This window comes from Ruminococcus flavefaciens, assembly GCF_900116855.1.
In the GTDB taxonomy this organism is placed as follows: domain Bacteria; phylum Bacillota; class Clostridia; order Oscillospirales; family Ruminococcaceae; genus Ruminococcus; species Ruminococcus flavefaciens_R.
The window spans coordinates 116,066-231,408 of record NZ_UETD01000004.1 but is presented as its reverse complement, the minus strand read 5'-3'; the positions used below and the strand labels follow the sequence as shown (position 1 = coordinate 231,408).

The 115,343-nt window shown below is 49.6% G+C and carries 103 protein-coding genes, 2 pseudogenes and 1 riboswitch (1 of these 106 cut by a window edge); of the genes and pseudogenes, 24 read left to right on the top strand and 81 right to left on the bottom strand.

All coding sequences use genetic code 11. The features are described from left to right. Window positions 1-29, top strand: the final stretch of a protein-coding gene (locus DSZ37_RS05215; RefSeq protein WP_109725889.1) for a JAB domain-containing protein. 655 nt of this gene lie to the left of the window's left edge; the window shows 29 of its 684 coding nt (coding positions 656-684); the start codon falls outside the window, past its left edge; its stop codon occupies window positions 27-29. Between the two features lie 5 nt (window positions 30-34). Next, on the top strand, window positions 35-751 hold the full coding sequence (locus DSZ37_RS05210; protein ID WP_109725888.1) for a JAB domain-containing protein: 717 nt from the start codon (window positions 35-37) through the stop codon (window positions 749-751). A 134-nt stretch (window positions 752-885) separates the two neighbouring features. Here the strand turns inward: DSZ37_RS05210 and DSZ37_RS05205 are convergent, their stop codons facing one another. The 5 genes from DSZ37_RS05205 to DSZ37_RS05185 form a co-directional block, all read right to left on the bottom strand. Then, complete coding sequence (locus DSZ37_RS05205; protein ID WP_109725887.1) at window positions 886-1,314, bottom strand: hypothetical protein; 429 nt, start codon at window positions 1,312-1,314, stop codon at window positions 886-888. Between the two features lie 12 nt (window positions 1,315-1,326). Further along, on the bottom strand, window positions 1,327-2,511 hold the full coding sequence (gene metK / locus DSZ37_RS05200) for a methionine adenosyltransferase (RefSeq protein ID WP_109725886.1): 1,185 nt from the start codon (window positions 2,509-2,511) through the stop codon (window positions 1,327-1,329). A 64-nt stretch (window positions 2,512-2,575) separates the two neighbouring features. Beyond that, a riboswitch (SAM riboswitch) is annotated at window positions 2,576-2,676 on the bottom strand. Between the two features lie 409 nt (window positions 2,677-3,085). Next, complete coding sequence (locus DSZ37_RS05195; protein WP_028521399.1) at window positions 3,086-3,742, bottom strand: HAD family hydrolase; 657 nt, start codon at window positions 3,740-3,742, stop codon at window positions 3,086-3,088. Then, complete coding sequence (locus DSZ37_RS05190; RefSeq protein ID WP_242978571.1) at window positions 3,739-5,181, bottom strand: sensor histidine kinase; 1,443 nt, start codon at window positions 5,179-5,181, stop codon at window positions 3,739-3,741. The genes DSZ37_RS05195 and DSZ37_RS05190 overlap by 4 nt, the downstream gene beginning before the upstream one ends. Beyond that, window positions 5,168-5,845 carry a response regulator transcription factor gene (locus DSZ37_RS05185; protein WP_109725884.1) on the bottom strand — a complete coding sequence of 226 codons (678 nt, stop codon included), beginning with the start codon at window positions 5,843-5,845 and terminating at the stop codon, window positions 5,168-5,170. The genes DSZ37_RS05190 and DSZ37_RS05185 overlap by 14 nt, the downstream gene beginning before the upstream one ends. A 240-nt stretch (window positions 5,846-6,085) precedes the next feature. Here DSZ37_RS05185 and DSZ37_RS05180 point away from each other — a divergent pair, with 240 nt between their 5' ends. From DSZ37_RS05180 to DSZ37_RS05100, 17 genes are all read left to right on the top strand, one after another. Next, window positions 6,086-8,341 (top strand): putative bifunctional diguanylate cyclase/phosphodiesterase, encoded by a 2,256-nt coding sequence (locus DSZ37_RS05180; protein WP_109725883.1) that lies wholly within the window; start codon window positions 6,086-6,088, stop codon window positions 8,339-8,341. 48 nt (window positions 8,342-8,389) lie between these two features. Further along, complete coding sequence (locus tag DSZ37_RS05175; protein ID WP_109725882.1) at window positions 8,390-9,472, top strand: 6-phosphofructokinase; 1,083 nt, start codon at window positions 8,390-8,392, stop codon at window positions 9,470-9,472. A gap of 298 nt (window positions 9,473-9,770) precedes the next feature. Continuing rightward, window positions 9,771-11,486 carry a phospho-sugar mutase gene (locus DSZ37_RS05170; RefSeq protein WP_109725881.1) on the top strand — a complete coding sequence of 572 codons (1,716 nt, stop codon included), beginning with the start codon at window positions 9,771-9,773 and terminating at the stop codon, window positions 11,484-11,486. Window positions 11,487-11,541: 55 nt separating this feature from the next. Further along, entirely contained in the window at window positions 11,542-12,012 is a 471-nt protein-coding gene (locus DSZ37_RS05165; RefSeq protein WP_109725880.1) for a pyridoxamine 5'-phosphate oxidase family protein, read from the top strand. Window positions 12,013-12,035: 23 nt separating this feature from the next. Beyond that, on the top strand, window positions 12,036-13,709 hold the full coding sequence (locus DSZ37_RS05160; protein WP_109725879.1) for a DUF6311 domain-containing protein: 1,674 nt from the start codon (window positions 12,036-12,038) through the stop codon (window positions 13,707-13,709). Between the two features lie 134 nt (window positions 13,710-13,843). Beyond that, on the top strand, window positions 13,844-14,047 hold the full coding sequence (gene rpmE / locus DSZ37_RS05155; RefSeq protein WP_019678077.1) for a 50S ribosomal protein L31: 204 nt from the start codon (window positions 13,844-13,846) through the stop codon (window positions 14,045-14,047). A gap of 50 nt (window positions 14,048-14,097) precedes the next feature. After that, a complete protein-coding gene (locus DSZ37_RS05150) occupies window positions 14,098-14,745 on the top strand; it encodes a YigZ family protein (protein ID WP_109725878.1) in 648 nt (215 codons plus the stop codon). Window positions 14,746-14,878: 133 nt separating this feature from the next. Then, window positions 14,879-15,874, top strand: coding sequence for a deoxyguanosinetriphosphate triphosphohydrolase (locus DSZ37_RS05145; RefSeq protein ID WP_109725877.1), 996 nt, complete (start codon window positions 14,879-14,881; stop codon window positions 15,872-15,874). Between the two features lie 7 nt (window positions 15,875-15,881). Beyond that, window positions 15,882-17,618, top strand: a complete 1,737-nt coding sequence (dnaG, locus tag DSZ37_RS05140; protein WP_109725876.1) for a DNA primase — start codon at window positions 15,882-15,884, stop codon at window positions 17,616-17,618. Window positions 17,619-17,632: 14 nt separating this feature from the next. Next, window positions 17,633-18,712, top strand: coding sequence for an RNA polymerase sigma factor RpoD (gene rpoD / locus DSZ37_RS05135; protein ID WP_037298352.1), 1,080 nt, complete (start codon window positions 17,633-17,635; stop codon window positions 18,710-18,712). Between the two features lie 531 nt (window positions 18,713-19,243). Further along, window positions 19,244-21,982 carry a GGDEF domain-containing phosphodiesterase gene (locus DSZ37_RS05130; RefSeq protein WP_109725874.1) on the top strand — a complete coding sequence of 913 codons (2,739 nt, stop codon included), beginning with the start codon at window positions 19,244-19,246 and terminating at the stop codon, window positions 21,980-21,982. 61 nt (window positions 21,983-22,043) lie between these two features. Then, on the top strand, window positions 22,044-23,138 hold the full coding sequence (ychF, locus tag DSZ37_RS05125) for a redox-regulated ATPase YchF (protein WP_109725873.1): 1,095 nt from the start codon (window positions 22,044-22,046) through the stop codon (window positions 23,136-23,138). A 34-nt stretch (window positions 23,139-23,172) separates the two neighbouring features. After that, on the top strand, window positions 23,173-23,958 hold the full coding sequence (locus DSZ37_RS05120) for a hypothetical protein (protein WP_109725872.1): 786 nt from the start codon (window positions 23,173-23,175) through the stop codon (window positions 23,956-23,958). A gap of 269 nt (window positions 23,959-24,227) precedes the next feature. Next, on the top strand, window positions 24,228-25,523 hold the full coding sequence (locus tag DSZ37_RS05115) for a glutamine synthetase family protein (RefSeq protein WP_109725871.1): 1,296 nt from the start codon (window positions 24,228-24,230) through the stop codon (window positions 25,521-25,523). An 8-nt stretch (window positions 25,524-25,531) separates the two neighbouring features. Next, window positions 25,532-26,101 carry an ANTAR domain-containing response regulator gene (locus DSZ37_RS05110; RefSeq protein ID WP_109725870.1) on the top strand — a complete coding sequence of 190 codons (570 nt, stop codon included), beginning with the start codon at window positions 25,532-25,534 and terminating at the stop codon, window positions 26,099-26,101. Between the two features lies 1 nt (window position 26,102). Next, window positions 26,103-26,480, top strand: coding sequence for a hypothetical protein (locus DSZ37_RS05105; protein ID WP_146198163.1), 378 nt, complete (start codon window positions 26,103-26,105; stop codon window positions 26,478-26,480). Between the two features lie 23 nt (window positions 26,481-26,503). Next, window positions 26,504-27,598, top strand: a complete 1,095-nt coding sequence (locus tag DSZ37_RS05100; RefSeq protein ID WP_146198162.1) for a hypothetical protein — start codon at window positions 26,504-26,506, stop codon at window positions 27,596-27,598. Between the two features lie 95 nt (window positions 27,599-27,693). Here DSZ37_RS05100 and DSZ37_RS05095 read toward each other — a convergent pair whose 3' ends face one another. The 37 genes and pseudogenes from DSZ37_RS05095 to DSZ37_RS04910 all read right to left on the bottom strand — a co-directional run bounded on the left by DSZ37_RS05095 (window position 27,694) and on the right by DSZ37_RS04910 (window position 71,678). Next, window positions 27,694-28,182: a CD1247 N-terminal domain-containing protein gene (locus tag DSZ37_RS05095; protein WP_109725867.1), complete on the bottom strand. Its 489-nt coding sequence runs from the start codon at window positions 28,180-28,182 to the stop codon at window positions 27,694-27,696. Between the two features lie 43 nt (window positions 28,183-28,225). Continuing rightward, window positions 28,226-28,783 carry an elongation factor P gene (gene efp / locus DSZ37_RS05090; RefSeq protein ID WP_028521381.1) on the bottom strand — a complete coding sequence of 186 codons (558 nt, stop codon included), beginning with the start codon at window positions 28,781-28,783 and terminating at the stop codon, window positions 28,226-28,228. Between the two features lie 86 nt (window positions 28,784-28,869). Then, window positions 28,870-29,934, bottom strand: a complete 1,065-nt coding sequence (locus tag DSZ37_RS05085; protein WP_109725866.1) for an aminopeptidase P family protein — start codon at window positions 29,932-29,934, stop codon at window positions 28,870-28,872. A gap of 10 nt (window positions 29,935-29,944) precedes the next feature. Continuing rightward, a complete protein-coding gene (gene aroQ / locus DSZ37_RS05080) occupies window positions 29,945-30,376 on the bottom strand; it encodes a type II 3-dehydroquinate dehydratase (RefSeq protein ID WP_109725865.1) in 432 nt (143 codons plus the stop codon). Window positions 30,377-30,378: 2 nt separating this feature from the next. Further along, window positions 30,379-30,906, bottom strand: a complete 528-nt coding sequence (locus tag DSZ37_RS05075; RefSeq protein WP_109725864.1) for a YqeG family HAD IIIA-type phosphatase — start codon at window positions 30,904-30,906, stop codon at window positions 30,379-30,381. Between the two features lie 79 nt (window positions 30,907-30,985). Beyond that, a complete protein-coding gene (rpsU, locus tag DSZ37_RS05070; protein ID WP_009984057.1) occupies window positions 30,986-31,159 on the bottom strand; it encodes a 30S ribosomal protein S21 in 174 nt (57 codons plus the stop codon). Between the two features lie 194 nt (window positions 31,160-31,353). Continuing rightward, entirely contained in the window at window positions 31,354-33,759 is a 2,406-nt protein-coding gene (gene leuS, locus DSZ37_RS05065) for a leucine--tRNA ligase (RefSeq protein WP_109725863.1), read from the bottom strand. A gap of 21 nt (window positions 33,760-33,780) precedes the next feature. After that, window positions 33,781-34,128 (bottom strand): hypothetical protein, encoded by a 348-nt coding sequence (locus tag DSZ37_RS05060; protein ID WP_109725862.1) that lies wholly within the window; start codon window positions 34,126-34,128, stop codon window positions 33,781-33,783. Continuing rightward, window positions 34,125-34,493 (bottom strand): ribosome silencing factor, encoded by a 369-nt coding sequence (gene rsfS, locus DSZ37_RS05055; RefSeq protein WP_109725861.1) that lies wholly within the window; start codon window positions 34,491-34,493, stop codon window positions 34,125-34,127. The genes DSZ37_RS05060 and rsfS overlap by 4 nt, the downstream gene beginning before the upstream one ends. A 19-nt stretch (window positions 34,494-34,512) precedes the next feature. Then, a complete protein-coding gene (locus DSZ37_RS05050) occupies window positions 34,513-36,021 on the bottom strand; it encodes an LCP family protein (protein WP_109725860.1) in 1,509 nt (502 codons plus the stop codon). A gap of 36 nt (window positions 36,022-36,057) precedes the next feature. After that, a complete protein-coding gene (locus DSZ37_RS05045) occupies window positions 36,058-37,239 on the bottom strand; it encodes a nicotinate-nucleotide adenylyltransferase (RefSeq protein ID WP_109725859.1) in 1,182 nt (393 codons plus the stop codon). Between the two features lie 13 nt (window positions 37,240-37,252). Then, window positions 37,253-37,948, bottom strand: a complete 696-nt coding sequence (locus tag DSZ37_RS05040) for a flavodoxin family protein (RefSeq protein ID WP_109725858.1) — start codon at window positions 37,946-37,948, stop codon at window positions 37,253-37,255. 3 nt (window positions 37,949-37,951) lie between these two features. Continuing rightward, entirely contained in the window at window positions 37,952-38,254 is a 303-nt protein-coding gene (locus DSZ37_RS05035; RefSeq protein WP_019678103.1) for a YhbY family RNA-binding protein, read from the bottom strand. A 1-nt stretch (window position 38,255) separates the two neighbouring features. Next, window positions 38,256-38,840 carry an RdgB/HAM1 family non-canonical purine NTP pyrophosphatase gene (rdgB, locus tag DSZ37_RS05030; RefSeq protein ID WP_109725857.1) on the bottom strand — a complete coding sequence of 195 codons (585 nt, stop codon included), beginning with the start codon at window positions 38,838-38,840 and terminating at the stop codon, window positions 38,256-38,258. A gap of 433 nt (window positions 38,841-39,273) precedes the next feature. Continuing rightward, window positions 39,274-40,173: pseudogene (gene ftsY, locus DSZ37_RS05025) on the bottom strand (signal recognition particle-docking protein FtsY); the annotation flags it as partial. 61 nt (window positions 40,174-40,234) lie between these two features. Continuing rightward, the gene (gene smc / locus DSZ37_RS05020; RefSeq protein ID WP_109725855.1) at window positions 40,235-43,807 is read right to left on the bottom strand and encodes a chromosome segregation protein SMC; all 3,573 of its coding nucleotides are present in this window, start codon (window positions 43,805-43,807) and stop codon (window positions 40,235-40,237) included. Window positions 43,808-43,811: 4 nt separating this feature from the next. Then, a complete protein-coding gene (locus tag DSZ37_RS05015) occupies window positions 43,812-44,813 on the bottom strand; it encodes an elongator complex protein 3 (RefSeq protein ID WP_109725854.1) in 1,002 nt (333 codons plus the stop codon). After that, window positions 44,800-45,489, bottom strand: a complete 690-nt coding sequence (rnc, locus tag DSZ37_RS05010; RefSeq protein WP_109725853.1) for a ribonuclease III — start codon at window positions 45,487-45,489, stop codon at window positions 44,800-44,802. Before rnc ends, DSZ37_RS05015 begins: the two co-directional genes overlap by 14 nt. Window positions 45,490-45,493: 4 nt before the next feature. After that, on the bottom strand, window positions 45,494-46,501 hold the full coding sequence (gene plsX, locus DSZ37_RS05005; RefSeq protein WP_109725852.1) for a phosphate acyltransferase PlsX: 1,008 nt from the start codon (window positions 46,499-46,501) through the stop codon (window positions 45,494-45,496). Next, a complete protein-coding gene (gene trmFO, locus DSZ37_RS05000; RefSeq protein WP_109725851.1) occupies window positions 46,491-47,807 on the bottom strand; it encodes a methylenetetrahydrofolate--tRNA-(uracil(54)-C(5))-methyltransferase (FADH(2)-oxidizing) TrmFO in 1,317 nt (438 codons plus the stop codon). Before trmFO ends, plsX begins: the two co-directional genes overlap by 11 nt. Beyond that, complete coding sequence (gene topA, locus DSZ37_RS04995) at window positions 47,804-49,885, bottom strand: type I DNA topoisomerase (RefSeq protein WP_109725850.1); 2,082 nt, start codon at window positions 49,883-49,885, stop codon at window positions 47,804-47,806. The genes trmFO and topA overlap by 4 nt, the downstream gene beginning before the upstream one ends. 12 nt (window positions 49,886-49,897) lie before the next feature. Next, window positions 49,898-51,118, bottom strand: coding sequence for a DNA-processing protein DprA (dprA, locus tag DSZ37_RS04990; RefSeq protein ID WP_109725849.1), 1,221 nt, complete (start codon window positions 51,116-51,118; stop codon window positions 49,898-49,900). A gap of 21 nt (window positions 51,119-51,139) precedes the next feature. Next, complete coding sequence (locus tag DSZ37_RS04985) at window positions 51,140-51,928, bottom strand: TrmH family RNA methyltransferase (protein WP_242978570.1); 789 nt, start codon at window positions 51,926-51,928, stop codon at window positions 51,140-51,142. Between the two features lie 114 nt (window positions 51,929-52,042). Next, entirely contained in the window at window positions 52,043-52,396 is a 354-nt protein-coding gene (rplT, locus tag DSZ37_RS04980) for a 50S ribosomal protein L20 (protein WP_028521362.1), read from the bottom strand. Between the two features lie 73 nt (window positions 52,397-52,469). Then, window positions 52,470-52,673, bottom strand: a complete 204-nt coding sequence (gene rpmI / locus DSZ37_RS04975) for a 50S ribosomal protein L35 (protein ID WP_019678115.1) — start codon at window positions 52,671-52,673, stop codon at window positions 52,470-52,472. A gap of 13 nt (window positions 52,674-52,686) precedes the next feature. Further along, the gene (infC, locus tag DSZ37_RS04970; protein WP_028521361.1) at window positions 52,687-53,211 is read right to left on the bottom strand and encodes a translation initiation factor IF-3; all 525 of its coding nucleotides are present in this window, start codon (window positions 53,209-53,211) and stop codon (window positions 52,687-52,689) included. Window positions 53,212-53,446: 235 nt separating this feature from the next. Beyond that, the gene (locus tag DSZ37_RS04965) at window positions 53,447-54,079 is read right to left on the bottom strand and encodes a stage II sporulation protein R (protein WP_181380249.1); all 633 of its coding nucleotides are present in this window, start codon (window positions 54,077-54,079) and stop codon (window positions 53,447-53,449) included. Between the two features lie 41 nt (window positions 54,080-54,120). Continuing rightward, window positions 54,121-55,953: an ATP-dependent zinc metalloprotease FtsH gene (ftsH, locus tag DSZ37_RS04960; RefSeq protein ID WP_109725846.1), complete on the bottom strand. Its 1,833-nt coding sequence runs from the start codon at window positions 55,951-55,953 to the stop codon at window positions 54,121-54,123. 152 nt (window positions 55,954-56,105) lie between these two features. Beyond that, window positions 56,106-58,772 (bottom strand): glycoside hydrolase family 9 protein, encoded by a 2,667-nt coding sequence (locus tag DSZ37_RS04955; RefSeq protein WP_181380248.1) that lies wholly within the window; start codon window positions 58,770-58,772, stop codon window positions 56,106-56,108. A gap of 35 nt (window positions 58,773-58,807) precedes the next feature. After that, a complete protein-coding gene (locus DSZ37_RS04950) occupies window positions 58,808-60,715 on the bottom strand; it encodes a glycosyl hydrolase (protein ID WP_242978569.1) in 1,908 nt (635 codons plus the stop codon). A gap of 183 nt (window positions 60,716-60,898) precedes the next feature. Further along, complete coding sequence (locus DSZ37_RS04945; protein ID WP_109725844.1) at window positions 60,899-61,801, bottom strand: leucine-rich repeat domain-containing protein; 903 nt, start codon at window positions 61,799-61,801, stop codon at window positions 60,899-60,901. Between the two features lie 283 nt (window positions 61,802-62,084). Then, a complete protein-coding gene (locus DSZ37_RS04935) occupies window positions 62,085-63,134 on the bottom strand; it encodes a Cna B-type domain-containing protein (protein WP_181380247.1) in 1,050 nt (349 codons plus the stop codon). Continuing rightward, window positions 63,118-64,035, bottom strand: a complete 918-nt coding sequence (locus tag DSZ37_RS04930; RefSeq protein WP_109725841.1) for a class C sortase — start codon at window positions 64,033-64,035, stop codon at window positions 63,118-63,120. Before DSZ37_RS04930 ends, DSZ37_RS04935 begins: the two co-directional genes overlap by 17 nt. Window positions 64,036-64,130: 95 nt before the next feature. Further along, complete coding sequence (locus DSZ37_RS04925) at window positions 64,131-65,888, bottom strand: isopeptide-forming domain-containing fimbrial protein (protein WP_109725840.1); 1,758 nt, start codon at window positions 65,886-65,888, stop codon at window positions 64,131-64,133. A gap of 65 nt (window positions 65,889-65,953) precedes the next feature. Continuing rightward, on the bottom strand, window positions 65,954-70,687 hold the full coding sequence (locus DSZ37_RS04920; RefSeq protein ID WP_109725839.1) for a carbohydrate binding domain-containing protein: 4,734 nt from the start codon (window positions 70,685-70,687) through the stop codon (window positions 65,954-65,956). A 25-nt stretch (window positions 70,688-70,712) separates the two neighbouring features. Beyond that, window positions 70,713-71,285 carry a signal peptidase I gene (lepB, locus tag DSZ37_RS04915; protein WP_109725838.1) on the bottom strand — a complete coding sequence of 191 codons (573 nt, stop codon included), beginning with the start codon at window positions 71,283-71,285 and terminating at the stop codon, window positions 70,713-70,715. 48 nt (window positions 71,286-71,333) lie between these two features. Then, window positions 71,334-71,678, bottom strand: a complete 345-nt coding sequence (locus DSZ37_RS04910; protein ID WP_109725837.1) for a hypothetical protein — start codon at window positions 71,676-71,678, stop codon at window positions 71,334-71,336. Between the two features lie 496 nt (window positions 71,679-72,174). Between DSZ37_RS04910 and DSZ37_RS17645 the strand changes: the two genes are divergently transcribed. From DSZ37_RS17645 to DSZ37_RS04900, 3 genes are read left to right on the top strand one after another with little or no spacing between them, the layout of a single operon-like run. Next, complete coding sequence (locus DSZ37_RS17645) at window positions 72,175-72,351, top strand: hypothetical protein (protein WP_181380246.1); 177 nt, start codon at window positions 72,175-72,177, stop codon at window positions 72,349-72,351. 1 nt (window position 72,352) lies between these two features. Next, complete coding sequence (lepB, locus tag DSZ37_RS04905; RefSeq protein ID WP_109725836.1) at window positions 72,353-72,937, top strand: signal peptidase I; 585 nt, start codon at window positions 72,353-72,355, stop codon at window positions 72,935-72,937. 16 nt (window positions 72,938-72,953) lie between these two features. Further along, window positions 72,954-73,838 (top strand): class C sortase, encoded by an 885-nt coding sequence (locus DSZ37_RS04900; RefSeq protein WP_109725835.1) that lies wholly within the window; start codon window positions 72,954-72,956, stop codon window positions 73,836-73,838. A gap of 72 nt (window positions 73,839-73,910) precedes the next feature. Here DSZ37_RS04900 and DSZ37_RS04895 read toward each other — a convergent pair whose 3' ends face one another. Next, the gene (locus tag DSZ37_RS04895; RefSeq protein ID WP_109725834.1) at window positions 73,911-75,389 is read right to left on the bottom strand and encodes a penicillin-binding transpeptidase domain-containing protein; all 1,479 of its coding nucleotides are present in this window, start codon (window positions 75,387-75,389) and stop codon (window positions 73,911-73,913) included. Window positions 75,390-75,608: 219 nt separating this feature from the next. Between DSZ37_RS04895 and DSZ37_RS04890 the strand changes: the two genes are divergently transcribed. Beyond that, window positions 75,609-77,312: a S41 family peptidase gene (locus DSZ37_RS04890; RefSeq protein ID WP_109725833.1), complete on the top strand. Its 1,704-nt coding sequence runs from the start codon at window positions 75,609-75,611 to the stop codon at window positions 77,310-77,312. Window positions 77,313-77,513: 201 nt separating this feature from the next. Here the strand turns inward: DSZ37_RS04890 and DSZ37_RS04885 are convergent, their stop codons facing one another. The 25 genes from DSZ37_RS04885 to DSZ37_RS04775 form a co-directional block, all read right to left on the bottom strand. Continuing rightward, window positions 77,514-78,962 (bottom strand): penicillin-binding transpeptidase domain-containing protein, encoded by a 1,449-nt coding sequence (locus DSZ37_RS04885; protein WP_109725832.1) that lies wholly within the window; start codon window positions 78,960-78,962, stop codon window positions 77,514-77,516. Window positions 78,963-79,115: 153 nt separating this feature from the next. Then, on the bottom strand, window positions 79,116-80,231 hold the full coding sequence (gene ald / locus DSZ37_RS04880) for an alanine dehydrogenase (RefSeq protein ID WP_109725831.1): 1,116 nt from the start codon (window positions 80,229-80,231) through the stop codon (window positions 79,116-79,118). A 251-nt stretch (window positions 80,232-80,482) separates the two neighbouring features. Next, entirely contained in the window at window positions 80,483-81,595 is a 1,113-nt protein-coding gene (locus DSZ37_RS04875) for a TPM domain-containing protein (protein WP_109725830.1), read from the bottom strand. Window positions 81,596-81,824: 229 nt separating this feature from the next. Then, a complete protein-coding gene (locus DSZ37_RS04870; RefSeq protein WP_109725829.1) occupies window positions 81,825-82,667 on the bottom strand; it encodes a class C sortase in 843 nt (280 codons plus the stop codon). 14 nt (window positions 82,668-82,681) lie between these two features. Beyond that, window positions 82,682-84,391, bottom strand: a complete 1,710-nt coding sequence (locus DSZ37_RS04865) for an isopeptide-forming domain-containing fimbrial protein (protein WP_109725828.1) — start codon at window positions 84,389-84,391, stop codon at window positions 82,682-82,684. A gap of 35 nt (window positions 84,392-84,426) precedes the next feature. Continuing rightward, the gene (locus tag DSZ37_RS04860) at window positions 84,427-88,755 is read right to left on the bottom strand and encodes a carbohydrate binding domain-containing protein (RefSeq protein ID WP_109725827.1); all 4,329 of its coding nucleotides are present in this window, start codon (window positions 88,753-88,755) and stop codon (window positions 84,427-84,429) included. A gap of 3 nt (window positions 88,756-88,758) precedes the next feature. Beyond that, complete coding sequence (gene lepB / locus DSZ37_RS04855; RefSeq protein WP_109725826.1) at window positions 88,759-89,361, bottom strand: signal peptidase I; 603 nt, start codon at window positions 89,359-89,361, stop codon at window positions 88,759-88,761. Beyond that, entirely contained in the window at window positions 89,276-89,614 is a 339-nt protein-coding gene (locus tag DSZ37_RS04850; RefSeq protein WP_207655906.1) for a hypothetical protein, read from the bottom strand. Before DSZ37_RS04850 ends, lepB (DSZ37_RS04855) begins: the two co-directional genes overlap by 86 nt. A 523-nt stretch (window positions 89,615-90,137) precedes the next feature. Beyond that, on the bottom strand, window positions 90,138-91,628 hold the full coding sequence (locus tag DSZ37_RS04845) for a recombinase family protein (RefSeq protein ID WP_109725825.1): 1,491 nt from the start codon (window positions 91,626-91,628) through the stop codon (window positions 90,138-90,140). A 48-nt stretch (window positions 91,629-91,676) separates the two neighbouring features. Continuing rightward, complete coding sequence (locus DSZ37_RS18115; protein ID WP_278298114.1) at window positions 91,677-91,808, bottom strand: hypothetical protein; 132 nt, start codon at window positions 91,806-91,808, stop codon at window positions 91,677-91,679. Window positions 91,809-92,126: 318 nt separating this feature from the next. Further along, window positions 92,127-93,332 carry a sensor histidine kinase gene (locus tag DSZ37_RS04840; protein ID WP_109725824.1) on the bottom strand — a complete coding sequence of 402 codons (1,206 nt, stop codon included), beginning with the start codon at window positions 93,330-93,332 and terminating at the stop codon, window positions 92,127-92,129. After that, window positions 93,329-93,991 carry a response regulator transcription factor gene (locus DSZ37_RS04835; RefSeq protein WP_109725823.1) on the bottom strand — a complete coding sequence of 221 codons (663 nt, stop codon included), beginning with the start codon at window positions 93,989-93,991 and terminating at the stop codon, window positions 93,329-93,331. Before DSZ37_RS04835 ends, DSZ37_RS04840 begins: the two co-directional genes overlap by 4 nt. A 111-nt stretch (window positions 93,992-94,102) precedes the next feature. Continuing rightward, window positions 94,103-94,873, bottom strand: a complete 771-nt coding sequence (locus DSZ37_RS04830; protein WP_109725984.1) for an ABC transporter ATP-binding protein — start codon at window positions 94,871-94,873, stop codon at window positions 94,103-94,105. 79 nt (window positions 94,874-94,952) lie between these two features. Continuing rightward, window positions 94,953-97,313 carry an ABC transporter permease gene (locus DSZ37_RS04825; RefSeq protein WP_109725822.1) on the bottom strand — a complete coding sequence of 787 codons (2,361 nt, stop codon included), beginning with the start codon at window positions 97,311-97,313 and terminating at the stop codon, window positions 94,953-94,955. Window positions 97,314-97,474: 161 nt separating this feature from the next. After that, on the bottom strand, window positions 97,475-98,008 hold the full coding sequence (locus DSZ37_RS04820) for a flavodoxin family protein (RefSeq protein ID WP_109725821.1): 534 nt from the start codon (window positions 98,006-98,008) through the stop codon (window positions 97,475-97,477). Window positions 98,009-98,028: 20 nt separating this feature from the next. Next, window positions 98,029-98,727 (bottom strand): flavodoxin, encoded by a 699-nt coding sequence (locus tag DSZ37_RS04815; protein ID WP_109725820.1) that lies wholly within the window; start codon window positions 98,725-98,727, stop codon window positions 98,029-98,031. Window positions 98,728-98,741: 14 nt separating this feature from the next. After that, complete coding sequence (locus tag DSZ37_RS04810; RefSeq protein ID WP_109725819.1) at window positions 98,742-99,497, bottom strand: carboxymuconolactone decarboxylase family protein; 756 nt, start codon at window positions 99,495-99,497, stop codon at window positions 98,742-98,744. A gap of 23 nt (window positions 99,498-99,520) precedes the next feature. Then, complete coding sequence (locus tag DSZ37_RS04805) at window positions 99,521-100,297, bottom strand: flavodoxin (RefSeq protein ID WP_109725818.1); 777 nt, start codon at window positions 100,295-100,297, stop codon at window positions 99,521-99,523. A 25-nt stretch (window positions 100,298-100,322) separates the two neighbouring features. Continuing rightward, on the bottom strand, window positions 100,323-101,186 hold the full coding sequence (locus tag DSZ37_RS04800; protein WP_109725817.1) for an aldo/keto reductase: 864 nt from the start codon (window positions 101,184-101,186) through the stop codon (window positions 100,323-100,325). A 21-nt stretch (window positions 101,187-101,207) separates the two neighbouring features. Further along, window positions 101,208-102,245 carry an aldo/keto reductase gene (locus tag DSZ37_RS04795; RefSeq protein ID WP_109725816.1) on the bottom strand — a complete coding sequence of 346 codons (1,038 nt, stop codon included), beginning with the start codon at window positions 102,243-102,245 and terminating at the stop codon, window positions 101,208-101,210. Then, complete coding sequence (locus tag DSZ37_RS04790; protein ID WP_109725815.1) at window positions 102,245-102,862, bottom strand: TetR family transcriptional regulator; 618 nt, start codon at window positions 102,860-102,862, stop codon at window positions 102,245-102,247. Before DSZ37_RS04790 ends, DSZ37_RS04795 begins: the two co-directional genes overlap by 1 nt. Window positions 102,863-103,047: 185 nt before the next feature. Then, window positions 103,048-103,944: a sensor histidine kinase gene (locus DSZ37_RS04785; RefSeq protein WP_181380245.1), complete on the bottom strand. Its 897-nt coding sequence runs from the start codon at window positions 103,942-103,944 to the stop codon at window positions 103,048-103,050. 26 nt (window positions 103,945-103,970) lie between these two features. Then, window positions 103,971-104,711, bottom strand: coding sequence for a hypothetical protein (locus DSZ37_RS17640; RefSeq protein ID WP_181380244.1), 741 nt, complete (start codon window positions 104,709-104,711; stop codon window positions 103,971-103,973). Then, the gene (locus DSZ37_RS04780) at window positions 104,704-105,618 is read right to left on the bottom strand and encodes an ABC transporter ATP-binding protein (protein WP_109725813.1); all 915 of its coding nucleotides are present in this window, start codon (window positions 105,616-105,618) and stop codon (window positions 104,704-104,706) included. Before DSZ37_RS04780 ends, DSZ37_RS17640 begins: the two co-directional genes overlap by 8 nt. A gap of 82 nt (window positions 105,619-105,700) precedes the next feature. Continuing rightward, window positions 105,701-106,387 carry a response regulator transcription factor gene (locus DSZ37_RS04775; protein WP_109725812.1) on the bottom strand — a complete coding sequence of 229 codons (687 nt, stop codon included), beginning with the start codon at window positions 106,385-106,387 and terminating at the stop codon, window positions 105,701-105,703. Between the two features lie 284 nt (window positions 106,388-106,671). On the opposite strand from DSZ37_RS04775, the gene DSZ37_RS04770 reads away from it, so the two are divergent. Further along, a complete protein-coding gene (locus DSZ37_RS04770; protein WP_109725811.1) occupies window positions 106,672-107,148 on the top strand; it encodes a hypothetical protein in 477 nt (158 codons plus the stop codon). A 186-nt stretch (window positions 107,149-107,334) separates the two neighbouring features. Here the strand turns inward: DSZ37_RS04770 and DSZ37_RS04765 are convergent, their stop codons facing one another. The 13 genes and pseudogenes from DSZ37_RS04765 to DSZ37_RS04715 all read right to left on the bottom strand — a co-directional run. Beyond that, window positions 107,335-108,183, bottom strand: coding sequence for an alpha/beta hydrolase (locus tag DSZ37_RS04765; RefSeq protein ID WP_109725810.1), 849 nt, complete (start codon window positions 108,181-108,183; stop codon window positions 107,335-107,337). Window positions 108,184-108,250: 67 nt separating this feature from the next. Then, window positions 108,251-108,616 carry a hypothetical protein gene (locus DSZ37_RS04760; RefSeq protein ID WP_109725809.1) on the bottom strand — a complete coding sequence of 122 codons (366 nt, stop codon included), beginning with the start codon at window positions 108,614-108,616 and terminating at the stop codon, window positions 108,251-108,253. Window positions 108,617-108,758: 142 nt separating this feature from the next. Next, a pseudogene (locus DSZ37_RS04755) lies at window positions 108,759-109,112 on the bottom strand (manganese catalase family protein); the annotation flags it as partial. A gap of 78 nt (window positions 109,113-109,190) precedes the next feature. Beyond that, window positions 109,191-109,664 carry a helix-turn-helix domain-containing protein gene (locus DSZ37_RS18175; protein ID WP_347504415.1) on the bottom strand — a complete coding sequence of 158 codons (474 nt, stop codon included), beginning with the start codon at window positions 109,662-109,664 and terminating at the stop codon, window positions 109,191-109,193. Then, on the bottom strand, window positions 109,664-109,942 hold the full coding sequence (locus DSZ37_RS04745) for a hypothetical protein (protein WP_109725808.1): 279 nt from the start codon (window positions 109,940-109,942) through the stop codon (window positions 109,664-109,666). Before DSZ37_RS04745 ends, DSZ37_RS18175 begins: the two co-directional genes overlap by 1 nt. 131 nt (window positions 109,943-110,073) lie before the next feature. After that, a complete protein-coding gene (locus DSZ37_RS18110; protein WP_278298104.1) occupies window positions 110,074-110,199 on the bottom strand; it encodes a hypothetical protein in 126 nt (41 codons plus the stop codon). Between the two features lie 200 nt (window positions 110,200-110,399). Then, a complete protein-coding gene (locus DSZ37_RS04740; protein WP_109725807.1) occupies window positions 110,400-110,858 on the bottom strand; it encodes a hypothetical protein in 459 nt (152 codons plus the stop codon). Continuing rightward, on the bottom strand, window positions 110,845-111,204 hold the full coding sequence (locus DSZ37_RS04735; protein ID WP_109725806.1) for a hypothetical protein: 360 nt from the start codon (window positions 111,202-111,204) through the stop codon (window positions 110,845-110,847). Before DSZ37_RS04735 ends, DSZ37_RS04740 begins: the two co-directional genes overlap by 14 nt. Window positions 111,205-111,206: 2 nt before the next feature. After that, complete coding sequence (locus DSZ37_RS04730; RefSeq protein ID WP_109725805.1) at window positions 111,207-111,413, bottom strand: hypothetical protein; 207 nt, start codon at window positions 111,411-111,413, stop codon at window positions 111,207-111,209. A 197-nt stretch (window positions 111,414-111,610) separates the two neighbouring features. After that, window positions 111,611-112,351: a glycoside hydrolase family 25 protein gene (locus DSZ37_RS04725; RefSeq protein WP_109725804.1), complete on the bottom strand. Its 741-nt coding sequence runs from the start codon at window positions 112,349-112,351 to the stop codon at window positions 111,611-111,613. Beyond that, window positions 112,335-112,736: a phage holin family protein gene (locus tag DSZ37_RS17635; RefSeq protein WP_164168413.1), complete on the bottom strand. Its 402-nt coding sequence runs from the start codon at window positions 112,734-112,736 to the stop codon at window positions 112,335-112,337. The genes DSZ37_RS04725 and DSZ37_RS17635 overlap by 17 nt, the downstream gene beginning before the upstream one ends. 13 nt (window positions 112,737-112,749) lie before the next feature. Beyond that, window positions 112,750-113,526: a hypothetical protein gene (locus DSZ37_RS17630; RefSeq protein ID WP_181380243.1), complete on the bottom strand. Its 777-nt coding sequence runs from the start codon at window positions 113,524-113,526 to the stop codon at window positions 112,750-112,752. After that, the coding region (locus tag DSZ37_RS04715) for a phage tail spike protein (protein WP_181380242.1) at window positions 113,526-115,343 on the bottom strand (1,818 nt) is incomplete at its 5' end. The genes DSZ37_RS04715 and DSZ37_RS17630, both read right to left, overlap by 1 nt.

The window sequence follows — 115,343 nt, the reverse complement described above, 5'->3', positions numbered from 1 at the left end:
TGCGCGGAAGCGGCGCATTCGCATTCTGAGAGCCATGGCTGACAACAAGAAGCTGCACAGGGAGCAGCTGATACATAAGTACGAGACAGATGGTTTTGGTTCCCTGACCGAGCAGGAGCGCCTTGAGCTTCTGCTGTCATACTCCTGCCGCGGAGAAACGAAACAGCTTGCAGAGGACCTGCTCAGAGACTACGGCAGCGTAAACGCTCTTTCCCGAGCGGATTCGGGACTTCTCATGAAAGACCCGCGCATAAATGAGCAGACAGCGGTGCTGCTGCGGCTCATCCCCAGCGTCAGCCGTGCCCTTTACATGGAGCGTTTTTCCGTCCGCACACTAAGCAGCACAGACGCCGCCAAGACCTTCTTTGCCAGCCACTTCATCGGAGCAGTGGGCGAACAGCTGCTGATGACCTCGGTGAGCAAGCGTTTCCGCGCGGTGAATACCAAGATACTTGCCTACGGAACGGCATCGCAGGTAATGGCGACATACAGAGACATAGCGGACTTCGCCATAAAAAGCGACTGCGGCATATTTTTCATTGCCCACAATCATCCGCACGGCGCTGCACAGCCCTCTGACAGTGACATACTTCTTACGCGGAACGCAGCGTCTGCCCTTTCAAAGCTGGGAGCAGTCCTCGCTGACCACATAATAGTAGGCGACGAGGAGACATTTTCCTTCCGTGAAAGCGGACTTGTCCCCGAGCTGAGCGCATTTCCCCTCAGCGGCTACCGCATATCCGAACCGTGATTATGCAGGAAACACCTCCCGTCAGCAAATCAGAAGCCTATTTACGCAAGAAAATGAAAGGCTGAACCATAATAAAAAGCCATAGTACTTCCAAATGTGGAAATACTATGGCTTTGTCTTTGATTATGAGCCACTCAGCCGCGGTCGGTATGGGTGGTCTTTGTTTTAGTCATGGTGAACTCTGTATGAGTCTTCACTTTTTTCTCGGGATCATCCTTGCTGGGAGCAAAAACGTCGATTGACATTTTCACCTCGCTGAATCCGTCAAGCACAGCAGGGAGCCGATACACAGTCTCGCGGAGGATATTGAGCTGATTAGCCATAAATATCCTGCCGATAGCTGACTTGGAATTGGTCTCGAAAAGCGCATACATGAGACTGAGCATCTGTTCGCAGCTTTTAGGCGGATCAATGACGCCGTTGACCATAAGGCAGTCCAGCTCAACAGAGCCGTCGGGAGCAATGAACTCAGCCATTTCCGAGTTTGAGGCATATCTGCCGAAAATTTCAATGAACAGTGCATTAGTAAACCTTATGCTGACTCTGTTCTCCTGTTCAGCCATGACAATTCCTCCTTATGAAAGGGCAGCCTTGAGAGCCTCAACTCTGTCGGTCTTCTCCCATGCAACGCCCAGCTCCTCACGGCCCATGTGACCGTATGCAGCGAGCTGTCTGTACTGAGGCTTTCTCAGGTCGAGCATCTCGATGATAGCAGTAGGACGGAGATCGAATACCTTGTCAACAGCCTGTGAGAGCTTCTCCTCGTCAACCTTGCCGGTGCCGAATGTATCAACAAGGATAGAGATAGGCTTAGCAACGCCGATAGCGTAAGAGAGCTGTACCTCGCACTTGTCAGCGAGACCTGCTGCAACGATGTTCTTAGCGATATATCTTGCAGCGTAAGCAGCACTTCTGTCGACCTTCGTCGGGTCCTTACCGCTGAAAGCTCCGCCGCCGTGACGTGAATAGCCGCCATATGTATCAACGATGATCTTACGGCCTGTGAGACCGCTGTCGCCCTGAGGACCGCCTACAACGAAACGACCTGTGGGGTTGATGAAGAACTTTGTATTCTCGTCCATAAGCTCAGCAGGGATAACAGCCTTGATAACGTACTCCTCGATGTCCTTGCGGAGCTGCTCGAGAGAAACGTCAGCGGAGTGCTGAGAAGAAACAACAACAGCGTCAACTCTAACGGGCTTGCCGTCATCGTACTCGATAGTTACCTGAGACTTGCCGTCGGGACGGAGATAACGGAGAGTGCCGTCCTTGCGGACCTCGGTGAGCTTGAGAGACAGCTTGTGAGCGAGTGAGATAGGAAGGGGCATGAGCTCGGGAGTCTCATTGCAGGCATAACCGAACATGATACCCTGATCTCCCGCACCGTTTGAGAGACCGTCTGACTCGCTGTTTTCCTCTCTGTACTCGAAAGCCTCGTTAACTCCCATAGCGATGTCGGGAGACTGCTCATCGATAGAGGTGAGAACAGCGCAGGTGTGACCGTCGAAACCGTACTTAGCTCTGTCGTAGCCGATATCGATAATTACCTGACGAGCGATCTTGGGGATGTCTATATCAGCCGATGTAGTGATCTCGCCCATACACAGTACCATACCTGTGGTAACGCAGGTCTCGCAGGCAACTCTGCCGAGCTTGTCCTGCTCGAGGATAGCGTCAAGAACAGCGTCTGAGATCTGGTCGCAGATCTTATCGGGATGTCCTTCTGTAACTGATTCTGAAGTGAAAAAGCATTTACTCATTAAAAAAACCTCCTGAGAAATAAAAATGGCTTCTCATTCCGAGAAGCCTTCATAACATTAAAGTTCCTCATCTTTCGGATAAAACCGCAGGAATTAGCACCTTCGACTCATGGTCGGGTTGCCGGGCTTCACAGGTCCTGATACCTCCGCCGCTCTTGATAAGGTTATGAAAACATTATACACCATGATATGACATTTGTCAATAGGTATTGCGCTAATGCAACAAATTTTTCACACAAAAACAAATGAGCCTCCTTTTCAGGAAGCTCATCTGCCATGATATAGGGATTATTGGGGATTTAATAATTTAATGTTGGGGTAAACATTAAACTACCATGAAAATCAGCTTTGGGATCTTCTCCCTCAGCAATTATATTATAGCATACGTTTATGTATTTTTTGTGAAAAAACAAAACGAGCGGCACACAATATTTTAAACACTTATTTCGCATTTTCGTGCAACATTCACAGCAAATCATGGGTTTGTCCACCTGTTTTATACAAACTGTAATTTCGGTGCAACGAATTATCGCCTGTTATCACACTTCGTACCATTACATAACTCTTTACAAGTTCACAGGAACGGAAACAGTTCCGTCAGAACTCCGACAGAGTTCACACCCTCGGGAACCTCCCTGCCGCCGCGGTTGAGCCAGACAGCTTTTATGCCTGCCGACTCCGCTCCTTTAACATCGCTGCTCAGCGAGTCGCCGACGTGAATAACTTCATCGGGAGCTAAACCCGTTTTATTCAGTGCATAAAGGAAAAGCTCCTTTCGCGGCTTATATGAACGTGCGTCCTCGCTTGTGAATATCCCCCGAGGCTTTACACCGATGTGATCGAGTGCCGACATAACATCACATCTGTCGATATTTGATACTATACAGACAGGAACTGGACATTTCTCAAAGAAAGGCAAGGTATCAGCGAACACAGGCGGCTTCTGCCAGTGACTGAACATAAGCTCGCTGAGCTTTCCTGCATCTGCTTTTGAACAGAAATGCTTTATCGTATCCTCAAGGGAAGTATATTCCAGTTCACGCTGAGTGCGGAAATCCTCACCGTAAGAGCTGCTGAACAGGCTTTGAAAGCTTTCCCACCAGTACGCACCAATATCCGAAATGTCATCTGCCTTACCCGTATCGAATATTTCCTCGGATATCCTCTTTACGATCTCTCCGTCCTCATGAGCAAGAGTGCCGTAAAAATCGGTAAAAACCGCTTTAATCATTTTTCTTTCACATCACTTATCTTGAACCAGAATGTGGAGCCTTTTCCCAGTGTACTGCGTACACCGTAGTCATAGTTGTGCATTTTCAGCACCGCCTTGACAATAGACAGACCCAGACCCGTGCCCACGACCTCTCTCTTATGGTTCTCGGAGCGGTAGTACTTATCGAAGATGAGCTTTATCTTATCTTCCTCGATACCGTCGCCCGTGTCCTCCACCTCGACGAGAACGCCGTCGGGCTGATTTATCTGGCGCACAAAGACCTGCTTGTCCTTGCCCGTGTAGTTTATAGCGTTATTGATAAGGTTATAGATGACCTGTTCTATCTTCACCACATCGCAGTAAACTATTCTCTCCTCATCGGGAGTGAAGTGTATCTGATAGCCGTTTTTCTCGGAAAGGCCCTTGAAGCGGTCCATTATCTCGCTCAGCTTTGCACTGATGCCGAATTCCGTAGGATTGAGCTTCTGCTTGCCGCTCTCCAGCTTGGAGAGGTCCAGCATATCATTTACGAGGAGAGCAAGACGGTCGGTCTCGCTGATGATTATTTCGAGGTGCTCATTACGCTTCACGGGATTATCACCCGAAAGGTCGCGTATCATTTCCGCATAGGCTTTCAGCATTGTCAGCGGAGTCCTCAGGTCGTGGGACACATTTGCGATAAGGTCTCTCTGCATGGTATCCACCTTAGAGAGCTCATTTTCCGCATAGATAAGAGTGTCCGCCAGCTGTTTCGCTTCGAGATAGCCTCTGCCGTCGAACTTTGTCTTGAAGTCGCCCTTAGCCAGCTGTTCCGCAGACTTGGTTATCCTGTCGATAGGCATAGCGATACGCCTTGCAAGGTAAAGCGAGAGGATGAATGAGAAAAGTATGAGGATGAGAGTGATTATCATGAGCTGGTGCTTGATGATATCCACCGTAGCTCCCACAGGAACGAGGACCGAGTTTATGAGCAGATAGCCGTCGGTGACGCCGTCGGTCTCCAGTCTGCATCCGTATATGAGCATATTATATCCGCTTCGGGGGTTTCTGTCCTTGAACTTTACCACACCTTCATCGGATTCATCTATCATCTGGCACAGTGCCATATTCTCGTTCCCTCTGTCGTGAATGATACAGTCGCCTATGACGTGCTTTTTCTTTACGGGGCGGCCGTACTTATCCAGCACGAGAACGCATATATCGTTGTTTACGGCAGTTTCGTTCACCGTATCATAAAAATCCGCCTTGCTGTCGTTGGCATAGGAATCGGCAATAGCCTCCATGCTTTTCGCCGCCGAGCGTATCCTCATGCTCTCATACAGCTTTTCAAGGGAAAAAATCTGGAATATCCACAGCAGAGCAAAAACGATGATGGTGAACAGCATAAAGTAAATACACACCGTAGCCCTCAGTGGCACTCTGCTGGGAAGATGTCTGAAAGGCTTAATTCGCTTCAAACTTATACCCCATTCCTCTCAGTGTAACGATGAATTTACGGTATTCTCCGAGACTGTTGCGGAGCATTTTTATATGTGTATCAACAGTTCTGTCATCACCGAAGAAGTCATACCCCCACACTTCCTCAAGGAGCTTGTCTCTTGAAAGGGCGATATTCTTGTTCTTCACCAGATAGAACAGCAGGTCGTACTCCTTGGGAGTCATGGAAGCCTTCTCGCCGTTTACATAGACCTCACGTCCTGCGATATCCACCTCAAGTCCCTCAAAGACGAACTTATCCTGTGCCGCAGGAGCAGCCTGAGCGGAATTGCGCTTCAGCACCACCTTGACTCTTGCCATGAGCTCCTTTGGTGAGAAGGGCTTGACCACATAATCGTCAACACCTATCTCGAAGCCGAACAGCTTGTCGTACTCCTCACTTCTTGCAGAGAGCATGATAACGGGGATACTCTTGTTCTTATGTATCTCCTTACAGGCGGAATAGCCGTCAAGTCTCGGCATCATAACGTCCATGATGATAAGGTCATAGTCGTTTTCGTTGCAGAGGTTCACCGCCTCCATACCGTTTTCAGCCTCTGTTACCTCATAGCCCTCGAACTCTGCGTACTCGCGGACGACCTTTCTGATATTTATTTCGTCGTCAACAACAAGGATGTGTGCCATAGTATCTACCTCCGTTTGATTCGGCATTATAAACATATTCAAAAAAAGAGCTGTCTGTCACCCATACTCCGTTTATATTATAACATTATATCAGGGAAAAGTGTATATTCCGTGAAATTTTCTTGTAATTTTCCGTCAATTTTATCAAATTTGTTAGCAGTCTTGAATTTCCGATTGACATTTTAGGCTATTTTTGCTATAATGTATTTGGATATTTGTGTATGAAGGGAGGCGGTTTCTATGAAAAAAAGACCCAATATAAAGAGACACTTCAATCCGCTTGCAGCTGCACTGATCATAGTTGCCGCAAGCTCGCTTGTCATAGGATACTGCATCATGAGACCGCAGTACGCAACGGAAACGCTTATCATATATTTATGCACCATTGTATGCGCTACGCTGATACTCGCCCTCTCTACTTATATATATAAGAGCAAAAGAACATCCATCGACGAGAAGGACATCACCAAGATAATCGAGGACCTGAACACCGAGATGATAATCTGGTCGGACAACTTCTCCTATGTGTTCATAAATAAGAAGCTCCGCGACCTCCTCGGCATAACTGCCGACCGTTCCGACAAGAAGGAGGCGGTATGGACCGCATTCGGCATCAACAGCCCCGACGAGTCCGCACTGATGAAGATAGCGGGCAGCAACTCCTACGAGTCCAGCTTCCGCAATCCCAAGGGCACTCTTGTCTCCATCGCATGGAGCACCTCCCCCGTAAAGAAGTACCGCAAGCAGTCGGTATACCTGAGCACAGGCTTCAACCTCACCGAGCTGAAGAAGATGAGGGTCAACCTCGCCAGTGCCAACGACTTCTTCCACTCCTCAATGGAGCTTGCCGAGATCGGACTCATCATGAGCACCGACAGAAAGATATTCCGCGCATCTCCCGAGCTCATGCGAATGCTGGGACTGAAAACGGGAACCATAAACATCAACGAGTTCCGCTCGCTGGTACACCCCAACGACAGGATACAGTTTGACGGAGCAGTCCGCAGCGAGGACCTCTCCGAGATAAAGAACATCGAGATCAGGCTGAGGAGCGCAGACGGCTCATACCGCTGGTACTCTTACCGCTTCAAATCCATTGCAGGAACAGGCAATACCCTGCCACTGTTCGGAGGAGCCGTGATCGACGTAACTCAGGAGCACGAAAAGGACGTCCTTATTGAGAGACTGGCTTACATCGACGAGGTAACCGACATCGCAAACCGCAACAAGCTGGTGGGCACAGGTCAGGAGATATACGACTCATGTAAGGTCCTCGGCTACTCCTTCTGGATGATAGTCCTTGACATCGACCGCTTCCATATCATCAACGACACCATCGGATACAACAACGGAAACTATGTGCTGAAGAATTTCGCGCACATCCTCTATAAATTCGTAACTCCGGGAGGACTTGCAGCAAGAATAAGCGGCGACAATTTCGCTCTCCTGCTGAGAGACTACGGCGACGACGAAATGCCCACAAGGACAGTAAAGTCCATTCAGGAAGAATTTGCGAAGCTTGCAGTTGAGGAGCTTGCTTCCATCAGCCTTACCTGCTCGGCAGGCTACTCGAAAATGCCCGAGGACGGCAGCTCATTCCTCGACGTAATGGAGCACGCCGAGTTCGCACTGAAGTCCAGTGACGGCACACAGGGAAGCGTCTGCGGCTATGAGCCCAGTATGCATGACTCCATCATCGGCAATACCGAGCTTGAGAAGTCTCTGGCACTCGCCATAGACAACAACGAGCTCCAGCTGTTCTATCAGCCCAAGATAGACCTGGGAACAGGTAAGATAATGGGCGTAGAGGCGCTTATCCGCTGGATAAAACCCGACGGTACCATAGTAAAGCCCGATGCATTCGTACCCATCGCCGAGAGCTCACACCTCATCGGACGCATAAGCGAATTCGTACTCAACGAAGGCTGCCGTCAGAACAAGCTCTGGCAGAAGATGGGCTATCCCAGCATAGTGATGTCGATAAACTTTGCCTCATCCGACTTCTATCAGACCGACCTGAAGGACAAGGTGTTCGAGGCGCTGGCAAGATCGGGACTTGACCCTCAGTGGCTTGAGGTAGAGCTTACCGAGACCCTTGCTCTCAGCGATATAGACTTTGCAGTCGACCAGATGAACAAGCTCCGCGACCTTGGAGTAAAGCTGGCGATGGACGATTTCGGAACGGGATACTCCTCACTGAGCTATCTCCAGATACTCCCCATCACCCTGCTGAAGCTGGACCGCTCGTTCATCACCGACATAGAGCACGACAACATTGCCTATGAGATAGTATCTGCGGTAATACGCATAGCCAAGTCCAAGAAGATAGAGACTATCGCAGAGGGCATCGAGAACAACGTGCAGGAGTCCATACTCAGGATGGCAGGCTGTGACTACGCACAGGGCTACCTCTACGGAAAGCCCATGCCTCCCGAGAAGATACAGGAGTACTTCGACATGGACGAAAAAAGGGAGATTTCCCAGAAAAAGAGATAATAAGTTCAGTATGAACTTCATATCATAAAGCAAACGGAGGTCATAAACATGAAAAGACGAATAGGAATCCTCACCAGCGGCGGCGACTGCCCGGGACTCAACGCGACCATCAGAGGCGTGGCAAAGGCTTGCTACGAGCGTTTCGGCGAGGACAATGTGGAGATAGTAGGCATCTCCAACGGCTACTACGGACTTATCAACAATCTCTGCAAGGATATGTCCCCCTCAGCCTTTTCGGGAATACTGACACAGGGCGGAACTATCTTCGGCACAAAGCGCCAGCCCTTCAAGATGATGCAGGTCATCGGCGAGGACAATATCGACAAGGTCAAGAACATGAAGGAGACCTACAAGAAGCAGAAGCTGGACTGCCTTCTGACCCTCGGCGGAAACGGCACACATAAGACCTCCAAGCTGCTGTCGGACGAGGGACTCAACGTAATAGGACTCCCAAAGACCATCGACAACGATATCTACGGCACGGACGTAACATTCGGCTTCCATACGGCAGTTGACATAGCAACCGATGTCCTTGACCGACTCCATACCACAGCCGCAAGCCACTCGCGAGTTCTTCTCTGCGAGATAATGGGCAACAAGGCAGGCTGGCTGACCCTCAACGCAGGTATCGCAGGCGGAGCTGATGTCATCATTATCCCCGAGATCCCCTATGATATCGACAAGATATGCGACGCAGTAATGGCAAGAAGTGCCAGCGGCAAGACATTCTCAATAGTTGCCGTAGCAGAGGGCGCATTTGACATCAATGAGGCAAAGATGAAGAAGAAGGAGCGCGCAAAGAAGCGTGCCGAGGCAGGGATACTCACAGCCACAAACCGCATTGCCGCTCAGATACAGTCCAACACAGGACTCGAAGCAAGAGTATGTGTACCCGGACATATGCTGAGAGGCGGAGCTCCCAGTGCATACGACAGAGTGCTCTCCACCCAGTTCGGCGTACACGCAGCGTATCTCATCGCCAAGGAGCGCTACGGCAGAACAGTAGCCAAGATAGGCAACAAGATAACCTCAAACAAGCTTGAGGACATAGCCGGCAAGACCAAATTCGTAGACACCGAGAACCACCTCGTTATCGCAGCACGCGATATCGGAGTATCCTTCGGCGACTGATACACCGCCCCGAAGCATTGCGCTTCGGGGCGTTATTATTTAGTGATTAGTGCTTAGTGATCTGCCATGTTGCATGGCATGGCAAACCACCATGTGCCGTATACCCAAAGTAATATATACATTTCATAATACAATTATTAAAAAATGATATGTCACTTGCAAAACGCCAGTTTATCGACCATATCCTCTAATTATGAACTTGTTAAATCATAAATTTTTTATCTTTTTAAAAAAAGCTATTCCCAAACCCTCCCAAATGTGCTATAATAACTATATATCTGTTCAGGAGGTATTATTAATGTCAGAAATGGAACTTTATGACCTTTGGTGCAAGAATGCCAAGGAAGACCCCGACCTTAAAGCTGAGCTCGACAAGATAAAGGGCGACAGCGAAGCTATAAACGATAGATTTTACCGTGATCTGGAATTTGGTACAGGCGGTCTGAGAGGTGTTATCGGTGCAGGAACAAACCGCATGAATATATACACCGTAAGACGCGCTACACAGGGCTTTGCAGACTACCTCAATCAGGAGTACGACAACCCCAGCGTAGCCATTTCCTACGACAGCCGTATCAAGAGTGATGTGTTCTCCAAGGCTGCCGCAGAGGTACTCGCAGCAAACGGAATAAAGGTACATATATATTCAGAGCTTATGCCTACTCCCTGCCTTTCATGGGCAGTACGTGCACTGAAGTGTCAGGGCGGAATCATGGTAACAGCAAGCCACAATCCCGCAAAGTATAACGGCTACAAGGTATACGGCGAGGACGGCTGCCAGATCACGCTCAGGGGCGCAGAGATCATCCTTGAGAAGATCAATTCCCTTGATGTATTCACAGGCGTAAAGACTTCCGACTTTGAGGAAGAGTTAGCCAAGGGCAACATTTCATACATCGGCGAGGACGTTATCGAGGACTTCTACAAGCACGTTCTTGCAGAGGGCATCAATACAGACCTCTGTCCCACCAGCGGACTCAAGGTTGTATACACTCCCCTCAACGGCACAGGCAACAAGCCTGTCCGCGAGATACTGAAGCGCATCGGAATCACTGACGTTACAGTAGTAAAGGAACAGGAGAACCCCGACGGCAACTTCACCACCTGTCCCTACCCGAACCCCGAGATACGCGAGGCACTTCAGGTAGGACTCAGCTACTGCGACAAGGTGCAGCCCGATCTTCTTCTTGCAACAGACCCCGACTGTGACCGTGTAGGTATCGCAGTTCCCGACGGCAAGGGCGGCTACGCACTGTTCTCGGGCAACGAGGTGGGCGCAATGCTCCTCGAGTACATCTGCGAGCAGCGCATCAAGAAGGGCACAATGCCCAAGGACCCCATTGCGGTCAAGACCATTGTAACAACAGACATCGTAAACCTTATCGGTAAGGAGTACGGTGTAAAGATAATCGACGTTCTCACAGGCTTCAAGTTCATCGGTGAGCAGATCGGCTTCCTTGAAGCAAAGGGCGAGGAGAACCGCTATATATTCGGCTTTGAGGAGAGCTACGGCTATCTTTCGGGCAGCTATGTAAGAGACAAGGACGCCGTTGATGCGTCAATGCTCATCTGCGAGATGGCAGCATACTACCGCACACAGGGCATCACTCTCATGCAGGCAAGAGAGAATTTGTACAAGAAGTACGGAATGTTCCTCCAGACACTTTACAGCTTCGAGTTCGATGGTGAAAGCGGCATGAAGCACATGGAGGAGATAATGACAGGCCTCCGCGAGAATCATCCCACAGTTATCGGCGGACTGAAGGTAGAGCGTTTCGAGGACTACAAGGCAAGCACCTCCAAGAACATCGCAACAGGCGAGGTCAAGGAGCTTACACTTCCCAAGTCCAACGTACTTGCATTCTATCTTGAGGGCGGCTGCAAGGCTATCGTTCGTCCCTCGGGAACAGAGCCCAAGATCAAGACATATATCACAGCCAAGGCACCTACAAGAGCTGAGGCAGAAGTCATCGAGCAGCAGATCTACGCTGACTTCACACAGAGCATGAAGTAATACACAAGGGGGGGGCGGACTTCAGTCCGCCCTTTACTGTAATAAGGAGCAGATCATGACACATGGCGAAATAAGATCACTTATAGACCGCTCCCTCTTTGCCTCTCTCGGATATGCCGATGAAAACGGCAGACAGAGCATCCGCCGCGTATTCTGCGTCTGGCACAAGGGACTGGGAACTCACCTCATATCCACCAACACAAGCTCCTCACACGTTCAGAGTCTCATGAAGAACGGCAACGCCTGCCTTTACTTCTCCGACGATGACAGCTTTGAAGCCGTATGTCTTTACGGAAAAGCCGAGATAAGCTGTGACAGAAAGCACAAGGAGCTTCTCTGGAACGAGGGCGACGAGAAGTATTACCCCAAGGGCATAGACGACGAGGACTACTCCGTGATAGTATTCACCGCCGACAGCGGAAGATACTACCGTTTTGACGGCAAGGCAGACCTGACTTCCGATGAGATAAGCAGCTATGACAGCAGCTGCACATTAGAGAACGGCTACTCAAAAACACACAGATAAAAAAGAACAACAGGAGAAAACAAATGACAGAAAAACAGAAAACCATCACCTCACGGCTAATATTCCCCATAGGAGCTGTACTGGGAGCGCTGGTATTCATCTGGATATTCGGCACAGCCATAATCTCTCCGTCTAATACGGGCTGGATATTCGAGCATCCCGACGACACCACACAGCATCATCTTGGCTGGGTCTTTTACAGGCATACACCGTGGACATTCCCCATCTGCATGACAGACGGTCTTACCTCGGACGGCGCAGTATCATGTATGTACACCGATTCACTGCCGCTGTTCGCCATATTCTTCAAGCTCCTCTCCCCCATCCTGCCCGAGACATTTCAGTATTTCGGCATCTGGGGAGTCGTATGCTTCGCACTTAACGGCGGCTTCGGAGCGCTTCTGCTGAGCCGCATAAAGAACAACATCTTCTTCACATCGGTGGGCTCACTGTTCTATTCCATGTTTTTCCCAAGCATAGCGCGAATAACCCACCACAACTCTCTCGGCGCCATCTGGCTCATAATGATAGCCATGATACTGACGCTGGATCACGACCGCAAGTACAAGCGCAGCTTCACCCCCATAGCGCTGTGGACGCTGACCTGCATGGCGGCAACACTTATCCACATCTACTTTATACCCATGGTGTACTTCGTCATGGCAGGCTATATCATACTTGTCTATTTCAGGGACAAAAACCGCCTAAAAGCAATTCTCACCTTTGTTTCCTCAACAGTGTTCTCACTGCTGACGCTCTACGTTATAGGTGCATTTGAGGGTAATAGCAGTTACAGAGACGGCGGCTACGGAATATACTCATCCAACCTCAACACCTTCTTCAACAGCATGGGACACTCAAAGTACCTCCGCCAGCTGAACACCACACAGGGACAGGGCGAGGGCTACGGCTATCTGGGACTTGGAATGCTGGTATGCTGCTTCCTCGCCATAATTATAGCCATTACGCGGCTTGAGAGAAAAAACGGCTCCGTCATAAAGAATGCCGCCGCATACATAAAGAAACACCGCGTTGAAGCGGTAGCCTTCACATTGGTATTCATGGTAAGCTTCATGTGGGCAGTGACCACCACCGTAGCCTTCAACCAGAAGGTTATCATAAACGTCCCCCTGCCGAGGGTAATCATCGGCGGACTTTCCATATTCAGAGCAACGGGCAGATTTATATGGTGTCCCTGCCTGATAGTGATGACAACGGCATTATGGCTGGTATCAAAGCTCGACAAAAAGGGCGCAGCCGCCGCACTTGTCATATGTGCATGGCTGCAATACATGGACCTTCGCAATTACAGATACGAGCTCCACGAAGCATACGGCACTGTAAAGGAGATACCCGAGAACATCCCGTCGCAGGACTGGGAGAAGCTTTCGGAGGGCGTCAGCGAAATAGTATTTCTGCCGCTGGAGCCTGATTACAGAACCGAGATGCAGCTTTATTTCGACCTTGGCAGACTTGCCTCGGAAAGCGATATCAAGCTCAGCAGCTTCTATCTTGCCCGTTCCGATTTTTACTCCATAGCGAAGTACGCCGACGACCAGTACGAAATGCTGACCTCGGGCAGCGGACGCACCGACGCCCTCTATGTATTCTTCAAGGAGGAGACAGTTCCCGAAAACCTTGACAACTTCGAGGTATATCATGTCGGAGACTACATTTTCGGCAGAGTTAAAAAATAAAAATAAATCACGGACCCCTTGACACACACGGGACAGTGTGATATAATTAATTACTGTAATGTATATTCGGCACTACTGTCTAAAGGAAATGATGGGCTGCACGATCTACAAATTATTGTAAAGAGGTGAAAATCGTGAAAGAGGGAATCCATCCTGAGTTCAAGAAGACCACAATTACCTGCCACTGCGGTAACGTGATCGAGACTATGTCTACAAAGGAAAACATCAAGGTTGAAATCTGCTCAAAGTGCCATCCTTTCTATACTGGTAAGCAGAAGCTTGTTGATACAGGCGGACGCGTTGACAGATTCAAGAAGCGTTTCAATATGGACAAATAAGTCACAAGGCCCCGTCAATGACGGGGCTTTTCGTACATAGGTAAGTATTTATGAACTATCTGACAATTTCCGAAAATGCCAAGGCTTCGTTCATTGAGAAGCGTTCGGAGTTCATCGGCTATATCGCCCCCGTAAAGACAAACGACGAGGCAGTAGCCTTCATAAACTCCATAAAGGCGGAGCACCGCAAGGCGCGTCACAACGTATACGCCTACATACTCCGCGAGGACAATATTTCCCGATATTCAGACGACGGAGAGCCACAGGGCACCGCAGGTGTACCCGTGCTCGACGTACTGAAAAAGCGCGGACTCACCGATGTTTGCGTGGTAGTCACCCGTTATTTCGGAGGAATACTGCTGGGCGGCGGAGGACTGGTGCGAGCCTATTCCCACGCTGCATCCCTTGCCTGCGATGCAGCACACATCATGGATATGTGTCTCTGCCATCGTCTGAAAATAACCGCAGACTACGGTATGTACGGCAAGATATCATATCTCCTGCCCAATTTTGACACTATCACGGTGAATTCGGATTTCGGCAGCGATGTAACACTTGATATACTCGTTCTCTCCGAAAGGCTCGACGCATTGAAAAAAGAGCTTACGGAAGCCACAAACGGCACCGCCGCCATAGAGGACTGCGGAGAGCTTTATGAGGATTTTTCCTCGGTGAAAAAAATTTCCGAAGAAAAATAAAGGGTTTTTTGTCCCGTTTTAGTATAAGTATTATAGAGACAGTTATAAGGCTGTCCGTGTGTACAGTGGAGATTTTCGCTGTACACGGTTTTTCACTGCATTTTTGCCAATAAACAGTCAGGGAGGAGTTAGTATGACAGTCCGCGAACAGATAGAGATCAGCGAAGCAGGCATTCTCAGCAAGTACGCCTGTGCCAGTGTTGACGAGGTCGGCACCAAGCGCGACCGCTATGAGGAAAAGTGCCCCTACCGCACGGAATTCCAGCGTGACCGCGACCGCATACTGCACTGCAATTCCTTCCGCCGGCTGAAACGTAAAACGCAGGTATTCCTCTCACCCGTGGGCGACCATTACAGGACACGTCTCACCCATACTCTTGAGGTAGCGCAGATAGCGAGGACTATTTCCCGCGGAATGCGCCTCAATGAGGATCTCACCGAGGCTATCGCCTTGGGACACGATCTGGGACACTCCCCCTTCGGTCACTGCGGAGAGAAGACCCTCAACGACATCTGCCCCCACGGCTTCAAGCATTACGAGCAAAGTCTCCGTGTAGTTGAGGTAGTGGAAAAAAAGGGCAAGGGACTCAATCTCACCCACGCGGTCCGCAACGGCATACTCTGCCATACCAACATGACAGCGGACACCAAGGAGGGCAATATAGTCCGACTTGCTGACACCATCGCCTACATAAACCACGATATCGAGGACTCTATCCGCGCAGGGATACTCAGCAATGACGACCTTCCCCGCGACTGCGTAAGAACGCTGGGCAGAACAAAGACACAGCGCATCACCACACTCATCGCCTCCGTCATAGAGCACGGAGCGGTGGATATAGACTTTGCCCCAAATATCCGCAAGGCGCACGACGACCTCAAGCGGTTCATGTTTGAGAAGGTCTACACCAATCCTGCCGCAAAGCAGGAGGAGGGTAAGGCTGAGCAGCTGGTGAGAAAGCTTTACGCCTACTTCATCGAGCACAGCGACAAGCTGCCCGATGAGTACCGCAATATAATGAAAAACACCGACGCAGACAGAGCGGTCTGCGACTATATCTCGGGTATGAGCGACGAATATGCAGTCGATCTGTACACCGAGCTGTTCGTCCCGAAATTCTGGAAGTGAGGGAACTATGCCCCGTAACGATGAATTTCTCTACAATCTGCGAAATGCCAACCCCATAGAAACGGTCATGGGCGGCTATGTGAACCTGATAAGGCGAGGGCGGAACTACGTCTGCTCCTGCCCCTTCCACTCGGAAAAGACCCCATCCTGCACCATATTCACCGACACCCAGAGCTTCTACTGCTTCGGCTGCGGCGCAGGCGGTGACGTTATCACCTTCACCATGAAGATCGAAAATCTGGACTTTTCCGAAGCCGTCAAGCTCCTCGCCCAGAGGTCGGGCATGGAGGTGCCCGAATACGGACAGAAGGACAGCGGCTATGCAAAGCGCAAGACCCGTATCTACGAGATGAACCGCCTTGCCGCCAACTACTTCTACACCAACCTGTTCAAGGGACCCGATAAGACGGGGCTGCAGTATTTCGCAAGCCGAAAGCTCACTCCCCAGACCATAAAAAAGTACGGTCTCGGATACGCCTCGGACTCATGGAATGATCTCACCGATCATCTCCGCTCCAAGGGCTACACCGATGATGAGATCGTGGACGCATGGCTGGCAGGCAGCAAGAACGGCAGGACATTCGATATGTTCCGCAAGAGGGTCATGTTCCCTATAATTGACCTTCGCGGCAATATAATAGGCTTCGGCGGACGAGTCCTTGACGACTCACAGCCAAAGTACCTGAACACGGGAAAAACTCCCGTATTTGACAAGGGCTCAAACCTTTTCTCCATGAACTTCGCCAAGAATTCAAACGCCAAGCGTCTGATACTCTGCGAGGGCTACATGGACGTCATTGCCGTAAATCAGGCAGGCTTCGACAACGTGGTAGCCACGCTGGGAACCGCTATAACCCCCGATCAGGCGCGGCTCATAAGCCATTACGCCGAGGAGGTCATAGTTGCCTACGACAGCGACGGTGCGGGACAAAAAGCGACCCAGAAAGCCATAAACCACTTCGCCGATGTGGGACTTCGTACAAAGATAATCCACATGGAGGGCGCCAAGGATCCCGACGAGTTCATAAAGAAGTTCGGCAGAGACCGCTTCCGTATGCTCCTTGACGGCTCCAACGATGCAAACGACTTCATGCTGGACAAGTGCGAGGAGGGGCTCGACCTTACCACGGACATAGGCAGAGTGGAGCTGCTGAAACGGACCTCAAAGGTGCTTGCAGGCATAGAATCGCCCTTGGAGCGAGAGGTCTACATCTCCCGAACGTCAAAGAAGTGCGATATCCCCGTGCAAGTGCTGAAGACCCACATAGACGCCATGCTGAAGAAGAACAGCAGCAGCGCCAAGAAGAATGAATGGCGCAATATAAAGGCAAAGACCTCATACATACGCGACGATATCAACCCCGACGCCGTCAGCAACAAGAAGCAGGCGCGCGCCGAGGAGACTATAATAAGCTATCTTCTCATGCGTCCTCAGGAATACGAGGACGTTGAGAAGCTTGCTCCCGCAGAGTGCTTCGTGACCGCCTTCAACAAGAAGGTGTACAGAGCGCTGCTGGAGCGCATGAAAAATTCCGACAAGTTCTCCATTTCCCTGCTCTCGGACGAATTTTCCACGGAGGAAATGGGAAGAATAAGCGGAATAGCAGCAAAAAAGCGCGAAGTTGCCGTAACGCTGGACGTTGTGGCGGACTGCGCTAAGGTGCTGAAAGAAAACAGACCCGCGGCTGACGGAGAGCTTAGCAACGACGAGCTACTTGAGCTTTTCCGTTCCAAAAACAAATAGGAGGATATAAGATTATGGAAAAGAAGAACACCATCGAAGCCCTGATGGAACAGGGCAAGACCAACGGCAAGCTCACCACAAAGGAGATAACCGATGCACTGGAGGAGCTTGATTTTGACGTTGATCAGATCAATACCTTCTATGACAACTGTGAGAACCTCAATATCGAGATCGTCGAGGACATGAACCTTGACGCCGACCTGAAGATCGGTCTCGACTCAAATATGACAGACGACCTTGAAATGGCACTTTCCACCGAGGGTATCGCCATTGATGACCCTGTAAAGATCTACCTCAAGGAGATCGGACGAGTTCCCCTTCTCACAACCGAGGAGGAGATCGAGCTGGCACAGAGAATGGCAAAAGGCGACCCCTACGCTAAGAAGCGTCTTTCGGAAGCAAACCTCCGACTGGTAGTATCAATCGCCAAGAAGTATGTGGGCAGAGGAATGCAGTTCCTCGACCTTATACAGGAGGGAAATCTCGGACTTATCAAGGCTGTTGAAAAGTTCGACTATACCAAGGGCTTCAAGTTCTCCACATACGCAACATGGTGGATACGTCAGGCTATCACCCGTGCTATCGCCGATCAGGCAAGGACCATCCGTATCCCCGTACACATGGTAGAGACCATCACCAAGGTAAAGAAGGTGTCCAGCCAGCTTCTCCACGAGAACGGCCACGACCCCAGCCCCGAGGAGATCGCGGACAAGCTCAATATGCCTGTGGATAAGGTACGCGAGATCATGCGTGTCGCTCAGGACCCCGTATCTCTTGAAACTCCTATCGGTGAGGAGGAGGACAGCCATCTCGGCGACTTCATCCCCGATGATGACGCCCCCGCACCTGCCGAGGCAGCTTCACATACACTTCTGAAGGAGCAGCTCAACGAGGTACTCTCCACACTTACAGACCGTGAGGCAAAGGTGCTCAAGCTGCGTTTCGGTCTTGAGGACGGCAAGTCCCGTACACTTGAGGAGGTAGGTCAGCGCTTTGACGTTACCCGTGAGCGTATACGCCAGATCGAGGCAAAAGCCCTCAGAAAGCTCCGCCACCCCAGCAGAAGCAAGAAGGTCAAGGACTTCCTCGACTGATAGCACAACACTCATAAAGCCGCCTTTAATCGTGGTGCTTATATAGCAGCTTATGCGTAATTATGGGGAGAAAACCTTTCTGAGGAAAGGTTCTTCCTCTGACGGAGGCGGTCCCCTCTGTCACTGCGTGACATCTCCCCACACTGTGGGGAGTCACCCCATACCCCCTTTTCCAAAGACTTTATAACTGAATTTAGCCCCGTCAGGGCGCTCTCGGTATTATTACTGATTTTCACATTTTGTGAGGCGCGCTCTGTCGGGGCTAAATTTAATGCTGAAAGTTTTAGGAAAGGAGTTTGAGGAAGAACCCTTTTTCAAAAGGGTTTTCCTCAATATCACCTATAAAACTGCTGTACGAGTATCACGGTTAACGGCGGCTTTTTTATTGACATTCGGGCTGCGATGTAGTATAATAAAAATGTATAAATATGTACGTTATCACGGTCACCTGCTGACCGTAAAAAAAGCAGGTACACAAGGGGGAAACAAGCTGCGGCGGTGCGCTGCAGCCCCAAGGTATAAGGAGCGAGCATGAGTATATTTGATTTTAGCAAAACTCCTCCCGCGCTGAGCCATGACTGGCAGGTATTCCAGCAGTTTGTAGGCAATATAGGTGCGTTTACCTACATCGCAAAGGAAAAGGCAGCCTACCTTGATGCCGCCGCCTGTCATATGCTCGGATGCCCGAGTGAAAAGATCAACGAATTCGAGTTTTTCAATCTTCTTGAGAAGATATCGAAAAGTCCTGTTGAAGGACAGAAGCATATATATAAATTCACCGACGGAAGCACTTCGCGCTACATAAAAATGAACATCTATGAGAGCAGCGACGAGTGGCTGGGCTTCGTACAGGACTTCACACGCCAGATAACCGATATCAACGAGCGTCAGTCCTTCGTGGAGTACGACCCCATCACAAGACTCCCCTCCTATCCGTCCTTCTCACAGAAGATAAAGAAGATACTTCCCGAGATACAGCACGCCTGCCTTGCAACTATCTACATAAACGGCATAGACAAGCTGGGCTCTTACCTCACTGTTGACAACACCAACAGCTGTATCACATCTGTTGCGGAGGCACTGAAAAGCTTCGCCAGCGATACGCTCATTATCGGCTCAAAGTCCAACTATGAGATATGCGTGTTCTTCTGCGACTGCGACAAGATGAGCATTTACAACATCCTCAACAGCATGGACGAGGCTGTACAGAACTGCATACTCACCGATGACTTCGGCGAGATAATAGATATCTCCGATAAGAGCCGAATAAGCCTGTCCATAGGCTGTGCTTCCTTCCCCGAGGAGGCTTCCGACTTCAATATGCTGGTGAACTATTCCGAGTTTGCCCTCTTTGAAGCCAGAACAGACAAACGCTCTGTCATCAACTGGTTCTCCGAGGAGAACTACATCCGCGAAAAGGACTCATACCGCAATGCACAGACCTTCTCGCGCATAGTGCAGGAAAACCTGCTCACCTACTACCTCCAGCCTATCGTGGAGACCCAGACAGGTGAGATAGTTGCCTACGAGGCTCTCATGAGAACTGTGGGCGATATAAAAATGGCTCCGAAGCAGATACTAAAGATCGGCGAGGCTCAGAATGACCTCTACGCCATCGAGAAGCTCACATTCTTCAACACCATGAAGCTTCTCAGCGATAATCAGCAGATCTTCGAGAACAGAAAGCTGTTCATAAACTGCCTGCCCAATCACCTTCTCACCGACGAGGACTTCAACGAACTTTACCTTACCTACGGCGAGCTCCTTGAAAAGACCGTTATCGAGATCGTGGAGGAGTCTGCTTCCTCCGCAAAGGGCATAGAGACGCTGAAAAAGCGCTGCGGCTTTGCAAGAGCCATGCTGGCTATCGACGACTACGGCACAGGCTATTCCAACAGCTCAAACCTGCTGCACTACTCCCCCGATTACATCAAGATAGACCGCTCTCTCATCAGCGATATACACAATGATCTGAAGAAGCAGCAGCTGGTCACATCTGTCATAGAGTTCTGCCACGATAATCAGCTGAAATCACTGGCTGAGGGAGTTGAGACCCTTCAGGAGCTGAAGACCGTTATCCGTCTCGGTGTTGATCTGGTTCAGGGCTACTACACTTCCAAGCCCAAGCCCCTGTTCCTCAACAGCATATCAGCTGACATCAAGGACGAAATAATCAGAACCAACCTTGAGACCCGTCCTGAGGGCGTAAAGAAGATATACGCCGCTCAGAACGATACAGAGCTGGATCTTGTGAAGCTGGCACTCGAAAAATATACCGATATACACGTTTATCAGAGCAAGCTCACCATCGTCGGCGATCCCGACAAGCCCGTGAAGATGAACATTTCCATCATGGACAATCACAGCTGTGAGCTTACGCTGAAAAACTGCAATATAACCAGCGGCAACAGCAAGCCCACTATATCCGTGGGCGAATATGCAAGACTGGTGCTCACCGTTGTAAAGGCAAACAAGCTGGGCTACTCGGGAATTTACGTCCCCATGGGCTCACAGTTCGAGCTAAACGGCAAGGGCAGCCTCACTATCGACTGCTACGCCTCGGAGGGCATCGGCATAGGCAACGACTACGACCACGGCTACGGCGATATCACCGTGGACTTCAGCGGTACTCTCGAGATAATCTCAAACAGCGTTGAGTCCATGTGTATCGGCGGCGGCTATAACGATGACGACTCGGAGATAAATCTCCGCTCGGGCAAGATAAAGATATATATGTACTCCCACAACGGTCTTGCCGTGGGAAGCTTCAACGGCGACGCCAATATCGATATCGGCGAGGACTGCTCAATGGATATAACCATATCGGGCAACCGCGTAACGGGTATCGGAAGCTGTAAGGGCATTTCCACTATCAGCACGGGTGCTGATATCGTAATGACCTGCACAGGCGCTCAGGCTGTGGGCATAGGCGTTCTTGAAGACGGCGAGGGCAGTATCTACATCAAAAACGGCAAGATAGACATGAAGATGCGCTCCGCAAAGCACTCCGCTATCGGTGCCATGAAGGGCAGTGTCAACACCAAGATAAGGGACGCTGTTATCTCTATCGACTCCGAGGGCGACGACGTTACGGGTATCGGCGATGCCGCAGGAACAGGAAATGTCACCATCATCGACTCTCAGGTATCACTGGTGGTCAATGCCGGCAATCCAAAGGATATCGGCACGGAAAACGGCGATGTCCAGATACAGAACTCAAACGTTAGCTCGCTGGTAAACAACAAGCGTACAACCTACGCAAGCAACTAAAAGCTATTTCTCCCCGCCTTTATCGGCGGGGAAACATATGATATGAAAGGTAAGAATAAATATGAAACTTGGTATGGTAGGTCTGCCCAACGTGGGCAAAAGCACTCTTTTCAACGCTCTCACCAATGCAGGTGCAGAGTCAGCAAACTATCCCTTCTGCACTATCGAAAAGAACGTGGGTATAGTTTCTGTCCCCGATGAGAGACTGGACAAGCTGGCTGAAATGTATGAGCCTGATAAGTTCACTCCCGCAACTCTGGAATTCGTTGACATCGCAGGTCTGGTAAAGGGAGCTTCAAAAGGCGAAGGTTTGGGAAATAAGTTCCTTGCGGATATCCGTGAGGTGGACGCCATCGTTCACGTTGTAAGATGCTTCGAGGACCCAAATATCATCCACGTTGACGGAAGCATAAACCCTCTCCGCGACATCGAGACCATCAATCTGGAGCTTATCTTCTCCGATATCGAAATGGTGGACAGACGTATCGACCGCGCAAAGAAGGCTGCCAAGGGAGATAAGAAGTACCTTGCGGAGATAGACTTCCTCGAGAGACTGAAGTCACACCTTGAAAACGGCAAGTCCGCAAGAGGCTTCGACTTCACAGACGAGGAGAGGGAGCTTATAAAGTCTACTCCCCTGCTGTCCGCTAAGCCCGTCATCTATGCTGCTAACCTCAGCGAGGATGACTTCACAAACAATATCGACACTAACGAGAACTACAAGGCTGTCTGCAAGCTGGCAGAGGAGGAGCACTCCGCTGTTCTGCCTATCTGCGCTCAGATAGAGGCTGAGATCTCGGACATGGGCGACGAGGACAAGGCTATGTTCCTCAGTGAGCTGGGTCTTGAGGTATCGGGTCTCAACCGTATCATCAAGGAGGGCTATGCGCTCCTCGGTCTTATCTCCTACCTCACCGCAGGCAAGCAGGAGGTCCGCGCATGGACTATCACCAAGGGCACTAAGGCTCCTCAGGCAGCAGGTAAGATACATACCGACTTCGAGAAGGGCTTTATCCGTGCAGAGGTCATCTCCTACGACGACCTTATGGCTTGCGGAAGCATGGCTGCCGCCAAGGAAAAGGGGCTTGTGCGCCTTGAGGGCAAGGAGTACGTTATGCAGGACGGAGATATAGTTCTGTTCAGATTCAACGTATAAGTCACATCAATAAAACCGCAGCAGGAGGGATAAAATGCAGGATAACGCCGTAAATACCACTCCCGATCAGCAGCAGGCTGACAGAATAAGAGAGGCTGAAGCAAAGGTTGCAGCTATGTTCGCCAATGCCAAGTCCCAAAACAAGCGTCCCGTAAAAAAGAGGAGCTCACGCAATGAGGATACGGCTCCTGTTCTGCCCTTTGTTCCGCCTGTCAAGCAGGAGAGCAAGGTGCCTGCGGACACGCCTCCCCGTGAGGAGACTATTCCTGCGAAAGCGGAAACAGCAGTTTCCGAAACATCCGCAGATATCCCGTCGGATACCGTGGCTGACTCCGCCGAAGCTGTCAGTGAGACAGATAAGGTCTCGGAGGCAGAGGCAAGAGTTGCGGCTATGTTCGCAAGCGCAAAATCGCAGAGCAAGGCTCCGAGCAAGCTCAGCCGCGATATTTTCGCCGATAAAAAGAAAGCGTCTGCCGATCCGGATGAAACTTCACAAAAGCTCAGCGATGCCGAGGACAAGCTTGACGCCCTCTTTGCCAATGCCGATGCTCAGGACTCCACCGCTAAAAAGGGCGGAAACTTTGGTATGCTCGTCACTGAGGTGCTGATACTGGAATTCATCGGTATCTTTATCCTGTTTATGGCACTGAATTCCTCTGTGCCAGGCTTTTCTATCATTGGCGTTCTTATGCCTGCAACTGTGGGTATACTGTACAGAATGTACGCCAAGCAGCTCGCTCTGATGGAAGCAATTTCAAAGTGCAAGCTGCACATATTCATTTCCATTTTTATATTTGTGTGTGCTATGCTTTCTGTGTGATACTGACGTCAGTTCGTATCATAAATACAGCGCTGTATGAGCGGTCTCCTTTTTCATATGCGGAGTACCTTTTATCACCCCTTTCATAAGTGGGCAAAAAACAGCATAAAAACAATGATTTTCCGTTGTATATCATAAAAAATTAACATATGTTCTGCATATTGCACAAATCAGCAGAGCATTATTTGTATGTTATAACTGTAATAGCTTATTGTATAGGGAACATCAATGACGCTGTTCCCTGAATAATTATAACTGGAGGTCTTTCAATGAGCTTTTCTCCTAAAGAGATACTTAAATTCGTTGAAGAGAATGACGTAAAATTCATCAGACTTACCTTCTGCGATATGTTCGGTAATCTCAAGAATGTTGCTATAATGCCAAATGAGCTTCCGAGAGCATTTGAGTACGGCATCCCCTTTGACGCTTCATGTATTGCGGAGGGCTGCTCCGACCTGCTTCTCGTCCCCGATATCTCTACTCTTTCCGTTCTCCCGTGGAGACCTAAGTCAGGCCGCGTTGTACGCTTCTTCTGCGCTCTCAAAAACACCGACGGAAGCGACTATGTAGGCGATATGCGTACTGAGCTCACCAACTACATCAATCAGCTCCGTCTGGACGGCTATTCATGCGAAATGGGTACCAAATGTGAGTTCTACCTCTTTGAGCTGGACGAGCGCGGCGAGCCTACCAAGATTCCACACGACAAGGGCGGCTACCTCGATGTTGCCCCCCTTGATAAGTGCGAGAACGCAAGACGCGAGATATGCCTTTCCCTTGAGGAAATGGGTATGAGCCCCAAAAGCTCATGTCATAAGCACGGTCCTGCTCAGAATGAGATAGAGTTCCGCGAAAGCGAACCTATCACAGCCGCCGACAACATGGTCCACTACAAGACTGTTGTTAAGTCAATTGCGGCTCAGAGCGGTCTTTTCGCTTCATTTATGCCCAAGCCTCTCCCCGATGAGCACGGAAGCGCTCTCAGTATCTCCATAAGCCTTAAAAAGGGCGGCGAGAATATCTTCGGGGACGATATAAATGCTATGCCTAACGAGGGAAAATGCTTCATTTCGGGCGTTCTCCGCAGAATGAGAGAAATAACCGCTTTCCTCAACTGCACCACCAACTCCTACAAGCGCTTCGGCATCGGTTATGCCCCCAAGTACGTCAACTGGTCCTCCGAGAACTGCGCTCAGCTCATAAGAGTACCTAAGCCTGTGGGCATCTCTCCCCGTATCGAGATTCGCTCAGCAGACGCCTGCTGCAATCCCTATATCACTTTCAAGCTCATCCTTGCCGCAGGTATCGAGGGTATACAGTCCAATGACTGCTCCCTCTTTGAAAGCACTATGCACAGCGGTGAGAACTGCGACCTGTTCCAGCCCCTGCCCTCTACTCTGGAGGAGGCTGCCGCTATCGCTAAAAAGAGCGTATTCGTCATCGAAAATCTCTCCAAGGAGATAAGAAACAACGTTTTCGCTCAGCTTGACAGGCAGATAGAGGATTACGGAAAAGCAGCGGATAAGGATAAATTCGAGGAAGAGTCCTATTTCAAGTTTGTGTGAGGGAATAAATGGAAAGAGCACTTATTGTTTCCGCCAATAATGAGGTCTCGGAGCTTGCAGAGCAGCTCCTCAGAATAGAGGGCTGCGGCAGGATAGCTTCGGCTGTCAGCGGAAGTGAAGCCAGAAGGCTCGTCAAAAATGATACTGAGCCCGAACTTGTTATCATAAATACTCCCCTGTCCGATGAGTTCGGTCAGGAGCTTGCGGAAATGATCGCCGATAACACTTCAGCAGGTATCATACTTATCTGCGGCAGCGATGTTTCCGACGAGATCGCTGACAGAGTCTCAGACAGCGGTATAAACGTCCTCGCAAGACCTGTCACAAGAGAGCTTCTCCAGCGCACCATAAGGCTGGTCATCGCCGCAAGAGTCCGCATGGCAGGCGTAAAAAAGGAAAGCTCCGATATTCTCAGCCGAATAGAGGAAATGCGTACCATAAACCGCGCTAAAACTACGCTGATGAAGTACCTGAAGTTCACCGAGCCTCAGGCTCATAAATATATCGAAAAGCAGGCTATGAACAACCGCCAGACTCGTCTTGAAGTTGCGGTCCGCATACTTGCTCAGTATGAATGATATGAGCGAAAAATTCATTGCCGTCATTACCGACAGACAAAAGGACAGCGAGTCTGAGCTTTCGGTGTTTACCTGTGAGTACGAAAAAGACGGCACAAAGCAGACTGCTACATACAAAGACGGTACCCACATGATAGTCGATGTGGGCAGTACCATCGAAATAACCGTCGAAAACGGTCAGATCATCGACACAAATGTTGATAAGATCGTCGCCTCAAACAGTATATTTATGCTGGTATGCCTGTTTATTTTCCTGACAGTAATCGTGCTGCTCTTTGTGTGGTTCGTCAAGACAAGATTCATAGCCGTCCGTATCGGTATAGGCGTTTTTGCGGCGGCATTTTACATTTTTACTCATATTCCGTCAAAACAAAAGTAAACAGCTTACAATAAGCAATTATTATGAAGAAAATAATTTTATCAGTCGTCATGGCTGCCATCGTGCTTACAGGCTGTGACAGCAAAGAGCAAAAAAAGCTGAACAAGCAGTATATCAGCACAGCCAAGTCCAATGCCGTTAAATATATTGAGGACAAGTACGGCTTTACTCCTGAGGTCAGAAGTGCAGAACAGGAAAGAAAATATGGCTGGATAAACTCTACTCCCCTGTCTACGGTATACGTCCGTATGAACCACGATGGCCGTGACTTCGGTGTGTATATAGACGGTGCAACAGATAATACTGACGGAAGTGACAATTACCAGAGCAAGGACATTGCGGACTACTTCTGTACTGCCATCGCCGATATAACTGGCAAGCCTGTGCAGCTTACGCTGAAAGGCGGAATGGTTCAGACAAGCTTTGATCCCATAGAAAATGAATGTATCAATATGTATTCGGAGAGCTTCGATACTTCTGCTCCCGAGGAGTTTTTCAGCAGGAGCCGCTGCTCAGTCCTTGCAGAATATGTGAATACGGATATTTCTTCAATTAAGAAAAAGGACCTGCCCGAATACCTGTTCAGCGAAGATAATAATAACGAGATCGTTCTGGTCTCTTATCGGGATAAGGATCACGTTGGACTGTACGACCAGAGCTCCATGCTCCCCTTTCATGCGGAGTGCAGGACGATCATCAGCAACAACGGAACTGTCCATGAGGATTACTCCCTCGGACAGGTGGGAGATATGTCCTATTTTATCAGGAACGAGAACAGCAGTGCTGTTACCGTCAGGGAGGTCGTCCCCGATAACGGCTCTGAATGGAACGATGAATTCTTTACCGCAGAGACAGCTTCAAAAGCCTACTCCTTCAAATGCGGCCATGACTGCGAAGTGAATATCTTCTTTCCTAAGTCTGCTATTGACCCCATCGCGCCAAATACCCACGGTATCCATCGGGAACTCGGTATCTGCCGCGGTTCGGGCAGCAGCCGCTCCTTTGATACATATGATCTCATGGATTTAAATGATGAGTATGAGGTCGGAAGCTTCGACCTTAAAGCAGGTCAGGAAGCCTATATTGTCTTCCTTCATCTGAAAAATGTAAAGAAATAAAAATGCCCCGTGGTTGACCATGGGGCTTTTCCGTTACAAATAAAGGCTGCGGATAATCGCTATCCGCAGCCTGTTTTACGATCCTTTGCGATCTCTTACTTCTCGGGCTCTTCGTCCTTGTCCTCAAAGTCCTCGATAGTAAGATCATCATAATCGAACTCAAGGAGCTCATCGCAGTTAGGACAGTTTATTGATCCCTCTTCGATCATGCCCTCGTCAAGGAGAATCGTGTCTCCGCAGGTGGGGCAGGTGATCTCATAAAGCTCATCGTCCTCGTCATCGAAGTCAAAATCGTCATCATCGTCCCAGTCGTCATCTTCGTCGCAGGTGTCACAGTCACCGTCGCACTCGTCACAGTCAAGGTCCTCATAGAAATCATCCTCAACTGCACCAAGGTCCTCGTCAAGGATGTCGCAGAGCTCTGTGAGCTCGTCTACCTGTGACTGGAGGTCCTCAACATAGAGCACCAGCTCGGACATTACCTCTGACATCTGGATGAGAGCCTTGCCCTCCTTTGTAGATGCGTCGATCTCAAGACCGTCGATAAGTCCCTGTAAATATGACATTTTCTCGGTAAGCTTCATAACAAGCTCCTCCTCTCAAAATAGTATCTCGTTAAACGGGAGCTTATGCTCTTGACATATACTCGCCTGTTCTTGTGTCAACCTGAATGATCTCGCCTTCGTCGATGAAGAGCGGAACCTTGATCTCTGCGCCTGTCTCAAGTGTTGCAGGCTTTGTTGCGTTTGTAGCTGTATCGCCCTTGAAGCCGGGGTCTGTCTGTGTGACCTTCAGCTCAACAAAGTTGGGGGGCTCTACGCCGAATACGTTGCCCTTGTATGAGAGTATCTTACAGATCATCTCTTCCTTAACGAACTTGAAGTTGTCGCCAAGGATAGATGCGCTGATCGGTACCTGCTCATAGGTCTCGAGATCCATGAAGTAGTAAAGATCGCCGTCGTTGTAGCTGTACTGCATATCCTTTCTCTCAACGAAAGCTGTAGGGAACTTAGCTGTGGGGTTGAAAGAAGTTTCTACAACTGAACCTGTGATTACGTTCTTGTATTTAGTTCTTACAAAAGCAGCTCCCTTACCGGGCTTAACGTGCTGGAATTCAACGACCTGAACAACCTGTCCGTCAAGCTCAAAGGTAACGCCGTTTCTGAAATCTCCTGCTGAAATCATTATAAATACCTCCGTATTTTTCAAATTAATATGATACTTTATTTTATCACATTTCAGGAATTTTTGCAATACCTAAAGCGATATTCTTATAAAGTTATGAGATTTTTTGCACTTTTTGTCAAGTTTTCGCAGCCGTTTTCGGTCAAAATGACAAAATCCTCTATACGGACTCCGAATTTTCCTGCGATGTATATACCGGGCTCCACCGTCACTACTGCGCCCTCGTTAAGGGGGAGCTTGTAATTCGGTGAGGCGTTGGGCTTTTCGTGTATCTCCATGCCTACGCCGTGTCCCAGCGAATGTCCGAAGCAGCTGCCGTAGCCTGCCTTTTCGATGATGTCTCTGGACACCTTGTCAAGGTCGCTGCCCAGTATGCCAGCCTTGGCAGCCTCTATGCCCGCAAGCTGTGCGCTGAGCACTATGTCGTATACCTTCCGCATCTCCTCGGTGGGCTCCCCTACACAGACAGTTCTGGTCATGTCACTGTGGTAGCCGTTATATACTGCGCCGAAGTCCATGAGAACAAAATCGCCGCTCTCTACCTTTTTGTCGGAGGGGACTCCGTGGGGCATTGAGGTATTGGCACCCGAAAGGACTATTGTCTCAAAGGAAAGGTCCTCTGCTCCGTAGGCAAACATCAGGCGGTTCAGCTCAAGTGCTATCTCGCGCTCGGTGACGCCCACCTTTATAAAGCCCATAAGCTCCTCCAGAGCCCTCTCAGCTATCTCCTGAGCCTTCCTTATGCAGGCTATCTCCTCGCTGTCCTTGGCGGCTCTCAGCGCGGCTATGGCGTTGCTGAGAGAGTCATTGCAGACAAAGGTCAGGTCTGTGAAGAAATGCTCGTAGGCGTTGAGTTCCTTGACTGTCATGGTCTCAGACTCAATTGCAACGGACTCTGCGCCGTGCTTCTTCAGCAGCTCCATGAGCTGAGGGTAAAGCTTTTTCAGCTCGATGACCTCGGCGTCCTTTACTGTGGCTCTTGCCTTTTCTATGTAGCGGAAATCTATGAGCAGGTACGCTTTCTCGGGGAATGCAAGTATCACTCCTGCGGAGGACTTCATGCCTGTGAAGTATCGCCTGTTTATGTCAGAGGTTATGAGTACGCAGTCTGCGCCCTCAAATATTTCAAAAAGTCTGTCAAATCTGGTCATGCAGCACCTCTTAAAGCTCCGAAAAAGCCTGCACTGCAAGATAATAGCTGCCGAAGCCAAATCCGCTTATGCTGCCCTTGCATACGGGTGCGATGACAGAATTCGAGCGGAAACCGTCCCTTGCGAATACATTGCTGATGTGTACCTCGATAACAGGTATCTTTATGGCTGCGATAGCGTCGCGGATAGCATAGCTGTAGTGTGTATAGGCACCTGCATTGAGGATGACACCGTCAAAGGTGTTCCTTGCGGCGTGGAGCTTGTCTATAATGGCTCCCTCATGATTGGACTGGAATATCTCGCACTCCAGACCCTGTTCCTTTGCACGGTCGATTATATTGCTGTTGAGGGCGTCGATGGTCAGGTTTCCGTAGACTCCCGGCTCGCGCTCTCCCAGCAGATTGAGATTGGGACCGTGTATAACAAGTATCTTCTTTACCATATTTACTCCTTTGCAAGTTCAACAAATTTCTTCGGCAGGAAGGGCTTTTCCAGTACCCTCTTGAACCTTATGAACCTCTTGCTCTTTGGTTCAAGCTCCATTGGCTCAACGTAGAGCATGGTCACGCCCGATATGTTGGCTCCCCATACGTCTGTGAAGAGCTGGTCCCCCACTGCGGCGGTCTCCGAGGCTTTCAGCCCCATCTTCTTCATAGCCGCCTTGTAGCCCTTTCTCAGGGGCTTTCCGCTGTCGCTGACGAAATCAAGTCCCAGCGGGTCGGCAAAGGGTCTCACACGCTCGGGGTGGTTGTTTGAGACTATTATCAGCTTTATCCCCTCGGCTCTCATGCTGTCAAGCCACTCCCTTATCCCCTCGGCAGGGACGGGATTGTCATGGGTGGTAAGGGTATTGTCCACATCAAGGATAAGCCCCTTTATACCGTGCTTCTTCAGAAAGGCGGGACTGATATCCACCGTTCTTCTGAAGGCAAAATCCACGTCGGTCCCTGTAATTTTATGTATAAGGCCCAAGTTATTTGTCAACTCCGTTCATACAAATGAAAAAGCGAGCCTAAGCCCGCTTTTATCAACATTAATCATTATCGCAAGATCAATACTTACGCTTACGAGCTGCCTCAGACTTCTTCTTACGCTTTACCGAAGGCTTCTCGTAGTGCTCTCTCTTACGAACCTCAGCAATTACGCCGTCCTTTGCACATGATCTCTTAAATCTCTTAAGAGCTGTGTCTAAAGACTCGTTTTTGCCAACACGAACTTCTGCCACTAAATTTCCCTCCCTTGTTCAGAGGTTGCTCGGAGCTCGGCTCCGTAGCTCTATACTAATCACCCTTGCGGGTGTCAGTCAGCATATACCCCAATAAATAGCAGATATACTATAATTAGTCATAAAGAATATACTATAAGTTTACCATATTTTCGGACGATTGTCAAGCTTTTTTTTCGCCCGAAAAAAATTCGTTATTTTGCAACAATATTAACAAGTTTATTTGGTACATATATCTGTTTCAGGATATTCTTACCGTCTGTTGCTTCCTTTACCTTCTCGTCTGCAAGTGCCAGAGCGATAACGGAATCCTTATCGGCGTCAACTGCGATATTCAGCTTTGCTTTCAGCTTTCCGTTTACCTGCACAACTATCTCGATGGTGTCGTCCTTGCAGAGTGCCTCGTCATAGCTTACCCAGCCCTGCTCGCTGAGAACTGTGCCGAATACGCTGTTGTATATCTCCTCGGAGATGTGAGGCGCAAAGGGATAGAGCAGTGTGCAGAATGTACCCAGCTCTGCCTTGTTTATGGAGCCTGCGTTGTATATATCGTTTATGAGGGTCATGAGGGCTGCGATAGCTGTGTTGAACTTCATAGCCTCAATGTCCTCTGTTACCTTCTTGATGGTCTTGTGGAAGTTGGAGCGAAGTCCCTCTGTGTACTCGGTGCCGTCTGTGAGCATATCCTGAAGCGACCATACTCTGTCAACAAATCTCTTGCAGCCCTTGATGCTGGATTCGCTCCACGGTGCTGCCTTCTCGTAGTCGCCCATGAAGAGTACATACAGTCTCAGTACGTCTGCGCCGTACTCTGCAACTACATCGTTGGGGTCGATAACATTGCCCCTTGACTTGGACATCTTCTCGCCGTCGGGTCCGAGGATAAGTCCCTGTGCGGTACGCTTTGCATAAGGCTCTGCGGTGGGTACCAGTCCCAGATCGTAGAGGAACTTATGCCAGAAACGGCTGTATATCATATGTCTTGTAACGTGCTCCATGCCGCCGTTGTACCAGTCAACGGGCATCCAGTACTTCAGTGCCTCCTGTGATGCGAACTCGTTGTCGTTCTTGGGGTCGCAGTAACGGAGGAAGTACCATGATGAACCTGCCCACTGAGGCATCGTATCGGTCTCGCGGCGTGCGTCCCTGCCGCACTTGGGGCATTTGCACTTTACGAAGCTGTCTATCTTTGCAAGAGGGCTCTCACCGTCTGTACCGGGCTCGAAGTTCTCCACCTCGGGCAGTCTCAGAGGAAGCTCCTCATATGGAACGGCTACCATTCCGCAGGTGTCACAGTGTACTATCGGGATGGGCTCGCCCCAGTATCTCTGGCGGTTGAATGCCCAGTCCTTCATCTTGTACTGTACGCCCTTTTCGCCGCAGCCAAGCTTTTCAAGTATCTCAAGAGCCTTGTTTATGGCGTCCTTCTTGTTGGTGAGTCCGTTGAGCTCGCCTGAGTTCACAAGCTCGCCCTCGCCTGTGTAGGCTTCCTTGGTGATGTCACCGCCCTTGATGACCTCGATGATATCTATGCCGAACTTCTTTGCGAAGTCATAGTCTCTTGTATCATGTGCGGGAACTGCCATGATAGCACCTGTGCCGTAGCCCATCATTACATAGTCGGATATGTAGATAGGTATCTCCTTGCCTGTGATGGGGTTGATGGCTGTCAGTCCCTCGATCTTCACGCCTGTCTTGTCCTTGACAAGCTGTGTTCTCTCGAACTCGCTCTTCTTTGCACACTCTGCCTTGTAATCGTCCAGTGCTGCGATGTTTGCGATGCTGTCGCGGTACTTCTGGATAATGGGGTGCTCGGGGGCGATTACCATGAAGGTAACTCCGTAGAGTGTATCGGGACGGGTGGTGTAGATGCGGAGCTTCTCGTCCTGCTCCTTTATCTTGAAATCAACGAATGCGCCTGTGGACTTGCCTATCCAGTTCTGCTGCTGGAGCTTTACGTTGGGCAGGTAGTCTACGGTCTCAAGTCCCTCAAGGAGCTTGTCGGCGTACTCTGTGATGCGGAGGTACCATACCTCCTTGGTCTTCTGAATGATATCGCTGTGGCATACGTCACACTTGCCGCCCTGTGAGTCCTCGTTGGAAAGAACTACCTTACAGCTGGGGCAGTAGTTTACTGAAGTCTTGTCACGGAATACAAGACCCTTCTCGAACATCTTCAGGAATATCCACTGTGTCCACTTGTAGTAGCTCTCATCTGTTGTGTCAACTACTCTGGACCAGTCAAAGGAAAAGCCTACTGTACGGAGCTGATTTGTGAACTTCTCGATGTTTCTGTCGGTAACTATTCTGGGGTGGATGTTCTCCTTGATAGCTGTATTCTCCGTGGGGAGACCGTAGGCGTCAAAGCCTATGGGGAAAAGTACGTTGTAGCCCTCAAGACGGCGCTTGCGGCTTACTACCTCAAGTCCCGAATATGCCTTGATGTGGCCGACGTGCATTCCGTGTCCCGAAGGATAGGGGAACTCTACCAGCGCATAGAACTTCTTCTTGCTGTGGTCGTCGGACGCCTTGAAGGTATCATGCTCGTCCCAGTATTTCTGCCATTTGGCTTCAACAGATGAGAAATCATATCTGCTCATTGTAATATCATTCCTTTATTATTAATTATTATTCCATGGTTTTATGTAATGCTCCCCTACGTCCTTGTGGAAGCATAAAAGCGCGGCACAGCATATGTCAGCGGCTCCCTCAAGGAGATATATCCAGTTGGAGCCTATATCGGCTATATTCTGTGGGAAGTATATTATTGCTATGAGGGCAAGAAGTCCTGCCAGTGCATAGTTCACATACCTGCGCCACAGAAAAAAGGCTGCCGCTTCAAGTATGGCGATGACCAGAGTTGTCACGGAGATATGTCCGCTGAGTGCCATGTTCAGAAGGCACTTCGCAACTACATACACCGCCATTACAACGATGAGTGTACCGCCTGTTTTGTTTTTGAACGTCAACCTTCATTCTCCTTTACAAGAAGGCTGCTTATGTCTACCTGCTCGCCGTCTGCCCAGAGTCCCTCAAGCTTGTAGAAGTTTCTGGTGTCCTTGTAGAATACATGGACGATTATATCGGCATAGTCAAGGATTATCCATGTGTTGCCTGTATCTGCCTCACGGCGCTGGGGCTCGATGCCCTTCTGTGAAAGTACGAACTCCACCTCGTCCGCAAGTGTTCTCGCGTGGGTGTTGCTGGTACCGTTTACTATTACGAAATAGTCCGCAAGTATAGTGAGGTCGGCTATCTTTATAGCCTGAATGTCCTCGCCTCTCTTGCTGTCAAGTGTCTTTACTATAAGCTCGAGCTTTTCCTGCTCTGTCATCTGCTTCACCTTTCTTTCATTAGTTGTAATCCGAAGCTCTCGGCGGTTCAGTTGCCTTTTCAAGGTCCTTGAAGGTTATTCCCGTATCGTCATAGAGCTCGTACTGATATTCGTATTCGCTTACAAATTCCATTATATTGCTCTCGGAGAGCAGCATGGGGCGCTGGTAGGGACGGAATGACTCGTTGAGCATATCCACTGTCGCCCTCTTGTGGATGGAGTAGATGCTGTACTCGTTTCCGTCGGAGCCGATGTATACCGCATCCTCTCCCGGTACCATGTTGACTGACACGTTGTCCATGGATAGTATGGAGCCGAAGTCGGCAAGCTTGCTGAGATCCTCCACGCTCATATTTGTGGCTATCCACTTGTTCTTGTATATGGTGTTGAGGTAGCTGTAAAGCTTCATCCTGCCCTCGTCCTTGACGATGCTGAGTATCTTCTGCATTGCAGCTGCCATGAAGCGGCGCTGGTTCTGTACTCGTCCGATATCGCCCTGAAGCCAGTCATGACGGAAACGCACGAACCACTCTGCCTGCTCGCCTGTGAGAACTACGTTCTCGCCTGCGGGGATCACCTTGTCTGCCTCGTATACTATCTCGTTGTCGATGTTCATTGGTATTCCGCCCACAAGGTCAACGATGTCAACTATATCAAAGCAGGTGGTAGTGATATATGCGTCTATGGGTATGCCGAAGTTGTCCTGAACGCAGTTTACCACACGCTGTATCTTGCTGGATTCCTGATCCCATGCGTAATAGTACACGCTGTTGATCTTGGTGGTGGGATTGCTGGTATAATTCGGTACCGCGCAGTCTCTGGGCACCTGAAGGATGTGGAGCTTTCCGCCTGCGATGTCGAACTGGCATATCCAGATAACGTCTGTAAGCTCCTGATCCTCGTCAAATCCGAGGAAGAGCACGGTGTACTGTCCCTCGATGAGCTGGGGAAGATCAAGTCCGTCGGTGAAGTCCTCCGTTACGATGTCGGGATCGACGCTGAAATCGATCTGGGGCTTCTCAAGCTCGCCCTCAAGGTCAACAGTGGGCTGCCAGCGCTTGAAATATGTGATTATGGACACTCGCTCATCTGGCTGTCCGCTCTTTTTGTACCATAGTATGGGCATATTCAGGAAGAGCGTGATGATCGCTGCTATACTGAGCAGCACTGCTGTCAGCTTTATAAGGGCGTCCTTTTTGCTCTTCTTTTTCTTCTTTTTGCCCGAACTCTTTTCGGGCTCGTCATAATCATAGTCGTAGTCATCGTCGTATACTGCCGACTCGACTACGTCATCTGCCCTGCCCTTTTCGTGCATCCCGTGATAGACCTGCTGCGGAGCTCTCTCCTGCGGCCTCTCCTCGCCCTCAATGGCGATGTCTATCTGCGGTGCCTCATGGAGCCCGTGGTATACAGGCTCGGCAGGCTTTGGACTGTTATCTATCCTTTTAAGCTTCCTCAGCGGTTTCATCTGCCTCGGAGCGTTGTCTGCTGTGGTTTTTAACTCCTCGTTAAGTTCTTCTCGGTTCATTAGAGTCCTCTTTTCAAATTTCCATCATTTTTTATCTTAAACGGAAAGCCGTGTGTAAAAATTATACCCCTCGGCGGTGCAGATCGGTATGACTCCGCCTTTTTTTATCACGGACTTCATTGAAAATGCAAATGCCTCGCGCATTGCTGCATTGAGATCAGTGTAGGCAAGCTTACGCATCTTGTCTACATCCTTGTAATCCCTTTCCGCAGAAATGAGATCGCCCATATAGACTATCTCTTCAAGTCGGGACATTCCTGCTCTGCCCACTGTATGAAATCTTATGGAGTTTAGGATGTCTATATCCTCCACTCCGAACTCTTTTTTTACGAAATATGCGCCTGCGATGCCATGCCACAGTGAACGGGTGTCAAGCTCCTCGCGGCACACGGTGTAGCCGCTCTCAAGAACGAGAGCCTTCTGCTCATCGTCGGGCAGCTCCTTGCAGATATCGTGGAGAAGTCCTGCAAAATACGCCTTGTCAGGGTCTTCACCGTACTTTTCCGCAAGCTTCCTGCACTCTGCTGCCACATTCAAGGAATGGTTATAGCGCTTTGATGACAGGTGTGCTTTCAGGTATTTCTTCTTATCGTCAGGGTTATACTGCAAATCGCCTTCACCTCTTACCGAATATAATCCCTTCAATCTTATATATTGTACTACATTTTCGTCAAGATAGCAAGTGAAATCCTTATTTTTTGCAATTTTTTTTCGCACCTCTGTACTGGATATGACTGTGGGAGCTGCGTCTGATACCAACACCCTGCCGAATTTTCCGAGCTCCTCAGCTTTTTTCTTCAGAGCAGGCAGATCTCCATTTTCACGGGAAACTACGCACAGGGTCACGTTTGAGAGTATGTCCTCATAGCGGAACCATGTGTCAAAGCTCATGAGCATATCGCTGCCCACAAGGAGGAAAAGCTCGTCATCGGGATAGGTCTCGCGGAAATGCTCCACGGTATATATAGTATAGCTCACACGGTCGCTTTTTATTTCGTAGTCGCTGACGAAAAGATGGTCGTTGCCCTCGCAGGCAAGCCTCAGCATCTCAAGTCTGTCCTCGTCAGGTGCGTACTCAGCACTGGAGCGGTGGGGTGATATCTTTGAAGGCAGGAGAAACAGCCTGTCAAGTCCGAACCCTTTAACGGCAGTTTCCGCAAGATGAATATGTCCGTTGTGGACGGGATTGAAGCTTCCGCCATATATGCCTGTCTTCATTATGCACCTCCTGTTATTTCCACGGACGTTTGCTCTCTGTCCAGCCCTTTGCCTTCCAGTAGTCCATGTCTGCCTTGTTCCAGCCGTTGCGCTGCATAAGGCTCATTATCTTGAAAAATCCTCTTGTTTTCAGCGGTACGGGTACATTTCCCTGCCGCTTCAGTATCCTTTTGGCGATACTGTCCGCCTTTTTGCTGATGCTTTCCTTTACCTCGGGCTTTACGCTTTCCCAGTCCGTCGCCGCAACAGGTCTGCCCAGCTTGTAGATCTGAGGTATGCCCCAGAAGAAGCAGCTGTCTGCCATATCCTTCATGGCGGACTTAACACCTGCTCCTGCTGCTGTGGATACCACCACCGCCTGCTTGCGGAACATCTTCTCCTCGGGACGGTGTGCCATCCAGCGCCAGCCGTAATGGTCCAGCAGCGCCTTCATCTGTCCCGTGCAGTGATAAACGTACACGGGGGATGTGAGTATCAGTACATCGGCGGCATCTATAAGCTCCGTTATAGGTCTGAGCTTTCCGTAGTGGGGACAGGTGGCCTCGCCCTTGGTGAAGCAATTTGTGCAGCCGCAGCAGAACTCGTCGAAATCCCGCGGCAGGAACACCTCGTCTATTTCCTCTGGCTTTGCCAGCTTTTCGGCTGTCATGCGTCCGATACTGTAGCTGGAGCCCTTATGAGCGGTGCCGCTTATTATCAATACCCTCATGACTTACTTAGCCTTGGGAATGTTCTCGATAACGGGGTCCTTCTCGTTGCGCTTGAAAAGCACGAACTTATTGCCGATGACCTGCACTACGTCTGCGCCTGTCTGCTCGGCGATGGCGTCAGCGGCTTCCCTTGCTGTCCAGCCCGAATTGTCAAGGACTCTCAGCTTTATGAGCTCGCGCTTTTTCAGTGCGGCTGATATGTCATTGCACATCGCCTCGGTAACGCCGCCCTTGCCTATCTGGTATATGGTCTCATATGTGGATGCGATACCGCGCAGGTACGCTCTCTGCTTGCTTGTAAGCATATTATTCACCGTATCTTTCTTTCAGGTACTTGTACAGCTCCCTGAGAGCCGCACCTCTGTGACTTATTGCGTTCTTTTCCTCTGCGGTCAGCTCCGCCATCGTCCTGTCTCCTACCATGAACACCGGGTCGTAGCCGAAGCCGTTGGTGCCGCGCTGCTCATAGCCTATACTGCCGCTGCACCTGCCGCTTACACCGTAATTCTCACCGTTTTCATCAATAAATGCGATGGAGCACACGAAAGCTGCTCCCCTTTTGTCTGTGGGGACGTCCTTCATTTCATCAAGGAGCTTTGCACAGTGCTGTCCCTCGGGAGCGTATCTTGCAGAGTATACTCCCGGTCTGCCGTCCATGGCGTCTACGCAGAGACCGCTGTCGTCGGCTACTGTGGGGAGCTTTACCGCTTCATAGACCGCTCTTGCCTTGATAAGGGCATTTTCCGCAAATGTGGCGCCGTTTTCCTCGGGGGCGCAGTTTGCTCCTGCCTCGCGCTGTGACAGCACCTCTATGCCCAGAGGTGAGAGTATCTCCCTCGCCTCACGGAGCTTGTTTGCGTTGTTTGTAGCCATTACCAGCTGCTTAATCATCGTCCTTACCTCCGAACAGTCTGCTGAAGAAGCCGCGCTTTTTCTTCTTCTCGGGCTCGGGTGCGGGAGCTTCTTCCTCCTCGTCCTCGGCTTCTTCCTCTGTATCCTCGGTCAGGTCATCAGCTTCGTCAGACTCGTCTTCATCGTCAGACTCGTCGTCTTCATCATCAGCTTCATCCTCTGTCTCGGACTCAAACTCAGTCTCGTCTTCGTCCTCATCAGGCTCCTCATAGGCTTCCTCGGTGTCATCCTCGTCCTCATCATCGGACTCCTCGTCATCATAGGGAATGAATGCGCCGTACTCGTTGTAGTAGCCCTGAACGCCGTCCACCTCAACGATATCGGTGTCCTCATCGTCCTCGGTGTACTCCTCGGCTGCCTCCTCTGTATCCTCGTCCTCATCGTCAAGAGCTTCAAGCTGCTCGGGTGAGGCAAAGAGGGCGTCAACAAACATATTGCTGTCAAAGGGCTGGAGGTCGTCTATCTTCTCGCCTACGCCTATGAGCTTTACGGGTATGCCAAGCTCATTCTTTATGGAGATAACGATACCGCCCTTGGCTGTACCGTCAAGCTTTGTGAGAACTATTCCCGTGATGGGCGCGGTCTCGCTGAACAGCTTCGCCTGATTTACGGCGTTCTGTCCTGTGGTGGCGTCAAGCACAAGAAGTATCTCTCTTGAGCAGTCACCTGCCTTGTTGTCGATGATACGGTTTATCTTCTTCAGCTCCTCCATAAGGTTCTTCTTATTGTGAAGCCTTCCTGCCGTATCTATTACCACTACGTCGCACTCTCTTGCCTTTGCGGCTTCAAGGGCGTCATATACTACGGCTCCCGGGTCGGAGCCCTCGGCGTGCTTTACTATGTCAACGCCTGCACGCTGTGTCCACACCTCAAGCTGGTCGATAGCTGCCGCACGGAATGTGTCCGCTGCCGCTACGAGGACCTTCTTGCCCTCCTGTTTGAACTGGTGGCAGAGCTTGCCTATGGTTGTGGTCTTGCCTGCGCCGTTTACGCCGATGACCATTATTACAGCGGGGGATACGGAAAGGTCCAGACCTGTGTCGTTGCCCATTATCTCCGCGATAACTTCATGGATAAGTCCCATTATCTCCTTGGGGTCGGTGATGCCGCGCTCCTTTATCTTCTTGCGGAGCCTGTCGCATATCTCCTCGGAGGTCTCAACTCCGATATCGCTCATTATCATCTGCTCCTCGAGCTGGTCGAAAAGCTCCTCGTCGATAACGGTAAAAGAGTTGAGTACTCTCTGGATACCGCCGAAAAGGAAATCCTTGGTCTTTCTCAGACCGCTGGCAATTTTAGAAAAAAGTCCCATTATATCCTCCAAACATGGTCTATTAATCATATCGCAGCGACATTGTCATCTGTGACAAAAATTATTGAATATCTGCTACGTCCTCCTGAAAATCCACCTGCTCCATCTTCAGAAGCTTGGATATTCCGTCCTCCTGCATGGTGACGCCGTAGAGCACATTTGCCTCCTCCATGGCGCTTCGTCTGTGTGTTACCAGTACGAACTGGGTGGTGTCAGTGAATTTTTTGAGGTACTGTGCGTACTTCCTTACGTTTACCTCGTCAAGAGCCGCGTCGATCTCGTCAAGTATACAGAAGGGCGCGGGTCTCAGCTTCAGTATGGCAAAATAAATTGCTATGGCTACGAAGGACTGCTCGCCTCCCGACAGTGATATCAGGTTCTTGATGACCTTTCCGGGAGGGGCTACGCTTATCTCGATGCCCGACTCCAGCACGTTCTCGGGGTCGCTGAGTATGAGCTCCGCCTTTCCGCCGCCGAACAGCTCCACGAAGATGCTCTTGAAGTTTGAGTTGATTATGGCAAAGCTCTCTGAGAATATCCTGCACATCTCTGCGGTCAGGTCCGTGATTATCTTCTCCAGCTCTGCCTTGGACTTCTGGACGTCCGCTATCTGCTCGGACATGAAGCGGTATCTCTCCGATACCTCCTTGTATTCCTCGATAGCGTCCACGTTTACGCTTCCCAGTGCGCGTATCTTGTTCTTGATGGTGGTCAGCTCCGCCTGTGCAGCCATCATGTCGTCTATCTTCTCGGCTATCTGTACAGCCTCTGAGCGTGTCAGCTCGTAGACCTCCATGAGCTGCCTGATGATGTTGTCGGTGTCGCGGCAGACTGTCTCTCTGCGCTCCTCAAGTCGGGTTATCTCTGCGGAGAGCTTCTCCTTGGAGTCGTTTATCGCCTTGAGTCCGTTCTGCATCTCGTTGACCAGTCGGTTCTGCTCGGTGTGGGTAGTGTGACAGCGCTGTATCTCCTCGTTATAGGAGGCGGTGTTGTCCTTGAAGTCCGCAAGCTTCTGCTTCAGCTCCGCTATCTCGGTCTCCTTCTGAGCTATTATCTCCCTCTGACGGAAGATCTCCTCCTCGAACTGGTGGGCACCGTATTTCAGCTCCTCCTCGCGCCTGTCTATGCGTGAGATCTCAAGCTCCTGCGCCTGTAAGTCCTTGGCAAGCTCCATGCCCTTTATTTTCAGCTCCGAAAGCCTGTCGGACAGCTCCTCACGCTGAACTCTCAGCTTTTCGCGGATATCCTGTCCCTGTGCCAGCTTCTCCTCGGCTGACTTTATCTCCGCTTCCGTGTCGGCAAGTGCCTTCTCGGAGTCGGCGATGCTCTGCTTTGCAGCCTCTATACGCTGCTCCGTCTCTGCGGTTACTCTGTCGGAGTCGGCAGACTGTGTGCGGAGCTGCTCTGCCAATGAGATGACGCTGGTGAGCTCAGCGCCTATGCGGACTCTCTCAGACTCGCACTGTGCCTGCTCCTCCTTGGCTGCCTCGGTATCGTAGCGGAGCTTCTCCGACTCTGCACGGAGCTTCTCTGCCTTCTCACGAAGGGTGTCCCTCTCGGCAGCAAGCTTCTCTATCTCGGCGTCAAGTGTGTCTATCTCGTTCTTTCGGGTGATGATACCTCCCGAGCGCTGTGCAGAGCCTCCCGTGAAGGAACCTCCCGCATTGATGACCTGTCCGTCGAGGGTGACTATCCTGAACTTATAGCCGTATTTCTTGGCGATAAGGGTGGCGGTGTCGATGTCCTCGGCTATGACTATACGTCCCAGCAGCGACGCTATTATGCCGCTGAACTTTGGGTCATAGGTAACTATCTTGTTGGCATTCGCCACAAATCCCTCGCAGTTTTCCAGTCCCTGCTCCCTGAGCTCGTAGCCCTTTACAGAAGTGATGGGCAGGAATGTGGCGCGTCCGCCCTTCTGCTCCTTCAGGAAGCGGATACAGCGCTTTGCGATGTCCTCGTTTTCAACGATGATATTCTGCATTGCGCCGCCAAGTGCAGTCTCTATGGCTACGGCGTACTGCGGCTCAACGCCTATATTCTGAGCGACTGTGCCGAATACTCCGCCTATGCGTCCCTGCTTGGAAGCCTTCAGCACCTGCTTTACGCTGCCTGCGAAGCCTTCCATGTTGTTCTCAAGGTCGGTGAGTATCTTCCTTCGCTGCTGCTTGTCCTTCAGGTCGTACAGCGCGCGCTCAAAGTCGTTTTTCGCCTGCTCAAAGCCGTCGCGGCGTGACTTGTACAGCCTTTCCAGTCCGCTGAGCTTGTTGCGGAGCTCCTCTGCCCTTGCGGCGTTCTTCTCGCTCCGGGCAGTAAGGTCTGCTCTGTGTCCCTCGTACTCCTCGATGCGCTTAACAAGAGTACCGCTGCTCTCGCGGAGCTCGGCAAGCCTTGCGGTCTGCTCCTCTATCATGGACTTTGAGGACTCGATGTTGAAGCGGTGCTCGCTCTGTCTGATGTACAAGCCGTTTATCTCGCTGCCTGCCTTGTCAACGGAGTCGCCCAGCTTCGTGCTCTCGCTCTCAGTCTTCTCGAAGCTCTCCTCGGCTGCCTTTATCTCGGCTTCCAGAGCCTTCTTCTGCTCCTCCAGCTTTTCAAGTCCCTCAAGAGCTGCCTTGCGCTCCTGCTCGAGAGCCTTCTTCGCCTCCTCGGAGCTGTCGATGTTCTTCTGGGCTGCCTCAACTGCCTCGTTGCAGTGCTTTATATCGTTCTCGAGAACGGCGATTCCCGACTTCATCCCGGAAGCGGTCTGCTCCTCCTCCAGCATCTTGCGGCGAAGCTCATCGGCGCGCATGGTGCTCTCCTGCATCTTCCTGATGCCATCGGCTATTTTCTGCTCCTCGCGCTGTATGTCGTTCTCAATGTTCTCGTATTCGTTCTTGCTGACAAGTATCTTGCTCTCAAGCTCGTCAAGCTTTATCTTCATCTCGTCAAGTCGGCTGACCCAGACGGATATCTCCAGACGCTTGCGCTCCTCCGCCAGCTTGATGAACTTCTCCGCCTTCTGGGACTGTATCCTCAGAGGCTCCACTCTGCCCTCCAGCTCGGTGAGTATGTCTGTGAGCCTGAGCAGGTTCTCCTGTGCGGCGGTGAGCTTTCGCTCCGCTTCAAGCTTCTTGTAGCGGAACTTGGATATTCCTGCCGCCTCCTCGAAGATGTCGCGGCGCTCGGAGCTCTTGGCTCCTACTATCTCGGCAATACGTCCCTGTCCGATTATTGAGTAGCCGTCGCGTCCCAGACCTGTGTCCATGAACAGCTCGTTGATGTCCTTCAGTCGGCAGGGCTTGCCGTTTATGAGGTACTCGCTCTCGCCGCTCCTGTACAGCTTACGTGTTATGCCGACCTCGTCCCCCATGTCGGGAAGGGTCTTGTCGGAGTTGTCTATATTCAGCGTTACCTGCGCAAAGCCCATGGGCTTCCTTGCCACGGTACCCGAGAAGATTACGTCCTCCATCTTGTTTCCTCTGAGGGTCTTGGTGGACTGCTCACCCAGTACCCAGCGCACAGAGTCGCCGATATTGCTCTTGCCGCTTCCGTTCGGTCCCACGACTGCGGTAAGTCCCTTGTCAAAGGTAAGGCTTATCTTGTCGGGAAATGACTTGAATCCCTGTATTTCCAGTGATTTAAGATACACCCGCTCACCTCCTCAGCTTACATTCATATATAGGGACGGTCTCACTGCCGACTATGGTCAAGTCCAGACCGCGCTCCCTGAAAAATTCTATATTCGCTCTTTTTTGTCCCACAGCCTTGCTGATGCATCTGCTGCTGACCTCTGCCGTGACACTTCCGCGGCAGTCCGGCAGCTCCTTCTCTATTGCATGAAGGATACTGCTGCGGTAAATGGCTGCCTCACACAGCTCGCGGAATGCAGGGTGATAGTAGCCTGCCACCATGTCCTGCTCCACAAATTCGCTGGCATGAAGTCCGCATTTTATGATCCTTATATCCCTGTCAGTAAAAAGCTTCATTATGTCCGCACAGACCTCCACCATTTCATCAAAGGGTGCAGGAGCGTATTCGCCCGACAGATAAAGCTGTCCCAGACGGGTGCCCCTCAGCACTACCACAGGGTATATCCTGACGGTATCGGGGGCAAGGTCTGCTATTCTCCTTGCTGTGTCCATGTCATCCGCAAGGCTGCTCTTGTAGAGCCCTGTCATCATCTGTAAGCCCAGCTCAAAGCCGCGCTCCTTTATAAGTCGGCTGGCATTCACCACGTCCGAAGCGGTGTGTCCGCGCTCGTTGGCGTCAAGCACCTCGTCATTCATGGACTGGGCTCCCAGCTCTATGGAGGTGACTCCGAAGCCTTTCAGCAGCTCCAGCACCTCCGCGTTTATGCAGTCGGGACGGGTGGAGCAGCGTATGCCCCTGAATCTCCCCTCGCTTACATATTCATGCGCCGCCTCAAGGAGCTCCAGCATATAATCGCGGGGGATAGCCGTAAAGCTTCCGCCGAAAAATGCTATCTCGGTGTTCTCGGGCGAGCTTACCTCCCTCAGAGCCTGCTCGCAGACCTCCCTGACATCGCTGCCATGGGGAAGGCTCTGTGCGCCGCTTATGGTACGCTGGTCGCAGAAGCTGCACTTATGAGGACAGCCCACATGAGGCACGAAAACAGAGATGTTACTGTGCTTCATAGCCCATGAGCTCCAGCGCTTCCTTTGCAGCAAGCTGCTCGGCTTCCTTCTTGCTCTTTCCGCTTCCCTTGCCGATGACCTGATCGTTCAGGCACACCTCAACGACAAAGCGCTTGTTGTGGTCGGGACCCTCCTCGCCGATGAGAACGTATTCCACCTTCTCCTCGGGATTTTTCTGGACGACCTCCTGAAGCACTGTCTTGAAGTCGTTGAATACGGGCTTCTTTGCATGACGGATATCCTTGGGCATGAAGCGCAGGATATGCTTCGATACGGGCTCCATTCCGCCGTCAAGATATATGGCGGCGATGACTGCCTCAAAGGCGTCCGCAAGTATGGAAGGGCGCTCCCTTCCGCCAGTGTTCTCCTCGCCCTTGCCCAGCAGCAGGAACTTTCCAAGGTCTATCTGCTTGGCGAAAACGTGAAGTGACTTCTCGCATACCAGCGATGCTCTCATCTTTGTCAGCTCGCCCTCTGCTACGTTCAGATTCTTGTAGAGAAAGTCCGATACCACTATGGACAGCACGCTGTCACCAAGGAACTCCAGACGCTCATTGCTGCCGTTGGGGTGCTTTTTCTCGTTTGCGTATGACGAGTGCGAGAGCGCCTGCCTGAGCAGCTGTATATTATTGAACTTATATCCCAATATATCTTCAAATCTCGAAAGATCTTCCATATTATCACTCCTTGTCTGCGGCTGACATACGAGCTACATAGCTCTCCGTCACGCCTGCGACATTGCCCTCCACACACTTCTTTGCCTGTCTTACGGCGTTGAAGAATGCTGTTCCGTCAGAGCTTCCGTGAGCCTTTATGACGGGCTTTCTTACGCCGAGAAGGGCTGAGCCGCCTACCTCTTTATAGTCCATCTGTTTTCTGAATGCCTTTATCTTACCGAGGGAGAATATGGCTCCCAGCTTGCCTGCTCCCGAGAATATCCACTTTACCTTCTTGGCAAAGAAGCTTCCCATTCCCTCATAGAGCTTCAGGACGATATTTCCCGTAAATCCGTCGGTGACAACTACCTGCACCTCGCCCTTGGGCAGATCTCTTGCTTCGATATTTCCTGCGAAGTTGAGCCCCGACTTCTCCAGCAGCTTGTAAGCCTCTGTCTCAAGCTCTCTGCCCTTGGTCTCCTCGGAGCCTATGTTGAGCAGTCCCACCTTGGGAGACTTCACGCCCATGACCTTTTCCATGTAGGCGCTTCCCATAACGGCAAACTGCACCAGCATTTCGGGTCTGCACTCTGTATTTGCCCCTGCGTCGAGAAGTATGAAGCTTCCCTTATCACCGGGGAGTATGGGTGACGGCGCTATCCTTTTGATGCCTTTGATACGCTTGACGATGAAGGTGGCTCCCATGACAAGTGCTCCCGTGCTTCCTGCCGATACAAAGGCATCGCCCTTGCCCTCTGAAAGCAGGTTGAGTCCCAGAGCCATAGAGCTATTCTTGCCCGACTTGATTATTTCCTTCGGTTCCTCATGTATATCAAAAACATCATCCGTGTGGACTATCTCTATGCCGCTGAGGCTGAGACCGTTTTCCGCCGCACACTTCTTTATCTTTTCCTCGCTGCCTGTGAGTATGATGCTCACGCCAAGCTCGCGGACCGCTCTCTCGCAGCCCTTTATTACCTCCAGAGGAGCGTTATCTCCTCCGAAGGCGTCAACTATTATCTTAGAAGCCAATTCTCTCAAGCTCTCCTCTCAGCGATTTAACGGCACGTTCTGCATATGCACCGTAGCGCTCCTTCTTGTCTTTTATCCTTACGCCGATATCGGGAAGTATGCCCATATTCGCCCCCATTGGCTGAAAGCTGCCGCTGTTGAAGGGGTCGCTGATATAATGGGAAAGGGCTCCCGTCATGGTGTCAAGGGGAAGCTTTAAGGGCTCAAGTCCCTTTATCCTGCGGGATACCGCGATACCTGCTATGAGTCCGCTTGCAGCGCTTTCCATATAGCCCTCTACTCCCGTTATCTGCCCTGCAAAGGATATTTCGGGGCGGCTCCTCATGGAGAAGTCCGCGCTGAGCAGCTCGGGGCTGTTTATAAATGTGTTCCTGTGCATTACGCCGTAGCGCATGAACTCGGCGTTTTCAAGGCCCGTTATCATGGAGAACACACGCTTCTGCTCGCCGAATTTCAGATTGGTCTGAAATCCAACAAGGTTGAAAAGTGTTCCCTCGCGGTTCTCTTTTCGGAGCTGCACTACTGCATAGGGGCGCCTGCCCGTTCTCGGGTCGTCTATGCCCACGGGCTTCATGGGTCCGAAGCGCATGGTGTCCACACCTCTCGATGCCAGCTCCTCGATGGGCATACAGCCCTCGTATACGCTGAAGGGGTGGGTCTCGAAGTCCTTGAGCTGCACCTTTTCGGCTCCTGTAAGAGCTTCATAAAATGCGAGGTACTCCTCCTTGTTCATGGGACAATTGACGTAATCCGCGTCACCTCTGTCATATCGGGACGCATAGAAGGCTCTTTCCATATCTATGCTCTCCGCAGTCACAATAGGTGCAGCGGCGTCGTAAAAACTGAGTCCCTCGCCGCAGAGCTCCTTTATTATATCCGCCATGGCACCCTGTGTAAGGGGACCTGTGGCGATTATGGTCTCGCCCTCGGGAAGCTCCGTCACCTCTGTTTCCACCACTTCTATGAGGGGGTGGGACTTTATCTTTTCGGTAACTGCGTCGGAAAAGCGTTCTCTGTCAACTGCAAGTGCGCCGCCTGCCTCCACGGAATTTGCCTTGGCACATGGCACGGTCAGTGAGCCCAGCAGCTCCATCTCGTATTTGAGCAGTCCTGCTGCCGACTCCAGTCTCGCCGCCTTCAGGGAGTTTGAGCATACCAGCTCGGCAAATCCGCTGTACTTGTGGGCGGGAGAATATTTCTGCGGCTTCATCTCGTAAAGCCTTACATTTATACCTGCCTCGGCAACTGCCCATGCGGCTTCGCAGCCTGCAAGTCCCGCGCCTATGACATTGACGGTCACGCTCATTTCTTCAGCTCTCTTTCATAGCCGCAGCCCTCGTTCTCGCATACCAGCTTTCCCGATTTTCCGCCCTTCATAAACAGGCTCTTTCCGCACTGAGGACATATCTCCTTTGTGGGGACGTTCCATGTCATGAAGCTGCAGTCCGGGAAGCCCTCACAGCCGTAAAAGCTTCTGCCCTTCTTGGACTTTTTAAGCAGCATTTTCTTTCCGCAGCGCGGACAGTTTCCGTCCGCCTCCGTTACTATCTTCTTTGTGTTCTTGCACTCGGGGAAGCCCGGGCAGGCAAGGAATTTGCCGAACTTGCTGTACTTTATCACCATGTTCCTGCCGCACAGCTCGCATACTACGTCGGTCTCCTCGTCGGGTACCTTCACGCGCTTGCCGTCCATTGCCTCCTCTGCCTTTTTAAGGGTCTGTGAGAAGTCGTCGTAGAACTCGTGAAGCGTGCTTACCCAGTTCTTTTCGCCGTGCTCCACCTCATCGAGATTGTTCTCCATCTCGGCGGTGAATTTAGCGTCTACTATCTTCTTGAAGTGGTCCTTCATAAGCTCCGTGATGACCTCGCCCAGATTTGTGGGCTTCAATGCCTTGCCCTCATGCTCAACATAGCGGCGTGAGGTTATGGTGGTTATGGTCGGAGCGTAGGTACTCGGTCTGCCGATGCCGTTCTCCTCAAGCGCCTTGATGAGGGAAGCCTCGGTATATCGCGGAGGGGGCTGTGTGAAGTGCTGGTTGCCCGCAATGGACTTCAGCTTCAGCTTATCCTCTGCTTTCAGCTCGGGAAGCATCTTCTTGGAGCCGTCCTCGGAGTCGCTTGACTCAACGTAAAGTGCCATAAATCCGTCAAACTTAACGGAATAGCCAGATGCTCTGAATGTACAGCCGTTTGCCTCGATATCCGCAGATACTGTATCCAGCAGGGCATTTGCCATCTGGCTGGCGATAAAGCGCTCCCATATGAGCTTGTAAAGCTTGTACTGGTCGGAGCTGAGACTGGACTTTACTCTCTCGGGCGTAAGCTCGGGAGTTGAGGGACGTATTGCTTCATGGGCGTCCTGAGCGTTGCTCTTTGTCTTGAAGTTTCTGGGCTCGGGGGGCAGGTAGTCCTTGCCGTATACCGTTCCGATATAATCAGCGGCAGCCTTCTTCGCCTCGTCGGAAATTCGCAGGCTGTCCGTTCTCATGTATGTGATAAGACCTACTGCGCCTACTCCCTGTACGTCAACACCTTCGTAAAGCTCCTGCGCTGCCTTCATGGTGCGCTTTGCACTGAAGCTGAGCTTTCTGGATGCCTCCTGCTGGAGGGTGGAGGTGATGAAGGGCGGTGCGGGCTGTTTCTTGGTGACCCTTTTCTTTACCGACTTTACAACGTATTCCGCGTTCTCAAGCCTTGCAAGAAGTCCGTCTGCCTCTGCCTGATTTGGTATCTCAAGCTTTTCGCCGTCTACTGCTACAAGTGCGGCGTCGAACACCTTCCTCGATGAGGGTGCGGTGAACTTGGCGTCTATGGACCAGTACTCCTTGGGGACAAATGCCCTTATCTCGTTCTCGCGGTCAACTACAAGACGTACCGCAACGGACTGCACTCTGCCTGCGGAAAGTCCTCTCTTGACCTTTTTCCACAGGAAAGGACTAAGCTCATAGCCCACAAGTCGGTCAAGTATTCGCCTTGCCTGCTGGGCATTGACCAGATCCACATCTATCTTGTGCGGATTGCTCATTCCGTTCTTTACGCCTGTCTTGGTGATCTCGTTGAAAGCCACTCGGTTGTTCTCGTTCATATCCAGCTTGAGCATCTGGGCGATATGCCACGAAATTGCCTCTCCCTCACGATCGGGGTCGGTTGCGAGATACACTTTATCGCACTTCTTGGCGCGCTTTTTCAGCTCCCTGATAACGTCCTCCTTGCCCTTCATATCTGTGTACTGCAGCTTGAAGTCGTTATCCTTGTCCACGCCCATCTTTGACTTGGGAAGGTCGCGGACATGACCCATGGAGGCTATGACCTCATATCCGGGTCCGAGGTACTTCTGGATAGTTTTTGCCTTTGCAGGCGACTCTACTATGACTAAATCTGACATTGATTTATCCCCTTATCTGATAAGTTCAAACATTTTGCCGGGAAGTGAACGCACTGTCCCGAATATCTCAAGCTCCGTAAGCTCTGTCATAAGCTCGGAGGGATCAAGCACGAGTCTCTGAGCAAGCTCGTCTGCGTGGAGCGGTCCGTCTGACAGCTCCATTGCAATGCGTCTCTGAGTTTCCGACAGTTCGTCGGAAAGCTCAGGCTGCTCTGTACTCACGGCTGTTTCCTTTTTTACATCATCTATGCCGTTCATCGCCCTCATGAAACTGTTTATCTCATCGGCTGAGGGCTCACGGCGTTCACCGAACACTTCCGCTCCCCTTCTGACGGCAGAAGTCTCCGCTGACTGTTTCTTCTTTCCCGTTATGCAGTCCATAACATCGGAGGCGTCGTACATCGGCACTGCTCCGTCACGGAGAAGCTTCACATTGCCTGCAAACTCTCCGCTGAATATGTCCGCAGGAGGCAGACACAGCACCTCGCGCCCTTGTCCTGCCGCAAGATTGGCAGTTATGAGTGAGCCGCTCTTGGCTCCTGCCTGAAATACCACCGCAGCTGCTCCCAGCGCCGCAAGTATCCTGTTGCGCTTGGGGAAGTTGGGCGAATTAGGCGGTGTTCCCGGAGGAAATTCCGATATAAACACGCCGCCTGCTGCAAGTATGGTATCTTTGTACTGAAAATTCGGCTTGGGATAATCCACATCAACACCGCAGCCCATTACGCAGACTGTGGGTCTGCCTATGTCTGCCGCAGCCATATGTGATGCAAGGTCAATACCTACTGCAAAGCCGCTGATTATAACAGCTCCCCTTGCCGAAAGCTCGGAGCATATCTCCTTTGCCGCTTTAAGGCTGTACGGCGTAGCCTTTCTCGTACCCACGGAGGTCACTGTAAGCTCCGTTTTAAGGCAGGAGATATTTCCTTTATAATAGAGCAGCGACGGCGGATTGTAGATGTGCTTCAGCTGCTCGGGATAATCGGGGTCTGTAAATGCAACAGCTCCGATACCGCGCTTTGCACAGTTTGCAAGGAATATCTCCGCATTCCGCAGAGGTATGGCGTTGACGTTCTTCCGCTCGCTGTCATTCAGACTGACTATGCCGCTGTCGGAAGTCAGGGAGATGTACGCCTTTTCCGCCGTGCGGAAGAAGCTCATGACCTCCCAGATACGGTGATTGCCCGTTCCGAAGACCATATTCAGCCAGAGCCAGTATTTTGTTTCCTCCATAGTCAGCCCTCCTTTTCGGACTTATCGTTTCAGCTCCCACATGAGTATCCCCGCAGCCATTGCCGCGTTGAGGGAGTTGATGTTTCCGTGCATGGGTATTATGACCCGTCGTGTGCAGCGCTGTGCGATGTCCGACGGCAGTCCGTTGCCCTCGTTGCCGATGAACACTGCCTGTGTGCCGGTAAAATCACATTCCGTTACGGGTACCGCGTCCTTGTCGATGACTGCCGCAGATGTGACAGCGCCCTTTCCGTGAAGCTGCTCAAAAAGAGCGTCGGCATCGTTTTCAACGGCTATCGCCATCCTGAACACCGAACCCATTGTAGAGCGAATCACCTTGGGACTGTAAAGGTCGCAGCTGCCCGACATTATCACTCCGTCAATGCCCAGTGCGTCTGCGGTCCTTATCATCATGCCCACGTTGCCCGGGTCCTGAAGACCGAACAGCACAAGGTACTTACCATTCTCGCGGACTATGCTCGCCGCTGTCCGCTGAAGGGGTATCCTGCATATTGCAAATACTCCCTGTGTACTCTCCGTCGAGGCTATCCTGTTTCCAAGCTCATTTGAAATGACAATTGTCCTTGTATCTCTCAAATCAGCCTGTAAAAGCTCCTCGCCCCAGCGCTCTGCCGCCTTCTCGGTCAATATGAGCTGAGTTATGCCGCTGTCCTCTTTAAGAGCGTCCTCCACTATTCTGAGCCCCTCCAACACGAATAAGCCGTACTGAAGCCTCTCTTTTTTCGATGAGGAAAGCTTCTGATACAGCTTGATGGTGGGATTATCTTTAGAGGTTATAATATTATCCAATACTACACGCACCTCCGTTATAACTTGGTGAGACTTCATGCAGCAGGCGGAGTCTTCCCCCGCCTCCTACAAGAAAACACGCTCTTTATAAAAGGAGCGTGTTTTTAATTGCAATTAAAGAGCAGCCTTTGCCTTGTCAGCGATCGCTGTGAAGCCTGCTGCATCGTTGATAGCGATCTCGCTGAGCATCTTTCTGTTGAGAGAGATACCAGCCTTCTTGCAGCCGTTCATGAATGTTGAGTAGTTCATGCCGTTGAGCTTAGCAGCTGCGGAAATTCTTGTGATCCAGAGCTGTCTGAACTGTCTCTTCTTCTGCTTTCTTCCGATATATGCGTAGTTGCCTGACTTCATTACGGCCTGCTTAGCCATCTTGAAGTGCTTGCTCTTTGCGCCCCAGTAGCCCTTAGCAAGCTTTAAAGTCTTGTTTCTTCTCTTACGAGTCATCATTGCACCTTTAATACGTGCCATAGTCTTTTACCTCCAAAATTAAAATTACGGGAATTGCGCTCAGTACCATGCGGAATAACTTTTCCGCTTCCGATTACATATAAGGAACGAGCTTCTTGATTGTAGGTGCGTTTGTGCAGTCTGCTACACCTGCGTTACGAGCGATTCTCTTGCGCTTAGTGTCCTTCTGAGTAAGTCTGTGTCTCTTGTTGGTGTGCTGGTACTTTACCTTACCGCTTCCTGTAATCTTAAAACGCTTCTTAGCGCCCGAGTGAGTTTTAACCTTTACCTTTGCCATTATATGATCCTCCTTACTTAGCGGCCTTGGGCGAAACGAACATTACTATGCTGCGTCCCTCCATCTTAGCCGGCTTATCCACAGTGCCTGCCGCAGAAACTGCTTCCTTGAAGCGATCAAGCAGCTCGCTTCCAAGTTCCGGATGTGCAATAGCTCTCTTACGGAATCTTACCGACACCTTGAGCTTATCGCCGCCCTGTAAAAATTTGACAGCCTGATTTACCTTCGTCTCGAAGTCATGTGTGTCTATTGTGGAGAACATTCTGATCTCCTTGATAGCAACGACTTTCTGATTTTTCCTTGCTTCCTTCTCACGCTTAGCCTGCTCAAAGCAATACTTTCCGTAGTCCATGATACGGCACACGGGCGGTGTTGCCTGCGGAGCGATCTTAACGAGATCCAGATCCTTGTCGAAGGCTATCTGCTGAGCCTCTTTGGCGGATAAAACGCCAAGCTTTTTACCGTCAGCGTCGATTACGAGTACTTCCTTGTCTCTTATCTCTTCGTTGATCTGCAGTTCCTGTTTGCTAATAGTCAAGCACCTCCAAGCAATATAATTTAAAAACAAAAATGAGTGCAGAAATTATCCGCACTCACCAATACACACTGAATATATCCCCTGCCGCAAGAACAGCAGGATATCCGATACATATTGACCGTTTCAGCTTAGCCCGACGGTGAGAACGCATAGTTCTGCTTTGTTTACTCAAATATTATACATCACTGCGGGAGATAAGTCAAGCGTAACTGTGAAATTCGTGAAAGTGCACAGTTCAGTCATCTATCAGGCTCTTGATTTTATCCCATATTGCAAATCTCACCTTGTATTTCTTAGGCTTTTTGAGGATATCAAGCTCCTCGTCGTCAAAATACTCCTCCTCAGCCGACTCGTCCTCGGCGACATCTGCCTCCTCGTCCTCGCTGCCGCACGCCGCGGGAATACACAGCGGCGGATACATGACGCACCACCAGTTATGTCCCTCCGCCTTTCCTATTTTAATACGGAGCGCTTTGTACTCCCCAGACGGCATGGTGATGTCGCCGTAAACGCGGTCGGTGAAGTCCGTTGTCTCAAGCTCTGCGGTCACACAGTCGGTGCAGCCGTTTTCGCGGAGGACGTCCTCAGCAGTATCCTCAATGTCGCCAAGACGCTCCTGCACTATGGCTTCCGCCTCTGAAAAGTCGGATGCTCCGCTGAAATAGCCACTCCGCAGCAGCTCGTCACGGACAAGGAGCTTCAGGCGCTGGTCCTCCTCGCTGTCGGAGTTCGCCAGTATGTGCAGCCGCAGCACCCGTCCGCGGAGCCCGTCCAGCCTGCGCCCGTCCCGTATGATGCTTCCTGCATTTGAAATAAGTATGGTCAGTATAAGACCTGCTGCCATGACAGCCGATGTTGTCCTTTTCAATAGTATCACCTCATCGGCTATCATTGGCAGTTTTTTACGGTTTATGCAGTCACCAGCGGCTCCTTGTGGAGTATAGCCATGAACTCCTCTCCTGTGATGGTCTCTCTTTCAAGGAGAAAACGGGCTATCTCATGGAGCTTGCCGATATTGTCGGTGAGTATCTGTACTGCCTTGGTATGAGCATTCCTTACGATGCTATTGACCTCATCATCTATCTTTGCCGCTGTTTCCGGAGAGCATACCAACGAGGCATCCCCGCCGAGGTAGCGATTGTTCACGGTCTCAAGGGCTATCATGTCAAACTTGCTGCTCATGCCGTAGCGTGTGACCATGGCGCGGGCAAGCTTTGTCGCCTGCTCGATATCGTTGGAGGCTCCCGAGGTACAAGTGTTGAAGATAAGCTCCTCTGCCGAACGTCCGCCTGTGAGGGTGGCTATCTTGCTGAGCGCCTCCTCCTTTGACAAAAGGAACTTCTCGTTCTCGTCCACCTGCATGGTGTAGCCGAGAGCTCCCGATGTTCTGGGGATTATGGTTATCTTATGCACGGGCGCGGAGTCCTTCTGCATTGCCGCTACAAGGGCGTGCCCTACCTCGTGATAGGCTATTATCTCCTTCTCCTTCTGGGAGATGACTGCGTTTTTGCGCTGATAGCCTGCGATGACTACCTCAACGCTCTCCTCAAGGTCGGACTGGTTCACGGCGCTCCTGCCATTCCTTACGGCTCTCAGAGCCGCTTCGTTGACAATGTTGGCAAGCTCGGCGCCCGATGCTCCTGCTGTCGCCCTCGCTACGGCGTTGAAGTCAATTCCGTCAGCAAGCTTTACCTTTTTGGCGTGAACTTTCAGCACAGACTCTCGCCCTGCAAGGTCGGGGAGCTCCACGGGGATGCGCCTGTCAAAGCGTCCCGGTCTCAGCAGCGCAGGGTCAAGGGACTCGGGTCGGTTGGTGGCGGCAAGGATAACTACGCCTTTTTTGCCGTCAAAGCCGTCCATCTCCGTGAGAAGCTGGTTGAGGGTCTGCTCGCGCTCATCGTTGCTGCCCATCTGCCCGTCACGCTTCTTGCCTATGGTGTCTATCTCGTCGATAAACACTATGCAGGGAGCCTTTTCCGTTGCCTGACTGAACAGGTCACGGACCTTCGCAGCACCCATTCCCACAAACATCTCCACGAACTCGGAGCCCGATATGGAGAAAAACGGCACCTCTGCCTCGCCTGCAACTGCCTGTGCAAGCAAGGTCTTTCCCGTACCGGGAGGTCCAACAAGCAGTGCTCCCTTGGGAAGATCGGCGCCTATCTCGGCGTACTTGCCCGGATTGTGGAGAAAGTCCACTATCTCAGCCAGCGCTTCCTTGGCTTCGTCCTGTCCTGCTACGTCCGCAAAGGTCTTGCCGGTCTGCGCCTTTACATATATTTTGGCATTGCTCTTGCCAAAGGACATGGCATTGCCAAGTCCGCCCATACGTTTTCCAAGGCTCTTGAAAAGCAGGTTCCAGAGAACAAACAGGAATATCATCGGGATTATCCAGCCAAGAAGGAAGCCTCTGAGAGGGCTCTGCTGCTGAAGCTTGCCTGTGAACTCCACATCTCCGCTCTCGTGGAGCCTCGTCACAAGGTCCGCGTCGTCTATGCGTACCGTGGAGTAAGCCTGCTCCCTGCCGTCCTCCTCGACGGTGAAGGTTATCTCGGTATCCTCGATCTGCACCTTTCTGACGCTTCCCTCGTCTATGCAGTCAAGGAAAAAGCTGTAATCAGCGTCCTTTACGGAAGCCTGCGTAAGTCTCGGCATTACAAGCGCGTTGAATATCATCAGCAGCACCAGACATATCACTATGTAGACCGCATACTGCTTACGCGGATTTTTTTCTTCATTCATATGAATTCATCTCCTACATCAAGTACGACAAAATTATAACATACTCCCTGTGAAAATACAACAGGTAAATTGTGAGAGAAATGAAAGTTTTGTGAAAATCCGCAAAGCAAAGCGGCTGCACATTTCTGTACAGCCGCTTTCGGTAAATTATATCAGAGTGTTTTTTTCTTGTGAAGGAGGAAGAGCTGTATCTCCAGCGCATCGTTGCCGGTAAGACCTTGCTCTCCGTCAACATCGCCGTTCAGTCTTCCCTGCTCGGTAAGGCAGTTCTCAAACGATCCACCTACGCCGTACTTGTTGGGGCTTGCAATCGACTGCATAACAAGGATAGCGTCTGCAAGCTCGACATTGCTGTCACAGTTTGCATCACCGCGTACCACCTTGCCGTCGGGAGCAGTTGCAGTAACGGTAGTTGTTGTTGTTACCTTTGTTGTAGTTGTAGTCGTGGTCGTCTTGGGTGCTGTTGTAGTTGTGGTGGTCTTGTCCTCCTTGGGTGCCGGCTCCGTTCCGTCAGGCTCGATACCGCCTACCAGAACGCCGTCAGCGTAGATACAGATGTGATCTGCTTTTTCCTCCGGAGGATCATCAACTGCGAAGAAATCGCCGCTGTCACCTATCTTCAGTCCCTCATAGCTCCAGTCATTTGTAGGATCCCAGAAGTCTCCGTAGTACATACCGAGGTCAAACTGGTACTTCTTGCCTGAGTTTGCGATAACGTAGCCGTCCCATGTTACCTCTACATAATATGTATCCGGCACCTTATCGTACTTGAAAGGTCCTGAGATAACGCCGTCTGCGCCCTCGTCGCCTGCCTCAGTGCTTGACTGATCGTAGAGCTCGCGGACTTCCTTCAGTCCGTCGATTCCGTTCTTCATCTCGCTGATGTTGAAGTAGTAGCGTACTGATGTCTTCTTTGAAGGTGATGTCTCACCTGTGAGTACCTTGAATGATATCTGTGTGGTTCCTGCACCGTCGCCGTTCTTGTTGGGCTTGTCGATACCGAGTGCCTCTACCCAGTAGCCGCTTCCGCCGCCTTCCGAACCGCCGCCGTATACTCTCTTTTCGTCAAGAGGAGGGAAGTTCTCGGTAACTGCCATCTCGGGTGTTCCGAACATCTTGTACATACCTGCACAAGCGCCTACGAAGGCTGCGTTATAGTCGATGGTTACCTCGTTCTCTCTCCAGTCATTTGTGCTGTCGCTGTGTGCATCTGCATCATCGGGACCGCCTGCAAGTGCGCCCCAGAGGATGTGCTTCTGCTCACGGGGATCCTCAGCCATGAGAAGTCCTGATGCTGCACGGTGGTGAGGATTCTTTACGGACGTATCATTGTAGCCGACAACGAAGGATCTGGGACCGTGTGTACCGTTCTTGCCCGCAAGAACTGTCATCTTCTCGGTCTCCTTGAATTTGATATCATTCTTTCCCAGAACGTAGTCCATCTGGGTCTGAGCCCATTTGCTCCACTCACTTGCCTGACCGTTGTTGTTGTACTTGTCGTACAGGAGGCAGATGAGCTGCATTGCTGTATTGTAACGGCAGCTTCCCCACTCGTTGAGGAATGCGAAACCGCCCTTGGTCTCTTTCTGCTGCCATGTCTTGAGGCACTTACCTACACAGTCATTGTCCCAGAAGTTATCGAATACATACTGGTTCTTGCCCTGTGCGTCTCTTACCATCTGTACAAGGTCAAGATCGGGGTGTTCCTGATTGATAACTGCCCACATAACGCCTGCGCCTGACCACATATCGTTCCAGCAGTAGCACCAGCCTGAGGGTGCATAGTAATCAAAGTAGGGTGCAGCCAGCTCAAGAGCTGTCTTATCCTCTGTTGCCATGTATATCCACGCTGCTGCCCAGCAGTAGTCATCTTCCCACTTGCTTGAGCCGTAGAACTCTCCGGGTCCGTCATTGTTATCGGAGAGCAGAGGATCCGAATCCTTTTTCTCTGAGGGCGGGAATGCCTTTATCGCATCGTTTGTGAAGTTCCAGAGTGCCTTTGCATAGTCAAGTGACTTCTCTGCATACTCGGGATCTGAGTCCTTGAAATTGAGATAGTTGATAGCCAGTGAAGCACAGGCAGATACAGCGTAGTCGATCTGAGGCTTGTCGGCTGTCAGGAAGAAAGCAGGACGAGGCATTGTGTCTACCTCGGGATTGTTCCAGATCTTATGGTCGATCTCACCGAGACCTACCTGATAGCAGTGTGCTATGACCTTGCCGTCCTTGTCCCGGAAGGTACACTTCATAAGGTAATCGTTGAAGTGGCGGAGAATGGTCTCCATGTGAGCATCCTGTCCGAGCTGCTTGAAAACGTCCTTGTACTCGTAGTAATCCCATGCGAGAGTTGCTGCGGTGTAGTTTTCGGGCATACCGAACTCAACGTGGTCACCTGCGTCGTGGAATCCGCCCGCTACGTCAACAGTGCCGTCGCCGTCGGGGTCAAGGATATCCTTGTACTTCTCGATAAATGACGCTGAAAGATTTACGCCGCTCTTGGTGCTCTTATCCTTCTTTCCGTCCCATGGTGTAAGCGGAACGTGTGCATCATAAGTGTGGCAGTTTCCTCTCCAAGGAAGAAGGTTTTTGCCTTCAACATCGTCTCCGCACATATTCGCATCGTAGAAATAGAGCGAATACTGGAGTGCTCTTGCGTAGTCTATATCCAGACCTGAGTCTGTGACTACTTCACTGATGGGGGCGCAGAACTGCTGCTCCGTCTCAGTGTCCGCAGCCTGTATGGGCATCGACGATGCCATTGAGACTGCCGCCGTAGCAGCACTCAGCGCTGCGGCGATTATCTTCTTTGAAAGCTTCATAGTATTATTCCTCCCTTTTATAATCTGAAGCAATTTTAATCCCATTTTGTAAGCCTGAGGAGATATCTCTGTATCTCCAGTGCGTCGTTGGCAGTTATGCCCACAACGTCTTTGTCAACGTCTCCGTTGCGCTGTCCCTTTTCGGTGATGTGCTGCTCATCGCTGCCGTCAGTACCGTATTTGTTCGGGTTCGCAAGAGACTGCATTATCAATATAGCGTCAGCCAGCTCAACTGTTCCGTCACAGTTAACATCGCCCTTCATATAATCGCTGTCCGAAGGGAGCTGTGATGTGGTCGAAGTAGTTGTCACCGCTGTCGTCGTCACTGCCGTTGTTGTCTTTGAAGGAGCATCTCCCTCATTTATGGGGTACTTCTTCAGGTCGGGCAGCTCATCAAGAGTTATACAGTAATCGCTGTTGTATATCTCCTTGAGATTGTCCACAGGGTTGTTCTGCTCGCTGGTGAGAAAATTCATGTACCACGGGCAGAAATACAGCCATGCAGCCTTGTCGTTAACAAGGTTCTCCAGCGACGGTATGGAGTCGTTTTCGGACATCGTCACCATCTTGTGGCAGTCCGTGCTCTGTACGAGGCTGTAGAATGTGGACGATATAGAGCTGAGATTGGGCATTCCGTCCGCTGCATTGTACTTGTCGTAGCCCACTATATCCACCACGTCGTTTCCGGGGTACCATGCGGCAGATGTGGGGAAGGTATAGCCCGTCCACACCCAGATAAGGTTGTCCAGACCGTACTCGTTGGTGAGCTTGTCATATAGGAGCCTGTACAGCTCTTTGCAGGGCTCGGGTCCCTCTGCGCCCCACCAGAACCAGCCGCCCTCGGCTTCGTGGAGAGGTCTCCACAGCACGGGAACATCGGCTTCTTTAAGCTTTTTCAGCTCTGTCGCCAGAACATCTATGTCCGCCAGCAGCACCTCGTGCTCCCAAGTGCCCTCCTCAAGGGCTTTGGATATGCTGAAGGTGGTATATGTAGCCGCCGCAGACTTCACATAGAAGGCTGTTTCCTCGCTTCCCTTTTCAAGGGGCACGTTCCAGTGCCATGTGAGAGTAGCTATGCCCTTGTACTCGTTTACCCACTGTATAGCTCTCTCGGGAGCGTGGTCACGCCACGTCGAGGTGGAGTTATACGCCAGCAGGTCGATGCCTCTGATGGCAGGCTGCTTGCCTGTTGTCTTTTCAATATACTGGAATTCCGCCTCATTGTCCACAATGTAATTCTTGGTGGTCGGGTCGGCGTTGATGTTGTAGTTGTGCTCGCCGCAGTACTCCTGCTGACCTGCGATGATATGGTTTCCGTAGGTGTCACAGAGGTAGCTGTACAGCCTTTTTGCCGAGTCGGATGCATTCGGGTTTGAAAGCGTCCTGTCGGGACTCAGTTTGGTGAGCTTTTCGGATGCGGGCTTCAATGTGAGGTAGTCGTAATACGCATAGCCCCAGTAAGCCTTCAGCTCAATGGTGTTCTTTCCCTTTTTAAGGTTCACCACGCCGCCCGAGGTCTCCTCGAACTTTGTGTTGAAGGGAAAGCTGACTTCTCCCTGATTAACGCCGTTTACGTTCAGGTACTGGACCTTCTTGTTGAGGTCGGTGGGCTCACAGTAACAGATAGTCAGCTCGTAAAGCCCGTCCGCAGGCACCTCCACATCAACGCTGATAGTGGTACCCTTCTGGTCGAGGTACGCAAAGCCGCTTCCCGAGAATTCGGAAATCTCCCATTTCACATCGGCATCGGGCTTGCTTTTTACCCCCGAGGTATAGAACTTGCCGCCCGAGGTCTTGCCGTCCTCGAATTCGTACTTCAGCACAGTGTCCGCTGCCGAAGCACTTTTCCCGTCTTTCATGGCAGAGGGAAAACTCATCGCCGCCACAGCGATGAAAGCAGCCGCCACAGTGCAGGCTGACCGCTTTATAATCTCTTTCTTCAAATTGATCCCTCCAGATCGGAATATTAAATTTTCAATATCAAGCTTAAAATTTAAGTGCCTAAATTAAACTATAAGCTTAACGCATACTTCCAAATTTATAATAGCACATTTTCTGTGAAATTGCAAGGGATTTTATGAAACATTCCTAAAAATGGTCTGTTTTAATGAAAACGCAATTAATGGTCAGTCTTTGTCTTCATTATTTAAGCTGTCACCGCTGCCCTTTCCGAATACCAGCCATAGTACCGCTGTGCCCAGTGCTCCGAACACTGCAAGTCCTGCCCACGCCGCCGCGGGTATGCCCTCATCAATGGGCTGAAGCTCCGCAAAGGCTGCCGCAGAGGGCTCCTCTGCCATGAACGTCAGATCGTTATCACGGGCGTATCTTTCCGCTTCCGTGCCTGTTTCTCCGAGGATAACCAGCTCAGTCTGCTTTTTCATAAGATTACCGTCGCAGTCCCAGCCAAGAGCCTCGGCACCTATGGTCTTCACAGACGGCGGTATATAAATCTTTTCCAGTCCTCGGCACATATAAAAAGCCCTTTCACCGATAGTCACAAGAGAGTCACCTGTGTCAAGCCTTTTTAGCTCTGTACAGCCTGCAAAGCAGAACTTATCCATGGTCTCAAGGCTCTCCGGAAGCTCCGCCGCAGTAAGAGATGTGCAGGCTCGGAAGCAGGAATCGGGCAGGACTTTCAGGGTCTCGGGAAGCTCCACATAGGAAAGCGCTCCGCAGCCGCAGAAGCACCCCATGCCTATCTCCTCCAGCCCGTCGGGCAGGATAACGCTCTCCAGCTCGTAGCAGGCGTAAAAGCTGTGATGACCTATCTTCTCTACCGTGTCGGGAAGCCTTATCCACTTCAAGGTGTGGCAGTTGTAGAATGCGTTGTCCCTCACCTCAGTAACGGGGCACCCCTCGATAAAATCAGGGATATCTATGTATACAGGCTCCCCCGTGAAGCCTACGATTGTGACCTCGCCGTCTATTATCGTGTAATCGTAGCTGCTCCCGTGAGCCTTCTCGGCGCTGTCCCCGCCGCCTGTCAGCGTCAGTGCAGCGACGGCAAGCATTATCAGTTTCTTCATAGCAGAATCCTCCTATGAAAAAAGTATATCACCTGCATCCCTTTCGGGAAAGGAATAATTCACGCTAAATACCGAGGTTTCCCGAAAAAAAGCCGCTTTTGGCAGCATTTTCCGACAAGGGCTTCCCGTTTATCCTGTCGCGTTTTGAAGAAGCTCCGCGAAATATTTCCCGACAGCTGCATCTTACAGCTGCAAAAAAAGCTGCCGGCACTTTCGTACCGACAGCCTTTACCCCTTCCATTTCCTTCCGAGGTATCTCAGCGCTGAGCGCTGAACTTTTCAATTAGTCGTTCTTCTTTCTCGGCTTCATTGAGATGCCGAGTCCGACGAACATCAGTCCGCCTATTCCCATGGGAAGCACAGGCCACCAGAGCTGTCCCGTCTGAGGTATCTTCTCCTTTGTGGTAGTCGTCGTTGTGCTTGTGGGAGGAACTGTTGTCTGGGGAGCAGTTGTCTTTTCGGAGCTTCCGCCTGTCGTTACCGATGTTGTCGTAGTTGTGGTCGTAGTCGTTGTGGTCGTATCTGTTGTGGTTATTTCAGTAACGGTCTTGTGGCGGTTCCTTATAAGGAACTGTGTTTCCGTGTGCTCGACCCTGACCTCATAATCAGTGGGAACTACACGCTCGGCAACTCTCCACTGTGAAGAATTGTCGAGAGCTACCCAGCGATACTGCCAATCATTGCTCTCATCAAGAGTTACGGTGTCGTAGAGCTCCTCATCCTTGAATATGTCAACAGTTACATAGGTCGGACGTGCTGCATAGGCGTTGTCGTCATCTATCCACACTTTTCTGACTGTGTATGCTGTTACCTGTTCACTGAGAGTCACTCTCACTATCTTAGGATATGCGTCATATGTGGTGCCGATCTCATCGCCCTTTACCTCCATAAGCAGAGGTGAGGGCTCATAGTAGTAGACTCCGTCCTCAAGAGGATAGCCTACTGCAAGATAAAGTCCGTCGGACAGTCCGCTGAATACAGCATCGCCTTTTTCGTCCGTATAGCCTTCTGCAAGTGCGCCGAGCTTCTTCTGTATCGCATAGCTCTCAAGAGTCTGTGCCGCATGGCTTATGTTCTCCACCGACATATCCCCGAGGTCTGCCTGACAGTCTGCAAAATCGCCTGTCAGTACAAAAGAATCGCCTTCTCTTTCGCCTGCTCTGTAGATCTTCCAGCGCATACCTTTAAGTATTACGTCATCTTTTTTACACTCAAGAGTGATGCTCTTGTCAGAGGCTGCGGAAAAATCTATGGGAGCCGCCAAAGAAAACACAAACAGCATACAAAGCATACTCATTAACAGGCATATGGCACTTTTACGGACCTTCTGCATTCTCATCACTCCTTTTATTATTTTTCTCAGAGGCTTCAAGTCCTCTGAAATATTCCTCTACGGCTCTGCGGCTCCTTTCCGCCGCGTTCCTGCGCTTCTTTCCGCCGCCGAACATCATAATGATGAACAGTACAAGCAGTATGGGTGCTGCTATAACAGGCGCTACGATTATCGGTGATATTATTAAGCCGTCATTGGCTACATAAACCTTCATCTCCTCCGCGGTCTCTATTCTCCTTCCCCTGACAAGGAGTCTGTGAGAATTGATACCGTATGGAGTACAGGTGAACAGAGTGCAGTAATCCTCATTCGGGTCTATGGCAAGATCGTCGACCTCGTACGGCTTTACGGTCTTTATCTGATCCACCTGATATGTGAGGACGTCTGACAGCACCGTTATATGAAAAACGTCGCCTATCTCCATCTTGTCAAGGTCTGTGAAAAGCCTTGCACTCGGAAGTCCTCTGTGTCCCGACAATACGGAATGCGTACCGACGCCGCCTACGGGAAGGCTCGTCCCCGGCAGATGTCCTGCCGCTATCTGAAGAACGTTATCATTAACACTGTGGTATATGGGAAGCTCCACCTTGATCTTTTCAATGGTGACATATCCCATTATACCCGTTCCCGTAATGTCAAGCGTATCGTTGTAGCCCTCCACAAGCTCGGGGTGGAAAAATGCGTCCTTAGTGGAGGCAAGTCTGCTGTTATAGTCGTTTGCAGCCCTGATAAGCTGATCGTGCTGCTCATCGCTCATTGACTCTGCTATGCGGTTGTACGCCTGTATGGCGTGCGACTGGTGCATTGCGTTGATATGCTCGCTGATCGTCGGATACAGCAGCAGTGCCAGTCCCAGCAGCAGTGCCGCAAATGGCAGCGACTTCAGTAAAAAGCGCTTCATCAAAAGCTCCTTGAGAAATATTTATGGTCATGCAGCGGAGGGAAAACCTCCGCTGCATTCGGTTATTCAGTATATTTTTTCAGATCGTGTTTCGCTTAGTTGTCCTTAGCCATTCTCTTCTTTGTGATCAGAAGAACGCCTGAACCTGCAACGAGAAGTCCGCCGAAGATGTAGAACAGCTTAGTACCGATACCACCTGTTGAAGGAAGTGTGTTGCCCTTCTTGTTCTTGATGGTGATCTCGTATACCTTTTCAGTGTTATTAAAAGTGAACTTGTTGTTGCTGATGGACCATGTAGCTGCATCTTCTGTCAGTGCTGTTGCTGCGATTTCGAATGTCTCATCGGGAGCCTTATTGTATGTGTCGGGAACTACTGTCTCTTCGAGTGAGTAATTTCCGGGCTTGAGACCGTAGAATGTGATGTAACCCTGTGCATCAACTGTTGCCTCTACTGATGTGCCCTCTGTTGCCTCTACAAAATCACCTGCGGTATCTACCTTCTTATACTTGGTCGTACCGTCATACTTTGCAGATGTTGCTTCAGTGGGAGCTGTCTTTGTGTATGAGCCATCCTTTAACTTGTAGTAATCGCCTGCTGTATCAGCAACGAATGAAGAACCTGAAGCTACCTTTACGTTCTTGAGGTTTGTACCTGTGAGTTTGAATGATGCACCTGTCAGGGGCTGAGTATTCTCGTCGACCTTCTTGATCTTGATAGCTGTTGTAAAGGTGTTTACCTTATCATCAGGTGTCTTACCAACTACATCGCTGGGCTTACCCTCCTCCGGAGGCGTAGGCTCATCGGGAGTTTCCGAAGGAGTACCGTCGCCCTTGTAATTAGGATTGTTGGAGTATGTCAGGTTAGCTGTATTGGGATTGCCCTTTGTACGATCGATCTCTGCATTCTCATTGAGAGTTGCGCTATATGTAATCGTTACAGGTGTATTCTCAGCTATGTTATTAGCCTTGACTGTTTCGAGGAAGTTTTCAAATACTACCTTTATCTGAGTACCGTTCTCGACCGCTTCTTTAACGATATAGTACTTCTGATTCTCTGAAGGTTTGATCGTTTCATCATCCTTAGTAATAACAAGATCATCGCCGATCTTGACCTGCATAGAATCGGGATTGAATGTTAAACCGGGTGAAAGAGTATCGGTAACTATGAAGTAATAATGATCGTATCCTGTGAGCTTAGGTACGTTTGAACTGAGCTTGTAGTATACATCATCGCCGATAGCTGCTGTATTTGCATCTACGGGATTAGTACCGTCAGCAGCTGTGATCTTCTTCTCCAGAGTAGGAAGCGAGAACTTAGGTGTTATAGGCTCGGAATCTCCTATTACCCTGAGGATATTGGCACTCTTGATATTGCCTGCTGTGCTGTCATCTATTACAAGATACCAGCCATCCTGATTTTCAACTTCAAATTTGAAGGTGTCTCCTTCATCTGAAAGCTCTGTTCCTGCACCCTTAGAAAGAATTTCATCATCATTGAACACCTTTGCGAGACCGTCGTTATTTGTGTAGCCCTTGATCATATCAGCGAAATCAGCAGGTGTTGTGTCGGCTGTGAAATTCTTAAAAGTTTTAGAATCAAATGTCTTTAATGCGGTTGCAAGCTTTTCACGATTAATAGCGGTATTCCACTCCATAGCTGTAAGGGTAGTTCCATCTGATGCAAGTGTACCTGTTATCAGCGGGAAAGCCTTGTAATTGTGTGTAGCTTTATCACCTGCTACCTTGTTTATAGTTATGGATGTTGCAAAGGCTGTCATGCCTGTTGCTGCTAAGGGTGTGATAGCCATAAAGGCTGCTGTCATCATCGCTAATGCGCGTTTATTATTTTTCATATGATTTCCTCCATTTTAATATTGTTTTATTTGACGGATGCGTTTTACACTTTCAGGAAGCCATTTCAATCACGCCTCCTTCTGCGCCTGCCTGCGGCGCATCCGCTAAATATTCCCATTGCTGTCAGGAATCCGCCGAGCACATAAATGCCTGCGGTTCCTCTGCCTCCTGTTGCAGGAAGCTTGTACCAGATGTATTTGTTCTTGACAAGTATCGGATCATCACTATCGTTTGTTGCTGCGCCATTGCCGCTGTATGAAACGAGATAGCTTTTATCCGTATCATTGGATTCACCTGTCAGAAGCTGTGCGTCATTGGTAACATTTATCCACTGATTATTCGTCTTATCATGGATAGACACCTCTTCGATGTAGTACTTGTAAAGGTAATTCTGTGCATCCTCCTCTATACGATGGTTAGAATCATCAGTCGTATTATTCCAGTAGTATTTCCAGCCCGAATTCTTATCAAGGATTATCTCCTTTACATCGAAGTAAGGATCATTCTCGTATGTGCCAAGAAGCGTCATAGGATTTGTTACCGAATCCTCTTCCAGACCTGTTATATACAAGCTGTTATCGGAATAATACCTGCCGTTTGCTACATGATAGCCATCCATTGCAGGCGGTGTATACGGCTCGGTGACATCTGTGATGGTGATATTATGGACTCTGAACGGACCGTTACTGTCGCCCTCAAAATAGATGTACATATTCTCGGTATCAGCATAAGCGGGTATTTCAAACTCGCCGCTGAGAGCATTATCCTTGTAAGCATTGTTGCCTTCCTTTACAGCCGCTGAACCAATATTCTGATATCGGCTTTTGGCTATACTCTCATCGTTCTCATGGCCTTTTATAGTATCAATAGATAAGGTTACTTTACTGAGACTGCTGTCTCCGTGACCCTGAACATAAGCGTCAAACTTATATTTATGTCCCTTCACTAACTTCATTATCGAATTATTAAGCTGAGCACCATGCCAAGTGTCGTTTCTTCCGCTAACTATCATATAATCAAAATGATTATCATTATCATGATCGTTAGACAATTGTGCAGTGCCGCGAGCCTCCCAGTCACCAACAGTATCGTTGAACGCAATGCTGTAAACCGTTCTGTCGGGAATTATCTCAACTGTACCGTCAGGTTCGTCAGTCTTGTCGGGACTGTTTACTCTGATGCCGTCCCTGCCTTCGATGGCTATGAATTCATCCATGTAGAAGGTATCCGCTTCACAAGGATAATTATCATAATCATTCCCCTTAGGAACAGTCTCTACAAGCAGGTACATACCATACGGGTCGATTTCAGCAGGAAGCTTTATGGTTCCTGTAAGCTGTACCCATCCATTGCGCGGGGCGTCAACAAACGGGTCTGTAATTGGCTCAAAATGACCAAGTCCGTTATTGAACGTCATCTTAAAGCGCGTTGCTTCCGGGCTCTTGACATACACACTGAAGGTATATGTCTTGTTTACCTTGAACAGCGCCGGATCAAGATTAAGTCTTGCGCCGCCCCATGATTTCGTTCTGCCTGTTATCGCAAGGCAATCCTTCTTAGCATACGCTCCCGCATCAGAGGTATACGATACTGTACTGCCGTTGGGCAGCCAGCCGTTTTCGCCATGTGTGAACGAATGATGCAGTATCATCTTTGCATCCTTCGCTGTGTTTGAAGTTACCTTTATAGTCACTTCATTCGGCACGGAAGGATTATCAGGATTCGTAAGTGCAAGATTATCAAGAACAACAAATCCGTCGTCGTACTTTGCGCTGAGAGTGCTCGGGCTCTTCACAGGATTATCGGGGTCAATGACCTCAACTCCCTCGGGAAGCTCGCACCTTATCTCCGCAGCTCCTCCTGCATATACGCCCTTGTAATTCTTAATATCCACTCCGTCATACTGTTCGGTAGAGTAGCTCTTTATGAGATTACCTGCTTCATCAACGATATTTACCTTTACCCATGTAGGAGTGCTGTCCTTATAACCGACTCTTTTACGCGTCAGACGAAGCTTTACCTCCTTATCATCATAAGAAATGTTTTCCCATTTCTTCTCAACATTTATCTCCATCTGTCTGGCGTCGGTATTCGTTATTACCATTGCGCCGGAAGCGTCGGTTCCGTATGCCGCCTTGTATCCCTTCGGAACATTGAGCTCTTCAACAGCGTATGTGTAAATGTGGTCACCGTAACGCGAAAGAAGATGTGTTATATCATAGCCTTTCGACCATTCTCCGCTTGTGATAGCGAAGGTCCTTTTCTTAACGCCGTCTTTCTTGAGCGCTACCTGCTTGGTCTGTCCTGTTACGGAGTCTGTACGCATGACCTTGAACTTTACCACAAAATTCTTCAGCGTACTGTTTTCGCCAAGCTCGGGGCTCCATTCCTTTTTGACCTTTATATCGGTAAATTCTTCCCTGATGGTATTCTCGAAGTTATAGCTGTTCATATCATTCAGTACAGCTCCTTCTGTTTCGGCTGCACCGTTGATGATGGAAAGCTCTGTTTCCTTACCGTTCTGATCTTTAACAGTTACCTTATTGAATACCTCGGAGCTCATCTCAACTTCAGGTCCGTTGTTCTGAGGATTATTACCGTAACCTATTTCAACGACCTTGAACTTTCTGTCCTGTCCGAGATCATCGAACTTCTTTCTTTCTCCTGCCTTTATCTTAAAGCGGTTGTCTTCCAGATAAAAAGGAGAATCGGGATGTTCGCTCTGTGGTATTACCCACGTTTCATTTGCCTTATCCCATTCATATACCTGGAACCAGTAATCGGTATTATCGTATGTCTTGTCAAGGTGTTCACCATATTTGACATCCTTGGTTACCGACAGAGGCTTCAGTGTAGGAAGGTTCATCTCCATTGCAAGGTTTGAATAACAGCCGCCTCGCTCAAGATAGAACATTTTTATTTCGTGTGTGCCGTTGGCATTATTATACCAGTTTGGTATATAATCCGTGATGGGCTTTACTATCCATTTATCATTGCTCTGCTGAGAAGTATTTAGGCTGATGGGCTTTGGAAGCTCATTCCAAGCATCAGCAGCAGTTTTCTCGCCTACCTGATTTCCATACTCATCATAGACTTTATATCCATTTATGAGCTCGGGTGAATGCTGGAGAACATAACTATAAAGTGAATTTTCCTCATCAGGATCAGTAAGCCTGTCCCTTACTTCATCCAAGGATACTCCATCGCCAGTGGCACCGTTATCCTGTGTCCATACAAGGCCGTTTGAAAAGTCTATCATACCGCCTGCAGGCTCGTGGATACCACCCAGATCAAGTGCAAGTTTTTTGTCAACATAGACCCACATATCATCGTCGCCGCTGTACTTGAAAGTTATCGGCTCCTTAACATTGACTCTGTCAAACTTGTTGTTGACGAAGGAAGCTTCCATAGTCATTCCGAAATGATGATTATAACCGTTACCGTCATAGTTAGGGTCTTTTCTGCTCTCATCATATTCGTCAAACGGGAAAAATCCTATTTTGAAACCTGCATTAACGTCCTCGTTGCCATAAACTATCGGATTTCCATTATCGTCAAACTTATTATAGTTTGTCTCGTTAGCTTTATGGTGAGCGTCATTGACGATATCAAAAGTGGTTTTGTACACTTCAAAATTATTGGTTTCCTTATTGAAGTAAGCGTAATTATCATTACTGTTAAAAATAAGATGATCTACGCCGTTTACGCTTGTCTCTTTCCTGAGCAGATGGTTTACGCCCTGATCTTTTACTCCGTTATATACCTTCTTGTATTCGCTCATATCCACACCGTCTACAGTTGTATCCGGAGAAAAGAGGTACTTGAGACTGTTATCCGAACCTACTACATGAGGATAGCCGTCTGCTCCGAGATCAGACTGCACTATGCCCTGAACAGCTCTGTTTCCCGAATACTGAGGATTAGAGTTATAATCTCCTGCGTAGCTGTTTTTATCAGGGTGATAGTACTGTTTTCCGTCTTCGCCAATATAATTGTAGACTCTATCGCCGCCTTCTACGACCGCGCCGTCAAGTCCCTTTGGTACAGGCGTACCATATGCAAAAAACAGGATATCATCCTTTGCGTTTCTGCCGGTGTTGATGCCGCTTTTCAGGTAACTGCTGTGTTTATATGGCGGAGCACCAATAACCTGATAATAGCCGCCGTTACCATCCGGCTTCCACTCTCCATCATATTCGTAATTATTGCCCTGTCCTTCAAGTTCTCTGTATTCAGCAGAAGCGTCAGAGCCGCCGTAATCAAACAGAGTGAACTTGATGCCTTCCGCAATGTTATCGATAGTATTGATAACATCCGGTTTATCACCTGCCAGAGCGATCATTTCGTTGGAAAGCTGCAGCTGAGGGATATCGCTCACCAAGAGCTCCTCCTCAGTTTCCTCATCCAGATCATAGACCACCTCATCATCAGAACTCATATCTGATGCCATGATCTCGTCTTCGGTGAACGTATCCTCATCGGTATAGCAGCCGAGGTCGTGGATATGTTCCTCATAGCCGCAGACAAGCTGTCTTTCGTAGCATTCCTCCGTATGAGTATGCTCCTCATTTTCCTCCAGTCCGCATATGAGAACATCCGCGTAGCACTCATCTGTATGAGTGTGCTCGGGTACACCGCATTGTTCTTCGTTCACCATGGTAATGCCCGTATCACGCAGCCCCCAGAGGACGCCGGATGATACAAGCATCGAGAGAACAAGCAATAGCGAGATCATGCGCCGTCGCTTGAGACTGTTCTTATGAATAAGCTCATAAAAACCGTCATTATAGTTTTTCATCCTATATCCCGTCCCCCTTTCTGAGTCATTTTATCGGCCAGACCTTGAAAAAGACCTTACCGATGATCTGATCCTTGCCCACACAGCCGATAGCCGCGCTTCTGCTGTCCACAGAAGTCTCACGCCTGTCGCCTAAGAGAAAGATCTTATTATCAGGGACCAGATACGGAAACTCGATCTCGCATACGCCGAGACTTTTCTCGGTCACATAGGGCTCATCCAGCGGTTTGTTGTTAACGCTGACATTTCCCTGATCGTCCATATCTATCACGTCCCCGGGTAAGCCGATAACGCGCTTGAGGAGAGTCTTGTTCTGCCATGATACACAGCAGAGGTCTCCCTGTTCAACGTCATCAGACTTAACAAGCACAAGTATGTCTCCGTTCTTCAGTGCGGGCTCCATACTGGTGCCCGACACCTGAACAACGGGGAAGAATAATGTTGAAGCCAGCACTGCCAGCGCCGCTACTACTATAAGTATGGAAACGGTGCTGAGCAGAGTGCCAAGGAATTTTTTCTTGTATTTTATCTTTCCAAGCTCGGTCTCGATCTGCTCCTTTGAGGGCATTGTGACCGGCTTCTTTTTATCAGCTGCCATTTAAGTGCTTCTTTCCGTATATCGTAAAGTGAAAGCGTTCGCTTTTCACTATTTCTTGTTATCTGCCTTGTTCCTTGCCTTTGAGACTATCTCCGCAGCCTCTTTTTCAGCCTGCTTTATGATCTCGGCAGCCTTCTGTTCCGCCTCCTCATTTGCAAGCCTGACCTGCTCGATGTAATCATCGGCAGTTTTCTGTGCGGTCTCAAAAAGAAGATCGAGTCCGACTACAGCCTCTGCGATCGAACCCGCTTTACTTATTTTAAGATTTTTTGACTCGAGCTGTGCCCGAAGCTCACCGATCTCTTTTACGAGTTCTTCCTGTTTCTTCTGATATTCATATATGATCGCGATAAGATCGCTGCGTTTAAGCTTTCTGAATTCTTTGTCCGTCATATTAATGCTCCATATTATTTTCCAAATAGCGTTATATCTTTTTTACAATCTAATTATACCATCTGTTGAGTGCGCTGTCAATCAAATTTGTCAACTTTTAACATTTTCTTCATCACTTCGTCGCTTTAAACAAAGCTACCGCCCATTTGCTGTAAATATCGGCAACAATAAGAAAAAAGTTCCACAAAGTTCCACTTTGTACAATATGTTATTTTAAATATAAATACTACAAAACATAATATAAACACCTGTTTTATGCCAGTTTCAACAATCCGCTCATTTTTAAATGTGTATTATGCACAAATGCGTTAACCATTACTTTATTCAAAAAACATATATATTTCACCAATATAAAATCCGTGTTTTTAATTGACTCAGCGTTCATAATGAAGTATAATATAATAAGGAAATGACAAAATCCCCCGATTCGGCAGCAATGCTATAAATTATTTATATAATGACAAATATTACATTTTGTATATTAAGGAGAAAAATTATGACCGACAGACAATTAAAGAAACTGAAGCGCTCAGAGCTGATAGAGCTGCTCTACTATGCCCGTAAGGAGATCGACAGGCTCAGTCAGGAAAACGAACAGCTAAAAAGCAGACTCGACAAGCTGGTGGGTGAGGCTCTCCATGAGACCTCAGACGCCGGCGGAACGGAGTCCTGATATGAAAGGCGATAAGAACTACGAGCTTCCGACGGCGGAGCAGCTGAAAAACGAAATGGACAGGCTCAGATACAAGCGCAGCTACATACGAACTCTCACGGGCACCATCGGTGCTCTGATAGCAGCCGCAGCAGCAATTGTGCTGCTCTCTGTGCTTGTGTTCCCTGTCATGCGCGTGACAGGAAACAGTATGCAGCCCACTCTAAAAGAGGATCAGGTAATCATGTGCCGCCGCTCCGCTCATGTAAAACAGGGCGATATCATCGCCTTTTACCACAACAAAAAAATACTCGTAAAGCGCGTTATCGGCGTTTCGGGAGATACTGTGGACATCGGCACAGACGGCAGAGTCACCGTCAACGGCAGCGCTCTCAGCGAGCCTTATGCAGCTCTCTCCGCAGAGGGAGAATGCGATATCACTCTCCCGTTCACCGTTCCGTCGGGAAGATACTTCGTTATGGGCGATGACCGCGCAGTCTCGGTGGACAGCCGCTCATCTGCCGTGGGCTGCATTGCTGAGGAAAATATCATCGGCAAGGTAAACATGATAATCCTCCCTTTCAGCGACGCCGGAAAGCTGAACTGACATCGGAGGCGATACTATGAAAAAGAAAAGCAGTGTCATCACTACTATGCTCATAGTGGTCATGATGATAACAGGGCTATGTCTTACTCTGTACCCCTCATTCAGCAACTGGTGGAACTCCCGTTTGCAGTCCCGTGCCATCGCCAATTACGACCGCGCTGTTGCAAATCTGAGCAACAACGAAAAAGAGGACATACTCCGCAGAGCAGAGCAGTACAATGCCGCCCTCGCCGAGCTGAGCGCTCCGTTCAATGACTACGGTCAGATAGATGGCTACGACGATATCCTCGATATTACGGGCACAGGCATTATGGGATACATCACTATCCCGAAGATAGACGTTTACCTCCCTATCTATCACGGCACAAGTCCCGAAGTGCTGAATATCGCCGTGGGACATCTTCAGGGCTCATCCCTCCCTATCGGAGGAGAGGGCAGCCACGCTGTAATATCCGCCCACAGAGGTCTCCCCTCGGCGCGGCTATTCACCGATATAGACCAGCTCATTGAGGACGATACATTTACGATCACAATACTGGATGAAGTCCTCACTTACGAGATCGATCAGATAGTCACCGTCCTGCCTTATGAGAGGGACGAGCTCAACATAGTCCCCGATGAGGACTATATCACTCTTATGACCTGCACTCCATACGGTATCAATTCCCACAGGCTCCTTGTCCGCGCACACAGGATAGATACGGTATATCCGCATAATGTCAAGGTGCCATCGGACGCTGTCATGGTGGACGATATGAACGTCTACGCTGTCATCATATCGGCTGTTCTGATACTTCTGCTGATATACTGGATCATCTCGGGCAATGTCGGCAGACACAGGCGCTTCACCGATGAGTCGGTATACAAAATACCGCTGAGGGACGAAAGTAAAAGCAAATAATGCCATATAAACAGAAAAGCCATAGCGCTCCGATAACGGAAGCACTATGGCTTTGTTTTTATTTCAGCTCTCTCAGTACGAAAGAACTGTATTGATCACTCCCTGATAGAGACTGCCTGTCTGGCTTGCAAAATCAAATCCGAAGTCAGCAGGGTTCTGGAGCTGCATAACGATGATGTACGAGCCGTTGGCGCCGTAATCATTATAGTTTGTGTATACCGGCTTCTGCGCGGAGTTGTCGTTGACATTTCTCAGGCAGCCTGTGATGTAGAGGAAGTCTCCCGCTCCTGTCTCAGCTGTTCCTGTCTTTGCGTAGAACTGGTAGTTCTCGGGGACGTAAAGTCCGAGATTATTGGCAACTCCCGTCATGCCGTCGAGAAGATTCTGACGGCAGTTCTCGGGAATACTTCCCAGCACTTCATAAGGAGCGCTTCCGGGGAGCACCTGAGTGTACGGGTCGGTGGTATCCACCACCTGCTGAACCACAAAGGGCTTTACCATGTCGCCGAATATAGCCTCTCTGCCCAGTGCTGCAAGATATATGGGGCAGGTGCGGACATACGCCTGTCCGAATGCGCTCCTGCGCAGGTCATCAAGGCAGTATATCTCGATATTATTCTCAATGGGACCGAAGTCGCAGTTGATAGTGTCGCAGAAATGGAAGATGTTGTTAAGATCAGCCAGTACAGTATCGGTGCCAAGCTGGTCAAACACCTTTGCAAAGTAGATGTTGCTGGAATTTACAAATGCGGAGTAGAGAGTTCTCTCGGGAACAGGATACCAGCCTGTGTCGTGGTCCCAGTTCACTATGGTGGCTCCTCCGTCCACCCATGTGCCGTCGTCATAAAGAGTGGTTATGCCGTTCTTGTCCGCAATGACCTCGGACATTATCTTGAAGCAGGAACCCGGCGAGGCGTTCTGGAAAGCCTTGTTGGCTATGGTGCCTCCGCTGAGACTATCCACATATGTAGGGTCGGAATAGAAAAGCTCCGGGTCATAAGTGGGATAGGACACCTCCGCAAGTATGGAGCCGTCTGTCCTAAGTACAACTATGGAGCCTGCCATGCCCATATTCGCCATATAGGAGCACAGTGCGGTCTGGACGTCTGCGTCTATGGTCAGTCTTATGGACTGTCCCACGTTATTCTCCGCAGTTACGGGTGTTGGATTCTTGACACGGAGAATATCTCCGAAAACGTCATCAAAGCCCGCAGAAGCCTCACTGACTATATTGCCGAATGAATATGCGTAGCCCTGACCATAGGTACGCTGCTCCTCGCCGCCCTCGGCGTAGGTGCTGTATGTTATAAGATTATAATTCGTATCGTAAATATTTCCCTTGTAAACGGGTTCTGTCGTCGTTGTCGTTGTTGTCGTTTGTTCTGTTGTGACATCGGCTGGCGCTGTATCTCCACTCTCCTCGGAAGCAGCATGAGGACTGCTGTCCTTGTGGAATTCTATCTGTCCGACCTCCGATGAACAGGACGGAAACGACGCTATCACAGCTGTTGAGATCAGCAGCGCGATCAGCTTTTTTCCCCTCGATATCATCCTGATTACCGTCCTTGCTATCTATATCTTAAAGCCCCGTATGCCGTGCATAAGTGGCTATACTATAATTATACATTTTTTTCCTTAATTCGTCAATACGTTTTAAGAAATAATCGAAAAAAAGTATAACCGCTCTGATACATAGAGCCGGAACACGTTGACAGACGCACTTCTATGATGTATAATTTAACTTAACATCACATCTCGCGGAGATCACTTATGAGCGATATTATAGGAACGCTGCGCTTTAGTCTGGCAGGCGCAGACAAGGTGCAATTTGTCTGGTCAGGCGCCATACTGCTGACCATCGCCATACTTGCCGTGCTGCACCACAAATGGCGATATTACGACGGTCAGCTGAAACAATGGAAGAAGCTCTGCTTCATACCTTTTATCATATCATTGCTCCACTTCATTATCTATACTGCACCGCATTTGCTGCAGAACTATACTCCCATGTATCTCATATCACTGCTTCCGCTGATCACTGCGCTTTGTGCCGAGCGCGACAAGGGGTACAGAAAAGTTGCCCCTATAATATGGGTACTGACAGCTGTCTTCGGTCTGCGCTTCATATCCGCCGCTTCCGATATCCATAATTACACGCGCAAAAGCTACTCTGATTCTTTCCACTCTCTTGTAAAGAAAATGGACAAGCGGTACGTTCTCAAGGAGTGGAAGGAGATAGACTTTTTCGCCCTTGAGGACAAGTATATGCCTATGGTGAAAAAGGCAGAACAGGAAAAAGATCCTGCCATGTTCGCAGACGCTGTTACATTATTCTGCAACGAGCTGCACGACGGTCATGTCTCTGTCCACTCGTACTATGACAAAAGTAAATATCACTCGGCATTCGAGCCGAATGACTACGGGATGGCTATGATACAGCTTGACAGCGGCGAGGTCATCGCAGTCTGCACTGACGAGGCTATACACAGTCTGGGTATCACCGACGGTACTGTCATTACAAAATGGAACGGAAAGCCCCTGTCTCAGGCAGTGCAGGAGGATGTCATCTATGACGACGAAGCTGTAAAGGCTAACGCCGACAAACTGGCATTCATCGAGCTTTCGGGCATGGGCGGAGATACAGTTGAGGTCTCATTCATCGGGAGCGACGGCAAGGAGAAGTCCGCTGTGCTGTCCGCAATGGAAAACGGAGACACCTACGGCGATGCACTTGACGCCCTCGATCATTTCCCAGAAGACACTCGCGAGCTGTACTCCGCAAACTTCAGCACCAAAATGCTGGACGACAAATGCGGCTGCCTCGTTCTCAGCGCAGAGTTTACGGGCGGCAGTCTCCGCGATGATCTGGACTTTTACAAAGGTGAGAGCAAATGGTCACGTGAGATGTTCCGCAAAAAGCTCCGCAAACTGAAAGCACAGGGCATGGAGTACCTTGTGGTGGATATGCGAAACAATGGCGGCGGGAGCGGTGTTGTGGGCTACGCCCTTTGCAGTCTGCTCACCAATGAAGATATGTTCGCCGCAGGTCTCGGTATGCGCAAGAACGGAGAGTACGTTCAGTTGGCCGAGCAGAGAATAAAGGGCGACGGCGAGTTCGCAGACCTTAACGTAGTGGTCCTCGCCAATCATAACTGCGTCAGCGCAGGTGACAGCACCGCCTTTTGCCTGTCAAAACTTCCTAACGTTACCCTCGCAGGTATCACCGATCCCAACGGAAGCGCTCAGATAACAGGCGGACGCTGCTTTCTCTCAAAGGCACTGGTTTCTGTAAGCTTTCCCGTCTGCCTTATGCTCAACGAAAACGGCGAGCCCGATATCGATCCCCGCGCCGACCGCATCAGCCGTGATCCGTGTGAGGTGCGTATACCGCTGGACCGCGACGCGGCTATGAAGATATTCCGCGATAAAGAGGACTACGAGCTGGAATGGGCTGTGAAATACCTTGAACAATGAGTAGCTCGTAATTTAACACCGCAGATGTTAAATCACGAAGTCCTTAGCCCTTAGCTTTTAGCCATCAGGGAACGGCTTCGCCGTTTTATCCGCTCCTGCAATGTCTGTTTGCGGGACGTCGAGGACGCCGTCCCCTGCATTATGCCAACAGCTTGAATAAAAATGCCCCGAAGCACTTTTAATGCGCTTCGGGGCGTGTTTTTATCTTCCTACTACTATGTTCATTACTCCTCTGTAAAGTCCCGAGGACTGAGAAGCAAACTCAAAGCCGTGTGCCTCGGGGTTCATGACCTGCATCACAACGATGTATGAGCCATGCTCGCCATAATTATCGTAGTTTTCATACACTGTCGAACCGTCGTCGGAGTCGTTTTTGGCGCAGCCCGTAATATAAAGGCAGTCGCCCTTCCAGCCCTCTGCGGTACCTGTCTTGGCATAGAAGCTGTAGCCCGCAGGAAGCTGTACTCCCAGTCCCGAGCCTACTCCTGTCATGCCATTGAGAAGGTTCTGGCGATAGTCCGCAGGTATGGAGGCGATAACGTCCAGCGCCTTTGAGCCCTCCCCTATCTTCTGCGCTCCGTCAGAGCTTACGATGTCCTTGACTACGAAAGGCGTGACCATGTCACCGAATACGGCTTCTCTGCCAAGTGCCGCAAGGAATATGGGACAGGTCAGCACATAGGACTGACCAAATGCGCTCCTTCGCAGATCGTCAAGACAGTATATCTCTATATTGTTGCTGAGAGAGCCGAAATCGCACTGTATATCATCATCTGCTCCGAAATGGAATATGGAGCTGAGATCGGCGAGAACATCATCTGCTCCCACCTCCTCAAAGGCTTTCGCAAAGAAAATATTGCTGGAGTTGACAAATGCAGAGCTGAGTGTGCGGTCGGGTATGGGATATCCGCCCTTGTTGGTCTCGTGATCCCAGTTTACGATGGGCACTCCGCCTACCTCCCACGTTCCGTCGTCGTAGAGGGAGTAAACTCCGTGCTTATCGGCTATGACCTCGGACATTATCTTGAAGCAGGAACCCGGCTCGTAATTGCTGAAAGCCTTATTGCCCACATCACCCCACGCAAGATCCTCGTCGTACTTCTGGTCGGCAACTGCGTTGGGATCGTAGGATGGATAGTTTACCTGCGCCATGATAGAGCCGTCTGTTCGCAGACACACTACCGAGCCCACGATGTTGTTCTGCTCCATATAGCTGTATATCTCGTTCTGTACGTCACCGTCAAGGGTAAGGCGTATGGACTGCCCTGCCCCGTCACTCGACGGAGTTGTAAGTATATCGTCAAACGCGGTGTCGTAGCCGTCCGACATAACAGTGATTATGTTTGCAAAGGATACTGCATAGGGCTCCGCGGAAACACGGCGTTTTCCGTCCTCGCCTGTGGAGAGAAGAAGCCTGCCCTTTGCGTCGTAGAAGCTTCCCTTTTCAGCCGCAGCTGCGGTCATGGGCTGTGTGGTGGACTGCTCTGCTGTGGTCTCCTCGGGAGCAGCCTCTGTAACAGCAGCAGCCGTTGTCTCGGTCTGTGCACCGCTGTTCACGTCAGCCTGTCCCACAGATGAGGAGGAACAGGACGCAAAGCTCGCAGTAAGCGCAAATGAAGCGGCAAGTGCCGCGATCTTTCTTGTATTCATTATATCATTCCTCGGTTTCAGTATTTAGAGATGTCATTTACATTATCAATTATAACGCATAGCCCATTTCTTGTCAATAAAAGCTTCCAAACAAACAGCCCGTGACTGCACATCGTCAGTTCACGGGCTTTGTTTACTTCATTTGTTACCGGCTCAGCCGATAAGGCTCGAAAGCTCGGTATACTCATATCCGTGGGCAGCTGCAACGTTCTTGTTGGTAAGCTTGCCTGCATATGTATTTACACCGCTTGCAATGACCTCGCTCTTTTTGCATGCCTCCTCAAGTCCGTTCTCTGCGATCTGAAGACCGTATCTGAGAGTTGCATTTGTAAGGGCAATGGTGCTTGTACGGGGAACTGCTCCGGGCATATTGCCTACACAGTAATGTACTACGCCCTCCTGAATGTATACGGGATCATCATGTGTGGTAACGTGTGAGGTCTCTCCGCATCCGCCCTGATCTATGGCAACGTCAACAAATACAGCGCCGTCCTTCATCTCGGGGAGGTACTTTGCCTTGAAGAGCTTGGGAGTTGAGCCGCCGGGGATAAGAACTGAGCCTATTACCAGATCAGCGTCCTTTACTGCTCTCTCGACATTGCTGTCTGTGGAGTAGAGAGTCTGCACATGAGCGCCGAACATATAGTCAAGCTGCTCCAGTCTCTTGAGGTTCACATCGAGAATAGTTACATTAGCTCCCATACCGACTGCGATCTTGCAGGCATTTGTACCGACTGTACCGCCGCCGAGGATAACTACATTTGCCTTGGGAGTACCGGGAACACCTGCAAGGAGTATGCCTGCTCCGCCGAACTTCTTCTCGAGATACTTTGCGCCCTCCTGAATGGAAAGACGACCTGCGATCTGGCTCATGGGAGCAAGGAGAGGAAGCGAACGGTCTGTCTCCTGAAGTGTCTCATAGGCAACTGCCTTGACCTTGCCGCCGAGAAGTGCGTCCATCTGCTCCTTATCTGCTGCAAGGTGGAGATAAGTATAGAGTATGAGACCGTCATGGAAAAGCGGATACTCCGATTCGAGAGGCTCCTTGACCTTTACCATCATGTCCACCATGTTCCAGATGTCCGCAGCATTGTCAAGTACGGAAGCTCCTGCCTCGACGTATTCGGAATCTGCAAAGCCCGAGCCTGCGCCTGCGCTCTTTTCGATGTACACATGGTGACCTGCGGCTACATATGCCTTGACATTGTCGGGGGTAAGTCCCACTCTGAATTCATTGTTCTTGATCTCTTTTACGCATCCGATCTTCATACTATTTCTCCTTTGATATAAAATTCTGCGCTGCGTCCGTGATATTACATTGTCAGCACCGTGAGGGCTTTGCGGCGACGCGCTGTGTCCTCTCTGAAAAAAATATAGTTTAATTATACTATAATCCCGAAAAGTTGTCAAGAGTAAACAGTTATTTATATCATCGGCACTTTTATTTATCACTTATGCTATCTGTATTTACAAAAAGCCGGATCCGAAACTTCGGACCCGGCTTATATACGTTATAGTTTTCAGTTGAGCCTGTCGGGATTTTCCGCGTTGCAGCTGGGGCACCTCTTGTACTTGGCAGCAAATGTGGTGCCGCAGTACTGGCAGACCGTATTTCTGCTTGTTTCTGCTGTGCTGCTGCCGCCCGAACCGAACAGATCGTCCATTCCCGACTGCGGCGTGTATTGCGGAGATATCTGTGTTACAGGCTGTGTCTGAGCTCCGTTATATGCAGCAGACTGCTTATATTCCTTATAACTCTGGAACTGCGCTGTGGGATCATACACGCTTCTGCCGCCGATATCGGAACCGTCAGCAGGCACTGCCTTTCTGTACTTCAGCTCGTTCAGTCCCAGCATGAAGTATGCGTGGAATGAAACAAAGCCAAGCACGAACAGTGCAGGGATAAGCTCCCCGAAGTTGAAGGAGCGTGAATAGTTATCGGTGAACTGTGAGAAAGACGTCTTTAGGGCTGTTTCTACGTCATCGCCTTTCACGATCGCACCATGTAATCTTGCAGTTAACTTGTCTGCCCTTTCCTCGGTAATTACAGGGTCGGTATCATTGCCCTGCATTCCCTCCCAGAACCAATTGTTAAACTTCGGATCAGGGTCTATCGGCTCGGAATAAACGATTAGCCAGTGCATCTCGTCATCAAACTCCCTGAGATACCTGTCATAGGCATATTCCTCAAGTCTTCCATAGTTTGCCCATGTTTCATTATGTACAGTGACCACTGACGGAGTAACTCCCGTTTTGTCCCTGAAGCGCTCAAGCTCCTTTTTCAGCGCTGCCTCATCGTTGATAACATTGGCTTCATCCTTTATGATTATGGTGTGGTCATAATTCTTTGGCAGTACCTTCAGAGCAGGCTTCAGCATCGAAAAGCCGAAAAAAAAGAATGGAAGATAGAAAAAGATCAGCAGTAATCTTCCCCAGCTGAATCCCGGCTTGAAGTTTTGGTCAGCATAGAAATAGCGCTGCTGACCGTGTCTGTAATAGGAGTAGCGTCTTGCTCCGGCAAAGTGTGTTCTGCTTATTCTCGGTCCGCTTCTTCCTCCGTGTGACCCGTGTGAACCATGAGAACCTCCGTGGGAGCCACCTCCGTGAGAGCCTCCTCCTGATGAATGCGGCATATTCATTCCCCCTATATCAATATTCGGCATATTGCCGTGTTCCGTGTACACTGTGCCGATGCTTCTTTTCCGCGGCACTCAGACTGTCAGTCCGACCCCATACGCATGCGGAAATCATCCGCCGCTGTGTTCACGAATATAAACAGATATCATGACTGCATACAAAACACAGTCATGATATCTTGTTTAAAATATTATATACCAAACGCTTTCGCTTGTCAATATGTATTTACTCCGCTTTTGCATTTTTGCGTTTCCTGCCGGAGCGTACCGCGATCACGATGATGCAGATAACGCTCGCAGGAACTGCGCCAAATGGTATCAGCAGTGTCTTGTCAAGGAACTCGGCATCTGTACCGATGAAGAGTCCGTTTCTCTCAGCCTCATCATAGGGCGCTCTCGTTCCCCTTACAAGGAGCCTGTGGGAGTTTATACCGTAAGGAGTACAGGTCAGCAGGGTCACATGGTCCTCGCCCTCGATCATCTGAAGGTCCTCAACGTCCTCGGGCTTCACCACGGATATCTTGTCCACCTTGTATACCAGCACCTCGTCAAGCACCGACACCGTGAACATATCCCCTATCTCCAGCTCGTCCAGCTCCGTAAACAGCTTCGATGAGGGAAGTCCCGTATGAGCGGATATGACCGCGTGTGTGCTCTCGCCGCCTACGGGGAGAGAGGTGGAAGGAAGATGTCCCGCAGCCACCCTCAGTATCTCCTCGGAGGTCCCGTGATATATCGGCAGATGAACGCCTATCTCAGGGATATCCAGCACTCCCATTATCCCGTTTCCCGAGATATCAAGTGCGCTGAGGTATTCCTCCCTGTTTTCAAGAGCCTGTGCGTCATACTCCGACAGCACTGACGGCAGCGCTCTGTTGTATTCATGCGCCTCCGCCAGTATTCTCTCCTTGTCTTTGTCCGAAAAGTCACTTATGCTTTTCTCATACCCTGCTATCAGTGTAGAACTGTGCTTTTCATTTATAAAGTTGCTTACAGCAGGGTACGAGATAACTGCAATACCGCCGAAGAACAGAAGTATTATGCAGATGTTGAGCAATAAGTTTTTCATTCCGTTTTATGCTTTCAGTCTCTCTCCTCAGACTTTCTTCTGTTGATCACAAAGAGTACTGCTGCACAAGTCATCATTGAGATACCGCATACCGCGAATGCTGCTGTACCTGCTCCGCCTGTTGACGGAAGAACAGAGCCCTTGCGGTTAACTATATTGATGGTGTATATGCCTGCATCTTCAGATGTTACTCCTGTGTATTCATCGCCGAGAGTATAGCTCCACTGACACTTCTCATCGGTGTCTATGATGACCTCGTCGGGAACTGTGCAGCCGATAGTAAGAACGATATCGTCGCTTATCTTGTTGTACTTATCGGGAGCCTTCTCCTCCTTGATGGTGTATGTGCCTGCCTTGAGACCGTAGAAGATGATGTCGCCGTTTTCATCAACCTCGACCTTGTAGTTGGTCTCGTTCTTTGCAGTTGCGCTGTCGATAACAAGGTGCTCGCTGCCTGCTGTATCGGTAACGGTCTTGAATACATACTCGCTGGTCTGTCCGTTGCCCTTCAGCGAGAACTGTGCGCCTGTGAGCTTGTTGCCGCTGCTGTCCTGCTTGTGGAGCTTGAATTGTGTGAGGTAGGTCTCAACTCTGTCCTTGGGAGTCTTTGAGGTCTCGTTGTAGCCATCATCATTCTCGTCCTCACTGCTGCCGTCGCCCGACTTGTTTGGATTATTGGAGTATGTGAGCTCTACATCGTTAGGATTGCCCTCCTCGCCGACTACGGCATCCTCGTTCACAATTACCTTGTACTGAACGGTTATGGTGTTATCGGCAGCATCATAGTCTGCATTTCCTGTGATATCCCCGGAAGCCAGAAGTGCCTTCAGATCATCGAAATCAAGTGAAAGCGAAGGTCCCTTGGTACCGGTGGCAGGAGCCTCGAAATCATCGGTAACGTCAACGCCCTTTACCTTGACGATAAGTCCTCCCGAATAGGTAAGTCCTGCGGAGGCTCTATCCTCTATTATGAACTTATAGTGCTGATACTCTGTCATATCGGGGATATCGGCAGTAATAAGGTAGTTTACCTCCTCGCCGTAGCCTGCGGTATTTGCGTCCTTCAGCTCACCGTTGTCTATCTCGGTGTTGTTGTTGGCGTCCTCCCATATCTTCTTCTCGATAGAGGGCTTGTCAGCCTTGAGGTCGATAGTGAGAGCCTCATCAACATAGGTGTCAAGTATGAATGCTGAGATAGCATCGCTGTCACCGTCAGAGTTATCCACAACAAGGTAGTAGCCCGACTCTATATTGTCCTCATCCTTAGTCTCATCGCCCTCTGCGGTGAATACAGCGGTGTCGCCCGAACCTGTGACTTCCTGTGTAGGCAAAATATTCTTCTCATCTGCAAATTTTGCCAGCATTTTTGCAAACTCTGCCTTCTTGGCTGCTGTTGCACCTGTAACATAGTTAGTGTCTATCCATTCGGAGACCTTTGCGTCAAACTCCTCATCAGTCAAGGGTATGTATGTCTTTTCTGCAAAGAGCGGCTTCCATGCGTCAAGGAAGGTGTATGTGTAGGCACCGCTGTCATTGTCCTTTGTAACGCTTGCTATTTTGTATGCGGCAAAGCTCTTGGCGTCTACGGTAACATTGTCATTTCCGTTTATGGTGATAACGGGTGTGGTTGCTGCAAATGAGTTGAACAGAGGTGCAGCTGCCATAGCTGTAAGGGCGATAGCAGAAACTGCTGCTGTCATTTTCTTCATACTGCTCTTTTTCATAAAAACACTCCTTTAAAATAGATCAATATAATCAGTTATCGGCATTTTCTGCGATAAACGAGCACCAGTCCCAGTGCTGTGACTGTCATAAATGCTCCGCAGATATATATCAGCAATATTCCGCTACCGCCTGTTGAAGGCATTATTATGGGCTGTACCTCGTTTTCCATTACGAGGCTCAGCTGGTCAGCTGTACCGTCCCATTCGTGCGAGCTGTAAATGCTGCCGTTTGATATCATCGGTGACGAGCCGTCAAGATTGTTTGCAACGTCAGCGCTGATCATGAACACGGTCTGTCGGTCGCTCTCCTCCTCGGGCAGCTTGTAGCCCAGAGCCGACTTTGTCTCGGTAACTCTGTATCTTACATTTGCCTCCAGATTTTCAAACTTGACATTGCCGCTCTCATCGGTCTTTGCCGTGGTGACTTCGGTATAAGCTCCGTCTGTGTATTTCTCAAGCAGGAACTCTGCTCCCTTGATGGGCGCCTTTCCCGATGCAGCAGACTGCTTATGTACCGAAGCGGAATATGTTCCCGATTTGTCGGGCTTGTTGGTTATTTTCAGCGAGAGAGGTCCATCCTCTGTATCGCTGCTGAATTTGTATGCGGTATTGCCGCCGAAGCTCTCAGTTGTGTCTGTGGAATAGGTGACCTTGTACTCGTGGTCGGGATCGTCCCGCTCTATTCCGTAGTAGTTTATGGGATGCACCTCGCCGCTTTCGGTGTCGCGGTAATACATCTCCAGATCCTTCAGCTCAGCCGTCCATGTGTCCTCCGACTTGTCGCCGCGGAGAGTCACTGTTCTGACGATGCTGTCGTGATCGTTATATATATCCACTACTATTTCGTCAGCCTTTTCATCCTCAAGAACTCTGAACCACTCTTTCTTTACGGAGAGGTCCGTAAGCGGTCTGTTCTCGATGCTGAGCGAGCCTGTCTGAGCATTTATGGGGAATACCGTTATCGTATCACCTTCAAAGTCTATCTCCGAGGTAGTTACCTCGCTGTCACCGTCAAAATATTTAGCGGCATACTTCTTCGGGCTGCGCGTATTCACGCTCTTTTCACGGATGAAGTACTGATAGTCCTGACGTCCGTTTGCTATTGTCTCGGAGTCCAGAAGGTTTTTCCATACCTTTTCCCATGAAGTTGCGTCGCTGAGAGTAGCTTCACCTATCTTCTGAACATCCTCTGTGTATGTGTTTATCACCGTCGGCTCAGCGCCTGCCTCATATACCCTTACCTCGTCGGCAAAGATATCTTCGGTGCCGTTCTGAGACTCTATGATAAGATCAAATGGTCCGGAAGCTTCTTCGGGAACTCTGAAAGTTCCGCCAAGCTCCGTCCACACACCGCTTGGTACAGGTTCAGATGCGACCTGATTGAAGGAGTAGCCGCCCTGCTGAGTCTCATCGGGATATCTGAGGGTCAGCTTGATATTGTCATCGCTGCCGCTTGTCACGTCAGGTGACTCTGTCTTTGACACTGTAAAATCGTCAATGTAGAAGTTGACCTTTGTACTCTCCTGAACATAAACTCTGATATTCGCTGCACCTTCGGGAATACTGTGGCTTCCGCTGAGCTGATGCCATAAATTATTCGTCGGAGTATAGTTGTCAATCGGCTCATAATGTGTAGTCCCGTTCAGGTCGTACTGTATTCCCATTTCAAAAACTGTGGGATTATTGGTATTTGCAGGTCTCATATATAAACTGAAATAATAGGTATCACCTGCGTCACAGAAATCATCCAGCGGCTTCTGGGCACCATACCAATTCTGCCAGCTTGAGGCTTTGCCGGCATTTATCTTTATGGACTTTCCGCCAGTCTGATTAGAAATGTTGTCACTTGTAATGGAGAAATTGTCTCCTCTGGTGATCCATCCCTCTGCATCTCCGCTGTCAAAGCTGTTGTAGATGTAATCGGGTCTGCTCTTGACCATGGCACTGAAGCTGTACTCCTTGCCTGCCTTGAAAAGTGCAGGATCAAGAGTCTTTATCGCGCCTATCCAGCTGGCATTTCGTCCCGTGATACTCAGGGCATTTTCGCCGAATGCAGGGTCTGCGCCGTCGATGCCTATTACAGCGTCGGCATTGCTTGTCCAGCCCTCTGTGCCGTCTTCAAATCCGCAGTTGAGAACATCCTGCGCTCCCTCGGTACGGGTCGTGAATGTGTTGATGGAGCGGTAAAGCTCTACCTCTACGGAGTCATTGCTGTGATCGGTAAATCCGTCATCCAGCCATGTCTTTGAAACTCCGCGTTCAACGCTGTCGAGGAAATTGAAAGCAAGCTTGAAGTTGGAGCTGTTGAGACCTCTCTCCATGAAGTATATCTTCATTTTGTGAGTTATAAGGTCTCCCTCTTCCTCGCCCTCGCTCATATCCACCGCGTTGAGCCTGAACTTCAGTTCAACTTCACCTGATGTGGCTAACGATGTAGTTACCATTCTATTGGTCTTTTTGTCAAGCTCCGTTATATCAACGTTCCTTATCTTTACGATATAAAGACCGTTTTCCTCATCGATCATTGTTTTGTACTGACCGCCCGTTACGGTGTAATCGAACATACTGACAACACCGTTTACGTCTGTCCATTCATCTCTGTTATAAATACCGTCATTGGTGCCTACTGCAAATGCCGCCTTCTGAAGCTGGGTGATCGTACCTACAGTTCCGCCTGTCTCCGCATCAAATGTGGAGCCTACAACGCCGTATCCTGTGTTGAGGTCGATAACGCCGCTGACTGCGGTATGAGTTCCGCCGATATCAAGTGCAAGCTGATTGTCAAGATATATCCAGACATCATCATCGCCCGAGAACTTGAAGATACCGTTCGTTCTTCCCTCAACTGCACTTCCGTAAGTAACGAAGTCAAGGTCGAGCTCCATACCGAACATCAGATTTTCTGTGGCGAAATTTGAGTTGGTAGCCGGACTGTTCATAGGATAGAACTGATAGCCCGTAGAGCTGGTATTATCAGCCTTGGTAACGCCCTCGCGCGTGTACTGCATAACGTACTTTCCGTCATCGCACTCGGTAAGTCTTACAGCGTCGTTGGGGTCGGTACTCGAAAACTCATAATAGCCTGTTGCGGAATTGTACTCAAAATCGAAATCAACGTCATTGTAGACTTTTCCGTAAACAGCATTCCTGTCGTTGTCGCCTGTGATAAAGGCTTCGTTGAAGTATGGGGACGGTATGTCCGTACCTGCCAGCTCAAGTCCATTGTCGTTTCTGGTCTTTACCAGCTCCGCTACGCCTCGGCTGTTGGAGAAGCCGTGTGCAGGCCCGTAGTAACCGGGGAACTGGGATATATAGTAGTATTCGGGAGTTACTCCGTCTACCTGACCATATCCGTAATCCACACCCGGGAACCATGAATTGGAGCCGAAATATACAAGCTTGTCCACGGAGCCGTCATAATAATCACGGAGAGCCTTGTTCCACAGGTCGCCCTGATATGCGTAGGCAATGCTTGATGTGGAGTTTGTGAACGTAGTTCCATCCACAAGCTCCGTAAGCTTCTTGCCGGAAAGCTCCCAGTCGGAGAAATAGTCGAATATCCTTGCGGTGGCTTTGAAAGGCGGCTGCGCCTTGGCTTCATTGCCCGACTTGTCTCCTACGGCATTGGTCTTGTTATCGCCCTCTGCCGTGTTGGTGTAGTAGGAGCCCTCACTGTCCTTTTCCTGACTGTATTCACCGCTTCTGTTAACATCGTTCAGGTCACCGAAAACGCCTGTCATCTCATATGCTTCATCACTGAATGTACGATGATTATAGTCGTACTGATAGCTGACGATGTGGTCCGCGACCTTGTTCTGCATCGCAAGTGCAGGTGCGTAGAAGCAGTTGTTCACCTCGTCCACAACGTATGCACCCGAGGTCCATACGAAATTCTCGTAATCATAGCCCCACTGCATCTTGCTTCCGTCTGACGGATTACCGTTGCCGTCAAGCTTTCTGATAACTGTGGTATCGTAAACTACTCCGCTGTCATATCCCCTGAACATTATATCCGTTCCCGGAGCAACTGCGCTTGCAGTAACATAAGTATAATCCGTATTGACATGATCAAAGGAAATATCCATTCTTTCGTCGCTGCTGTCAAGCTGTGACATAAGAGCCATGTCATTCCATGTGTTTCCCCCATCGGTGGAGTACAGTACCCTGTCATATCCTGCAAGTCCGTTATCGAAATAGATATATTTCGGGTCACCTGCATTTTCTGCCAGAGCAGGCATCAGACACAGATAAATAACCGAGATGCCAACAACAGCGGCTATCAGCAGTGCAGCAGCTCTTACAAATCTGCCCACTCTGCTGTCTGCCGCTCTTACAGCGTCAGCACTCATATATTTTCTTGTCACACTTTATGCACCTCCTGTCCTGTCTATTGACGATATCTTGTCTAAGGGCCATACCCTGAGCTTCGCTTTTCCGATTATCCTTTCCCCGGAGATCATTCCTATCATCTCAGAGCGGCTGTCCATTGAGGTTATCCTCTGGTCGCCCAGCACGAAGTAGGAGTTTTCGGGGACGTATACGGGAAGCTCCGTGTCACAGGGCTCCAGCGAAAGGGCGGAGACGTAGTTCTCCTGCAAGGTATCGCCGTTGATACTGACTGTTCCGTTCTGATCTATCGCCACAAGATCTCCCGGAAGTCCTATCACTCTTTTAAGTAATATCTTATCATTATTATAAAAAGCAATGATATCCCCCCTTTTGATATTCTTATTGCTCTTTACGCACACCACAACGTCACTGTGCCGCAGAGTGGGCTGCATACTCGTACCCACTACTCTCAGCACAGGAAACCATATATTGGTAGCTATGATGATAGCTGCCGCAGCTATAACCGACACTGCAAGAACATAGAGAATGTTCCTTTTACGGCTCCTTTTCGTTTTCAGCCTGTTCAGCTCCGTTTCTATCTGCGGTATCGTTGGACGGGATGTCCTCTGATAGTTCTTCATTCTTTTCTTCCTCCGATGCAAGCTCTGCCGATCTTATGTACATATCTGCCGCACGCTGGGCAGCTTCAAATATCCCCGAGAGCTTGAGTGCCGCCTCGGCTATGGAACCCGATTCGGCTATCTTTATCTGCCTGTCCTCCAGTTTTTGCTGAAGCTCCTCAGTCAGTCGTGTCAGCCGCTCTATTTCCTTTTCCTGTTCAAGTATTATCTCAAGCAATTCAAGTTTTTTTAATCTCCGAAGTTCAGATCCCATAGCTTATTCCTCACAGTATTTGTATAATTATTGCTATAATTATTATTAATGCCTATATATTATGTATATATAGTATCACATTTTGGCTATAAAATCAACATTCGGTAATAAAATGGTAATAAAATATGTGAAATTTAACAATCAATTTATCTGCTCATTATTCAAAATAGTAGTACAGCATCTACATATAGTTTAATAAAAAGTGCATTATACACACAATATTATAAACATCCACAAGAAGCGCACATTTTATTTGTATTTTGTTTTACATAAGCATTTATACAGCCAGTATATTACGCCTTTTGTTTGCCATATCATAATATTTCTATAAATACAAAAAAACGAGGGCAGTAATCTGATACTGCCCTCGGATACTTATCATATATTCTCAGCCTAATAGGAAGCTGTGATTTCATTTCCTTCCGCAGTTTTTGTCAAACGACGGATTGCAGGCATAGAAGTTGCGTGAATCAAGCTTATCCTGCGCTATTCGCAGCGCTTCGCCGTTTCGGTCAGGATGAAGTCATATCCGCCATTGTATTATGAGCCTTTCCGATGTGACGTATATCACGCGGATAAGTATATCCGCAACGCGCCGTTTGTCCTCAAAGCTCAGCTCCTCCCACACCTTAAGATGACTGTCGGTCTCCTCAGCATTGCCGCCGCACTTCCTGCTCAGCTCATTTATGCGCTCGGTAAGGTCGTTCCTGCGGCTGTCAAGAGCGTTCACCCTTTCGTTGATATAGCGCAGCAGCGCATTATCGGAGCCCTCGACCTTCTCGAGAAGCCCCCTTATCTCTCTTTCCGTCTCAGCAAGCTGTATCTCCAGCGCTGTCTGCTCAGCGTCGTGTGTTGTCCTGTCAGAACATGAAAGCTTTCGGAACTTTGCAAGTCTGTTCCTCATCTCGCTGTAAACCAGATGCTCCACCTCATCGGTGCAGAGCGTCCCTGCGCCGCCGCAGGACTTGGAAGCCAGCTTTTGTGAGCACATCAGATAACGGTCTCTGCCGTTTCTGTACTCCTTCGCTATGAGCGCATAGCCGCACTCGCCGCACTTCACTTTTCCGCACAGCCATGAGTTCTTCGCCTTCTGTGAGGGAATGACCTGCTTTCTGCTCATACATTTTTCACGGCACCGCAGCCATGTTTCCGAGTTTACTATCCCCCTGTGAGGCGCGAGCACTATTCGTTCTCCGTAAACTGTGCCCGGAGTCTTGTTATTTTCACGGCTCTTGTAGCTGTAACAGCCGTTCTCACCGATGAAGTCCGCAGGCGAGTTTTCAATGTCAGCGCCGTTCTCCGCCAAGAAATCATACACCGCCACATCTGCTCTGACATAGATGGGATTTAACAGTATCTCCCGTATCCGCCCCCTTGCCCAGCTGCTCCCTCGCTTCGTTATGCCAAGCTCATTCAGCCGCGAAATAACGTCTCCGTAAGAGGTCTCGGGCTGAGCGTATAACCCGTATATAAGCTCCACAGCCTTTGCCTCCTCGGGAACAGGCTCATACATGGAGGTGTGTACGCCGTCGATGAGCGCGGGGACCTTTCGGAATCCATAGGGTATGGGACCGCCCATGTAAAAGCTTTTTCGGCTCCGTGAATAATAGGCGTCCGCCACTCTTTTCTGTATGGTCTCGCGTTCAAGCTGTGCAAATACGATACAGATATTGAGCATGGCATTCCCCATGGGCGATGAGGTGTCAAACTTTTCCGTTGCCGATATGAACTTCACGTTATACTTTCCGAATTCTTCCATCATGTTTGAAAAGTCCAGTATGGAGCGGCTTATCCTGTCCAGCTTGTAGACTATGACCTGATGTATGATACCGCTTCTGATATCCTCCATCATCTGCATGAACTGCGGACGGTTGATGTTCTTGCCGCTGTATCCTCTGTCAACATAGTTCCTGTATCCCTCCCCTCTTGTTTCATATCTGCACAGCTCTATCTGCTGCTCAATGGAAATGCTGTCTGCACGGTCAACAGACTGCCTTGCATATATAGCTATCATATTATCGGCTCCTCTCAGGCGGCACTTTATGCAGCCGCGGACAGTGTATCATTTTCCGCGTTTTTTTCCGTATTTCGAGAATACATCGTACAGCTCTGCTTCAGCCTTCTTCAGCTTTCTTCTGTCGGTGCTCTCGGGGAAAAGGTTTTCTACTGCCATCACGCCTTTAGCTGTTGTCACGTTTTTTTCATCCGTTATGTAACCTGACTTGCTTATCACTACAATAGAAATCGCCTCCGTTATATTCTATTGGAGCATCGCTCGTCCTCATTCTTAAAGCTAAGGGAACAGTATCTACATAAACAAATATCCCTCTGTCCGTTTAACGAACAGAGGGATCAATGTATTATAAGTTGTAACCGATATGATGTTTTCCGATTATTTCTCCTTCATGCTGTCGCCGAAGCCCTTAACGATGGGATCGAGGAAGCAGCGCATAGCGTATCAGATCGATTATATCTGCTTCACAGCAGTATATCGGATATTATCCGGTTAAACTCACGCCAGTCTGACGACCAGCGTCACGCAGAAGCGTTCTTCTCTGATATCCGCGTATATCTCGCCGCCCATAAGGGACATAAGCCGCTTGCAGATAAAGAGTCCGAGACCGTTTCCCTGCACATTCTCCGCGTTGCTGCCGCGATGGAAGCTCTCGAATATCTGGGGAAGCTCCTTCTCCTCAAGGCTGCATCCCGTATTTGACACTGTTATGAGCTCGCAGCCGTCCATTTTATCGAAGCTGAGCCCTATTTGCCTTCCGTCACCGTACTTTACAGCGTTCTCGATGAGATTTTGCAGGCACTCCGCAAGCCTGTCGGGGTCACAGGAGAGAATGCAGTCATCGAATCTGTCAATGGTGAACTTCGTTCCCGAAACTGCAAGCTGCTGAGCGTATCTGTCGCTGAGCCTTCTGAGTATACTGCTGAGGAATACCTCCCCCTGAGTTACCTCAAATTCCATGAAGTCCTCACTTGCAGCCTTGGTTATCTCGCTGACAAAATGCTCTATCTCGTCGGCTCTGGAGTTTATGCTCTCGGCAGCGCTGCGGCGCTTTTCTTCGTCCTTATAGAGTCCTCTCGCCAGTGCTTTTGCGTTGAGCTTTATCGCCGAAAGCGGCGTCTTAATATCATGTGACAGAGACAGCAGCAGAAGCTTCTTGTCCCTCTGCATCGACAGTTCCTTCTGACGGTCTCCCTCGATTTTTTCGCGGAGCAGATTTACTCCCCATGTGAATTTGCCGAACAACCTGCTTTTCTCCTCGGGTATGGGGACTGCAAGATTGCCTTTTGCAAGCTCCTGCGGCACGGTATTGAGTCTGCCGAAGGGCACTATTATATTCCGCCTGATGTAGACAAGCAGTATCAAGATAAGCAGAAAAAGAGCTGCCAAAACGCAGTTTACAGCCCAAACTGTCCTATTTCTGCCTTCTGTCGTGTATTCCACACGGTAAAGCTTTCCGCCTGCCTCGATAATAAGATAATGCTCGTCACTGCGGTACAGCTGCTCTCCCGAATAAACTCCTGTCAAATGCGGAAATCCTGAGATATCTGTACTTCCCGTCTCCTCTATCCGGTCGGCGAGCCGCTTGGCTTCCACCCGATATGTACCGCTGTCACCCGACCGCAGCAGGTAAATGTTCAGACCTGCAATAACAGCTATAAACAGAACTATTACTGCTGCCGCAAGCTTTCTGAATGTACTCATACGAACTTATACCCCACGCCCCATACGGTCAGCAGCCGCTTTGCGTTTTTCGGGTCGTCGCCAAGCTTCTGACGCAGTCGGTTTATATGCACATGGAGGGTCTGGAGCTCGGAATCGCTGTCGCTTCCCCACACAGAGCTGAAAAGGTATTCCTTTTTCAGTGCCTTGCCCTGATTTTCCATAAGAAGTGCCAGCAGGTCGAATTCCTTTGCAGGAAGCTCTGTATCCACACCGTCCACGATGGCTGTGCGGTCGGCAAGATTGAGGGTCACTCCGTCCGCAGAAAGTATCTCATGCTGATAGCGGCGCTTGAAAATGCCCTTTATCTTGGCAATAAGTATATCTATGTCGTAGGGCTTCTCGATGTAATCATCAGCCCCTAAATCAAGTCCGTTGAGCTTGTCCTCCTTGTCCGTCCGCGCACTGACTATGAGTATGGGAGTGTCAGCATTTTCGCGGAGCCTTGAGCATACCGCAAATCCGTTTACATCAGGGAGATTAATGTCCAGAACCACCAGTTTTGCACCGTATTTCTCAAACAGCTCCAGCGCTCTCCCGCCGCTCTCCACTGCCGTGACCGTGTAGCCCTCGTCGCGGAGAAAGTCCGTCAGCAGGTCGGCAAGCTCCTTGTCGTCCTCGACTATAAGAATATCGGTCATAATATCACCACCTGTTCTAATTTTACCATACAAGCACGAAAATAGCAAGTGGCGCGGTATCGGGCTACTGATAAACCGACACCGCGCTATATCATGGATAAGATCCTTATATCACCAGCCCTGCTCCATCAGCCAGTTGTTCAGGTCTCTTTCACGGCTGCGGAGCTCTGTATCGCTTCCGCCGAAGTGTCCAAGCTCCTTCTCGCCGACGATGCCGCCGTCCATTATGTACAGCACCCTGCTGCACTTTGCGGCTACCTTCGGGTCGTGGGTGACACACATAATGGTAGTGCCGTCATTGTTGAGGGAGATGAGCTCCTTCATTACCTCGTCGGAGCTTGAACGGTTGAGCGCTCCCGTAGGCTCGTCCGCAAATATCATCTTAGGCGAGTTTATCATGCTTCTGGCGATGCAGGCTCTCTGGAGCTGTCCGCCCGAGACCTCATTGATGTCATTTCCTCCGACGTCGTCGATACCCAGTCTCCTCATGAGAGCTCTGCCGCGCTCCTCGGTCTTTTTGCGGCTCTCTGTATTCTTCTTTGACTTCACCGCCGGAAGAATGATGTTATCCAGCACGGAAAGGTTCTTCATCATGTACATCTGCTGAAAGATGAAGCCCATCTCGTCAAGGCGCAGTCTCGCCATTGCCTTTTCGGACAGCTTGGAGGTGTCCTTTCCCCCGAATAATACCTCTCCCGCAGTTACTCTGTCCATGCCCGACACGCAGTAGAGCAGGGTGCTCTTGCCCGAGCCAGAGGGCCCCATTATTGCCACCATTTCACCCTCATTGATGGTCAGATCTATGTTTTTCAGAACGTTGTTCTGACGCTTGTTCACTATGTAGGTCTTGCAAAGTCCCTTTGTCTGTAAAACTGTACTCATTTTATAACCTTCCTCCTTAAATCCTGTGTCGGAATACCGCTCGGGTACGGTCAGCATACTGCCTCACCCTCAGGTATCCTTATTCTATGGAAGCCGTATCGCTTGCCTTTATGGTCTTCATATAAAGCGCAGTCAGCGCTGAGCCGATAACTGTCACGCCTATCAGTATCGCCGGACATATAAGGAATATCTCCAGCGGGTCAAAGGCGCACTTCATTCCCGAAACATCGCCTATCATCGAGCATACCCAGTTCATGAGCAGATCGCTCAGCGGCATCATCACCGCTGTTGAAACTATGCAGGCAAGCACTGCCGTTATGACAAATCTCAGAACGTGCTGTAATATAAGGCTGCCATTTGATACTCCCACTGCCTTCATGAGAGCTATCTCGCTCTTTTCCTTTGATATGAAGCTTCGCTCCATGAGAATAACTATCAGCGAAGTCACGACCACCGTGAGTATCATCATCAGCTTCTTGATGGCGCTGAGAGTGTCGGACATTCCTGTTGCTGAATTTATCATTTCCGAGGGAGTATATACCTTGTCGCTGTCAATGATCCCTTTCAGCATTTCTATGTTTCGTGCAACAGTCTCCTTGTCGGGATCTCCGTCAAAATCTATCTGTAATCCCATTGTTGAGTTGACCCGTGTCGGAGCAAATTCAAAATCAGAGTGCAGCAGCGCGCAGTATCCGTTATACTCAAAGGTCGAATACCTGCCGGTAATAAGGAACTCATATTCCTTGTCGCCGATGACTGTCCTTACTCTGTCACCTATGCCTGCACCAATGCTATCCATAGCCTTTCCTGTCATTGCTATCTCATCGGTCTTCTGAGGAGCACTTCCCTCATTCATACGCTGGCGGTAATCATCTCTGCTCTTTATTATCCAGTAGCCTATATTCGCCTTTTTATCCTTATATGCGGTTTCGCCCCTTGCCCCTATAGCAGTTGAACATTTTCCGGGGATGCCGTTTTCCTCCAGCATCTTCTCACTATCGTCAAGGAGTTCACGGTATTTCATGGGGTCCTCATACAACTCCTTGAAGTACTCAACATCAGCAATTATTGCATCGCATTCAGGCACAGTGAATACCCATAATATTTTCTCGCTCCTGAGCGTCAGGGCAAAGTTCGACATCAGCATCATCAAAAGCATACAGAGCGTGAATATCAGTGTTATTATGCTGAATCGCTTGGGTGCGCTGAGTACGTCATTCAACGCCATAAATCCTGTTGACGGCAGCTTTGAGCGTCCGAGGTGCAAGATGCTCTTTCTGCGGAAGCGCTCACCTGTCTGACCGCTGCGTACTGCATCTATGGGAGAGAGCTTCTTTACTCTGCGTGTGCAGAAATAGCAGAACAGCAGTATAACCGCAACTACGAGCACGGAGCTGATAATCCCCATAAACCTGCTGTTATTATCGTCAAGGACTGCATTTTCGGATACAGTCTTCATCATTGCATCCGTAAGAGGCAGCGAGCATATAAATCCAATAGCTGCGCCTACGACCGAAATAGCCAGATACTTGACGATGTACATACCTCGTATGCTCCTGTTGTCAATGCCCACAGCCTTCATAACGCCTATCTCGCGGAACTCCTCCGATATGGTGAAACCGATGGTAAACCGCAGAACCACAAATCCCGTAAACATCAGGATCACACTTATTGCCATAAGCAGATATGCCGCAAGAATATCAAAAAGGTAATTATCCTTCATCTCTTCCCTTGTACTAAGAGATACCGACTCACTGTCTTTGATGAGTTCCCGTACCGCATCGACATCCTCGGTATTGACATAAACGGTCATTGAGAGCAATCCGTTAAAATCAGTATTCTCATCCTGATCCAGATAATTGTAATCCTCGCTGTCTATGATGAGAAATGGATTTGCAAAAGATTCATGGCTCAGAAGCGCCCCCTTGAATCTTCCTCTGTATCTTAGAGGGACTGTCTGTCCATCAATATTGACATCAAAAACATCTCCCTCTTTGATATCAAGATTGAAAAGGAATGGCGAATTGGCATAGAAGCATCCTTTTTCCACATCAGTGATGACATTATTGTCTTCGTCAAAGTACTTTGTGCCCATATTATCATCGGAGATAAAAAATGCAGGATTGATAAAGTTATCAAGCTTTACGCCGTCTCTGCTGAAGTTCTTCGAGCTCGTTACCATTATGTATTTCTCTGTCCTGACCTCACTGACACCGGGAAGCTCTCTTATCCTGTCGTCCAGATCGCTTTCCGCAGGCATACTCAGAGCTACATCCGTTACGTCGGAAATGTCAAAAAAGTGGTCTATACCGCCTGTTACGGCTATGATGTTGTTGATACTTGCCGCTGCGAACATCGAGCATATGATGACAAACAGCAGCAGTATGATGTTCATTGTCCTTTTGCGTTTAAGGTCCTTTTTCAATATTCTCCAGAACATTATCTCTACCTCGTTTCCTGTGTTGTTTTCTCTATGCTCTGATTATATCACGGAAATTCTTAACAAGTCTTTAACTTTTCTTAACTCCGTAAAAAATGCAAAAAGGCAGAGTAACTTCCCTGCCTTTTTATACATATTATATGGAGCTGTCCGCTCCGCGGTCACAGTGACCTGCCCAGACGGTATGCCTTTTCGGGATACTCCCCAGACATTGTCATGGAGGGAGTTCCGCAGCCGTACCCCAGCACCATGCCCATATCCTCAAAGTTGATGTAGCGGACAAGGGTCTTATAGTGAGCCGTAAGGGCATCAAAGGTCCAGTCATCCGAGTTCCATGCCACTGTGAGCAGTGCTGACTTCAGATGTCTGCGGTTGAGGCTGCTGTTGTAAGCACAGAATCGGTCAACGACGGTTTTAAGCTGCGCCGACATACCATAGTAGTACAGCGGTGTGGCGAATACCACCATATCGCAGGAAAGGAGCTTCCTGCGGATAAGCTCGTTGTCGTCCCGCTGAACACAGTCCCCCTCATAGCCACAGGCTACACAGCCTGTGCAGGGAGCCACATTCATCCGACAGACGTCTATCACCTCCACCGAATTGCCGCTCTCCTCGGCGCCCTTTCTGAACTGCTCCGCCAGTATGCTCGTGGAGCCATGAGGATTTGGACTTGCCATAAGTACAACTATTTTCATACTGCACCTCTTTCCGATACTCAGCTAAGACCGTCTATCCAGCTCTGTATCTCGTCCTCTGTAACGCTTCCGCTGAATCTTTCGCCGTCAAGCCAGTTTCCGCTGCCTGCCTGTGCTGCAAGATTGCTTCCGCTACTGCCTATGGAGCTGCTTCCCGATGTGCAGAAAGGTACCACCGTCTTGCCCTCAAAGCTGTGTGACTCAACAAAGGTACTCATGATACGGGGAGCGTCTCCCCACCAGATAGGATAACCGATATATACCGTAGAATAGCTGTCAAGGCTGACAGTGTCACCTGCAATTGCAGGACGGGCATCGGGATCGTTCATCTCCTTTGTAGAGCGGCTGTTATCGTCGTTCCAGTCAAGGTCGGCATCGGTATATGGTTCGGCAGGAATTATCTCGTAAAGGTCGCCGTCGGTGACAGCGGCTATGCGCTCAGCAACTCCCTTGGTGGTGCCTGTTGCGGAGAAATACACGATCACGGTATCATTGCCTGTGCTGTCAGAAGCTTCCGTCACTTCGGGCTCTGTCTCCTCATTCTGCGAAGCAGTCGTGTCCTCGGCGCTGCTCTGAGCCGTCTCGGTGGTCTGCTCCTGCTGAGCCTCGGTCTGAGCTGCCGAGGACTGAGGGGAGCTGCTGCCTTTTTCGGAGTCGCCGCAGGCTGTGAGTCCGAGCACACACACTGCTGCTATTATGGGTAAAATAACTCTTTTCATTATATCACCTGCTATTACTTCAGCTTGCCGTAGTCCTCGTCGGACACTGCCTCGCACCACTCTGTGCTTGCCTCCTCGCCTGCTATCTCAAGTGCCAGATGTGAGAACCAGCTGTCGGGTGCAGCACCGTGCCAGTGCTTAACGTTTGCGGGGATATTGATGACTGTTCCCGGAGTGAGCTCCACAGCCTCCTTGCCCCATTCCTGATAATAGCCTCTGCCGCCTACGCAGATGAGCATCTGACCGCCGCCGCTCTTGGCGTGGTGGATATGCCAGTTATTGCGGCAGGCAGGCTCGAATGTGACATTGTAAACAGGCACCTGCTCCGTGGAAACGGGAGCAAGATAGCTCTGTCCCACGAAGAACTGTCCGTAGGGATTATCCTCGCCTATGGGGAAGAATATGGTGTTCCGGTATCTGTCCTTGTCGGTGAGCTCGGGGGAAGTCTCGTTCCAGACCTCCTTTGCAAGCCTGAAAACTGCCCATCCCTTTGGCCAGCCTACATACATGGTGGCATGGGTGATAATGGCTGCTATCTCCTCTTTTGTGACTCCGTGAGCCTTTGCATTCTGAAGATGATAGCTGAGGGAGCTGTCTGTGATACCTGACGCCATCAGCGATACCACGGTAATGATACACCTTGTCTTTACGTCAATGGACTGCTCGTTCCACACCTCACCGAAAAGCACATCGTCGTTGAGATGTGCAAATGTGGGGGCGAACTCGCCAAGCTGTTCTCTGCCTGCTGTCTGTACTATTTTTTCACTCATGATATATCTCTCCTGTCCGTTAATTATTTGCTTTTAATCTCAAGGCTGTCGTACCACGCCTTTACATCTTCCTTTTTTGCACTTGCTGCAAAGCGCTTTCCCGTAAGCTGCTTCCCGATGGGCACCAGTGCGGCAATATTGCGCTCGCTGGCGGAAATGCCGCTGCTTCCCGATGTACAGAACGGTATCACTGTCTTGTCCGAGAAGTCATATCTCTCGAGGAAGGTGTCGATGATACGGGGCTCCTGTCCCCACCATATGGGATAGCCGAGGAACACCGTGTCATAGCTGTCAATGGAAGCTATGGGCTTTGCTATCTCAGGACGCACCGTCTTGTCGTTCTGCTCCTGATTTGCGCGGCAGGTGGAGTTGTTGTACTCTATGTCCTCGTCGGTATAGGGCACAGCAGCCTCGATGACATAGCTGTCCGCACCTGTGATATCTATGAGGTATTCCGCTATCTTTTCGGTGTTGCCTGTGCGCGAGAAGTACACAACGATGGTGCTGTTATCGGGCTCGGGAGCACTGTTTTTCTCTGCCTCACCCTTCATGAGACACAGGTCAAAAACGTCCCATACCTCATCACCGTTAAGGTCATAGGGCTTGTCGGTCAGGTCCTCCGTTTCCTTTCCGAGGAGGAAGTCCTGAAGGGCGCGAACATTCTCGGCAGTATATCTGCCTGCGGCTGTAGCTGCCGAAACAGCGTCAGTCTCCGCAGCTGTTCCTGCTCCTGTCTGACTCAGAGCCGATGCGGTCAGCATAAGAAATCCCGAAGCTATTACTGATATGAGCTTTTTCATACTACTCTCCTTTCGGAGCGGCAGCTCAGAACTTTCCGCCGAATACGGGGAAGAAACTGTGCTCGCCGTAGTTCTCGATGTGCTTTATGTTTTTGAGGGCTTCCATGTCAGCGTCGGAGATGATGAAGTCCAGCTCCGCGTTTTTCTTCATATGCTCGGGATCAGCTGTCTTTGGAAGAACTATCATTCCCAGCTGTATGTCAAATCTTATGCAGAGCTGCGGCACGGAAACTCCGTATTTCTCTGCCATTTCGGCAATAACGGGATTTTTCATTGCCTCGCCGTGAGCCACGGGAGAATATGCCTCCATGACTATACCCTTTGCTGTGCAGTAGTCGATCAGCTCTATGGGAGAGTTTGAGATGTGACAGAGCACCTGATCCACCATGGGCTTTATCTCCGCTGTCTCCCAGAGGCTTTCGATATCGCCCTGAAGGAAGTTTGAAACGCCTATTGCGCGGAGCTTTCCTGCCTTGTATGCGTCCTCAAGGGCTCTCCACGCCTGACGGTTGCCCTCAACAAAGCGGTCATCAGACTGATTGACCAGCTTCCAAGGCTGAGGTGAGTGTATTATCATCATGTCAAGGTAGTCCAGTCCCGTCTTGCAGAGAGTCTCGTCAATGCCCTCGGCTGCGGACTTGTAGTCCTTGTGCTCGGCAGCTACCTTTGAGGTAACAAATATGTCCTTACGAGGGATACCGCTTGTGCGGACGCCTTCTCCCACGCCGCGCTCATTGCCGTATGCCTGTGCTGTGTCGATATGACGGTAGCCCAGTGAAAGTGCAGCCTTTACAGCTTCTGCCGCTGCGCTGTCGTCAATGAGCCATGTTCCCAGTGCAAGCTGAGGAACTTCAACGCCGTTTGCTAAAGTGAGTTTTTCGTTAAACATCGTTATTACCTCCGTTTTATTTTATATTTTCTGGCTCCCTGTGGACCAGACGTGCTTTTCGTTCTTGTTTGCAGGCTTGTTCTGTGCCATTACTCCAGCAAGCGAATGAGGAACATAGGGCTCCTCCAGATAAGCGAGCTCATCGTCAGTGAGCTCCAGCTCCACCGCCTTTGCCGCGCCCTCGATGTGGTGTAGCTTTGTGGCACCCACAACTGGCGCTGTTACCTTGGTGAGCAGCCATGCAAGGGACACCTCTGTCATGGACACGCTGTGCTTTTCCGCAAGCTCCGCAACTCGCCTTATGATGACCTCGTCCTGCTCCTTGGTGGCGTCATATTTGAATTTGGCGTAGCTGTCCTCCTCGGCTCGCTTTGAAGTCTCACCGGGAAGCCTTGCAAGTCTGCCGCTGGCAAGTGCGCTGTACGGAGTCATGGCGATGTTGTCCTCGGCACAGAGCATTGCCATTTCGCGCTCCTCCTCGCGGAAGATGAGATTGTAGTGACCCTGAACGCTTACGAACTTCGCAAAGCCCTCCTTCTCCGCAAGGGCATTCGCCTTTGCAAGCTGCCATGCATAGCAGTTGGAAATGCCGATATAACGCGCCTTTCCTGCCTTGACTATCCTGTTGAGACCGTCAAGGATATCGTAAACGGGAGTGTTCCAGTCCCACATATGATAGATGTAAAGATCAACGTAGTCCATGCCGAGATTTTCGAGACTCTTGTTGATCATGCGCTCGATGTGCTGCTGACCTGTTATGCCTGCCTCGATATCGGCAGGTGTTCTCGGAAGAAACTTTGTTGCAACAACTACTTCATCGCGCTTTGCAAAGTCACGCAGAGCCCTGCCCACGTACTGCTCGCTGGTGCCTGACTGATAGCCTATCGCAGTGTCGTAGAAATTGACGCCGAGGTCAAGACCGCGTTTTATTATCTCGCGGGAGTGCTCCTCGTCAAGTGTCCATGAGTGCTGTCCGTTCTGTGAGTCTCCGAAGCCCATACAGCCCATACATATACGGGATACATTAAGGTCGGAATTGCCAAGCTTTGTGTATTTCATCATTTACCTCCCAACAGCTGCATTACGCAGGAATATATTATTTCATAAATGCTGTGCATTTTAAAATCCATTTTTGCTTCACGCATGGCTGTAAGCTGCTTTTCTGTGGCAAAAGTGTACGGATAGACCCCGAAAAGGAAGGGAAAGAATACAAAAATGAAGCTCTCTGCATCCGTATTCGGGAAAAACTTTTTCAGACAGACTCTGACTGCGTCCAGTGACGCACCGTATGCCACTTTGAAGTCGGTGAGCCTTTCCGCACGGGAATTCTCCTCCATGTCGTAGTGATTCATTGCAAGGAGCTTCAGAAGCTGCTGCCGCTTCTCAAGAGACTTCGCCAGAGTGTCCGCAAATTCCCCCGCAGTCATGCTGTCCTTTTCCTCCGAAAGAGCTGACAGCTCCTGCGCCCACAGCTCATACTCTCTCTGCATCAGAGCTAAGAATATCTCCTCTTTCGTCTGGAAATAGTTGTATATGGAAGTCCTTGTAAAGGACGTAACTGCGCCTATTTCCTTTATCGTTATCTCTTTGAAGCTCATGGTCTCATAGAGCTTCTCACAGGCGTTTATTATCTCCTCACGGCGTGAAGCCGTAAGCTCGGGTGAACCCTTCGGCATATCAATGCCCCCTTCATTTCATTCTGACACTGTGTCATTAATGATATTATAGCACTATACTGACACCGTGTCAATATATTTTCTTCAACTTTTAGTTTTTCGGCAAAACGCACTGTAAATCACCCGTCCATTAGTCAGAACTGCACAAAAAAGCCTCCCACGGTCGTACAGACCGAAGAAGGCTTTCATATTATTATCCTGACGGCAAAAACATCCCCGTTTATTTCTGCGGCAACATCCCAGCCAAGTCTGCCGCAGAGGAGCTTCACCACATAAAGTCCCAGTCCCGAGCCGCCTGATGTCCGCGAAGCCATACGGTAGAATGGCTCAAATACTCTGTCGATGTCCACGGACTCGCTGTCCGCAACGGTATTTTCCACGGAAAGTCTTACCTGCTCCCCCTCACGGCTCAGGTTCACGGCAAAGCTATCAACTGCGTATTTCTGAGCATTTGACATGAGGTTATTCAGTATCCTTGTGAGACTTCTGCTGTCGGCGCTGATAATTATGCCGTCGGCAATATCTATATCCGCGGAGATGTTCCGCTGTGATATCCAGTCATGCTGCTCCAGAACCGTTTCCGTCAGGATATTGCTGAGATTTACCTCCTCATAGGTAAGCTCCTCGCCGCCGCTCTCTGTCTTGGTGAGCTCGAAGAACTCGTCGGAGAGCTCCTTGAGATAGCGGTTTTTCTCCATGGCAATACTGAGGTATTCAGCGTTTTTTCCCGTAAGTCCGCCGCTTTTCTCTATCATTTGCAGATAGCCCAGCGAAGCTGTCAGCGGTGTGCGGAAGTCGTGGGAGATACCTGATATTACTGTGCTCAGCTGGCGCCTGCTCTCCTCGTATTCCATGGCAAGTTTTCGCTGGATATCGGTGTGCTCGTTGACCTTTACCGCCAGCCCAACTATGTCCTTGTCGAAGTCCGACACCTTCATAGGCTGGCTGTAACCGCTGTCCTTCAGCTTTTCAAGCTCCCGTGAGAAGCTGCGGATATTACGCTTCAAGGACAGATATTTCCGCAGCAGCACTGCCGAAAGCAAAAGGAGGCACACGCAGACTGCTCCAAGTAAAATTTCCATAGCGCGAACCTCCTTTTCTTGATTTATTAAACGTGACCGCCGATAGTTGTCCTTACATACCACTTTCTCTTGTGGGACGTATAGGCAAGAGCGTACATTATCGCAAACTCGATGATAAAGCCGATGAGCGCCTTTACCACAAGTCCTCCGCTGAGGTAGCCGTTTGCCGCCAGTGTACATTCCGTTGCGGGGAACCACCCGAATATGGCAACAACAGTATCTGACATTGAGATAACTGCGTCTTCATTTGAAGCAAGTCCCAGCATTGAGACGATATTCTCAAGAATTATCCTGACATACGCTAAAACAATGCCTTCCCCTGTCTTTATCGTCATGGATATGCCGATGACAAACATTGTCATTCTCAGAAAAACGATATAAAACAGCGCAATAGCCATGATCGTCTTCAAATTATGAGAATATATCAGCATTATCAGGCTCAGGGGGATAAAGTACATCACCGTAAGAAGCGATGTATATACTATGATCCTGTACCATATGAGCTTGTGGACGTTTGCACCGTCCATTATTTCGTAGTGTGCAGTGCGGTTTGTGTAATGCTTTCCTAATAGTGCTCCTGCACACATTGCCATCATACAAGCCATAATCGGAAAGCTGCCTGCTGCCACCTTATAGCTGGGGTGAAGCGGATCCGACATGAAGGTGCCAAATACTAATGTCAGCGGCATAAAACCAAACAGTATGTATGCCAATACGCTTCTTCCTCTTGTTATGCGGTAAAGCTCTGCTTTTATGTAATTACTCATGGCTGCCACCTACCTTTTCAAGATAATAGTCCTCAAGGGACTGTCCCGATTCGTAAAGCTTGGTGATTATGCAGCCGCTGTCGGTAACGGTCTTGGAAATGCGCTCCACCGCGTCAAGCTGCTCGTATATCTCGATGTCTCCGCTCTGGAGCACCTTGTAGCTGCCGATGGAAAGCTTATCTTCAAGCACGGCTGCGGTCTTTTCGGTGTTGTTTGTCCTCAGCACTATGTGGCTGCGGCACCTGTTGTGAAGCTCCTCAAGGCTGAGATTTTCCACAAGCTGTCCCTTGTTGATTATGGAGAAGTCCGTGCAGAGCTCCGAAAGCTCGGACAGCAGATGGCTTGATATGAGTATGGTGACGCCCTGATCCTCCGAAAGCTTTTGCAGTATATGTCTTACCTCTACTATGCCCTCGGGGTCAAGACCGTTTACGGGCTCGTCCAGCACCAGCACCTCGGGCTTTGTGAGGAGAGCCATTGCAATGCCCAGTCGCTGTCTCATGCCAAGGGAAAACTTGAGCGCCTTCTTCCTGCCCGTGTCCTTAAGATCAACGATGTCAAGCACCTCGTCGATGCGCTTTTTATCGGGATAGCCCCTTACATAGCGCACATAGTTGAGGTTCTCGTATGCGGTCATATTGTAGTCCACTATGGGAGCCTCTATCATGAAGCTCATGCGTCTGCGGTTCAGGTCAAGATCATCGCGGCTTCCGTAGAAGCTCAGCTCGCCCGAGGTCTGGAACATAAGTCCCGCAAGTATCTTCATTATGGTGGTCTTGCCTGCACCGTTGGGACCGATGAGTCCCGTAATGCTCCCATTTTTTACATCAAGGCTGAAATTCTTCACCACCTCGGCTTTTTTGAAGCGCTTGGTGATGTTTGTCATGGTTATCACGCTATTGCCCATAGCGCCGCCCCCTTTCGTCTTCGTTGATCCTATTCTAACAGGCAAGTGTAAAGAAAAGGTTAAGCGAATGGTCAAGAATATGTCAAGTTATGAGACGATAACCCATTCCCCACACAGTCTCGATATATTCGTTGTCGGGGTCAAGCTTTTTAAGCTTCTGACGGATATTGCTCATATGCACCTTAACGGTCTTGTCGTCGCTTATGTATGACTCTCCCCACACGCTCTCAAACAGGTTCGCCTTTGACCACAGCTTCCGGGGACTTTGCAGCATGAGCTCCAGTATGGAGAACTCCTTGCTCGTCAGTGACATGACGCTTCCGCAGACGGTGACTGTACCTGCGGTAACGTCAAGGGTAAGGTTCTTGCAGGTAAGCAGCTTAACCTCGTCCTGCGCGGACTTTGCGTCATATCTGCGAAGCACCGCCTCCACACGCACCAGCAGCTCGTCAAGATCAAAGGGCTTTGTCAGATAGTCGTCCGCGCCCATCCTTATCAGGTCTATCTTGGAGCGCGTATCGCTCTTTGCCGAGACTACGATAACGGGAATATCCGTGAACTCCCGTATCTTTGTAAGCACCATATCGCCGCTTTGGAAGGGCAGCATGAGATCAAGTATCAGCAGGGATATGTCCTCCTGCTCACGCACCATGCGCACCGCGTCAAGCCCGTTCAGCGCGGACAGTGTCTCATAGCCCTGTGAGGACAGATATTCGCAGATAAGACGGTTTATTTCCCTGTCGTCCTCCGCTGTCAGTATCTTCTTCATAGTGTTCCTCCGGATAAAATGTTTGTTGTTAACATTATATCACAGCGAATGAGAAAGGTCAATCACCCGACGGATAGCCAGCGGGTCCTTATGATCGGAACTGCATATCTCCATCACTCTTTTACCGCAGATATCCTTTTCCGATGCCATTTCACGCTCAAAAACTACACTTCACGCTCTGCCATTGACTTTATTCATCTGACGTGATATAATTATTACGTTATTATTATGCAATAAACAATATATATCATCGCACACTAAATCATTATAAAAGGAGAGTTTTTATGGAAAAATTTGTTATTGACCCCATAATAAGTGAACAGTTCAAATACTATCAGAATATGTGTTCACTTCTGGCAGAATTCAAAGATTCAACATTTGCTCCCCCGGCTGCACTCGAAAAGATCAATGAATGGGAAGAAGAAAACGATACAGTTTTACCTCATCAGTATAAGAGCTGGCTCATGTTAACGGCAGAATCTTCTATTTTAGATCAATTTATTGATTTTTCATGGCCCGAAATCGGAACTCTTAAAGAAGAAAACGATATAATTATCATCGCTTCCGTGATCGGCGACGGAGAAACAGTCTTTATCTCACGTTCTGACGGAAAAATAATGTCAATATTTGAAGGCGAGACCAAGGAATACAACGATTTCGACGATTTCTTGACAATAAAGTCCCTCTACATCGAGTCGATGGCAGAAGAATTCATTGGCGAAGATTGGGGAGATATCTATGATGAAATGTTTGAGGATTGATCATCATTAAACAACATTGTGATCATCATTTCGACAGGATGCCGGTATCAAAACCTGACAATAACATTATAATTAAAGCCGATACATAACGTATCGGCTCTGTTACTATTTGGTTTGGTTCGGTGTGTTTACTCTGACGGGCAAGACTTGCAGGCTGCCCGTTTTTGTTTTATTATACGTTGGTGCTTATGTATCTTTAAAGAGTTCCTTTTTGGATATAAACTCTCTTATCTTTGTGCTGATACGCTCACTCTCAAAATAGTGGATATAGTGACCGCAGTCAAGGAAAACCGTTTCGGCGCCAACACCGGCAGCGTACTTGCGCTCGTTCTCACGCCAATTAGCCGATACCTGTTTACCGTCTGACACGAACATCAGCATAGGACAGCGTGGCATTTCCGATGATGCGGTGACCTTAGCATTAGCCTGCACCGCTCTCGCTTCATTTATATAACAGTCGTTCATCAGATTTCTCTTTTTGAGCAGCTTAAGCTCCCTGCATTCATTTTTATCAAGTCCGCGCCTGCTCAATGGATACCAGAAAAGCAACCCCAGTCTGTTGAGCTTCTGAAATTTCTTCATAAGACCTATTCGCTTTTTTATCTCACTGTCACTCCACTCCATGTAGGTTATTGGCGTTGCCATATCAAGTCCGATGATCGCCGCTACATCTTCGGGATACAGCTGTTTCCACCTGATAGCCTCCAGACCGCTCATAGAGTGCGGCAGAAGAACATAAGGCGGCTTTTCACCTGCGGACTCCAGCGCCTTTCTCTGATAAGCTATAACATCGTCTATTTTACATGAACCTTCATACAAGTCAGAGTAACCGTAACCGAATTTTTCTATAACTATGATCCTGAAATCTCCGATCAGCTTCTCATACAGTATCTTAAAAACATACATGGGTGCTGCGGTCCCCGAGCCTGACATGAACACAAGCTTTGGCTTTCTCCCATCTCCTGCCCTGAATATGTGCAGCTTATGACCGTTTATATCAACATATTTCAAATCTGTCCTAAAATTATACTTCATATTATTCCTCAAATTCCTGCGTTTTTTAGTTCTTGTTCAGTTATGATCTATAGTTCATCAGCTGATCTCACAGCAGCTCCCTCATTCGCGGAGTGATATTCCAGCAGTCCTCGGGCTCCTCGTCCACACATGACCACGAAAAAATGGTATGCCTGTGATTATCGCGGAGAAGTATCTCCTTCGTGTCAGCCCACAGCCTGTCCGCCGCAGCCTGCTCCCCGTCCTGCTCCAGCAGGTCTTCTATCCCCTGCACGATAAGGTTCACAGCAAGGTATTTCTGCCAGATGTCCATATCCTCGGAATGCCTGTTGTAGAAAGCGATATAGTCATCTGTGTGCTTGGGGTCGCCTGCACACCACTCCCAGTCCTGTTCACCCGAAAAAGGCAGTCTCACACCGCACTCCTCGTTCATTTTCTCATAGAAATTATCCATTTTCTCTCCTCATCTCTTTTTCTCTGTGTTTTATAAATTATAACATAAAAGCTTCAAAAAGGCAAGATAAGCGGCATAAAAGTTTCCCAGCAGAAAAGCGCTGCCGCAAAACAGGGAGCGGCGGCTCTACGCTTACTGTGCTTCACCATGACCGAAACGGTTCACCGAACCGCTGGTAATGAACTATCTCACGTTCACGGAGAAAGCGTATGGGGTCCCTTACATCGGGATCGTCCGCAAGTCTGAGTATATTGTCATAGGTGGTGCGGGCTTTCTGCTCCGCAGCCATGTCCTCCTGAATATCCGTAAGGATATCGCCCTTGGACTGGAAATAAGCCGCTGTAAAGGGCGTTCCCGAGGCAGCTACGGGGTAAATGCCCGTAGTATGATCCACAAAGTAGGTATCAAAGCCGCTTGCCTTTATCTCCTCCATGGACAGGTCCTTGGTGAGCTGATAGAGTATCGCCGATATCATTTCAAAGTGGGCAAGTTCCTCTGCACAATAATGATATACACGAGGAAAAGCCGCATATAACTGCGGCTTTTTTTGTCAAGTGCAAAAAGTGCGGAATTTTCAAATCAAGCCTTCTTTTTTGAGCTTGTATTCGATCAATTCCACAGCCCATTGAGAGGGCTTTCTTCTTCCCGCCTCCCAGTCCTCAATGGTGCGTTTCGGAATGCCGAAGTATTCCGAGAACTCTTTCTGCGTCATATCGCAAGCTGTACGGAGTTCCTTGATCGTCCGAACGTGGGGCTCATGCAGGTCATATATTTGTACGGGGTCGTTCTGCTTTATAAGCAAGTCCAGCAAGCTCTCCGCTGTCATAACTGCGAGTCTTTCGTCGGCTTCAAGCTCCGATGCCTCTATCGGTGCTTCGTCGACTACAAAGTCGTAGTTGACAGCAAATTCTATACCGTGCTCCTTGTACTCCTTTAGCCATACGGCAAGGAGCTTGTCCTTGCCGCATTCTCTGATGTCTTTTTTCAACTCTTCGATAAGCTCTGAGCACTCGTAGCTTATCGGGTAGCCTTTGCTCCCTATCAACATTAGCAGTACCCCGCTTTCATCTGCTTGCAGAGGTTAGATGCTGCCTCAGCATATGCCTTCTCTATTGCTGCGTTAAGTTCTTCGATAATGCCGTTATACTCTCTTGAGATAATCTCGGTGTTATACCAGCCTTTTATTCCGACAACCTTAATTCTTGCCGTAAGTTTATCGACTTCTTCTCCCGCAATTCTTGCGCCGACTTCTCTGTCAAGGCTTATTGCTTCATTAACTGTGAAGCATCCTCCGTTCTTGATGATGTTCATTATTTCCTTTTTCATAAAGTCCTCCTTGCCTTCTGGCGACCTGCATTACCCACTTGACTTTTTTCTGCCTTTGTGCTAATATGATTATATCATCGGTAGGGCGGCGGCAGATACCGCCCAACCTTTGATTTTGTTCAGTTGAGGTCTCAGCCTTTTGGCTGGGACTTCTTTTTTAATTTCTTTTTCAGTTTCTTTACTTTAATTTTTAGTTTAATGTTTTCTTCGACAAGTCTTTTAAATTCTCTTGCCTGTTCATTTGTCATTTTTTTCATTTTCTTCTCCTTTCTGGCATCTGCCACCGTATTAGGAAGGCTGTTTCCCTTTCCTTGATTATATTATATCACGCATTGCGTGATTTGTCAATAACTTTTAAGAAAAAAATACTCATTGAGTGATATTTGTATACTTGCACAAATATTTGTACTCTGTTTTGTACATAATAAAAGGAGCTTCCAAAGGGAAACTCCTTTTATTATTTCTTTGTATACCTCTTTCCGTATATGCTTCTCCAGTTGCCGTTTTTATATTCTTTGCGGCATTCGGGGCAGGCTTTAGCTCTGCCCGAGCGTTTAAAATCTTTGCCGCATATAACGCAGCGGGCGTCTGGCACTCGCCTTTTGGCATTACGCGCAGGATTTATAATCTCTTTGTTTTTGCGGTAATATTCAAGGGATTGCTCAGTGTCAAGCTTTTTGTGCATGATATCCTGACATTTCGGACAGTATTTCTGCAATCCACCCTCAACAGTGTACTCTTCGCCGCAGTTCTGGCAGATGTCTTTACTTCCGAGGCTTCTTTTCGGAGTGCTCTTGCGATACTTGGCAGATCGTTCGCGCTGACGCTCTTTGCGGCAGTCGGGACAATACCATGCCCGAGGACCGCCTTTAAAGCTCACTCCACAAGTACGGCATATCCTATCATATATCGACATCGTCTGAGCCCTCCACCTTGAGCTCAGTGATAAGCTCGTAGCCGATAAGCAGTGCAAGGTAATCGGGAGGAGTGCGAGCCTCTTTACCTTCGGCACACCAGTTCTGCATGGACCTATACGGGATCATGTACTTTCCCGCAAAGGCTCTCATACTCAGACCTGAGAGTTCCACGAGTTCTTTCATACTGTTTTCGGCTGCTGCGGCTATTATGTCTACAGCTTTTGTCAGCCCATCGACTGTAAGCTTCAGCTCCTCGGGAAATCCTATTTCGCCCAGCAGGCGCTCTTTCGAGCGCCCGAGGTTGATGTATTCGCCTATCAGCGTTTTGTAGTAATCGTAGTTCATGATTAATACTCCATTTCTGCTGCTTCGTAATCAAAGCAATAGTTTCCGCAATCGTCGAGGTAAAAGCCCTCAACTTCTTTTTCGTAGCCTTTTCTGCAATCGTCCTGATCGTTGATGTCATATCCGAGTGAGTACATTGCTTCTTCAATTGTGAGTGAGCGGTTAGTTGTGATTGTACCGATTTCAATTCCATTTACCTTAATAGTCATAGTGCCCTCCTTGCCTTTCGGCGTTCATCTTTCGGGGTTCTATCCCCCTTTCCTCGATTATATTATAGCACTCATTGAGTGCTATGTCAATAGGTTTTTAAAATAATAATACTCATTGAGTGATATTTGTATACTTGCACAAATAACTGAACTTTGTTTTGTGTAAAATTAAAGAGCTCCCCGAAGGGAGCTCTTTCTCAATCGCCCAGCAGACCGCTGAACTCGTGATCGTCTATGATAGGCACTCCGTCGATGATCACCTTGAGATGATGGACGGTGTGTGCCTTGACAGGCTCGGACTGCTGCACAGGCTCGGGCTTGGAAAAGCCGTTGAGGCCCTTGCCCTTGATGATTGATGGGTAGTCCATGTACGACTCGTCAAGATCGACTTTCTCGGTGATACCCGATACTCTGCCCACGTCAGATTTTTGCCATACGCCGTAAGTCTTGACGTACTGCGGCTTGCTGCCGTATCTTGCCACCCACTTGTCAAATGCTGCCAAGCGTGAGATGTCGAGTCTTTCCGCGAAGCCGTACACATCAGAGGCATATATGCCGCAGTAGTAGCCTGCCTGCTCCATAGTCTGACAAAAGCCGATACAAGCATCTGTTGCGCCTGTCTTATGCTCAGGAGCTGTTTTTTCCAGATCGATGTACACGGGGAACTCGAACTGCTTGCCCTCGATGATCCTCAGGAAGCGCTTCGCGTCCGCGATACCGTCCTCGCGGGATATGCACTTGCTGCCGACAATGTAGTATGCACCGACAGCGAGCCCGGCACCCTTTGCGCCGGCATAGTTCCGCTGGAAGGTGCTATCTTCATAAAATCCATCATCTGAGCCGCCTGCCTTGATAATCGCGAACTCAATACCGCTGTTCTTGACTGCGATCCAGTCGATAGTCAGCTGATGTCTGCTGACGTCAATTCCGTTTTTCATCTTTTTCCTCCTCGTCTTCAAATACTTTTAGCCTTTTTACAATTTTCTTCGCCCATAGTGCATTGGGGTTTATCACGCAGTAGTTCTCAAGCATCGAGAGCATCTCCATGAGAGCTATATACCCGAATACCGCGATTGCCGCAATCGTGCCGGCTATCTGCGTCAGCTTCTCGGGTTTATCCCCGTAGTATCGCCCGAGGGCCTTGATGCCTATCTCGAGCCAGCAGGTGGCGGTCATTATGATGATCTCAGCTATCTTGTTCAAGCCTCCTTTCCGCATCTTGCTGCTGCTGAGCTTCCGTGTGATGTATGCCTTGATTATACCTGTGATGAAGTCCGCTATTGCGAGACCGAGTACTACTGTTATCATGATTATATACTGCATTACATTTCCCTCCTTAACTATCTGCATTGTTATCACCTGCATCTGTACTTGTAAGCTGTGCAGTTGACTGCACAGAGCTGAGGCTGTTGCCGCCGCCCTGAAGCGCCTGCACCATCGCGTAGAGCTCGGCATAGCTCGGACGGTATGGCTGATAAGCCTGTGATATATCCCATGCTGCTTTCGAGCAGACCATGGGACGGAATACCGCATTTGATATACTTGTGCCATTTATGACGTAGATCCTCACGAGCACCTTGCTACACGAGGTAAAGCTTCCCGTCGTACCTGTGTCGGACGTCGTACCCGCGATAGCGATGTTGTATGTGCTTGCCGAGCCGCCTGACGGGCAGCCCGAGAGGATCCAGTTGCCTGCCTCAATCGAAAAGCCTCCCGGCATTGAAAGAATGAAAACTGCATTTGCTCCCGAAGCTGTGCCGTTTGCTGTGATTGACATATCATCGTTGACTGTGAATACGACTCCGCTTGAGTGAGTGTAGACATTGTTCTCCCATGTACCATAGGTATTCAACTGCTTGAGACTATCAACAGATGTTATCGGCAGGCGGTTTTTCGCTCCGCCGTCGATAAGCTCAGCAAGTGCGGCACGGTCAGCGGCTTCGGCGGTATCGAGATCACTCTGAGCGTTCTGCACTTCCGAGATATTCTCCGCCTGCTCATGCAGTGCGGTGTCGAGCTTGTCCATATTCTCGGTGATCACACTCATGTCGAACTTGTCGGCGTGATCTTCCTGCTTGCCGAGGTTATAGTTCGACGTATATGTAGTACTCATTATTTTCCCTCCAGTTCGTTTATCGTTCGGCGCTCAAGTTCTGCTATGTCGAACGCTTCCATGCCCGCAATGCTCATACTCATGAGTGCAGTCTGAGTATTGTACAGCTCCGCCTGCATCGACTGCATGGCGGCTACGTTCTTGCCCTCCACAGAATTCGGGGACACTATGGTCTGCGACATGACTGTCTGCCGTATCAGCGAGCGTCTGGTATTGCCGAGGGTGATCTGTATCGCCTCGCCCGTCAGCTCATTCCTGCGGATAGAGACTATCTTCATCTCGACATCTATGCCGAGATGTTCGACATAGATCGTTCCCTTGTAGCCTACGTCGTAGTTCTGCAAGTTCAGGAAATCTTTGTACTTCGGGTCGCCCTTGATGTTGGCGACCTCCACAACAATGGAGACCGTCGGCGTGCTCATGTTATCCCAGTACGGCCATACAGATTTCCACAGACGCTCGATGCCATCGGCTGCCTCGTCTGAGTAAGTAAAATGGATACGCCTTGTCTTATGATGATGTACGATCCAGTCGCCCGATGTATCGTACCATACGCCTACCATGTTACCGTAATTGTCGACGCCGATCAGGTTCGTGACCCAGCCCGACATATCTATCTTGAAGGATATCTTCGTAAGGTCGGTGCCGTACCTCAAGGTAAACGCATTGCCTTCAGGTGCTCCCTCAAGTGTCTGATTGACGCTCATGTGAAAATTGTCTCGATATACCTCGCCACCGTAGAGAGTGACGAGCGAGTTATCGGCGCCGAAAATCGACTCGATGATGCTCTGATCGGTGATAGCGCATTCCATCTGTCCCTCGAGGTCGGATGTGATATCAAACGTATACTCTCCGACCATGTGCTGCTGATTTGGAAAGTCCTTGACGCGGTGAGCGTTCAGCTGCGTGATGTAGTTCTCGCCGCCGACGGCTGTGAATTGTGCCTCCTCTATCCAGTAGTCGCTCATATCGTAGGTGATATGCCATGCATGGGCTGTGATATACTCTGAGTCTGCCTCTGCGACTATCTCAGTCTCATCTATGCGGAAAAGCTGACTGTTAACCTTGACGATGTTCTGCCCTACTATGTATGTCCATTTCCCGAATGGGTCTATCGGGTGCGTGAGAGTGATATCCCAGCGCCCTTTATCCTCTTTTTCTGACGTCACTTCCGACGGCATAAGGATAGCAATGCCGTTGTGGTCAAAGCCGCTCTGCGGTTCGTGTATGTCATATATGCTCACCTGCGCAGGGCGTTCCTCAGCCCACATCGGCACAAGCTCCTGCTCGGTGTACTTGATGTATACTGTAGGCTGCACTTCGCTGTCACAGGTGATGGTATTGCGGCCGTAGTAAGTGGGTATACTTCTGCCAGTGCTTGCAAGGGATATCGTCTGACCTGCTGTCAGCTTCTGTCCGATGTCTATCTCGATATCTGTTGCGCCTGCACCCACTGAGCTGATAGTCAGCGCAAGCGTTACCTTGTGCGGCTCCCAGCAGCTCTCGCCCGAGATAACGGGGCTGCCCGATATTGGCAGGGTGACGCTGAACTGCGATGTCGGTGTGTCCACAGGCACTATCATGTAGCGGAATACAAGATAGGGCGTGATATTATCAACAGCGTAGGAGCTGTCGTACTGGAACATCTTGGAGAATACGCCGACACTGGTCTCCTCCGCTATGGTGAATACGGACTCTTTTCGGGTCCATCTCCGCTGATTTTCGCTTTCGAAGAAGTTCTCCCAAGTTACTTCTATGAGTATATTTCCGCTGCTGTCCACAAGGTCGTATCTGGGGATATGGTTCCCCGGCAATAC

Coding starts and splice junctions, on each gene's coding strand:
- DSZ37_RS05210 (WP_109725888.1), top strand. CDS start 35: ATGGCTGACAACAAGAAGCTGCACAGGGAGCAGCTGATACATAAGTAC.
- DSZ37_RS05205 (WP_109725887.1), bottom strand. CDS start 1,314: ATGGCTGAACAGGAGAACAGAGTCAGCATAAGGTTTACTAATGCACTG.
- metK (WP_109725886.1), bottom strand. CDS start 2,511: ATGAGTAAATGCTTTTTCACTTCAGAATCAGTTACAGAAGGACATCCC.
- DSZ37_RS05195 (WP_028521399.1), bottom strand. CDS start 3,742: ATGATTAAAGCGGTTTTTACCGATTTTTACGGCACTCTTGCTCATGAG.
- DSZ37_RS05185 (WP_109725884.1), bottom strand. CDS start 5,845: ATGGCACACATCCTTGTTGTTGACGACGAAATAAATATCAGAAAGGTC.
- DSZ37_RS05180 (WP_109725883.1), top strand. CDS start 6,086: ATGAAAAAAAGACCCAATATAAAGAGACACTTCAATCCGCTTGCAGCT.
- DSZ37_RS05175 (WP_109725882.1), top strand. CDS start 8,390: ATGAAAAGACGAATAGGAATCCTCACCAGCGGCGGCGACTGCCCGGGA.
- DSZ37_RS05170 (WP_109725881.1), top strand. CDS start 9,771: ATGTCAGAAATGGAACTTTATGACCTTTGGTGCAAGAATGCCAAGGAA.
- DSZ37_RS05165 (WP_109725880.1), top strand. CDS start 11,542: ATGACACATGGCGAAATAAGATCACTTATAGACCGCTCCCTCTTTGCC.
- DSZ37_RS05160 (WP_109725879.1), top strand. CDS start 12,036: ATGACAGAAAAACAGAAAACCATCACCTCACGGCTAATATTCCCCATA.
- DSZ37_RS05150 (WP_109725878.1), top strand. CDS start 14,098: ATGAACTATCTGACAATTTCCGAAAATGCCAAGGCTTCGTTCATTGAG.
- DSZ37_RS05145 (WP_109725877.1), top strand. CDS start 14,879: ATGACAGTCCGCGAACAGATAGAGATCAGCGAAGCAGGCATTCTCAGC.
- dnaG (WP_109725876.1), top strand. CDS start 15,882: ATGCCCCGTAACGATGAATTTCTCTACAATCTGCGAAATGCCAACCCC.
- rpoD (WP_037298352.1), top strand. CDS start 17,633: ATGGAAAAGAAGAACACCATCGAAGCCCTGATGGAACAGGGCAAGACC.
- DSZ37_RS05130 (WP_109725874.1), top strand. CDS start 19,244: ATGAGTATATTTGATTTTAGCAAAACTCCTCCCGCGCTGAGCCATGAC.
- ychF (WP_109725873.1), top strand. CDS start 22,044: ATGAAACTTGGTATGGTAGGTCTGCCCAACGTGGGCAAAAGCACTCTT.
- DSZ37_RS05120 (WP_109725872.1), top strand. CDS start 23,173: ATGCAGGATAACGCCGTAAATACCACTCCCGATCAGCAGCAGGCTGAC.
- DSZ37_RS05115 (WP_109725871.1), top strand. CDS start 24,228: ATGAGCTTTTCTCCTAAAGAGATACTTAAATTCGTTGAAGAGAATGAC.
- DSZ37_RS05110 (WP_109725870.1), top strand. CDS start 25,532: ATGGAAAGAGCACTTATTGTTTCCGCCAATAATGAGGTCTCGGAGCTT.
- DSZ37_RS05105 (WP_146198163.1), top strand. CDS start 26,103: ATGAGCGAAAAATTCATTGCCGTCATTACCGACAGACAAAAGGACAGC.
- DSZ37_RS05100 (WP_146198162.1), top strand. CDS start 26,504: ATGAAGAAAATAATTTTATCAGTCGTCATGGCTGCCATCGTGCTTACA.
- DSZ37_RS05095 (WP_109725867.1), bottom strand. CDS start 28,182: ATGAAGCTTACCGAGAAAATGTCATATTTACAGGGACTTATCGACGGT.
- efp (WP_028521381.1), bottom strand. CDS start 28,783: ATGATTTCAGCAGGAGATTTCAGAAACGGCGTTACCTTTGAGCTTGAC.
- DSZ37_RS05085 (WP_109725866.1), bottom strand. CDS start 29,934: ATGACCAGATTTGACAGACTTTTTGAAATATTTGAGGGCGCAGACTGC.
- aroQ (WP_109725865.1), bottom strand. CDS start 30,376: ATGGTAAAGAAGATACTTGTTATACACGGTCCCAATCTCAATCTGCTG.
- leuS (WP_109725863.1), bottom strand. CDS start 33,759: ATGAGCAGATATGATTTCTCATCTGTTGAAGCCAAATGGCAGAAATAC.
- rsfS (WP_109725861.1), bottom strand. CDS start 34,493: ATGACAGAGCAGGAAAAGCTCGAGCTTATAGTAAAGACACTTGACAGC.
- DSZ37_RS05050 (WP_109725860.1), bottom strand. CDS start 36,021: ATGAACCGAGAAGAACTTAACGAGGAGTTAAAAACCACAGCAGACAAC.
- DSZ37_RS05045 (WP_109725859.1), bottom strand. CDS start 37,239: ATGAAGACAGGCATATATGGCGGAAGCTTCAATCCCGTCCACAACGGA.
- DSZ37_RS05040 (WP_109725858.1), bottom strand. CDS start 37,948: ATGAGGGTATTGATAATAAGCGGCACCGCTCATAAGGGCTCCAGCTAC.
- DSZ37_RS05035 (WP_019678103.1), bottom strand. CDS start 38,254: ATGCTTACAAGCAAGCAGAGAGCGTACCTGCGCGGTATCGCATCCACA.
- rdgB (WP_109725857.1), bottom strand. CDS start 38,840: ATGATTAAGCAGCTGGTAATGGCTACAAACAACGCAAACAAGCTCCGT.
- DSZ37_RS05015 (WP_109725854.1), bottom strand. CDS start 44,813: ATGAAGCACAGTAACATCTCTGTTTTCGTGCCTCATGTGGGCTGTCCT.
- rnc (WP_109725853.1), bottom strand. CDS start 45,489: ATGGAAGATCTTTCGAGATTTGAAGATATATTGGGATATAAGTTCAAT.
- trmFO (WP_109725851.1), bottom strand. CDS start 47,807: ATGAGCGTGACCGTCAATGTCATAGGCGCGGGACTTGCAGGCTGCGAA.
- topA (WP_109725850.1), bottom strand. CDS start 49,885: ATGTCAGATTTAGTCATAGTAGAGTCGCCTGCAAAGGCAAAAACTATC.
- dprA (WP_109725849.1), bottom strand. CDS start 51,118: ATGGAGGAAACAAAATACTGGCTCTGGCTGAATATGGTCTTCGGAACG.
- rplT (WP_028521362.1), bottom strand. CDS start 52,396: ATGGCACGTATTAAAGGTGCAATGATGACTCGTAAGAGAAGAAACAAG.
- rpmI (WP_019678115.1), bottom strand. CDS start 52,673: ATGGCAAAGGTAAAGGTTAAAACTCACTCGGGCGCTAAGAAGCGTTTT.
- ftsH (WP_109725846.1), bottom strand. CDS start 55,953: ATGAATGAAGAAAAAAATCCGCGTAAGCAGTATGCGGTCTACATAGTG.
- DSZ37_RS04955 (WP_181380248.1), bottom strand. CDS start 58,772: ATGAAGCTTTCAAAGAAGATAATCGCCGCAGCGCTGAGTGCTGCTACG.
- DSZ37_RS04945 (WP_109725844.1), bottom strand. CDS start 61,801: ATGAAGAAACTGATAATGCTTGCCGTCGCTGCACTGACGCTGACAGGC.
- DSZ37_RS04935 (WP_181380247.1), bottom strand. CDS start 63,134: ATGCAGAAGGTCCGTAAAAGTGCCATATGCCTGTTAATGAGTATGCTT.
- DSZ37_RS04930 (WP_109725841.1), bottom strand. CDS start 64,035: ATGAAGCGCTTTTTACTGAAGTCGCTGCCATTTGCGGCACTGCTGCTG.
- DSZ37_RS04925 (WP_109725840.1), bottom strand. CDS start 65,888: ATGAAAAATAATAAACGCGCATTAGCGATGATGACAGCAGCCTTTATG.
- DSZ37_RS04920 (WP_109725839.1), bottom strand. CDS start 70,687: ATGAAAAACTATAATGACGGTTTTTATGAGCTTATTCATAAGAACAGT.
- lepB (WP_109725838.1), bottom strand. CDS start 71,285: ATGGCAGCTGATAAAAAGAAGCCGGTCACAATGCCCTCAAAGGAGCAG.
- DSZ37_RS04910 (WP_109725837.1), bottom strand. CDS start 71,678: ATGACGGACAAAGAATTCAGAAAGCTTAAACGCAGCGATCTTATCGCG.
- DSZ37_RS17645 (WP_181380246.1), top strand. CDS start 72,175: ATGACCGACAGACAATTAAAGAAACTGAAGCGCTCAGAGCTGATAGAG.
- lepB (WP_109725836.1), top strand. CDS start 72,353: ATGAAAGGCGATAAGAACTACGAGCTTCCGACGGCGGAGCAGCTGAAA.
- DSZ37_RS04900 (WP_109725835.1), top strand. CDS start 72,954: ATGAAAAAGAAAAGCAGTGTCATCACTACTATGCTCATAGTGGTCATG.
- DSZ37_RS04895 (WP_109725834.1), bottom strand. CDS start 75,389: ATGATATCGAGGGGAAAAAAGCTGATCGCGCTGCTGATCTCAACAGCT.
- DSZ37_RS04890 (WP_109725833.1), top strand. CDS start 75,609: ATGAGCGATATTATAGGAACGCTGCGCTTTAGTCTGGCAGGCGCAGAC.
- DSZ37_RS04885 (WP_109725832.1), bottom strand. CDS start 78,962: ATGAATACAAGAAAGATCGCGGCACTTGCCGCTTCATTTGCGCTTACT.
- ald (WP_109725831.1), bottom strand. CDS start 80,231: ATGAAGATCGGATGCGTAAAAGAGATCAAGAACAATGAATTCAGAGTG.
- DSZ37_RS04875 (WP_109725830.1), bottom strand. CDS start 81,595: ATGCCGCATTCATCAGGAGGAGGCTCTCACGGAGGTGGCTCCCACGGA.
- DSZ37_RS04870 (WP_109725829.1), bottom strand. CDS start 82,667: ATGAAAAACTTATTGCTCAACATCTGCATAATACTTCTGTTCTTCGGC.
- DSZ37_RS04865 (WP_109725828.1), bottom strand. CDS start 84,391: ATGAAAAAGAGCAGTATGAAGAAAATGACAGCAGCAGTTTCTGCTATC.
- lepB (WP_109725826.1), bottom strand. CDS start 89,361: ATGAAGAACTATCAGAGGACATCCCGTCCAACGATACCGCAGATAGAA.
- DSZ37_RS04850 (WP_207655906.1), bottom strand. CDS start 89,614: ATGGGATCTGAACTTCGGAGATTAAAAAAACTTGAATTGCTTGAGATA.
- DSZ37_RS04845 (WP_109725825.1), bottom strand. CDS start 91,628: ATGATAGCTATATATGCAAGGCAGTCTGTTGACCGTGCAGACAGCATT.
- DSZ37_RS04840 (WP_109725824.1), bottom strand. CDS start 93,332: ATGAGTACATTCAGAAAGCTTGCGGCAGCAGTAATAGTTCTGTTTATA.
- DSZ37_RS04835 (WP_109725823.1), bottom strand. CDS start 93,991: ATGACCGATATTCTTATAGTCGAGGACGACAAGGAGCTTGCCGACCTG.
- DSZ37_RS04830 (WP_109725984.1), bottom strand. CDS start 94,873: ATGAGTACAGTTTTACAGACAAAGGGACTTTGCAAGACCTACATAGTG.
- DSZ37_RS04825 (WP_109725822.1), bottom strand. CDS start 97,313: ATGTTCTGGAGAATATTGAAAAAGGACCTTAAACGCAAAAGGACAATG.
- DSZ37_RS04820 (WP_109725821.1), bottom strand. CDS start 98,008: ATGAAAATAGTTGTACTTATGGCAAGTCCAAATCCTCATGGCTCCACG.
- DSZ37_RS04815 (WP_109725820.1), bottom strand. CDS start 98,727: ATGAAAAGAGTTATTTTACCCATAATAGCAGCAGTGTGTGTGCTCGGA.
- DSZ37_RS04810 (WP_109725819.1), bottom strand. CDS start 99,497: ATGAGTGAAAAAATAGTACAGACAGCAGGCAGAGAACAGCTTGGCGAG.
- DSZ37_RS04805 (WP_109725818.1), bottom strand. CDS start 100,297: ATGAAAAAGCTCATATCAGTAATAGCTTCGGGATTTCTTATGCTGACC.
- DSZ37_RS04800 (WP_109725817.1), bottom strand. CDS start 101,186: ATGTTTAACGAAAAACTCACTTTAGCAAACGGCGTTGAAGTTCCTCAG.
- DSZ37_RS04795 (WP_109725816.1), bottom strand. CDS start 102,245: ATGAAATACACAAAGCTTGGCAATTCCGACCTTAATGTATCCCGTATA.
- DSZ37_RS04790 (WP_109725815.1), bottom strand. CDS start 102,862: ATGCCGAAGGGTTCACCCGAGCTTACGGCTTCACGCCGTGAGGAGATA.
- DSZ37_RS04785 (WP_181380245.1), bottom strand. CDS start 103,944: ATGGAAATTTTACTTGGAGCAGTCTGCGTGTGCCTCCTTTTGCTTTCG.
- DSZ37_RS17640 (WP_181380244.1), bottom strand. CDS start 104,711: ATGAGTAATTACATAAAAGCAGAGCTTTACCGCATAACAAGAGGAAGA.
- DSZ37_RS04780 (WP_109725813.1), bottom strand. CDS start 105,618: ATGGGCAATAGCGTGATAACCATGACAAACATCACCAAGCGCTTCAAA.
- DSZ37_RS04775 (WP_109725812.1), bottom strand. CDS start 106,387: ATGAAGAAGATACTGACAGCGGAGGACGACAGGGAAATAAACCGTCTT.
- DSZ37_RS04770 (WP_109725811.1), top strand. CDS start 106,672: ATGGAAAAATTTGTTATTGACCCCATAATAAGTGAACAGTTCAAATAC.
- DSZ37_RS04765 (WP_109725810.1), bottom strand. CDS start 108,183: ATGAAGTATAATTTTAGGACAGATTTGAAATATGTTGATATAAACGGT.
- DSZ37_RS04760 (WP_109725809.1), bottom strand. CDS start 108,616: ATGGATAATTTCTATGAGAAAATGAACGAGGAGTGCGGTGTGAGACTG.
- DSZ37_RS18175 (WP_347504415.1), bottom strand. CDS start 109,664: ATGTTGATAGGGAGCAAAGGCTACCCGATAAGCTACGAGTGCTCAGAG.
- DSZ37_RS04745 (WP_109725808.1), bottom strand. CDS start 109,942: ATGAAAAAGGAAATAATGAACATCATCAAGAACGGAGGATGCTTCACA.
- DSZ37_RS18110 (WP_278298104.1), bottom strand. CDS start 110,199: ATGAAAAAAATGACAAATGAACAGGCAAGAGAATTTAAAAGACTTGTC.
- DSZ37_RS04740 (WP_109725807.1), bottom strand. CDS start 110,858: ATGTCGATATATGATAGGATATGCCGTACTTGTGGAGTGAGCTTTAAA.
- DSZ37_RS04735 (WP_109725806.1), bottom strand. CDS start 111,204: ATGAACTACGATTACTACAAAACGCTGATAGGCGAATACATCAACCTC.
- DSZ37_RS04730 (WP_109725805.1), bottom strand. CDS start 111,413: ATGACTATTAAGGTAAATGGAATTGAAATCGGTACAATCACAACTAAC.
- DSZ37_RS04725 (WP_109725804.1), bottom strand. CDS start 112,351: ATGAAAAACGGAATTGACGTCAGCAGACATCAGCTGACTATCGACTGG.
- DSZ37_RS17635 (WP_164168413.1), bottom strand. CDS start 112,736: ATGCAGTATATAATCATGATAACAGTAGTACTCGGTCTCGCAATAGCG.
- DSZ37_RS17630 (WP_181380243.1), bottom strand. CDS start 113,526: ATGAGTACTACATATACGTCGAACTATAACCTCGGCAAGCAGGAAGAT.